Here is a 110695-nt window from a genome sequence, read left to right on the forward strand (position 1 = left end):
CACGAGGTCTCCGGTATGAAGTTCTGCTTGGTCGCTGAACCACTTACCGGAGACCTCTTCGTCTATCGATCACCGCCACGCCGCAACCTCAGCCAGCGCCCGACATTACGAAACGCGACCTAGGACCTCTTCATGGGTACGTGGGGGATGCCGTCCTCCAGATATTCGGGTCCGGTCGCCACGAAGCCGAAACGGCTGTAGAAGCCGGTGAGGTACGCCTGCGCCTCCAGCGTGCTCGGCCGGTTGCCGATCACCTCGAGCGCGTGGGCCATCAGCCTGCTCGCGTAGCCGCCCTTGCGCGCGTTCGGGGCGGTGACCACGCGGCCGATCCGCTCGGCGCCGCCGTCGTCGAGGATCCGCAGGTAGGCCAGGATCTCGTCGCCCCGGGCCAGCCACACGTGGCGGGTGCCGGGCTCGTCGTCGCGCCCGTCCAGCTCCGGGTACGGGCATTTCTGCTCCACGACGAACACGTCGACACGCAGCTTCAGGATCGCGTACAGGGTGGTGGCGTCGAGGTCGCGGAACGACGCCACCCGGATCTCGTCTCGGGGCTCCGGATGCATGAGTCGGATTTTAGGCGTCACCGAAACGCACCCTCGCCCGTTGGTGCAGGAGGAGCCGCGCACTCTGGAGGCGAGAATGATCAAGCGAAGCAAGCTCTTCGGCGACAAGACCCGGGTGACGTTCTGCCTGCCCAAGGATGCCCCGGCCGGGCCGGTGAGCGTGGTCGGCACGTTCAACGACTGGGAACCGGGCCTGCACGAGCTCAAGGACCGGCGGGACGGCACCCGGACGGTCACCGTGCGGCTGGAGCCGGGTCACTACCGCTTCCGGTATCTCGCCAGCGACGGCGTGTGGCTGGACGACGAGCACGCCGACGCGGTCGGGCCGCACGGCAGCGAACTCGTGCTCTGACGTTTCGTTGCCCGGCACTCGGGCAAGTCCTTCCAGATAGTTGACGCTACAAGCAACTACGGAAGGGGCCCCAGTGGCTAACGTGAAGCTCGCAGTCGTGTACTACTCCTCGACCGGCACGATCCACGCCATGGCGGAGCGGATCGCCCAGGCGGGGGAGAAGGCGGGCGCCGAGGTGCGCCTGCGTCAGGTGGCGGAGCTCGCGCCGCAGGAGGCCATCGCCTCGAACGCGGCGTGGAGCCAGCACTTCGACCGCACCAAGGATGAGCCCAAGGCATCCGCCGACGACATCGTGTGGGCGGACGCCGTGCTCTTCGGCACCCCCACCCGCTACGGCAACGTGGCCAGCCAGCTGAAGCAGTTCCTCGACACGCTCGGCCCGCAGTGGCAGCAGGGCCAGCTCGCCGACAAGGCGTACGCCGGCTTCACCGCCTCGATGACCGCGCACGGCGGCCAGGAGTCGACGCTGCTGGCGCTGTACAACACGATTCACCACTTCGGCGGCATCGTGGTGGCCCCGGGTTACACCGACCCGCTGAAGTTCGCCGACGGCAACCCGTACGGCGTCTCGCACGTCACCGGGGGCAACAACGACAACCCACTGGGTGACCCGGAGAACGCCGCGCTCGACCACCTGACGCAGCGCATCGTCAAGATCGCCGGCAAGCTCAAGGACTGACGCCACCCGTACCGGTTACAGCCCTTACGTCCGCGGCCGTGACTTGGCACACTGTGCGGCGTGAAAAAGTTCGAGGCTGATCTGACCAACGCCGTATGGCGCCGCAGCGGCGGTACCGCGCAGCCGGGTGCCGCCGCCGTCGAGGTCGCCCTGCTGGACGGTGGTGTCGCCGTCCGTGACTCCCGTAAGCCCGACGGCGACGTGCTCTTCTTCACGCCGGACGAATGGGACGCTTTCGTCGGCGGCGCCAAGGACGGCGAGTTCGACTTGTAGCGTTGGTAGCGTGGCCTGGTCGGACATACCTCGGTATCCGGATTTTTACCTGAAAAAGGTTCATTTCTAGGTAACCTCCCGGTATGACCATTCACGAGAGTTCTGACCTGCTCAAAAAGGTGGAGCGGTACGAGGCCGCCGTGCATGAGCTCGAGGCAGCCCACGAGGACGTCAAGGACGTGCTCATGGAGTCCATCCTGTTCGCCCGCTGGCAGCAGCTCGGCACTCAGCTCGGTTTCTCCGCGGTCGACCCGGCCAAGCAGCGCGAGGAGCCGAACCGTGACCTCCAGCAGCTCAACCAGCAGATCTCCGCGATGAGTGATTCCTGGGCTCACTAGTGCCGCGCATGTGACCTCCGCCGCCCGGGTCCCTCTCGGCTCCGGGGCGGCGGAGGCGCTAGCGTGGCGCCATGGTCGACACCCAGTACGAAGAGCTGCTGCGCCGGGTCCTCGAGACCGGCATCCCGAAGGCGGACCGCACCGGCACCGGCACGGTCAGCCTCTTCGGTGAGCGACTGCGCTACGACCTGTCCCAGGGCTTCCCGCTGATCACCACCAAGCGGGTGCACTTCAAGTCGGTCGCGGTCGAGCTGCTCTGGTTCCTGCGCGGCGACAGCAACACCCGGTGGCTGCGCGAGCGCGGCGTGACCATCTGGGACGAGTGGGCCGACGAGAACGGCGAGCTGGGCCCCGTCTACGGCAAGCAGTGGCGGTCCTGGCCCACCCCGGACGGCGGCCACGTCGACCAGATCAGCGAGCTGCTGGCCACGCTGCGCCGCGACCCCGACTCGCGCCGCATGATCGTCTCGGCCTGGAACGTCTCCGAGCTGCCCGAGATGGCCCTCGCGCCGTGCCACGCGCTGTTCCAGTTCTACGTGGCCGACGGCCGGCTCTCCTGTCAGCTCTACCAGCGCAGCGCCGACATGTTCCTGGGTGTGCCGTTCAACATCGCCAGCTACGCGCTGCTGACGCAGATGATCGCGGCGCAGACCGGGCTGATCCCCGGCGACTTCATCTGGGTGGGCGGCGACTGCCACATCTACGCCAACCACGTCGAGCAGGTGCGCGAGCAGCTCAGCCGGCCCGCGTACCCGTTCCCGAAGCTGGAGATCGCGCCGGCGGAGTCCCTCTTCGACTACGACTACGAGCACTTCTCGCTCGTCGACTACCAGCACCACCCGGCCCTGCGGGCGCCGGTCGCGGTATGACGATCCACATGATCTGGGCCGAGGCGCGCGGTGGCGTCATCGGGGCCAAGGGGGCGATTCCCTGGCACGTGCCCGGCGAGCAGAAGATCTTCCGGGAGCGCACGATGGGTGCCACCGTGGTGATGGGCCGGACGACCTGGGATTCGCTGCCGGAGCGCTTCCGGCCGCTGCCCGGCCGGCGCAACGTGGTGCTGACCCGGCAACCGGGCTGGGCCGCCGCGGGGGCCGAGACCTTCGGCTCGGTCGGCGAGCTGCTGCGGGTCCACGACGACTTCTGGGTGATGGGCGGGGCGGCGGTCTACACCGCGCTGCTGCCGTACGCCGGGCACATCGTGCGGACCCGCATCGACCTCGCCGTCGAGGGGGACACCTTCGCCCCCCGGCTCGGGCCGGAATGGCAGCTCACCGCCGGTGCCGACACCAGGACGTCGGACACCGGCGTGCGTTACACCGTGGAGGAGCTGAGTTCACCCGCGGCGGAAAACCCAGGCAACTTCACATAGGCTTCGGGTCGAGCTTGATCGACAGGCTGTTCACGCAGTGCCGCGTGTTCTTGGCCGTCATCATCTCGCCGCGGAAGACGTGGCCCAGGTGGCTGCCGCAGCGGGCGCACTGGATCTCGGTGCGGACCATGCCGAGGCTGCGGTCCTCGATCTCCTTGATCGCGCCCGGGATGGCGTCGTCGAACGACGGCCAGCCGCAGTGCGAGTCGAACTTGGTGTCACTCGGGTAGAGCGCGGCGCCGCAGGCCCGGCACTCGTAGGTGCCCTCGGTCTTGGTGTCGACGTACTCGCCGCGCCAGGCCGGCTCGGTGGCGCCCTGGCGCAGCACCCGGAACTCGTCGGGGCTCAGGCGGACCCGCCACTCTTCTTCGGTGGTGGGCAGGGTGGTCTTGTCAGTTGCCATGCTCCAAAGGTACGTCGGTACGGCAGCGGCGCACCGCCAGTGCGCCGACGGGCCGGGCCGCAGCCGTTGAACGGTCATGGATGCGACGCGTTTCAGCCCCACCTGGCAGCAGGCCCTCGCCCGTGGCATGTACCTCGGCGTGCTGGGCGCGGTGGTGGGAATGTCGGCCGGTCTGCTCGCCACGATGGTGGCCCTCGCCTGGACGGCGGCCTCCGCGCCACCGGCCTGGGTGTGGGCGGTGCTCGCGTTCGGTCCGCCGCTGGCCGGTGCGCTGGCCGGAGTGCTGTTGCGGCCACGGCTGGGCACCGAGATCGACGCCGGTGGCATCCGGACCGTGACCCCGTTCGGGGCCGGGGTGCAGCCGTGGAGCCGGGTCGTGGACCTGCGGGCCGAGCGCCGCGGGGCCCGTACGGTCGTCTCCGTCTACCTGGAGTCCGGCGCCAGCGTGCAGTTGCAGGCGCCGTACAGCGGTGAGCTGTTCGCCGCCGATCCGCAGTTCGAGCTGAAGGTCTTCGCGCTGTCCCACCTGTGGCGCAGTCACCGCTTCGGTGGCCTGCCGAGCTGAGCTCGTTCACCTTTTCGATGGGGACTCGCCGGAGGGGCAATGCCACCAAATCCGGCATTAGCCGCTAAGCTCCCACCGGACCAAGACGGACTTACCGCAACAGAACGGATTCCCTTCATGAGTTTGACGCGCCGGTTGGCCGCTGGACTGCCCGCGGCCGGCGTCACCGTCCTCGCCGCTCTGGCCCTCACCGGGGCCCCGGCCGCCGCGACGGGCGACGAGTCCGCCGCTCGCGCCAAGCAGCCCGCCGTGATGACCACGCCGTGTTCCGAGGTGCAGCGGGGCGACAAGTGCGACTACGGCTACACCGACGACACCAAGCCGGGCGACACCAAGCCGGGCGACACCAAGCCGGGTGACACCGGTGCGACGCCGGACGACAACGGCACCGGGCCCACCCGCGGCAACGGTGGCTACGGCGGCGAGAGCCCGACCCCGTCGCCGAGCCCGTCGACGCCGACCGCCAGCGTCGACACCGTCCCGCCGGGCGGCGAGAGCCCGGCGACCTCGCCGGCGCCCAGCCAGAGCACCCCGGGCGGCGGCGTCAGCGCGGGCGGCACGCTCCCGCTGACCGGCGCGCCGATGGGTCTCACCATCGCGCTCGGCGGCCTGATGGTCGCGGGCGGCGCGGCCGCCGTGTACTACAGCCGGCGTCGTCGCAGCGCCTGAGCAGCGGCAACTGCCTCGTAAGGCCGTCCCCGGGAACATCCGGGGGCGGCCTTCGCCGTCGCGGGCTTAAGGTCTTGGCATGGCATCGTCGAAGTCACCCGCCGTCGAGGTCGAGGTCGCCGGCCGGCCGGTCCGGCTGAGCAGCCCCGACAAGGTCGTCTTCCCGCAGCGGGGCTACACCAAGCGGGACGTCTTCGAGTACTACCTGGCGGTCGGCGACGGCATCATGCGCGCGCTCGACCACCGCCCGACGACGCTGCAGCGCTTCCCCGACGGCATCGAGGGGGAGATGTTCTTCCAGAAGCGGATCTCCACCCGGGGCGTGCCGGCCTGGGTCGAGAGCGCCACGATCACGTTCCCGAGCGGGCGTACCGCCGATGAGCTCTGCCCGGCCGACCTCGCGCACGTCGCGTGGGCCGCGCAGATGGGCACCATCGTCTTCCACCCCTGGCCGGTGCGGGCCGCGTCCCCGGACCAGCCGGACGAGCTGCGCATCGACCTCGACCCGCAGCCGGGCACCGGCTTCGGCGACGTGATCACCACCGCCGGGGTGGTCCACGAGGTCCTGGACGAGCTGGGCTGGACCGGCTATCCGAAGACCTCCGGTGGCCGCGGCGTCCACGTGTACGTGCGGATCGCCCCCACCCACTCCTTCGTGGAGGTGCGCCGGGCGGCGATCGCGCTGGCCCGCGAGGTGGAACGCCGCAGCCCGGACCGGATCACCACGGCGTGGTGGAAGGAGGAGCGCGGCGAGCGGGTCTTCCTGGACTACAACCAGACGGCCCGGGACAGGACGATCGCCTGTGCGTACTCGCTGCGCGCCAACGCGCGGGCCACGGTTTCCACGCCGGTGACCTGGGCCGAGCTGCCCGACGTGGAGCCGGACGACTTCGACCTGCGGACGGTGCCCGAGCGGTTCGCCAAGATCGGTGACCCGCACGCCGGGATCGACGACGTGGCCCACGACATCGCGCCGCTGCTGGAGTGGTCGGCCCGGGACGAACAGAACGGGCTCGGCGACCTGCCGTACCCGCCGGACCATCCCAAGATGCCCGGAGAGCCGCCGCGGGTGCAGCCCAGCCGCAAGAACGAGGCGAACTGGTGACCGGCTACAGCGCGATCTTGAAGCCCTCGTGCGAGGCCTGGAAGCCCAGCGAGGCGTAGAAGCGGTGGGCGTCCGTGCGGCGCTTGTCGGTGGTGAGCTGGGCCAGGCTGCAGCCGCGTTCCCGGGCCCGCTCCAGCGACCAGGCCATCAGCGCCCGGCCGATGCCGCGTCCGCGCAGGTCACCGCGCACCCGGACCGCCTCGATGGTCATCCGCTCGGCGCCGCGCCGGCTCAGCGACGGGGTGAAGGTGAGCTGGCAGGTGCCGACCACCGTGCCGTCCTCGTCCGCCACGATCAGCTCGTTGCGGGGGTCGGCGTCGATCGCCTCGAAGGCCGCCCAGCAGGCCGCGTCCACCGCCTCGGGAGTGAGGCCACCGGTGGCCTCGGCGCCGGCCCCGCCGGCCGGCGGCGGCGCGGCGGCGGCATCGCGGGACCGGGCGATCTCGTCGTCGGTGAGGAGCTCGAGGATCGCCGGGACATCGGCTCGGGTCGCGCTGCGGAAGATCACGTGGGCCACGCGGCCATCCTGACACGCCCGACGGGCTGAGCCGCCGACTGGCCACGGCCGGGCACGATGACCGCATGCGACTGCTGTTGGTCCCGGTGCGGGGGATCTATCGCGGGCTGGTCTGGCTCGCCAACTCGCCGCCCACGTTGATCCTGTCCTATTCGCTGCTCATCGCGATGTGCAGCGTGATCTACCACTTCGTCGAGAAAGTCCCCTACGGCGACGCCCTGTGGTGGGCCGTGGTCACCGCCTCGACGGTGGGCTACGGCGACATCTCGCCCAAGACGGGCGTCGGCCGCGTGATGGCCGGCCTGCTCATCTCGCTCATGGTGCTGATCGTGGTCCCGCTGATCACGGCCCAGTTCGCCAGCAAGCTGATCGTCGATCACGACGCGTTCCAGCACGACGAGCAGGAGGAGCTGAAGAACAACCTCCGGGAGGTGCGTCACCTGCTGTCGGAGCTGGCCGCCCGCGAGGGGATCATCGCGGAGGGCAGCGCAGCCCCTCCTTCGGCACCTGCAGATCGATGAGGTAGCCGTCGACCGCGTCGACGATGCACTTGGTGCTGGGATACGCCGTGTGTCCCTCGCCCTCCCAGGTGAGGACCTGCCCGGTGCCGAGCATCTTGGCCAGCTCGGCGGTGTTCTCGTACGGGGTCGCGGGGTCACCGGTGGTGCCGACGACCACGATCGGCGGCGCGCCGGTGGCCGCACCGGCCGGGTACGGGTCCCGGGTGCCCGGCCAGAAGGTGCACGGCAGCATGCCCACGGCCAGCGAGGCGCCGAACAGCGGGTACTTCTTGCGCCACTCGCCCTGCAGCTGGCGGATCTTCTCCACTGTGGGGGCGCCGGCGGTGTCCGCGCAGTTCACCGTGAGGTTGGCGTCGAACAGGTTGGAGTAGCTGCCGTCCGGCTTGCGGTCGGCGTACTGGTCGGCGAGGTCGAAGATGTCGCTCGCGTCGCCGGTCTGCAGGCCGTCGACCGCCTTGGCGAGCTGCTGCCAGCCGGACTCGGTGTAGAGCGACGAGATCACCGCCACGAAGATCCAGCCGGGGGTGGCCTCGCGGCCGTCGGGGCCCTCGACCGGGGACACCTTGGCCTTGGCCAGGGCGTCGGTGACCGCGCCGCGGGCGTCCGGCGCGATCGGGCACTTGGCCGCGTTGGCCTTGCACCAGGTGGTGAAGTTGGTGAACGCCCGCTCGAAGCCCTTGGCCTGCGCCTCGGAGCCGGCGATGAAGTCCTGCTTGGGGTTGATCGCGCCGTCGAGCACCAGCGCCCGGATCTTGTCCGGGAAGAGCTGGGCGTACGTGGCGCCGAGCAGGGTGCCGTAGGAGAGGCCCAGGTAGGTCGTCTTCTGGTCGCCGACGGCCGCGCGGATCGCGTCCATGTCGCGGGCGGCCTGCTCGGTGGAGAAGAGCGGGAGCTGGGCGCCGTACTTCTGGCCGCAGCCCTCGGCCACCCGCTTGTTGAGCGCGACGAGCTCCTGGAACTCGGCGTCGGTGGCCGGGTCCGGCGGCGCCGAGAAGGTGGCGTCCTGATCCTTGCTGCTGATGCACTTGATCGGGTCGGAGCGCCCGACGCCGCGCGGGTCGAAGCCGATGATGTCGAACCGGTCGGTCACTTCGGTGGGCAGCCCGCCCAGCGCCTGCCCGAACGAGACGTAGACCGAGTAGTCGATGCCCGAGCCGCCGGGGCCACCGGGGTTGACCAGCAACGAGCCGATCCGGTCGTGCTGGGTGGCCGAGCGGATCCGGATCATCGCGACGTCGTAGGTCTCGCCGGACTGCGGGGCCGCCCAGTTGCGCGGTACGGCCACCGACGCGCAGTCGTAGGTCATGCCGGACGCGGCCCGGCCGACCAGCTTCTCCGGCACGTCCGGGCAGGCCGTCCACTGCGCCTGGGTACCGGGCACCGCGGGCGGCGCCTTGCTGCCGGTGGTGACCGGAGCGGCACCGTCGGAGTCGTCGGGGGCGAACACCGGCAGCGTGCAACCGGCGGTCACGATGACCGCGGCGACCAGTGCGGCCAGGACCAGGCGGGGGGTACGCGGCACAGTGCGCGGCCTTTCTCGATCGGCTCTTGCTCGCACGAGGCTAGCCGAGAAGTCTGACAACCTGGCTCAGCGGCTCGTCAGCACGTCGGCGAGCTGGAACCGCACCGGCCGCTCCAGCTGCTCGTAGGTGCACGTGCGCGGCTCGCGGTCCGGGCGCCAGCGTTCGAACTGGGCGGTGTGCCGGAAGCGCAGGCCCTCCATGTAGTCGTAGCGGACCTCGACCACGCGTTCGGGTCGCAGCGGCACGAAGGACAGGTCCTTGCCGTTGTTCCAGCGGCTGACCTCGTTCTTGCGCGGGGTGCGCTCGCCCTGCTCGTGGGCGGCCCAGTTCCACGGGTGCCCCTCGAAGGTGGTGACCAGGTGCTGCATCTCGGTGAAGAGCTCCTCGCGGACGGCCATCGGGAACGAGCCGATGACCCCGACCGAGACCAGCACGTCGCGCTCGTCGTAGAGGCCGAGCAGCAGCGAGCCGATCCGGTTCTCGCCGGACTTGTGCACGCGGTAACCGGCCACGACGCAGTCCGCCGTACGCTTGTGCTTGATCTTGGTCATGACCCGTTTGTCCGGCTCGTAGCCCAGGTCCTTGCCCTTGGCGATCAGCCCGTCGAGCCCGGCGCCCTCGAACTCGCCGAACCACCGCCGCGCGGTCTCCAGGTCGTCGGTCGCCGGCGTCACGTACACCGGGGGTTTCGCCTCGGCCAGGCACTGCTCCAGCCGGGCCCGGCGCTCGGCGAAGGGCCGCGTGGTCAGATCCTCGTCCCCCAGCGCCAGCAGGTCGAAGGCCACGAAGCCGGCCGGGGTCTGCTCGGAGAGCAGCTTGACCCGGCTCGCCGCCGGGTGGATGCGCTGCTGAAGGGCCTCGAAGTCGAGGGTGTTGCGCTCGGTGTCGGCCACGATGATCTCGCCGTCGATCACCGCCCGGGCCGGGAAGTTGGCCAGCACCGCCTCGACCACCTCGGGGAAGTAGCGGGTCATCGGCTTCTCGTTGCGGCTGCCGATCTCCACCTCGTCGCCGTCGCGGAAGATGATCGACCGGAAGCCGTCCCACTTGGGCTCGTAGAGCTGCCCGGCGGGGATGTCCGCGACGGGCTTGGCCAGCATCGGCTTCACGGGCGGGTTGATCGGCAGGTCCATCGGCCCAGTCTCCCCGTTCGCGCCCGGAAAGGAAGCCCGGACGCACCGGTCCGTCAAGTTCGCCGGGCCGATAGCCGGGTAGGGGTAGGCGATGAGCTCACGTGTGGTGGTACTGACCGGTGCGTCCAGCGGGATCGGCCGGGCCGCCGCGCTCGCCTTCGCCGCGCGAGGGGATCGGCTGGTGCTGGCCGCCCGGGGCCTGGCCGATCTGGAGAAGGTGGCCGCGAGCTGCGGCGGGAGCCCGCTGGTGGTGCCGACCGACATCAGCGTACGGGCGCAGGTGGAGGAGCTCGCGGACGCCGCCGTCGAGCGGTTCGGCCGGATCGACGTCTGGTCCGACAGTGCGGCGGTGATGGCGTACGGCAAGTTCGAGGATGTGCCCCCGGACGTCTTCGACCACGTGGTCACGACGGATCTGCTCGGTTCGGCGAACGTCGCCCGCGCGGCGCTGAGGGTGTTCCGGAGCCAGGGCCACGGGACGCTGATCCTGTGCGGCTCGCTGCTCGGGCACATCACCGCGCCGTACATGTCGGCCTACGTGACCTCGAAGTGGGGCCTGCGCGGCCTGGCCCGGACCTTGCGGCAGGAGACCCGCGACGCTCCCGGCATCAACGTCTGCCAGCTCGTGCCGGGCAGCGTGGACACGCCGATCTACACGAGCGCGGCCAACTACGCCGGTTTCGTGGGCCGCCCGCCGCCGCCGGTCGACTCCGCCGAGCGGATGGGCGCGGGTATCGTGCGGCTCGCCGACCGCCCCCGCCGGGAGCTGTCGGTCGGAGCGGCCAACAGGTTCACCGAGCTGGGTTTCAAGGCCATGCCGCCGGTCTACGACGCGCTGGTCGGGCCGATGATGGACCGGCTGGGCCTGAGCCGGCGCCGGGCCACGCCGGACGCCGGCAACGTCTTCCGGCCCGCCGGCCGGGTCGAGGGTGGACCGGCGCGCTGGGGCCGGCTGCCGGTCGCGGCGCTCGCCGCCACCGCGACAGTGCTGGCCTCGACCACGGTGGCGGTCGGCGTGCGCCGTCTGAGCCGCGGGTCTTGAGTCGTCCCCAGGGGCAGGGTGCAGACTCGTCGGCATGACCGTGCGGGATCAGCGGGGGCTGACGATCGGCGAGTTCGGCCGCCGGTCCGGCCTGTCGGTCAAGGCGTTGCGCCTCTACGACCTGTCCGGCCTGCTGCCCCCGGCCGAGGTGGACCCGGTCAACGGCTACCGCCGGTACGCGGTCAGCCAGCTCGACCGGGCCCGCCGGATCAGTCTGCTGCGCCGCCTCGACATGCCGCTCGCCGTCGTCGCCGAGGTGCTGGCCGGCACCGACGAGGAGGCGGTGGTGCGCCTCGACCGCTGGTGGGCGGCCCAGGAGCAGGCCACGGCGGCCAAGCGGGGCAGCATCGGCTGGCTACGCGTCCAGCTCGCCGCGGCCACCCAGCCCGCCACGACGTACGAGGTGCACCGGCGGGCGGTGCCGGCCACCAAGGTCGCGGCCATCCGCCGGGCCACCGACCAGCAGGGACTGGCCGGCACGATCCACGAGCTCCAGTGGCAGGTACGCGACCAGCTGGCCGGGGCGACCACCACCGCCGAGCACTGGGTGATCTACCACGGTTTCGTCACCCCGGACAGCGAGGCCACGGTCGAGGTCTGCGTGCCGTTCACCGGGGCGGCCGAGCCGGCGGGCACGATGGTGATCCGGCTGGAGCCCGCGCACACCGAGCTCCGCACCACGGTCGCCCGCGACGACTGCTTCTATCCGCGGATCATGCAGGCCTACGACACCCTGGCCCGGCACGTCGACGCCGAGGGCCTGGTCCGGACCGCGCCCGTACGCGAGATCTACCTGGCCGACTGGCACACGATCGCCGGCACCGACCCGTTCGTGCACGTCGCCCAGCCCGTGGGTCCTTGACCGGGACGCCCTACCGGACGAGGAGCTCGACCAGCCGGTCCAGCTCCGCCGACGGGTCCGCGGCCAGGCCCATGTGCACCGGACCGGCCTGCAGGATCGTGCTGCGCGGAGCGACCAGCCAGCGGAAGCGCTCGCCCTGCTTCATCTCACGGGCCGCGCCGCCGTCCGCGCCCCCGGCACAGGTGATCTCCCAGGACTGCAGCGACGCGCGGATGCCGTCCAGGTCGGCGTGGGGATCGAGGGCGAGCAGCCGCGGCTCGTGCAGGTGGGTGCGGGCGGCCAGGAAGTCGAGGCGCTGGCAGTAGAGGACCACGCCGACGTTGATGAACTCGCCGCGCTCGACCCGGGGGACCGCGCGGACGATCGCGTACTCGTAGGGCACCCTCATGCCGGGACCCCCGGCAGCCAGGCGGCGGGCTCGGCGGCCCGGGCCACGAGGTGGTCGAGGTAGGCGCGGCGGGCGTCGCCGGCCGACGCGAAGTCGAACTCAGCCAGCCACTCGTCCGGGACGAGGTCGATGACCTCGGCCAGGAGAGCGGGCGTGAGCTGCGCGGCCAGCTCCGGGCCGGCGGTCGCCAAAGCGGTCGCGTACGGCTTCAGCACATGGTCGTCCCACTTGTACGCCCGGTGCACCACGTTCGCCGCGCGCGGCCAGTTGTGGTGGAAGTAGAGCGTGGCGCCGTGGTCGATGAGCCAGAGCCCGCCGTGCCAGATCAGCAGGTTGGGGTTGCGCCAACTGCGGTCCACGTTCTCCACGAACGCGTCGAAGGCCAGCGTGCGCGAGCCAGCTCGGCGTCGACCGGGTGGGCCACCGGGTCGTAGCCCAGCGCGCCCGGCAGGTAGTCCATCCCCAGGTTGGCGCCGGCGCTGGCCTTGATCAGCTCCTGCACCTCCTCGTCGGGCTCGGCCCGCGCGACGACCGGATCGAGCTGGGTGACGACGAGCTCCGGCACGGGCAGGCCGAGCCGGCGGGCCAGCTCACCGGAGATGACCTCGGCCACCAGCGCCTTGGGGCCCTGGCCGGCGCCGCGGAACTTGACCACGTACGTGCCGAGGTTGTCGGCCTCGACGATGCCGGGCAGCGAGCCGCCCTCCCTCAGCGGAGTGACGTAACGGGTGGCGATGACCTCGGACAGCACGCCGCTCACCCTAGTGCGTGCAGGTGGCGGGCCATCCAGTCGCGGTACCAGCGCGGCGGGCGGTTGCGGTCGTGGACGATGAGGCCGTACTGCAGGGGCGACTGGAGCACGTAGAGCGAGTCGCGGAGGTCCTCGACGTCGTCCCGGCCGAGCCGGTCGGCCATGGTCGCGGCCAGCAGCGCGGCGCCGGCGAGCCGCTGCTGGTCCAGCTCCCGCAGGAGGGCCGCGATCTCCGGATCGCTGTCGGCGGCGCCGTGCACGACCGCATAGATGGGGTACGCCCGCTCGGAGACCTCGGCGAACGCGTCGGCCATCCGCTCGACCACCTCGGCGAAGGTGCCGGCCTCGTGGATGCGCCGCAGGACCGGCCGGTCCCGCAGCGGGCGGTCGTCGGTGTCTCCCGCGATGGCGGTGTCGACGGCCTCCTTGAGCAGGTTGACCTTCGACCGGAAGCCGGCGAAGACAGTCGGCGCGGAGACGCCCGCCTCCTGGGCGATCCGGGCGACGGAGGTGCCGGCGTACCCGTGCTCGACGAACAGCCGGCGGGCCACCGATCACCGGGGACGGCCCGGCCGTGCTGCTCATCCACGGCGGCGGCGAGGACGCGGCCCTGCTGGACGCCCAGGCCGAGGCGATCGCGGTGCGCGGCTTCCGGGTCGTCTGGTACGACCGACGCGGCACCGGGGGCAGCACCCGCGACTGCTGGCCCGGCGGTGGGGCCGATCAGCACGCCGATGACGCGGCGCGGCTGCTGGGCGAGGGTGAGCGCGGCCGGTGCCACGGTGCTCGGCTTCAGCTCGGGTGGCACGGTCGCGCTGGCCCTGGCCGCCCGGCATCCCGGGACGGTGGGTGAGGTGATCGCCTGGGAGCCGGCCGCGCTCGGTGTGCTGCCGGACGGGCCGCAGCTGCAGGCGGCGATCAACGCGCCCGGGGAGGCGTACCTGACCGAGCATCCCGGCGACTGGGTGGGCGCGTTCCACGTGGTGCTGGACGTGCTGTCGGAGGGCCGCGCCGATCATTCGGCCCCGCAGGTCGTGGCGATGGCGGCCAACGCCGAGGCGATGCTGCGCGACGACGCGCACTTCATCGTCGGCCGGGGGTTCGGGCCCGGCGAACTGCCCGCCGAGCTGGTCACCGTCGCGGTCGGCGAGAAGCCGGATCCGCTGCACGGCGCGATCGCCGCCGCCGTCGCCGGGCTCGTCGGCCAGGAGCCCGTGGTGGTCAAGGGCGCGGGCGACCATGAGGTCTACCTCGCCCAGCCCGGGATCCTGGCCGACTGGCTGGCCCTCCGGCGGCGGGCCTAGGCGGCGTCCGGGCCGCGGCGGCGCAGGTCCTCGACCTTGGTCATGGCGTCGCGCAGCTCGGTGAGCCACTCCTCGGTGTGCTCGCCGACCAGCTTGACGCACCAGGCCAGCGCCTCGGAGCGGCTGCGGGCCACGCCGGCGTCGACCAGGGTGTCCAGCACCTGCCGCTCGGGCTGGCGCAACCGGGTCATCACCGGGGCGGAGAGGTGGGTGAACAGCTCCTCGGTGTCGCCGCAGCGCACACCCCAGCTGACCTTGCGCTGGTAGCGGTGCTCGACCTGGAGGGCGACCTTGATCCGGCCGTCGCGGGTGTCCTCGCGGAACTGGTGGATCCGCCCGGACTGCGCGGCGGAACGGTCGGCGTCGGTGGCGTCGGCGCCCAGGTCGGGCGTGGGCACCCGGCCCCAGATGATGATCTCGTCACGGTCGACGACGACCTGGGGTGGCTCGGTGAACCAGCCGTCGGGCGTTGCCCCGGTGATCCAGGCGGCAGCGTCATCGGCGGCTGGTGGCTCGGTGCGGGCCCCGGAGGGTGGACGGAAACGCATGGGAACCTCCAAGCGAAGCGATGATTACATGCTTACACCGTTGCTTCCCTTGCGCCAGGAAACGCGTTCAGCTCTCAGAGGACAAAGGCATCGGTCCACAGCTGGCGCGAGCGCCCGGACAGCGCGTCCATCAGCGCGACGGCCTGGCTGTCGGTCAGGGCCGCCACGAAGTCGACCACCGCGCGGCCGCGGGCCCGGTAGATCCGGTCCGGGGTCCCCTCCGGCAGCTCCGCCTCAGCCAGCTCCACCAGGTCCCGGATCCGCCGGGGGAGGCGCTCGGTCTCGTCCGGGTCGGCCAGCCAGGCCAGCAGGGCCTCGACCAGCGAGCCCAGCAGCCGGGCCTGGCCCCGCTGGTGCAGCGCCAGGTCCGGGCGGGCCAGCACGAACCTGTTCTGCACGAACTTGAGCACCTGGACCTCGTGCCACTGGGCCGGGGCCAGCAGGACGTGCCCCGACCGCACGGCCGGCGTGTCGGACACCTCGATCGACTCGACCAGGCGCCGGGTCCAGTTCGCCGAGAAGGCGGCGACCTGCGCCTCCGCGTCCAGCGAGCCGTCGAACGCCTCGGCCAGCAGGCCGTCCACCAGCTCGGCGCGGACATGCTCCACCGCCGCGGCGAACGCCTCGTCGTCGCTGATCCAGCTGTCCTTGCGGTGCAGCTGGCGGCGCAGCGCCTCGATCGAGCTGCCCGGGCGGCGCTGGGCGTCGGTCAGGTCCTCGTCCGGGGCCTCCCGGAACGACGAGCGCTGCCACGCCATCAGCTCGGCCGCCACCGAGCCCTGCTGGAGCACTCCGACCCGGTGCACGTCCTCGAGGTCGTGGATCGCGTACGCGATGTCGTCGGCCGTGTCCATCACCGAGGCCTCGGCGGTCTGCTGCCAGTCGGCGACCCGCCCGGCGAACGGCAGCCGGGCCTGCACCATGTCCTCGACCTCGGTGGAGTACGCGCCGAACTTCAGCGAGCCGCCGTCCGGGTCGTCCGGTGGCGCCGCCGCACCGCGCGGCGGCGGATCCATGAACCGGGGATGCGGCACCGGGTGGGTCCGGCGGGTCCACGGGTACTTGAGGATCGCCGCGCGGGTGGCGGCCGTGAGGTTGAGCCCGATGGTGGCCTGGCCGCGGATCTCGGTGCTGGTGACGATCCGGTACGACTGGGCGTTGCCCTCGAAGCCGTCGCGCAGTCCCAGCCGCTGCCGGGCGAGCTGGTCCAGCACCCGCTCGCCGAGGTGGCCGAACGGCGGGTGCCCCAGGTCGTGCGCGAGCGCCGCGGCCTCGACCACGTCGGGATCGCAGCCGCCGAGCTTGTCCAGCACGTCGGCGTAGCGGGGGTCCGCGGCCAGGCGTTCCGCGATCGCCCGGCCCACCTGGGCCACCTTCAGGCTGTGCGTGAGCCGGTTGTGCACCAGCAGGCCGGCGCCGCCGGGGCTGATCACCTGGGTCACGCCGCCGAGGCGGGCGAAGAACGGCGAGCTGACGATCCGGTCCCGGTCGACGCGAAAGGGGCTGGTGGCGAGGTCGCCGGGGGCGACGAGGCTGTCGCCGAAGAGGCGCCGGGCGCGTGGATCGTCCATGCGCCCGACGCTAACGCACCGGATTACCGGGACTGGAGCGCATCCAGGGCGACGGACATCGCGGCGACCAGCCGGCGGTCCAGCTGCGGGTCGTGGATCGTGACGACATACTTGTCGCGCAGGCCCCATTTCTTGAGCACAGAGAACGCCGGGCGGTCGTTCAGCAGGAACTCGAAGTGGTACGGCAGCCAGGACAGCGAGTCGACGAAGCGGCGCAGGATCGCGACGGTCAGGTTCGTCTCCCGGCCGATCATCTCGCCGTAGCCGGGCTGCTCCAGGTGCCACGTCGAGCGCAGCAGGGATTCCTTGAAGTTCTTCCGGAACAGGCCGATAGGACTACCGGAGGCGTCCGTGATGTCGTAGGTGGCGCCGAGGTCGAGGACCTGACGGGCCTTGAAACCGAGGACGGGAGTGGTCTTGGTGTCGTCGGTGTAGAGAGTCACCTGCTCCTTGAACGCCATCCGCTTCTGCTGGGCGAACGCGAGGATGCCGGCCTCCGACCCGTCGGGGGCGACGGCGTGGACCTCGTACTGGTTGACCATCAAGCGGACGCGCTGACGCACGATGAGCTGCTGCTGGGTCTGAAGGGTGTCGACAGTCACGGCGGCAGTGTGACATATCAGCGCTTTGCTGAGGAGATCCACAGCACGACGGTGGCGCCGGGTGCCCGTGGGCGGTCAGACTTGCAGCCGGACAGAACTGACACGGAGGATCTCGTATGGCGAAACAGGCAGACGGCCGTCGGGGGCGCACCGGGGCATTGGTGGCCCTGGCACTGGGGGCCGCTGCGGCCTGGGCCGCTCGTGACATCCCCGCGCAGATCGGCGGCCGCAAGATCGGGGCCCGGGCCGACGGCGAGCGCGGCGAGCGGTACTCCCGTTCCCCGCAGTTCTCCGACGGCAAGTTCCGCAACACGGTGCCGGCGACCATGGTGACCGCGGGCTCGATGCCCCGGATCCTGGCCGCGACGCTGACCGACCGCGACCGCCGGCACCCGAGCCGGCCGATCCCGGTGCTGCGCCCCGAGTTCGGCGGCGACCCGGGCGGGCTGCACGTCACCTGGTTCGGCCACTCGTCGGCGCTGATCGAGATCGAGGGCCGCCGGGTCCTGCTCGACCCGGTGTGGAGCGAGCGCTGCTCCCCGTCCCGGCTGACCGGCCCGAAACGGCTGCACGAGCCCCCGCTGGCGCTGCGCGAGCTGCCGCCGATCGACGCGGTGCTGATCTCCCACGACCACTACGACCACCTCGACATGGACTCCATCCGCAACCTGGTGGACCTGCAGGCGGCGCCGTTCCTGGTGCCGCTGGGCGTCGGTGCGCACCTGGAGCGCTGGGGCGTGCCGGCCACCCGGATCATCGAGCTGGACTGGGACGAGCGGGCGACCGTAGCCGGCATCGAGTTCATCGCGACCGCCGCGCGGCACTTCTCCGGCCGCGGCTTCAGCCGCGACGAGACCCTGTGGTCGTCCTGGGTGATCGCCGGCCCCACCCGCAAGGCGTTCTACTCCGGCGACACCGGCTACTTCCCGGGCTTCGCGCGGATCGGCGAGGAGCACGGCCCGTTCGACGTGACGCTGGTGCAGATCGGCGCCTACGGTGATGCCTGGCCGGACATCCACATGGTGCCCGAGGACGGCGTCGCCACCCACGTGGACGTGCGGGGCGGTCTCATGATCCCGGTGCACTGGGGCACGTTCAACCTGGCGCTGCACGACTGGCCGGAGCCGGCCGACCGCACCTGGCGCGAGGCCAAGGCGCGCGACGTGCGGCTGGCGGTCCCGCGCCCGGGCGAGCGGGTGGACGTCGACAACCCGCCGGCCGTCGACGGCTGGTGGCAAGCTCTTTAAAGGCAGAAATTCCATGTCGTAGGTCCGTGCGTGGTGCTGACCGTCGCTCCCGCCGATTGCCGGCTGATTGCATGGTGAGAACCCGCCGCCCGCCCGGGCGGCGGGTTCTTTTTGCGCCTTGGCCTTAGGTAATAGGTATTAGCGTCTTGACCGGCGGGCGCGGAGCGACTGACGATGTCACTCAACCGCAACTAATGCGTATTACCTTCGTCACCGAGGGGAACAGATCGTGACTGTGACGCGGAGGCGCGTGACGCAGCAGGACATCGCCAGGATGACCGGGGTCAGCCAGGCCACCGTCTCACTGGTGCTCAACGGACGGGACGACGCCGACGTCCGGATCGCCCCCGAGACCCGGGAACGGGTGCTGCAGGCCATTCGCAGCACCGGCTATGTCGCCGACCCGATCGCCCGCCGCCTCGCCGCCCGGCACAACCGGATCCTCGGCGTCTTCACCTACGAGTCGGTCTTCCCGGCCGGGCTCGGCGACTTCTACCACCCGTTCCTGGCCGGGATCGAGGAGTGCGCGGAGCGGGTCGGCTGCGATCTGCTGCTGCTCACCAGCGCGCCGGTGATCGACGGCCGGCGCCGGATCTTCCACCAGGACAACCGGCTGCGGCTCGCCGACGGGTGCGTGCTGCTGGGCCGCTCGCTGGACCCGGCCGAACTGGCCCGGCTGCTCGCCGAGGGCCAGCCCTTCGTCAGCGTCGGGCGCCGCGACGACGCCGGTGGTCCGGTGCCGTACGTGGGAGCCGACTACCCGGGCGCCACGGCGGCCCAGGTGCGCGCCGCTGTCGCGCTCGGGCACCGGCGGCTCGCCTACGTGGGTGAGGGCGCCGGTCCGGAATCGCACGCCGACCGGCTGCGCGGCTTCAACGCCGCGGTGACCGAGACCGGGGTCAACGGCCGTCACCTGGCCATCGCCGGTTCCTCGCCCGCGGTCGCTCAGACCGATGTGGACGGCCGGCGCCAGGCCGTCGCTGGGGTCTCGGCGGGGGCGGTGCTGGACGCGATCCTCGCCGACGGGCGTACCTGTGTGTTCGTCGAGGAGTTCGCCGACGGGGTGGTGCTCGCCCAGCTCGCCGCCGAGCGCGGTCTGCGCGTACCCGGGGACCTGTCCTTCGTGGCCCTGGGCGACCCGACCCGGCCGGCGGCGACCGACATCGACTTCACCGGCTACCGGATACCGCGCCGGGAGATGGGCTGGCAGGCGGTGGAGGTGCTGGCTGCCATGCTGGAGGGGACCACCGCGGTGACCCAGCGGATCCTGCCCTGCGAGCCGGTGGCCGGCGCGACCCTGGCGGCGGTGGCCCATGCGTGAACTGCGCGCCGACGTCGTCGTCATCGGCGGCGGGCTCGGCGGGGTCGCGGCCGCGCTCGGCGCCCTGCGGGCCGGGCGGTCGGTGCTGCTGACCGAGGAGTACGAGTGGCTCGGCGGTCAGCTGACCAGCCAGGCTGTGCCGCCCGACGAGCACAGCTGGGTCGAGCAGTTCGGCGTGACGGCGAGCTACCGGGCGCTGCGGGACGGCATCCGGGAGTACTACCGGCGGCACTACCCGCTGACCGAGCGGGCGCGGCGTACCCCGGATCTCAATCCCGGCGCCGGGCACGTGAGCCGGCTGTGCCACGAGCCGCGGGTCGCCGTCGCGGTCATCGAGGCGATGCTGGCGCCGTACCGTGGGTCGGGTCTGCTCCAGGTCCTGATGGGTTTTGTGCCCGTCGCGGCGGAGACCGACGCTGACCGGGTCACCGCGGTCACGGTCCGCGGGCCGGGCGAGGAGCTGGTGCTCAGCGGTCCGTACATTCTGGACGCGACCGAGACCGGCGAGCTGCTGCCGCTCACCGGCACCGAGTACGTCACCGGCTTCGAGTCGCAGGCCGAGACCGGGGAACCGAACGCGCCCGATATCGCCGACCCGGGCAACATGCAGGCGTTCTCGGTCTGCTTCGCGATCGACCACGTGGACGGCGACCACACCATCGACCGGCCCGCGGCGTACGACTTCTGGCGCGACTACCAGCCGGCGTTCTGGGGCGCGAAGATGCTCTCCTGGCAGACGCCGAACCCGCGCACGCTGGCCACCTCCACCCGGTCGTTCACCCCGAACCCGGACGACGACCCGTGGCTGGTCCAGGCCGACCAGCGGGTCAACCCCGGCGACGGCAACCTGTGGACGTTCCGGCGCATCGCCGCCCGGCGCACCTTCACCGACGGTTCCTACCCCAGCGACATCTGTCTGGTGAACTGGCCGATGATCGACTACTTCGAGGCGCCGATCATCGACGTGCCGGACGCCGCCCACCACGTGCAGCGGGCGCGGGAGCTGTCCTCCAGCGTCCTCTACTGGCTGCAGACCGAGGCGCCGCGCCCGGACGGCGGCACCGGCTGGCCCGGGCTGCGGCTGCGCGGCGACGTCACCGGCAGCGCCGACGGGCTGGCCCAGGCGCCGTACATCCGCGAGTCCCGGCGTATCCGGGCCGAGTACACGATCGTCGAGCAGGACCTGTCGCTGGCCGTACGCGGCGACAAGGGCGCGGTCCCGCACGCGGATTCGATCGGCGTCGGCATGTACCGCATCGACCTGCACCCGTCCACCGGCGGCGACACCTACATCGATGTGGGCTCGTGCCCGTTCGAGATCCCGCTCGGCGCGCTCATCCCGCGGCGCGTGGAGAACCTGCTGCCCGCCGGCAAGAACATCGGCACCACCCACATCACCAACGGATCCCACCGCCTGCACCCCGTCGAGTGGAACGTCGGCGAGGTCGCCGGCATCCTCGCCGACTTCTGCCTGGCCCGCGCGGTCACCCCGCGCGCGGTCCGCAACACCCCGGCCCTGCTGGCCGACTTTCGCCAACGCCTGACCGCCGACGGCGTCGAGCTGCGCTGGCCCGACATCAGCGGTTACTGAGGAAGGACCCCGACCGATGAAAGCAAGGGCACTCATAGCGGCAACGGTTCTGCTCGGCGGACTCGCGGCGTGTGGCAGCGACTCCACCTCGGACGGTCCGCTCACCCTCCGGATGACCACCTGGTCCGCCAACGAGGCACACGTCAAGCTCTTCACCGAGATCGCCGCCGACTACAAGACCACCCATCCCGACGTCACCGTGCAGTTCGACGCGCTGCCGTTCGAGAACTACACGACCACGCTGACCACCCAGATCGCCGGTGGCAACGCCCCCGACCTGGCCTGGATCCTGGAGGGGTCGGCGCCCGACTTCGTCTCGTCGGGGGCCCTCGCGCCGCTGGACGGAAAGGTCGAGAAGGAGTCTGATCTGGCTCCGGCGGCCACCGCGCTGTGGCAGGCGGACGGCAAGCTTGTCGCGTACCCGTTCTCGACCTCGCCGTTCGGGGTCTTCGTCAACACCGACCTGGTCAAGGACCTGCCGGCCGGGGACAAATGGACGTGGGAGAACGCGATGGCGGCCGCCGCCGGCGCGGCGAAGGCCAGCGGCAAGCAGGGGCTCGTCGTGCGGGACTTCGACTACAAGGCGTGGGACAACCTGGCCAGCATCTTCCACGGCTGGGGCGCCGAGGCGTGGAGCGCCGACGGCAGGACGTGCGGTTTCAACCAGCAGCCGATGGTCGACGCGATGACCTTCATCCACAAGGCGATCTTCACCGACCAGGCGATGCCCGGCCCCGGCGTCGCCGCCGACTTCTTCGCCGGTGAGTCGGCGATGACGATCACCCAGATCTCCCGGGCCTCCCTGCTCAAGGAGGCGAGGTTCAAGTGGACCCTGGTGCCGCTGCCGGCCGGCCCCAAGGGCGGGTACGCGGTCATCGGCCAGGGCGGGCTCGGGGTGCTGAAGAAGGGAAAGAACGCCGAAGCGGCCGCCGACTTCCTGGCGTTCTTCACCAACGAGGCCAACTCGGCCAAGCTGGCCCAGTTCTTCCCGCCGCCGCGCCGCTCGCAGCTCACCGCAGCCACCCTGGCCAAGTCCAACCCGCTGCTCAAGCCCGAACAGCTCCAGGAGGTCGTCATCGACGGCATCTCCACCGGCGTGGTCAAGCCCAGCCACCGCGACAGCGCCGAGATCGGCCAGGCGGTCCGCTCCGCGCTGGACCCGCTGTGGAAGGCCGACGCCCAGGTCAAGCCGGTGCTGGACGGGGTCTGCGCGGCGATCCAGCCCCTCCTGGCGAAATGAGCACTCTCACGGCGGTGCGGTCCTCGGCCGAGGAGACCCGGCCGAGGCCCGCGTACTGGACGACCCGGCGGCGGGACCGGCTCACCGGTTACCTGTTCATCGCGCCGCAGCTGCTCGGCACGGTCGTCTTCGTGCTCGTCCCGCTGGCGCTGGTCGGGTGGTACAGCCTGCACGAGTGGAACGTGCTGGCCGACACCTTCGACTTCGTCGGCGCGGACAACTACCAGCGGCTGCTCGACGATCCGAAGCTGCCGTCGGTGCTGCGGGCCACACTGCTCTTCTCGGCCGGCCTGGTGCTGCTCAATCTCGCGCTGGCGTTGCTGCTCGCCGTGCTGCTGAACCAGAAACTGCGCGGCACCACCGTCTTCCGGGTGCTGTTCTTCTCCCCGGTGGTGGTGTCGCTGGTCGCCTGGACCATCGTGTGGCACTTCATGCTGCAGTCCAACGGCGGCATCAACGGGCTGCTCGACACCATCGGTGTCCAGGGGCCGAACTGGCTGCGTTCCGGCGGCACGGCCATGGCGGCGGTGGTCGTGGTGCAGGTCTTCAAGAACGTCGGCCTGAACATGGTGCTGTTCCTGGCCGCGCTGCAGGGGGTGCCGCAGGACCTCTACGAGGCTGCCCGGGTCGACGGGGCCGGCCGGTGGACGGCGTTCCGGCGGATCACCCTGCCGCTGATCAGCCCGACGATCCTGCTCACCTCGATCATCACGGTGGTCGGCTCGTTGCAGGTCTTCGCCCAGATCGCTGTGCTCACCCAGGGCGGGCCGGGCACGTCCACCACGGTGCTCGTCTACTACCTGTACCAGCAGGCGTTCCAGTTCCACACCTTCGGCTACGGCGCGACGCTGTCGGTGCTGCTCTTCCTCATCGTCCTGCTGCTCACCGTCGTGCAGTGGCACCTGCGCAAGAGGTGGGTCTTCCATGAGCAATAGGGCCAAGGTCGCGCTGTACGCCGTCCTGCTGGTGCTCTGTGTCCCGTTCGTCTTCCCGACCTGGTGGATGGTGACGTCGTCGCTGAAGCCGAACGCGGAGATCTTCGCCTTCCCGCCGCGGCTGTGGCCCGGTGACCCGTCGCTCGAGGCGTGGGGCGACGTGTTCACCCTGCAGCCGTTCGCCCAGCAGTACTGGAACAGCGCGTACATCGCGGTGGTGGTCACGGTGGGCACGCTGGTGGTGGCGTCGATGGCCGGTTACGCGTTCGCCCGGATCCGTTTCCCCGGCCAGAACGCCTTGTTCCTGGTGGTGCTGACCGGGCTGCTCATCCCCGGCGAGGTGACGATCGTCCCGCTGTTCCGGATGTTCAACGGTCTCGGGATGATCGACACCCACTGGCCGCTGATCCTCGTACCGATCTTCGGTGCGCCGTGCGTGCTGGCGACCTTCATCATGCGGCAGTTCTTCATCACGCTGCCGGCCGAGCTGGAGGAAGCGGCCCGGATGGACGGCCTGGGCCGCCCGGCGATCTTCCGCCGCATCGCGCTGCCCCTGGCCAAGCCGGCCCTGGGGGCGGTCGCCATCTTCACCTTCCTGCACAGCTGGAACCTCTACCTGGAACCGATCGTGTACCTCTCCAGCAAGCAGAAGTTCACCCTGCCGCAGGCGCTGACCCAGTTCACCGACGTCTACCAGGGACCACTGTGGAACGTGCAGCTGTCCGCGGCCTCGATGACGGCGATCCCGGTGCTGATCGTCTTCGTGATCGCCCAGCGCCAGTTCATCGAGGGACTCGCCCACACGGGCCTCAAGGGCTGAGCCTCAGTCGTCGTACCAGGAACCGGCGGCGGCCCGGACCGTCCAGTCGCCGCCGGGCAGAGGGATGGTCAGGGTCACGTCGTCGGCGGTGACGTCCAGGACCGGCCGGCCGGTGAGAGTCAGGCCGTCCGGGGTGATGCTCAGCGGGGTGCAGTCCAGCGGCTCGCTGAGCACGATCACCAGGATGGTGTCCCGGTCGCCGCGCCGGGCGTCGAGGTGGATCACGGTCTCGCCGGACCCGGCCGTGACATCCACGAACCGCAGCCGGCCGCCGGTGAAGTCCAGCCCGGCCGGCAACCGCCCGGCGGTGCCGACCGTGATCCTGCTTGGAGCTGCTGGTACGGCGGCGCCGGGCAGCTCGGGCACGTCGAGCGGCAGATGCCGGCCGACGATCCGCAGCAAGGCTCGGGCCTGGTTGTCCTCGGTCTCCAGCATCATGCGGACCTGCCGCGCCGCCCAGCGGGCCCGCAGCGCCGTCGGGGTCACGCGGAAGAGCTGAGCGTTGAGCCCGCCGCAGAGTGTGCCCGCCGCTCCCAGCTCCCAGCGCCGGAGCAGACCGGCGTAGCGCATACGGCGCAACTGCCCCATGATCGAGAGCTGCAGGATGCCCAGCACGTCGGCACCGCGGGCGGCGAGCTCGGGCAGTTCGGGCGCGTTCTCGCGGACGCCTTCCATCGAGGCTCGAGCTGCCGCCGGCTCGGACCGGTGCGGGTCGGCGGGACACCAGCGGAAATCCCGGCCCGCGAAGCGCAGCGCCGTGCCGGACGCCGGAACGTCGAGGCTGACCTCTTCCGACGTGGTCACGACGGTTGGCTGTCCCCCCAGCCGCACCGGACCGTGCGGGATCACCGCGGACGTCAGCTCACCGACGTGGAAGTGCAGAGCCGGCGAGACCGGACTGTCCGCAGGCAACGTGGGCGCGACCGGGCCGTCCGCGGGATATCGCCGGCTGCCCGCGGCGAGCTCGAACGCCCCGCTGATCCGCTGCAGATCCCGGCCGCGCACGTCGATCCGGGCGCCGGCGAGAGTGCCGCCGTTCAGGTCGTAGTCCGCGCGAATCACTTCGGCGGCCTCGGCGGTCAACGGCTGCGACACCGGGGTGAGCCTGCCCTCCTGGCTCGGCGACGGCCGGTGGTCGCGCTCCGGACCGAGCAGGACGACCGGATCGTGTCCGAGACCGTCGAGATGATCGGCCATCCACCGCCGATGCTCGTCCCCGGCCGCGAACCCGAGCCGCCGCCACACGGCCCGCGCCGCGGAACGGCGGGTCCACGGGGGAGCAGTCCCCGCGGCCACGGCGGGCAGCAGATGGTTGTCCCACAGGTCGAACTGACCGATGAGGAACTCCCGGTCGAGCGACCGGGGACGCTCGGCCGCCGCGGCCACGTCGGCGTACGTGCGATCCAGCAGCAAGCCGAGAGCGGCGGCCTCGTCAGCCCGCCCGGTCCACATCATGGAGGCACTCTGCCAGGTCCGGCAGCACCGGGCCAGAGATCGGCATACCCGACATGCCCGGGTTTTCCCCACGCACGGACCTGGCAGGGTGAGGGTGGCCGTTCATGAGCCGCCAGGCGATTGGCCGCCCTCGCCCGGTCTCGGCGGGAGCGACGGTCAGCACCAGGCAACCAGGCACGACATCGCCTTGATCTTTGCTCTGGTTCGGCTCTGGGCCGACTTCGCCCGGGCGGTGTCAATGGCCGGCGTCGTAGGCTGCGGCCGCGAAGGTCAGGATCAGGAAGAGTGCACCGAGGACCAGCGGCCTGGTGTGTCCCCAGGCGATCTTGCGTTTGGCCGGCAGGTCGCGCTTGACCGAGCGGACGTCGCGCCAGGCGGCGTGGGCCCGGCCGATGCGGTAGCCGATGACGATGACGGTGGCGGCGGTCATGATCGTTGCGACGCTCACTGCGGAACTCTGGTGGTAAGGCATTGCCGACCCCCTGGAGATGCGTAGCGGTGCCCGACGCCACCCAGTGTGGGGTCGCGGCACCGCCACGGACCAGCGGATTAATCGGCCTTAAGAGCGATGAAGCAGATTTAACGGTACGGAGGGCGACATACGTTTTCTGTCGCTTATCCGATCCGCTCTTCCGGGACACAGACCTTGACGGCGGCCGGGGCGACCTCCACGCGGATCTTCTTGACCGCTTCCCGGGCCCCACCGTCCAGCTCGTACATCAGCGGACTCTTCAGCTTGACGTCGATGCGCCGGGCCCGGGTCATGTGCACGAACGGCGAGTCCTCGGAGCGGCCCACGGCCATCCGGCCCATCGTGCGCGCCCACTGCGTCGCGCCGCGGGCCGTCGCGACGCCGACGTCCAGCCAGCCGTCGTCCGGCTTCGCGTCGTCGAAGGCCTTGATCCCGCCGGTCACTGTGCTGACGTTGCCGACCAGGACGCAGCTGGCGTCGTCCGCGAACCACGGGGTGCCGTCCACCTTGATCGTCGCCTTGGGGGCCTCGCTGTTGAGGTGGCGCAGGCCGGTGTAGACGTACGAGAGCTTGCCGAGCCGGTCCTTCAGCTTGCCGTCCGCGTCCTGGATCATGGCGCCGTCGAAGCCGATGCCGGCCATCACCGCGAAGTGCTCGCCGTTGAGCACCCCCAGGTCCAGCTGGTGCCGCCGGCCGTGGAAGGCGATCCGGACCGCCTCGGCCAGGTCGTGCGGCACGCCGAGGTTGGTGGCCAGCAGGTTCGCCGTGCCGGCCGGGATGATGCCGACCGGGACCTTGGCGCCGCCCTTGGTGCGGGCGACGGTGTCCAGGCTGCGCTGCACCATGCCGTCCCCGCCCCACACCAGCAGCAGATCCGGCTTCTTGGCGAGGGCCTGCCGGACCTGCTTGGGCGCCTTGCGGCTCTTGGGCACCTCGTGCCAGTCGAGCTCGTCGACACCCTCGTCGGTGATGAGCCGGCGCAGCTCGTCGAGCCCGCCGCCGAGAGTTTTGCGCCGGTGGGCGACCACGGCGACTTTCCGGGGAGTCCGCATGGCACCGGCGTTTACCCGATGCCATGCATTCCTACGCCCCTGCCGGTGGGCCCGGCTCCGGACGGGCCCTCAGCTCCCGCGGATCATCTGGATCACGTGGTGGACGATGGCCACCACTGAGGCCAGGACCGATCCGACGGCGGGGAGCAGACGAAGAACGGACCCGGGCCGGGTCCGCTTCGTCGCGATCATTGTGCGGGTGACGCCTCGGCGATGGGGCGTCAGGCGTTGCGCCTCGCGGCGCGCGAGCCGGTGCTCGACGCTGCGGGGCCGGGGTCGATTCCGACGTGCCATCGGGCCGCTCCCTCCCGAACGAGCGGCACGACGATGCCCCTTTTGGCTGCGTCTGGCCGCTATATCACCAGCATGAGGCATGGCGGACCGCAGCACAAGACATATGGATGATAGCTAATTCGCAACCTGCTACCTGGCACCTCAAGAGGGAGGGGCGGCCGCAGTGGCCGCCCCTGCTCCCGCACTCCGGGTCCTCAGTGCACGCTCTCGCGCATGCGCTGCTCGGCGGCCGCGCTGCGAATGACCATCAGCCGCAGCTCCAGCTCGTCCGACACCATCGACGCCAGGTGCTCCAGGGCGGTCAGCTGCCGCTGCGTCACCTCGCGGGGACGGTTGTCGATCACGTTGACGGTGCCCAGCCGGTAGCCGTCGTGGGTGCGGATCGGGGCCGCGGCGTAGAAGCGCAGGCCCAGCTCACCGCGCACCAGCGGGTGCTCCAGCGTGCGCGGGTCGACCGCGGCATTGTTGATCACGTAGACGTCGTCCTGGGCGATGACCGAGGCGCACAGCCCCGGCTCCTTGCCGACCTCGCGGACGCCGGTCAGGCCCTGGCACGCGGCCAGCCAGACCCGGTCCTGCTCCACCAGGGACACCGTCGCGATGGGAGCGTCGAAGATAGCGCCGGCCACGAAGGCGATCCGGTCGTACGCGTCCTCGACCGGCTGGTCCACCAGCCGGTAGCGGCGCACGGCCTCCAGCCGGCGCTGCTCCTCGGAATCGACGCTGTCAAGATATTCATAGGCGTTGCCCGATACCGGGCTGCTGTTCGTCATGGGGACCCACCTCACGCAATGATCGCTCGCGGTCACTGAGAGCCTAGTGAAACCACGCAGGTCATTCGCAATGGGCGCACCCGCCAAAATGGCCACGATGATCGCGGCGAGCGCGAATGTCGCACAAATTGTCAGGCGCGGTCAGTCCTCGTCGTCCTCCTCGGTCCGCGGCAGCGCGCGCAGCCGGACCCGGGTGATCGCCCGGCCGGTCACCTCGACCACCTCGGCGGTGAACTGCGGCAGGGTCACCACCTCACCCGGCTCGGTCGGGATGTGCCCGAGCACCGCCAGCACCATGCCGGCGACGGTCGTGTAGTCGCCCTCGTCGCCCGCGTTGTCGAAGCCGATGTCGGGCAGGTCGTGGATCGGGAACGACCCCGGCATCAGCAGCGCGCCGTCCGCCTCCTTGACCACCGACTGCACGTCCCGGTCGGTCTCGTCGTAGATCTCCCCGACGATCTCCTCGACCAGGTCCTCCATGGTGATGATGCCGTCGATGGCGCCCCGCTCGTCGACCACGAGGGCGATCTGCTGACGCTCCGAACGCATCTGGCGCAGCGCGTCGGAGACCCGCAGCGTCTCCGGCAGGAACAACCCCGGCCGGGCCACCGCGTCGACCGGCCCCTGCGCGCCCACCAGGTCCCGCAGGTGCACGACGCCGAAGACGTCGTCCAGCCCGGCCGGCCCGACCACCGGCGCGCGGGAGTGCCCGCCGGCGATGAGCTGGCTCAACGCCTCGGGGGCGGCCAGCCCGGTCGCGAGGGTCAGCACGTCGCGGCGGGGCACCAGGATCTCCCGCAGGATCCGGTCGGCGATCTCGAACGCGCCGCTGATGATGGTCCGCTGCTCGATCGAGAAGTCCTGCTGCGCCGCGACCATGTCGCGGATCTCCTCGGTGCTGACCTCCTCGCGCTGCGCCGACGGGTCACCGCCGGCCAGCCGGACCAGCAGGTTGGTCGCGACGCTGAGCAGCCAGACCGCGGGCCGGGAGATCGTCGACAGGATGTCCAGCGGGCGCGCCACCAGCAGCGCCCAGCCCTCGGTGCGCTGCATGGCGATCCGCTTCGGCGCCAGCTCACCGATCACCAGCGTGACGAAGGTCAGCACGATGGTGACGATCACGATGGCGGCCGGCTCGGCGGCCGAACCGAGGAAGCCCAGCGGCTCGACGAGCGGCCGGGACAACGAGACCGCGGCGGCCGCCGACGCCAGGAAGCCGGCCAGCGTGATGCCGATCTGAATGGTGGCCAGGAACCTGTTCGGATCCCGGGTCAGCCGGCCCAGCACCCGGCCGCGCCGCGAGGCCCGTTCCAGCTTGTGCACCTGGCTGTCACGCAACGACACCAGAGCCATCTCGCTACCGGAGAAGGCCGCGTTGACCAGCACCAGCACCAGCACGAGCAAGACCTGCCCGCCTATGCCATCCACGACAGTTTCAGCCCCTCAGGCGTACGGATCACGAGCCCCACAGGCTATAGACACTCGGTTACCGCCGCGCGGCGGCAGGCAGGAAAAACAGTTCAAACCCGCTTTTCCAGGTACGTGACCCCGACCGGCGCTGCCCCCGGCCCCCAGCCGGACTCGACGTACCCGAGGCCGCGGTACAGCCGCAGGTTGGCCTCGCTGGTGGCGCCGGTGAACAGCTCGAAGCGGTCGACCCGGCCGGCCAGCGCCTCCTCGACGGCAGTCGTCAGGCGCCGCCCGAGCCCGTGCCCTTGCAGGTCGGGAGCCACCGCGAGGCGGCCGATGTGCCCGGTGCGGCCGGCCACGCGGGCGCGTACCGACCCGACCAGCCGGTGCCCCAGCCGGGCCACGAGCACCACCGTGTCCGGATCGGCGAGCACGGCCCGCACCTCGTCCAGGGTCTCGGTCAGCGGCGGCAGCGTGAAGGAGTTGTTCAGCGCGCCCTCGGCCAGGAAAGCGGCCCGCTGCACGGTGAGCACCTCACCGGCGTCCGCCGGGCCGGCTGCCGCGATGGTGACCTCCATCAGCTGACCTCGTCGGCCCAGACGCGCCAGTCGTCCAGCACGCCGAACAACTCGGGCGTCAACCAGCCCGGCGCGGACCGCTGGAAGACACCGGGCTCCATCCCCCCGGCGCCGTCCGGCAACGCGCCGACCAGGTGCGGAACCAGCTCGGTCAGGTTGGCCCAGTGCACCAGCTCCGGCTCCGCGGGCCACGCACCCAGCACCACCTTGGCCGGCACCCCCCGGCGATCCAGCGCCTCCAGCGTCAGAGCGGTGTGGTTGAGCGTGCCCAGACCGGCCCGGGACACCACGATCGTCCGGCCACCGAGCGTCGTGGCGAGATCGGCGACCGTCCAGGCCTCACCCGAAGGACGGACTCCCATCGGCACCAGCAGACCGCCGGCCCCCTCGACGAGCACCAGGTCGTGCTTGTCCGCCTCGGCCCGGACCGCGTCCACCACCTCGTAGAGCTCCAGGGGCTCCATCCCGGCGACCTTCGCGGCGGCGAGCGGGGCCAGCGGCTCGGGATAGGACGCCAAGGTGCGTGCGGTGTGCGGATGGGCGAGCCGGGTGATCAGGTCGATGTCGGTGGGCCCGCCGCCGGCGGTGCCGGTCTGGCCCGGCTTGACCACGGCCACCCGCAGGCCGGCGGCCTGGGCGGCGGCCGCGATGGCCGAGGTGACGATGGTCTTGCCGACGTCGGTGTCCGTGCCGGTGACCAGGACGATGCCGCGCCACTCGCCGGCCTCGGCCGGGCGGGCGGCGGAGCGGGTGGCCGGCTCGGGCTCGGCCATGACGGTGGCCTGGATCGTCTCGGGGGAGAGATCGGCGTCGTCGGGAGAGGCGGGGCCTACGCCGGGCGAGACGGGCACCGGCATGGCCGGCTCGTCCGGGCCGTCCGGCTGGTGGCCTGGCCGTGGGGCCCCCGGGATCGCCGGGGAGATCGGCGCAGGCACTGCGGGGGAGACCGGGCGGGGGTCTTCCTCCGGGGAACGGGTCGGGGCGGTCTGGTCCCACGTCACGGCGCGCACTCCACGATCACGTCCAGGGCTCGGGCGAAGTCCTCCGCCGGGACACCGGCGTTCAGGGTCAGGCGCAGCCGGGACGAGCCGTCCGGCGTCGACGGCGGCCGGAAGCAGCCCACCGCGATGCCCCGGTCGGCGCAGTCCGCTGCCCAGGTCACCGCCGCCTCCGGCCCCGGCGCGGGCACCGACAGCACCCCCGCCGCCGGGCGCGACACCTCGAACCCGGCCGCGCCGAGCCGCCGCATGGTCAGCTCACCCCGCGCGGCGAGCACGGCCCGGCGGTCGTCCGCGGCCCGGGCCACTCGCAGCGCGGCGTGCACACCGGCCACGACGGCGGGCGGCGGGGCGGTGTCGTAGATGAAAGTGCGGCCCGTGTCGATCAGGTGCCGGATCAGCGCGGCCGGACCGGCGACCACGCCACCCGCGCCGCCCAGGGACTTCGACAGGGTCGCCGTCACGACGACGTCCGGCCGGCCCGCCAGGCCCGCTGCCGCGACGCCGCCCGCGCCCTCGGCGCCCAGCACACCCACCGCGTGGGCGTCGTCGACCAGCAGCAGCGTGTCGCGGGCGGAGGTCACCGCGTGCAGCTCGGCCAGCGGCGCCAGGTCGCCGTCCACGGAGAAGACCGACTCGGTGACGAACACGGCCGGCCGGCCGTGGTGGGCGTCGAGGATCGCCGCGAGGGCGGCCGGGTCGGCGTGCGGGGCCACGACCACCTCGGCCCCCGAGCTCTTGCAGCCGTCGATCAGCGACGCGTGGTTGTAGCGGTCCGAGACGAGCAGGGTCTCCGGGCCGGCCAGCGCGCGGACCGCCCCCAGATTGGCCAGATAGCCCGAGGAGTAGACCAGCGCCTGCTCCGCGCCGAGCCAGCCGGCCAGGTCGGTCTCCAGGGCGGCGTGGGCCCGGGTCGAGCCGCGGACGAGACGCGAACCGGTGGCGCCCAGGCCGTACTCCTGCAGAGCCCGGACCGACGCCGCGATCACCTCGGGGTGCACGGCCAGGCCGAGGTAGTCGTTGCCGGCCAGGTCGACCACCCGGTCGTCGGCCGGGCGCGGCCGCATGGTCCTGGTCAGCCCGGCCTTGGCCCGCGTGCGGGCCTGGCGCTCGAGCGCCTCCTGCCAGCCCGCCAAAGCACCCTCGCCCTCATCGCCGGACCCCGTACGCCGGGCAAACTATCACCAGGCTCCGACATCCCGGGCGGGCGGAACGCCTTGTAGGGTACGGGCATGCCAGAGATCCTCGACCGGGCCCGGGCCCAAGTTCTTGCCGATGGTGCCGGGCTCGACGAGGCGGGGATCCTCGAAGTGCTGCGGCTGCCCGACGAGGATCTGCCGGAGCTGCTCCAGGTGGCGCACGACGTCCGGATGAAGTGGTGCGGCCCGGAGGTCGAGGTCGAGGGCATCGTGTCGCTCAAGACCGGCGGCTGCCCCGAGGACTGCCACTTCTGCTCGCAGTCCGGCCTGTTCACCTCACCGGTGCGCGCGGTCTGGCTCGACATCCCCTCGCTGGTCGAGGCGGCCAAGCAGACCGCGGCGACCGGGGCGACGGAGTTCTGCATCGTGGCCGCCGTGCGCGGGCCCGACCAGCGGCTCATGGCGCAGATGCGCGAGGGCGTCAAGGCGATCAAGGAGGCCGTCGACATCCAGGTCGCGGCCAGCTTGGGCATGCTCACCCAGGAGCAGGTCGACGAGCTCGTCGAGATGGGCGTGCACCGCTACAACCACAATCTCGAGACCTGCCGGTCCTACTTCTCCAACGTGGTGACCACGCACTCGTGGGAGGAGCGCTGGGGCACGCTCAAGATGGTGCGCGACTCCGGCATGGAGGTCTGCTGCGGCGGCATCCTGGGGCTGGGAGAGTCCGTCGAGCAGCGGGCCGAGTTCGCCGCGCAGCTCGCCGAGCTGGATCCGCACGAGGTCCCGCTGAATTTCCTCAACCCGCGCCCGGGCACCCCGCTGGGTGACCGCCCGGTGGTGGAGGGCAAGGACGCGCTGCGCGCGATCGCCGCCTTCCGGCTGGCGATGCCCCGGACGATTCTGCGGTACGCGGGCGGCCGCGAGATCACCCTGGGCGACCTGGGCACCCGCGACGGCCTGCTCGGCGGCATCAACGCGGTGATCGTCGGCAACTATCTGACGACGCTGGGCCGGCCCGCCACCAGCGACCTGGAGCTGCTGCAGGAGCTGAAGATGCCGGTCAAGGCGCTCTCGGCGACGCTGTGACGGTCCTGGTGTATTGCGACCGGTGCGGTCAGGCGGCCGCGGAGGGCGACCACTCGGCGTGCGCGGCGGCCCGTGAGCTGGAGCCGCCCCGGTTCTGCCCGGACTGCCGGCGCCGGATGAAGGTGCAGGTCGTGCCGACCGGCTGGACGGCGACCTGCGTCGAGCACGGGGTGCGCCGCTCCTAGGGAGACCCATCGGCGACGGCGGACCTCGCCGGAGGCCCGCCGTCGCCGCTCTCACCCGTCACCCGGAGGTGGCAGGAGTCTCGTCGCTCGCCGACCGGTGACCCGCCACCGGCAGGGTCAGGGTCAGCAGAGCCCCGTCGCGGTCGCCGCCGTCCGCCACGCCGAAGCGGCGCAGCGTGCGGAGCATCGCGACGTTGTCGGCGCCGGTGTGTGCCACCAGGGCCGCGAAGTCCAGCCGGGCCGCCCAGGCGGTCAGCCGGCGCAGCAGCACCGTGCCGATGCCCCGGCGCTGCCAGGCGTCCTGCACCAGCAGGGCCACCTCGCCGAGGTCGCCCTCGGTGAGCAGGTTGGCCATCGCGACGACCCGTTCCTCGCCACTGGCCGGGTCGACGTGCAGGGCGAGCAGCGTCAGACCGTTCGCCGGCTCGAGCATCCGGCGCACGCGAGCCTCCGAAGGCATCTGCCCGCCACCGAGATAGCGGCGCCGGCGCGACAGCATGGAGCTGTGGGCGTGCATGCGGCGTACGCCCTCGACGTCATCGGCGGTCGCGGCGCGGATCAGCAGCTCGGCGCCGTCCGGCAGCAGCAGCGTGGTCTGGTCGGTAGTGCGGCGCACCAGGGCGCCGCTGACCTCGACCAGCGCCTGGGCCCGGGCGTACTCGGCCGGGGTGAAGGCCGGCGCGGGCCGCAGCACCTCGTAGCTGCCGCCGGCCGGGTCGATGAGCGTCATCCGCTCCTCGTCGAAGCCGTGCAGCACCACCGTGCCCTCGGGCCGCCAGCGCACCTCGGCCGCGTCGAGCAGGGTGACCAGGGCCTCGCCGAGGGAGTCCGGGTCGTGCACCAGCCGGCCGGCCAGCGCGAGCGCCCTGGTCGGCTGGTCGGCCAGGCCCTGGGCCTCGGCGCGCGTGACGAAGGCGTCGCGGCCCCGGCCGCGGGCGATCGCGGCCTGCAGCTCCTGCTCCGACATGGTGTCGGGTGCGTCGACCAGGAAGTCGTCGACCGCGCCGCCCTCGGTGGTGTGCACCTGGACGGCGAGAATGTTGACCGACCGCAGCGCTAGGCTCGCGGTCAGCACGGAGAGGTAGCCCGGCTTGTCCTCGACGGTTGCCCTGATGCGCCACAGCGCCATGCTCGGCACTCCCTCTCCCGGATCGACTCCCTGACTAAGCGTGCCTCGCCGGTGTTACCTGCGCATTGCTTCAGCCGGAACTGCTATGAGGGGTCGATCACAGCCGTGGCGACCGACGGCACACCGGCCCGGTCGAGGCGGTCACCGAGGATCACGGCGGCCGCGCGGACCAGCTGGGCGATGCGGTCCACCTCGGTGATGTGGAAGGCGGCGGCGGGCAGATCGGCGTCGTCGGTCCGGGCGATCACCAGCACCAGACCGGCGCGGCCGAACGGGGCCACCGCGTACCGGGTGCCGTCGGATGCGGTCATCGGACGGGCGCGCAGCGGGGTCACCTCGGGCAGGATCAGCGGGGACGGGGCGCGCCAGCTCGCGTACGTCACCGTGGGCTCGCTGCCGGTCGGCAGGCGCAGGGACGGCTCGTCGGCCGGGATCGGCCGGGGTGCGGCGGTGCGCGCGGCCCAGTCGGCCGGCACGATCGCGGCGGCGGCCCAGTCGGCGGCCAGCAGCCCGGGTACGGCGTCGACCAGCGTGGCCAGCCCGTCCACCGGATTGGCGGCGACCTGGGCCAGCAGCTCGGCGTCGTGACCGCCGGAGACCGGTGCGCCGATCGCCCGCCAGACGCCGTCGACCTGCACCCCGGGGATGGCGGCGAGGCCGGCCAGGAGTCGTTCGACGCGGGAGGCACCCGGCCAGACGACGGTGAAGTCGTCCACGGCCCTTCCGCCGAGCCGCTCCAGCACGACGACCTGGACGATGTCGGCCCCGGCGACGCCGAGCGTGCGCGCGACCTGACCGAGGGCTCCAGGGCGGTCCGGCAGAGTGACCCGTACCCGCAGCAACATGCAACTCCTCCCGTCCGGAGAACGGCACGGCAGTGCCGTCCCATGCGCCCAGATTGCCCAAGCGGCGTTTCACACCGGTTGCGGCGCCGTGTCCCGGCCGTCAAGGGACACAGATATGCCCGGAATCACACTTCAGGGTAGGACGGGTCAGGCGGAGGCGCGACGGACCAGATGGGTGTCGAGCAGAACGTGGGAAATCTCGACCGGCTCGCGGCGGATCCGGCACACCAGCAGCTCGGCCATGCGCCGGCCCATCTCCTCGACGGGCTGGTGGACCGTGGTCAGCGGGGGCTCGCACTGGCGGGCCACCGGTGCGTCCTCGAAGCCGATGACCGCCACGTCCTGCGGCACGCGCAGGCCCGCGTCACGCAGGGCGCGCAACGCTCCGCTGGCCATCAGGTCGGAGGCGACGAAGACGGCGTCGAGGTCGGGCTCGCGGTCGAGCAGGGCACGCATCGCCTTGGCCCCGCCGGCCTCGCTGAAGTCGCCGTACGCCACCAGCTCCGGCCCGCTGACCGCCGCGCGGTAGCCGGCCAGCCGGGCCCGGCCGACCTCCATGTCCTGCGGCCCGGCGATCGTGGCGACCCGCCGGGCGCCGTTGCCGATCAGGTATTCGACCGCCTTGCGGGCGCCCGCGGAATTGTCGACGTCGACCAGGAAGTCACTCTCGGCGGCGCGCGCGGACCGGCCGCCGAACACGAACGGCATGCCGCGCTCGCGCAGCACGGCCGGCAGCGGGTCGTCGTCGTGCAGGGAGAGCAGCAGGACGCCGTCGACGTGCTGGCCGGTCAGGTGGTGCTCGACCCGCTCGCGCTGCTCGGGGGAGGCGGCCATCGCCAGCCACAGCTGCAGCGGCGTCTCGAGCAGCGCAGCATTGATGCCGCGCAGCACGCCGGCGAAGAACGGCTCGCCGAAGACACGCTCCTGCGACTCGGAGACGACCAGGGCCACCGAGTCGGTCCGCTGGGTCACCAGGGAGCGCGCCGCCCGGTTGGGGACATAGCCCAGCTCCTGGATGGCGGCCTCGACGGCGGCCTTGGCCTGCGCGCTGACCTGCGACGACCCGTTCAGGACGCGCGATGCGGTGCCGCGGCCGACGCCGGCGCGCGCCGCGACGGCGTCGAGCGTCGGTCGCCCCGGTGCACGGACGGGTTGCCTGGTCATCCGGGCATTATCGCCCTCAGGACCGCCGATGTCTCGCCCGTACGCTGTCAGATTTGACCTTGCCGGGTTTCCGGGCTGCCCGCGCGACGCCGCGCGCCTAGGGTTCAGGGATGATCTGTCACGCTTGCCGCGAGCGCCGTCACGAGGACTGCCGGGGCGGGTCGTGGTGCGACTGCCAGCACCGTCCCGTCGAGCCGACCCCGCCGGTCACGGGCCCGGCTGCACCGTGATCGACGTCCACGACGCCGACCTGGTCGCCTGCTATCCGCGTCGTCCCGAGCCCACCCTGCGGGTGAATTTCGTCGCCAGCATCGACGGTGCCGTGACGGTCAACGGCAAGTCCGCCGGCCTCGGTGGCCCGGGCGACAAAATGATCTTCGACACACTGCGGATGCTCTGCGACGCGCTGGTGGTCGCGGCGGGCTCGGTCCGCACCGAGAACTACGACGCGTTACGGCTGACCGAGCCGGCACGGGAGTGGCGCCGGGCCCACGGCCTCAGCGAGTTCCCGCTCATGGTGGTCGTCTCCGGCTCCCTCGACCTGGACCCGGAGCAGCTCGTTTTCTCGGACGCGCCGATTCGCCCGCTGATCGTCACCCATGCCGGAGCACCCGCCGATCGCCGGACGGCCCTGGCTCAGGTGGCCGACATCATCACTGTGGGTGAGGGATCGGTCGACCTCGCCGCGGCGGTCCGCGAGCTGCACGCGCGCGGTGCCACCCAGCTGCTCTGCGAGGGCGGCCCGCACCTGTTCGGGGCGATGATCGCCGCGGATCTGGTCGACGAGCTGTGCCTGACGATCTCGCCCCGGCTGGTCGCCGGGGGTGCCGGCCGGATCGCGGCCGGGCCCGACGGCCCGCCGCGGGAGATGTCGGTGGCCGGCATCCTGGCTGACCGGGACATGCTTTTTCTCCGGTACGCCCGCAGCCGCTAGAAGTTGTGGACAACCCTGTGGACGACCCCTAGAACTTGTGGACAACGCGTGCCAACCGACGTGCCGTCCGTCGTTTGTCATACGCCTGGTGCAACATGATCGGCGTGTCTGACGAAGTGGTCGAAGTAAGCGAACCGGTCGGGCGTGTCCTCGGCACCGCCGACGCCACCCCGTTGCAGTTCTGGACGGCGGTCACGCCGGGCAGCTACCTGCAGCTCGACGACGTCGTGGTGACCAAGCGCGAGCTGCCCGGCCGCGAGCCGGTGACCATCGCCGGCGTGGTGACCCAGGTCCGCGCCCGGCACGAGGGCGCGCAGTTCGACTCCGACGTCTTCGCCATCGCCGAGGGCACCCTGCCCGCCCTGGTGCAGGAGGCGGCCGAGATCACGACCACCCGGGTCGACCCGGAGCTCTACGTGCCGCCCGCGCCCGGCGCCGTCGTGCACCGGGCCTCCGGCGCCGCGCGCGATGCGGCCCTGCACTTCGACCGGATGGAGCGGCGGGTCCCGATGGGCACCGGCCGCGACGGCGTGCCGGTCTTCCTCAACGCCGACTTCCTCGACGGCACCCGCGGCGCCCACGTGTCCATCTCCGGCATCTCGGGCGTGGCCACCAAGACCAGCTTCGCCACGTTCCTGCTCTATTCGGTGTTCCGGTCCGGGCAGCTCGGTGGCGACGCGGTCAACGCCCGCGCCCTGATCTTCAACGTCAAGGGCGAGGACCTGCTCTTCCTCGACCACCCCAACACCAAGCTCGACGAGGCCACCGAGGCGGCGTACGCGCGACTCGGCCTGCCCGCGACCCCGTTCCCCGACGTGCGGGTCTACGCGCCGCCGCGGGCCGGTGACTCCTCCGGGGCGCCCGACGTGCAGAGCCGGCTCACCGGGGTCGACAGCTTCTACTGGACGCTCGAGGAGTTCTGCGAGAAGCGGCTGCTCCCGTACGTCTTCGCCGACGCCGACGACGAACGCCAGCAGTACACGATGGTCGTCCACTCGGTGACCGCGCACCTGGCCCGGCACGCGGTGCCCGCCGAGGGCGGCATCAGCATCGACGGGCGGCGGCTGTCGTCGTACGGCGACCTCGTGGACCACGTCGTCGACCAGCTCACCGACGACGAGACCCGTTCCACCTGGGCCGGCAGCGCGGTCAACATGGGCACGGTCAACGCGTTCGCCCGCCGGCTGATCGGCAGCAAGCGCGACCTGGCCCGGCTCATCCGCGGCGACCTGGCCGCCCGCCACCCGCACCAGATCAAGACCGCCGAGAGCGCCCAGGTCACCGTCGTCGACCTGCACAATCTGCCGGACCGCGCGCAGCGCTTCGTGGTGGGCGTGACCCTCAAGACGGAGTTCGACGACAAGGAGAAGTCGGGCACCGGCCGCCCGCTGCTGTTCGTCGTGCTCGACGAGCTCAACAAATACGCACCCCGCGAGGGCTCGTCCCCGATCAAGGAGGTGCTGCTCGACATCGCCGAGCGCGGCCGTTCGCTGGGCGTGATCCTGATCGGCGCGCAGCAGACCGCCAGCGAGGTGGAGCGGCGGATCGTCACCAACTCGGCGATCCGGGTGGTCGGCCGCCTCGACCCGGCCGAGGCGTCCCGCCCGGAATACGGCTTCCTGCCCCCGGCCATGCGCCAGCGGGCCCTGCTGGCCCGGCCCGGCACGATGTTCGTCAACCAGCCGGACATCCCCGTCCCCCTGTGTGTCGAGTTCCCGTTCCCGGCCTGGGCCACCCGCAAATCCGAGTCGGGACCGCCCCCGGCAGCCACGATGCGCTCGATCGTGCAGGGGGTCGACCCGTTCGCGGTGGTCGGCGGCCGCGGCGGTTCGTCCGACGACGACATCCCGTTCTAGCCTTCCAGGGCGCCTCCGGCGTACGTCACCACCAAACGGCGAAAGATAGAGCGATGCGCATCCTGCACACGTCCGACTGGCACGTCGGGAAGGTTCTGAAGGGCCGGACCCGGCACGAGGAACACATCAAGGTGCTCGGCCAGGTCGTGGAGATCGCCCGGGCCGAGCAGCCCGACCTCGTGATCATCGCCGGTGACCTCTACGACACCGCCGCGCCGTCGCCGGACGCCGTCCGCGTGGTGACCCGGGCGCTGTCCGCCCTGCGGCAGACCGGTGCCACGGTGATCGCGATCGGCGGCAACCACGACAACGGCCAGGCGCTGGACGCGCTGCGCCCGTGGGCCGAGGCGGCCGGCATCACGCTGCGCGGTTCCGTGCGCGACAAGCCCGACGACCTGATCCTGACCGGGACGACCGCCGGCGGTGAGCGCTGGCGGCTGGCCGCTCTGCCCTTCCTCTCCCAGCGCTATGCGATCCGCGCCGTGGAGATGTACGAGCTGACCGCGGCCGAGGCCAGCCAGACGTACGCCGACCACATCGCGCGGCTGATCGCCCGGCTGGCGGAGGACTTCGGCGAGCCCGGCGTGGTCAACCTGCTCACCGCCCACCTGACCGTGGTCGGTGCCAGCGCCGGTGGCGGCGAGCGGGAGGCCCACACCGTGATGGGGTATGCGGTCCCGGCCACCGTCTTCCCGCCCGGCACGCACTACGTCGCCCTGGGTCACCTGCACCGTTCCCAGGCGGTCATCGGCCCCTGCCCGGTGCGTTACAGCGGCAGCCCGCTCGCCGTCGACTTCGGCGAGGAGGAGAACATCAGCTCTGTCGCGATCGTGGACGTCTCGGCCGAGAAGGCGGCGAAGGTCCGCGATGTGCCCGTGACCTCGGCCCGGACGCTGCGCACCGTACGCGGCTCGCTCGACCAGCTCGCCACGGTGAACCTTCCGGAGGCCTGGCTGCGTGTATTCGTCCGTGAGACGCCACGGGTCGGGCTGCGCGAGGACGTCCAGGAGCTCCTGCCCAACGCCCTGGAGGTGCGCATCGATCCGGACATGGTGCCCGACCGGGCCGGGGAGCGGATGGCCCAGCGCGCCGGGCGCAGCCCCCGCCAGCTCTTCGGCGACTATCTGGACAGTCGCGGCAACGCCGAGGAGGGCGTCCGTGAACTCTTCGACGAGCTCTACGACGAGGTGAGCACCCACTCATGAGGCCGCTACGGCTCGACATGGCCGGCTTCACGGTCTTCCGGGAGGAGACCACGGTCGATTTCACCGACGCGGACTATTTCGCGCTGGTGGGCCCGACGGGCTCCGGGAAGTCGACGGTGCTCGACGGCATCTGCTTCGCCCTCTACGGCAGCGTGCCCCGCTGGGGCGGCAGCCGCGGCATCGGCAACGCGCTGGCGCCCTCGGCCACCGAGGCCCGGGTGCGGCTCGTCTTCGAGTCCGCCGGCTCGCGCTATGTGGCGACCCGGGTGGTGCGCCGCGACGGCCGGGGCAACGTCAAGACGGCCGGCGCGGGCCTGCAGCTCATGCCGCCGGGCTTCGACGTGACCCGGCTCGACACCGGGATGAGCCTGGAGGACCTCGGTGACGTGCTCGCCGGGACCCCGGCCGAGATGGACGCCGCGATCGTCGAGGCGGTCGGGCTGCCGTACGAGCAGTTCACCAGCTGCGTGATCCTGCCGCAGGGCCAGTTCGCCGACTTCCTGCACGCCAAGCCGGCCACCCGCCAGCAGATCCTGGTCAACCTGCTCGGCCTGCACGTCTACGAGGAGGTCCAGGCCAAGGCCTCGACCCGCGCGACGAAGGCGGAGGCCCAGCTGGCCACCCTCGACCAGCTGCTGGCCGGGCTGACCGACGCCGACGACGAGGCGGTCGACGCCGCCGAGACGCGCCTGACCGCGATGCGCGAGCTGACCCGGGCCGTCGAGCAGGCGGTGCCGCAGCTCAGCGTGGTCCGGGCCCGCGAGACCGAGCTGGCCGCGGCCCGCGACGCGATCGCCGGCGAGCTGGCCGTGCTCGCCCGGGTCAGGATGCCGGCCGGCAGCGCCAAGGTCGCCGAGGCCGCGGCCGCCGCCCGGGCCGGCGCCGAGGAGGCGGCGGCGGGCGTGCGCGCGGCCGAGGAGCGCGAAGAAAAGGTACGGGGTGAGCTGGCCGCCGCCGGTGACGCGGGTTCGCTCGGCCTGCTGCTGGACCGCCACCTCGAACTGGACCGGCTGACCGGCCAGGCGGAGTGGTTCGCGGGCGAGGTCTCCGTGGCCGAGGTGGAATACCAGGACGCCGTGGCGGCCGCCGACTTGGCCCGGGCCGCGCACACGGGCGCCGAGCAGCTGCTGGAGCAGGCCCGCCTGGAATACGCCGAGGCCCAGACCCTGGATCGCGCGGCCGCGCTGCGGGCGCACCTGACGGTCGGTCATGACTGCCCGGTGTGCGCCCAGCCGGTGACCGAGGTGCCGCCGATGCCGGAGGGCTCGGCGGTCCAGGCCGCCGAGCGCACGGGCAAGGCGGCCCGGGCCGCGGCGGACGTGGCCTCGACGGCGTTCAAGCAGCGCGACGCCGTGGCGCGGGAGCTCGAGCGCGGCCTCGACCGCAAGCGCGCCCAGCTGGAGCAGCACCGGTCCCGGCTCACCGAGGTGCGCGCCGCGCTGGCCGACTCGCCCGGCGTCGAGGCCCTGCGCCGGCAGCTGGAGGAGCTGACCAAGCTGCAGAAGAAGCTCGACCACGCCGGTGCGGCGGTCCGCGAGGCCCGCGACGCGCAGCGGCGGGCGCACGCGGCGGTCGCGGCGGCCGACGAGCAGCAGCGCGCGGCCTGGCGTTCGTTCGACACGGTCCGCGACGCGGTGGCCCGGTTCTCGCCCCCGCCGGCCGACCGTGACGACCTAGCCGCGGCCTGGTCCACGCTGGTCGAGTGGGCGCGGACGTCCGCCCGGGAGCGGGAGGCAGCCCGCGCCGAGGCCGCCGCGGCGGTCGAGGCCGCGCACGCGGAGACCCAGCAGGCCCGCGCGGCCGTGCTGACCCTGTTCACCGACGCCGGGCTCAACGCACCGTCCGGCGGTGCCGACGCCGACCTCATCCGGGCCGCCGCGGTGGCCGCCGAACGGGCCGAGGCGGCCTGGCAGCGGCTGGTCGACCGCCGCGAGCAGGCCCGGGAGCTGGCCGAGCAGCGCGCCACGCTGCTGCGCGACGGCCGGGTGGCCAAGGCCCTCGCCGGGCACCTGCGGGCCAACAACTTCGAGCGCTGGCTGCTGGAGGAGGCGCTGGATCTGCTCGTCGACGGCGCGTCGCGGATCCTGCGCGAGCTGACCGGAGGACAGTACGACCTGATGCACGACAAGGGTGAGTTCTTCGTCATCGACCACCACGACGCGGGCCTGCGGCGCGGGGTACGCACCCTGTCCGGCGGCGAGACGTTCCAGGCGTCGCTGGCGCTGGCCCTCGCCCTCTCCGAGCAGCTCGCCGGCATGTCGACCACGGCGGCGAGCCTGGAGTCCATCGTGCTCGACGAAGGCTTCGGCACCCTCGACGCGGCGACGCTGGACGTGGTGGCGGCGACCCTGGAAAACCTGGCCGCCCGCGGGGACCGGATGGTCGGGGTGGTCACCCACGTCAACGCGCTGGCGGAACGCGTACCGGTGCGGTTCGAGGTGCACAAGGACGCCCGTACGGCTCATGTGGAAAGGGTTGGTCTGTGACGCGGATGTTCGTCGACGCCTGGGATCCGTCGTACGGGGCGTCGTTCGAGGGCGACTCGTCGGACGGGCCGGCGTCGCCCAGCAGCGCGCAGGTCGACACGGACGTCGAGGTGCCCGCCGACCAGTGGGCCCCGATCGACGTCTCGTCCCGGGTCCGCTGCCCCGACGTGGTGTTCCTCGTCGACGGCGTCCGCCGCAACGACGCCGGCCTGTGGACGGCCGAGGAGGACGGCATGTCGTACGCCGGGCTGGCCGCCTCGTACGCCGCCGGCGTGGTGCGCTGCGACCTGCGCAACGGCGTCGCCGAGCTCGCCGGGGCGCGCGTGGCCCGGGGTCTGTTCACCGCCTCGCCGAGCGCCGAGGACCTCCAAGCCGGCTCGGTCCGCTACGAGGTGCACCGGGTCAGCGGCACCGGCGAGGCGAGCAAGCTGCCGGCCGCGGTCCAGGCGCCCCTGACCGCCCTGGAGATCGACATCTCGGGCGCGGCCCGCGACGGCGGCACGGACGGCGCCGATCTGCTGGTGGTGGACGGGCCGTTGCGTAACCGGCGGCAGCTGCCCCGCACGATCGGCTATGTGAAGACGCAGCAGAAGCAGTATCTGCCGGCGGCTCTGACCGCGGTGGTGACCTCGCTGCGGCCGACCCAGCGCACACCGGTCTTCCAGATGGGCACGGTCTGGGGCGGCTGGTCCTGGTATCTGCGCCTGCCGGGGGCCTCAGGAGCGCCGTGGTCGGGCATCGTCCGGATCGAGTGCTCCCCGGACCTGACCCCGGCCGAGGCGATCGAGCTGGCCGACCTGTCGTCCGCGACGCTGCCGAGGTTCGCCTCATCGTCCTACAAGGACCCCCGCGCACCGCAAAATCTGGTGCCGATCGCGGGTCTGGAGCGGCGCCTGCGCGGCATGCTGGGCGACGCGCGGGTGCTGCACCGAGCCCTGACCCTGGCCACCGCTCGAAGCCGCTGACCTCGCCGCCGCCGTCGGCGTATCTTCTTGCCCGTGGGACTCCGGTTCGAGACGCGCCGGTCGGACTCGCCGTGGGTCGACGCCGTGTGGACCTGCGCGAGTGACCAGGTCACTGCGATGACGTCCGTCGCCGGGGTGCGCTGGGGCCTGGTGTTCTGGGCGCGGGCCGGCCGGGCGTACGCGGGCATCACCGGTCCGGAGACCCGCACCGGCACGGCGCCGGTGCCGGCGGGCGCGACCTTCACGGGCATCGAGTTCGCCGTGGGCACCTCGTTACGGGCCGTGCCCACGCCGGCGCTGGTCGACGGCGGTGTCGAGCTTCCCGACACCACGCGCCGGACGTTCCGGCTGGACGGCGCGCGGTGGGAGACGCCCGGCCCCGACGACGCGGAGGCCCTGGTCACCCGGCTGGTCCGAGCCGGGACCGTGGTCCGGGACCCCCTCGTCGCCGAGCTGCTGCGGGGTCACCGCCCGGCGGTCTCCGGGCGTACGGCCGAACGCCGGTTTCGTGCCGCGACCGGACTGACCCGGGGTGCGGTCCGGCAGATCGAGCGAGCCCGCACAGCGGCGGAGCTGCTGGGGGGCGGCGACCCGGCCGCCGACGTCGTCGCCAAGCTGGACTACTTCGACGAGCCGCACCTGGCCCGGGCACTGCGCAGCTACGTCGGACGCACCGCCGGACAGTTGCGCGACGGAGCCGGCGGCGCGATCGCCCTCGACCTGGATCAGCGCCTGACGTCGTAGACCAGCTTCAGGATCCCGTTCGGGTAGCTCTCCGACTCGCGCAGCGTGAGCATGTGCTTGTCCCGGTCGGCCCGGCCGAACAAACTCTTGCCGGCGCCGAGCAGCACGGGGAAGACGAGCAGGTGGTACCGGTCGATCAGGCCCGCGTCCGACAGCCGCCTGGCCAGTTCCGCGCTCCCGTGGATGAAGATCGCCCCGCCCTCGCCCCGCTTGAGCGCAGCGACATCCTCGGTCGAACGCAGAACCGTCGTCGGACCCCACCCGTCGACCAGGGCGTCGTCGGCCAGCGAGCTCGACACCACATACTTGGGCAGCTCTTTGTAGTCGGCGTGGTCCGCGGAGCCGGGCCAGGTCAGCGCGAACGCCTCGTAGCTGCGCCGGCCGAACATCAGCGCTGTCGTGTCGGCGAGCTCCTCGCCCTTCAGCGACCAGGCTTCCGGGACGAACTCGAGGTCCTTGAACACCCAGCCGCCGCTGCGATGCTCCTCGCCCGGCCCGCCGCCGGGTGAGTCCACGACACCGTCCAGCGACATGAAACCGGTGTAGACCAGGTCACGCATGGTGCTGTCTCCTCGTGCTCGGGGTGAGGTCGGGTTCACGCTAGACCGTGGCTGCGGGCGCCGTCTTGGACGGAAACGACAACCACCCCGAACGGCCGGGGAGCGGTTGAGCCTGGCCGCCCGGTACGGCGGCTTTACCGAACCCGCCGGCCCGGTCGGGCGGGATAGCCGGCGCTGCTCGGTGCTGGCGCCGAGCTCGGGAGGATTGGGGCGGGCTGATGAGGTCCGCGGCACTTCGCTGTCCGGTGCTGGCGGCGGGCCGGTCGGGACTGGGCAGGGCGGGGTGGTGTCGCCCGTGCATTTCGCTGCTCGGCGCTGGCGCCGGGTTCGTGGGAACTGGGCCGGGTGGGATGGCCGTGGCCCTCCGGTGCGGTGCTGGCGGCGGCCCTGTGGGAACTGGGCCAAGCGGGACAGTCGGACCGCTCAGTCCGCTGGAAGGTGGCGGCGGGCCGGTTGGACTGGGCGGGATGGTGATGGCCGTGAACTTCGCTGCCCCGCGATGGCGGCGGGCCGGTTGCGGCTGGGCAGGGTGGGATGGTGGCGGCCGCTTACTTCGCGGCTCGGCGCTGGTGCCGGGCCGGCTGGGACGCGGCCGCGCGGATGGCGAGGGCCGCTTGCACCGCTGCTCGGTGCTGGCGGCGGGCTGGTTGCGGCTGGGCAGGGTGGAATGGTGACGGCCGCTCGCTTCGCTGCCGAGCCTGGTCCCGGGCCGGTTGCAGCGGGGCGGGCGGATGGCGGGGGCTGCGAACTCTGCCGCGGGCCAGGAGCGCGTCGGCGACTGGCGGGCCGCCAGGCGGGCCGGCCGAGGTCTGCAGCCACGCGCGGCCCCAGCCGCGAACAGGCCCACTGGGCGATTCGGAATCTTTGTGAGTTTTCCGGGACGGATGGGCCGCTGACCGTTCGCGTCCCCGCCGTGGCGGACCGGTCGGTTTCCGCTGGCCACGCGGCCCAGCGCCGCCCGCACCAGACTCCACCCCCGCCCACCCTCTTGGCCAAATGCCAACAGTCGGTGAGCGCCACCGCACCCGCCGCGACCAAGACCACCCACCCGCGGGTCGATGGCGCACTCCGCGTCTGTCGTCCTCACCGGCTTGCTGAGTATTATTCGCGTGCCCCCGAGTACATATCGGTGTCTATGCATGAAAGTCGCGCCCCCTCGTGGCTTGGACCCGGAGGAATCTCTTGCAACTGCGCCTCGCTGCCGGCCGGCCCCTCGGGCTTCCGGAAATTTTCCCGTTCGCTTTGATCCCGGCCGGTGTTCCGGGCCGTATGACAGGCGACGGGGAAAGCACCGGCTGGAGGATTCGATGCATGCGTTGGTCATGGAGCGGCTCACGCCGGACAGGGTGTGCGCGATGACGCAGCAGCGGTCCGGTGGTAGGTGGCAGGCTCTCGACGGAGGCCGTGGTGCGGACAATGATGATGCCGTGATTCCACGACAGGCCCGGCACGGGGCTGCGTCGGAGACGGCGAGCCACGAGGACACCCTTGTCCGCATGCTGTACGAGGAGCACGCGGGTCCCCTGCTGATGTTCGTGCTGCGGCTCACCGGCGGCGACCGGCAACGGGCCGAGGACATCGTGCAGGAGACGCTCCTGCGGGCCTGGCGCAACGCGCACCGGCTCGGGGCCCAGGGTCAGCAGTCGTTGCGTCCGTGGCTGGTCACCGTCGCCCGGCGCATCGCCATCGACGACCACCGCAGCGTCAGCGCCCGGCCACCGGAGACGTACGACCGCGAGCTGGAGAGTTTTCCCAGCACCGCCGACGACACCGACCGCGTGTTGCAGCTCATGACCGTGACCGACGCGCTCCGTACGCTCAGCCAGTCGCACCGTGAGATCCTGGTCGAGACGTACTTCCGCGGCAAGACTGTTCCGGAGGCAGCCGAGGTTCTCGGCCTGCCGCTGGGCACTGCCAAGTCTCGTGTGTACTACGCCCTGCGGGCCCTGCGTACGGCCTTGCAGCAGCGGGGGGTGACGGAATGACACAGGAACAACACTTCGACGTCGCGTCGTACGCGCTGGGCGTGCTCGACGAGCGGGACGCCTCCCGCTTCGAGGATCACTTGATCGACTGCCCGGCCTGCGCCATCGAGCTCGAGTCGCTGCTGCCGGTCGTGGACATCCTCTCGGACGTGGACGCGGACGCCCTGGTGGCGACCGAGCAGTCCCGCCGCGACGGCCTGATGCTCAAGACGATGATCGGCGAGGTGAAGCGCGAGCGTCGCCGGGCCAACAGCCGGCGGCTCTACTCGCTGGCCGCGGCGGTCGTGGTCTTCGCGATGCTCTCGATCGGCGCTCTCTTCGCCGGCGGTCAGTGGCTCGGCAACAACGACCCGCAGAACCCGAGCCAGCAGGCCCGGTCGAGCAAGCAGCTCGATCCGCTGCCGGCCGCCGAGGGCGGCACCGGCATCGGCGGGCCGGACCTGGTGGGCGAGCGGCTCGGCGGCACGGATCCGCGCAGCGGTGTCAGCGCCGACGTGGGCCTGGAGGCCAAGGACTGGGGCACCCAGGTGTCGTTCGCGGTCTCCAACATCAAGGGACCGCTGACCTGCCGGCTCGTGGTGGTCCGGCGGGACGGCGCCTCGGAGGTCCTGTCGTCCTGGAAGGTCGGCGACAAGGGCTGGGGCACGGCCGCGCAGCCCGAGCCGCTGCTGCTGCAGGCGGTCACGGCCCTGCCGCGGGCGGACATCGCCTTCCTGCAGATCCAGTCGGTCGACGACAAGGGCGGCACGGAGACCCTCGTCCGCGTTCCCTGACCTGAGACGAACGACGAAGCCCGGCCGCGTCAGCGCGGCCGGGCTTCGCTGTTTCCGGTGCGAAAATGAACGATGCTCGTCGGTCAATTACTGATTGCTAATAGGCTCGGCACGCTGTGCGACAAAGGTGCGGACGGGCCACTCAATCACGTACCGCGGCGGCGTTCGGTTCAATCCAGATTCAGAGAAATTGATTGGCCCGATTCTTCAACCGCCGGCGGCGCCGGCGCGTACTACAGCCCGGACACGGAGATCGACGATCCCAGTTGGAGGGCACCAGTGGTACCGGAGAAGCGGAAGTTGAAGGTCGTCGGCGCCTCTATCGCGGCGGCGTTCGTGCTGACCGGTTGCGCCCCGGCGGGACTGGACAATGCCAGCGACTACGGCGCGGAGCCGGCGGCGAACGCGGTCGACGCGACCGCCACCCCGTCGCCCACCGACGAGCCGGAGGGCGACGCCCCCGAGGGCGACGAGGCTGATGCCCCGGAGCTCAGCGAGGACGAGGTCACCTCCGAGCTGAACGGGGCCGAGGTCAAGCGGATGGGCGAGACGGTCCAGAACCAGGACGGCTTCGTGCTCTACCGCTTCGACGACGACAAGGTGAAGCCGAAGGTCGTCTCCGAGTGCAACGGTGACTGCGCCAAGGTGTGGCCGCCCGCGGTCATCAACAAGGGTGAGAAGCCCAAGCTGAAGGGCGTCGACGCGGACAAGGTCGGCACCGTCACCCGCGAGGACGGCACGCTGCAGCTGACCATCGACAAGTGGCCGGTCTACACCTACATCGGTGACAAGAAGGCCGGTCAGTGGAAGGGCCAGAACGTCGGCAAGAAGTGGTTCGTCATCACTCCCGAAGGCAAGAAGAACCTGACCTGCCTCCCGGCCCCGTCCAAGGCTGTCGCACCGCCCGCGGACGACAAGGAAGAGGGCGGCAGCGACTCGTCCGGTGACGCCGGCGCCGCCGACTCGGGCTCCGACTACAGCTACTGACCGACCTGCACGGGTGGCGGCCGGTCGACGTCCACGGCGTCGGCCGGTTACCACCTTCAAAGACCGGAACCGCTATAAGTCTTCGTTAAATCGGGCCTAAATACATCGCATCGACGGGCCCGTCAGGAAACGCTTCTCGTAGCGTTCGCTCGATCGGCCGACAGGCCACCGGAATTGTTTACCCGAATCTTTGTCGGAGGTGTGAAAGATGATTGCCGCCCGCTCCTCGCGCCGGCTGCACCGCTGGCTGGTGGGCGTCCTGGCAATGGTCCTGACGGTCCTGCTGGCGCCGGCCGGAATGGCTCGCGCCGCCGAACCCGGCCCCGTCCCGGTCCCGCCGAACACCGGTCTGACCGACAAGGGCGCCGGCGCCGTCACTGCCGCCGATCGGGACTTCGTCGTCAAGGTCCGGCTCGCCGGTCTGTGGGAGATCCCGGCCGGCAACATGGCCGTGGAGAAGTCCGAGGACCCCCGCGTCAAGAAGATCGGCGAATCGATCTCGCAGCAGCACGTGGTGCTGGACAAGCTCGACATCGCGGTCGCCAAGAAGCTGGGCATCGCGCTGCCGAACCAGCCGAACAGCGACCAGCAGGGCTGGCTGAACGAGATGAAGAACGCCTCGTCGCCCGCGACCTTCGACCAGATCTACATCGACCGGCTGCGGGCCGCGCACGGCAAGATCTTCCCGGCCATCGCGACGATCCGGGCCAGCACCCGCAACGACTCGGTGCGCAAGCTCGCGCAGCAGGCGAACCAGTTCGTGATGACCCACATGACCCTGCTGGAGAGCAGCGGCATCGTCGACTACGGCTCCCTGCCGACCGCCCCGGCCCCGGCCGCGGCCGGTGGTGGCCCGGTGCCGGTCGACAACCAGATGCTCGCCGCGGCGGGCGCCGGCGGTGTACCGGGCGTCAACACCTCGGTCATCCTCCTCGTTCTCGCCGGTGCCCTCGTGGCCGGTGTGATCACCACCATGCGCATCTTCCGGACGCGATAGCCCGCGGACGGTCCGACCTGGCCAGCCGACCAGGCCGTACGGCATCACCCCCAGGCGGCTGCTCCACCGCCCGCCACGTGTGCGACAGAGAAAGGTGTCACCATGCGAAGGTCGCAGTACCGGCGCGAATCCTCGAAATCAAAGTGGTTCACCGGTCGGCGCCGGATCATCGCCGCGGTAGCCACCCTGGTTGCCTTCGGCGGCATCGTCACCGTCACGCAGGTGTCGGACGCGAGCACCAAGCGTTCCACCCAGCGCGCTCTGGCCGCCTGCAACAACATCCAGGCCCCGAAGTCGTCGAAGTTGTCGACCAAGACCAAGAAGGGCACCTACACCACCAACGGTGGCAAGGTGACCCAGCACGCGGACGACGGTGCGGGCGACGTGCCGACGACCGCGCAGATGCGCGCCCGCTGCCGGCAGTGGGTCATGCAGAACGCCGGCAACAACACCGGTGGCGGTAAGGGCAACAACGGCGGCAACAACAACGGTGGCGCCGCGTCCCCGGCCCCCTCGGCCAGCAACGGCACCAACGCCGGCGAGGGTGGCAACACCGGCGGCGGCAACACCGGCGGGAACAACGGTGGCAACACCGGCGGGAACAACAACGGTGGCAACAACGGCGGCGGCGCCGCGACCCCGCCTCCGGGCGCCGGTCTGGGCATCCTGGCCAACAGCTGCGAGAACAGCCAGCTGACCGCGCACGACGGCTTCCAGAACGGCAACCGTTGCGTCTCCACCGAGTTCGGTGAGGTCGGCGCGCAGGAGAACAACCCCTCGCTGCTGATCACCGAGGCGCCCACCCAGGTGGCCCCGAACACGCCGTTCACCCTCAAGGTGAGCACCCGCAACCTGATCCGCGACCGCTTCCTCGCGGCCGGCCAGGGTGGGTACTACGTGGAGAGCTCGGTTCTGCAGGGCGGGATCGTCCGGGGTCACTTCCACACCGCTTGCCGCATGCTGGCCAGCACCAACGAGGCTCCCGACCCGGCTCCGGTCCCCGCGTTCTTCGTGGCGACCGAGGACAAGCAGGGTGGCCGCGCCCCCGACACCGTGACCATCCAGGTCGCCGGGCTGCCCACCGAGGGCACCGCGCAGTGCGCCTCGTGGGCCGGTGACGGTTCGCACCGCATCCCGATGATGCAGCGGGCCAACCAGACCCCCGCCTTCGACGCGGTTCGCATCGAGGTCGGCGGTGGCGGCAACCAGGACCAGGGTGGCCAGCAGGGCGGTCAGCAGGACCAGGGTGGCCAGCAGGGCGGTCAGCAGGACCAGGGTGGTCAGCAGGGCGGCCGGCAGGGTGGCAACAACAACGACCAGAACCAGAACGACCAGAACCAGAACAACTGAGTACGGAGCCCTGCCGCACCGGGACCGAACCCCGCGGGGCACGCCACCTGAGGTGACGTCGCTCCGCGAGGGACCCCCCGTCGGGACCGGCCGCCGTCCACCCCCCTGAGGACGGCAAGACCTGCGGCAGGCGGTTCGAGTAAGGAATCGGCTGACGAAAGGAGGCGCGGGACCGCTCGAGCCGGGCTACGCAGCTCCGCTACCGGGTGACGCGGACCGACTCGGGTGTCCGCCAACCCGCACCGATGGCCCTGACCAGGAGCGCGGTCAGGGCCATCGGCATGTCCGCACCCCGGGGGACGGTTGGCCGGGCGCCGAGAAGGTGGCACAGTGTCCCGGGTGATGACGACGCGCCGGCTGCAGCTGCCGGACGGCTACCACTTCACCCGTACGGTGCGGTCTCTGCTCGTCGTCCGCTACGACCCCTGCGGCACGTGCGACGACCGCGACTTCTGGCTCGCCGCGCGTACCCCCGAGGGTCCTGGCTCTTTGCACCTCGCCCGCGCCGGCGCGGAGCTCACCGCGACCGGGCACGGGCCCGGCGCGGCCTGGCTGGTCGATCGCGCGGACGCGATCGCCGGCCTGCGCGACGACCTCGGCGACTTCCCGGCCCGGGCGGCCGCGCACCCGCTGGTCGCACGGTTGGCCAGGACCTTCTCCGGGGTACGCTTCCCCGCCACCGGCCAGGTCTTCCACCGGCTGCTCCGGGCGATCCTGGAGCAGAAGGTGACCGGCATCGAGGCGCACCGGGCGTACCGGGCGATCGTCAAGCACTTCGGCGAGCCGGCGCCGGGCCCGGCCGGGCTGGTGCTGCCGCCCGACCCGCAGGCCGTCGCCGCGACGCCGTACTGGGTCTTCCATCCCTTCGGCGTCGAGCAGCGACGCACCCAGGCCCTGCAGCGGGCGGCCGTGGTCGCCGCCCGGCTGGAGCAGTGCGCCGACAGCGCCGAGGCCACCCGCCGGCTCACCGCGATCCCGGGCATCGGCCCGTGGACGGCGGCCGAGGTGGTCCGCACCACGTACGGCGACGCGGACGCGGTGAGCGTCGGCGACTTCCACATCCCCAACACGGTGGCCTGGGCGCTGGCCGGCGAGGCCCGCGGCACCGACGCCCGGATGCTGGAGCTTCTCGAGCCGTACGCCGGGCACCGCGGGCGGGTGTGCGACCTGCTCGCTTCCGGCGGGATCAGCGCGCCCAAGTTCGGCCCCCGGATGCCGATCCGATCGTTCGCGAGGTTCTGACTGTCATCCGCCGGACGCACGTTGCACACTGGGGCGTGGCTTTCACGTTGACGATCGACTGCGGCGGCGGTGGCATCAAGGGGTCGGTGCTCGACGAGGCCGGCACGATGCGCGCCCAGCCGTTGCGTGTCCCGACGCCGTATCCGCTACCCCCCGACCTGTTCGTCAAGACGCTGGTCGAGCTCGGTGAGCGGCTGCCGACCGCGGACCGGGTGACCGTCGGCATGCCGGGCATGCTGCGCCACGGGGTGGTGGTCGCTACGCCGCACTACGTGACCCGCAGCGGCCCCCGGACGAAGGTGGATCCGGAGCTGGTCGACGCCTGGCACGGCTTCGACGCGCGGACCGCGCTGGCCGAGGCGTTCGGGCTGCCCACGCTGGTGCTCAACGACGCCGAGGTGCACGGCGCCGGGGTGGTCGCGGGCACCGGCTGCGAGCTGATCCTGACCCTGGGCACCGGGCTGGGCTGCGCGCTGTTCGACGGCGGACAGCTCGCCCCGCACCTGGAGATGTCGCAGGCGCCGGTGCGGTGGGGCATGAGTTACGACACGTACATCGGCGAGCACGAACGGCGCCGGCTCGGGGACGCGCTCTGGTCGCGGCGGGTCCGCAACGTGGTGGAGGGGCTGCGCCCGGTCTTCCTCTGGGACCGCATCTACCTGGGCGGCGGCAACTCGCGGCTGATCACGCCGGCCCAGCTGGCCCGGATGGGCGACGACGTCGTGGTGGTGCCCAACACCGCCGGCATCGTCGGCGGGGTCCGGGCGTGGACGTTGCGGGCGGACGGCGTCCGATAGGTTCGCCTCGATAGGTTGGGGGCATGCTCAGCGTCCCGGCCGCCCTGCTTCTCGACTTCGGTGGGGTGCTCGCCGACGCCCCGCCGCAGGATCCGGCGCCACCCGAGCTGGTACTGCGGCTCTACAACCTGACCGACGGGGTGCTGACGCCCGGCGAGATCAACCGGTCGCTGACCGCCGGGCACCACGCGTACGCGGCCTGGCGGGACGAGGACCATCCCGATGAGCTGGAGCACGCCGAGGTCTGGCGGCGTTTCGTCACCGCGGAGTGGCCGCGGCGGGCCCAGGACGCCGTACGCCTGCACGCCGCGAAGCTCAGCTACGACTGGGCCTGGCGTTCGACGTGGGCCCTGCGCCCGGGCATCCCGGAGGCGTTGCGGGCCGCCCGCGCCGCGGAGCTGCCGATGGCTGTTGTCAGCAACACGCTCTGCGGGGCCGCGCACCGCGACTTCCTCACCAAGGCCGGCGTCGGCGGTCTCTTCGGCGTGCAGATCTACAGCGACGAGGCCGGCGTCCGCAAGCCGAACCCGGAGATGATCTGGCGCGCCGCCCGCGACCTCGGGGTACGCGCGGAGAAATGCTGGTTCGTCGGGGACAGCCGCCAGCGCGACGTGGTGTGTGCCCGGCGGGCCGACGCCGCGGCGGTCATCCTGATGCGGTCGTCGCGCACCGACCGGGAAGATCCGGCCGCCTTCCCGGAGCCGGACGCCGTGGTGGACGACGGCTTCGGCCTGCGTGACCTGCTGCCGGTGCGCTGACGGTCAGGGCAGGTGGCCGAGGACCACGCGTTCTGAAGTCAACAGATAGTCGCGCAGCATCTCTGCCGCCTCCCGGGCCTGGCCGTCCTCGTAGGTCGTGGCGATCTCGTCGTTCATCGCGACGAACGGGCGGTGCAGCGCCTCGATGTTCGGCGCCGCGGCGAAGGCCAGCCGCAGCTCGGCCGTCAGCTGGCGCATCCAGCTGTCCAGTCGCGGGCTGCCGGCCAGCGCGACGACCTGCTCGTGGAAGTGCATGTTGGCCGTACCGACGGCACGCCAGTCGCCGGCCGCGACGCCGCGCCGGGCCTCGTCGACCGCGGCCCGCATGCCGGCGGCGCGGGGCGGATCGGTCGGGGCCTGCTCCAGCGCCGAGCACTCCAGCAGGACGCGCACCCGGTAGATGTCCGCGATCTGCGCCGAGCTGAGGGTGGCCACGAAGACGCCCCGGTGCGGCCGGCGGACCAGCAGCCCCTCCTCGATCAGCGTCGAGAACGCCTCCCGCAGCGTGTTGCGGGAGACGCCGAGCGGACCGGTCAGCGAGGACTCGGAGAGCCGGGTGCCCGGGGCCAGCTCACCGTTGATCATCGAACTGCGCAGCTGCTCCACCGCCCGGGCCGCGGAGCCGGGCTTCTCCACCGTCGTCACCGGGTCAGTCAACCAGCCGCCGGGGCCGGCCCGTCACGCGGGCGCGACCACGAACCGCAGCCGGGCGCCCGGGCGGGCCTGCGCGGCGCGGTCGGCGGCGGCCGGGGTGAGCACGGCGATCACCGGGTAGCCACCGGTCACCGGATGGTCGGCCTGGAAGACGATCGGATGCCCGTCCGGTGGCACCTGCACCGACCCGCGGACCACGCCTTCGCTGGGCAGCTCCTCGGTGCGGGCGCGGGCCAGCACGGGCCCGTCCAGCCGCAGGCCGACCGAGTCGCTGCTCGGGGAGACGGTGAACTCCGCGCTGAGCAGGGTCTCGATCGCCGCGGCGGTGAACCAGTCGTCCCGCGGCCCGAGATCGACCTCCAGCGGCGCGTCCACATCGGCCGGCCCCGCCGAGCCTTCGACGGACGGCGAGGCGGCGGGTGACGGCGCGGGCGGGTTTGGCGCGGCCGGGGCCGGGCCGATCGGCAGGGTGTCGCCGGCGGCCGGTCGGGCCGGGCCGATCCCGGCGAGCCGGTCGGTCGAGCGCGACCCCAGCACCGGCGGCACCGCGAGACCGCCGCGGACGGCGAGGTAGCTGCGCAGCCCCCGCCGCGGCATGGTCACCGTCACCTCGGCCCCGGCGGGGACGCTGACGACCTCCTCGACTGCGGTCCGCGTACCGTCCACAGTGAGCACCGCGTCCGTACCGGTCAGCGCGACCGTCGCCGGCTCGTCGAAGCGGACCCGCAGGCCGCCGAGGGTGCACTCCAGGGCGGCGGCCCCGCGCGGGTTGCCGACCAGCGCGTTCGCCCGGGCGTACGCGCCGCGGTCCACCGCCCCGGAGGGCGCCACGCCCTGCCCGGCGTGCCCGGGCCGGCCCTCGTCCTTGACCACCGTCAGGGGCCCGGTGCGCAGGATCGTCATGGTCATCGGTCCACCGCCTTGAAGATCACCTCGACGCCGGGGACCAGTAGGGCCGGCTCCGGCCGGTCCAGGTCCCACATGCGTTCCGTGGTGCTGCCGATCAGTTGCCAGCCGCCCGGGCTGTCACGGGGATAGACGCCCGAGAAGCGGCCCGCCAGCCCGACCGAGCCGGCCGGGATCCGGGTGCGCGGCGAGTCGCGCCGGGGCACGTCGAGCCGGGGGTCGCCGCCGGTCAGGTAGCCGAAGCCGGGGACGAAACCCGCGAAGGCCACCGTCCACCGGGAGCCCGTGTGCAGAGCGACCACCTCGTCGGAGCTCAGCCCGGTGCGTTCGGCCACCTCGGCGAGGTCGGGGCCGTCGTAGCGCACCGGGATCTCCACAGTGCCGGTGCCGGCCTCGCGCTGGGCGTCGATGCGCAGGCCGGCCGTGGCCTCCCGGACGGCCGCCGGCGAGGTGACCGCCGGGTCGATCTTGATCAGCACTGTGCGGGCAGCGGGCACCAGGTCGACCACGCCGGGCAGGGCGGCCGCCCGTAGCGCGGCGTAGAGGGCCAGGGCCGCGTCGAGGTCGTCGACCTCGGCCAGTAGCGCCTCGCGGCCGCAGCGGAGAAAACTCGTCATCGCTCATATTCCGTGTCGGGGACGTCGGTCACGAACATGTGGCCGGGCGCGTGGGTGATCGCGTACGGCACCTGGGATGCCATCACGGCCGCCTGCGGGGTCACGCCGCAGGCCCAGAACACCGGGACCTCGCCCGGGTGGATCTCCACCGGATCGCCGAAGTCGGGCCGGTCCAGGTCGGTGATGCCCAGCCCGGCCGGGTCACCGATGTGCACCGGGGCGCCGTGCACGGCCGGGAAGCGCGCGCTGATCGTGACCGCGTCGGCCACCCGCTCCGCGGGGACGGGCCGCATCGAGACGACGAGCTCACCGCGCATGCGCCCGGCCGGGCGGCAGTTCCTCCAGGTACGGAACATCGGCACGTTGCGGCCCGTCGAGATGTGCCGCACGTCGATGCCGGCGGCGGTCAGCGACGCCTCGAAGCTGAAGCTGCAGCCGATCAGGAAGGCCACCAGGTCGTCGCGCCAGGCGGCGGTGGCGTCCGGCACCTCCTCGACGAGCCGGCCGTCCCGCCAGATCCGGTACAGCGGCAGGTCGGTGCGCAGGTCGGCGCCCTCGGCCAGCACGGTGGCCGGTGAGCCCGGGTCGCTGACGTCCAGCACCGGGCAGGGCTTGGGGTTGCGCTGGGCGTACAGCAGCATGTCCCAGGCCCAGTCGCGGGGCACGGCGATCAGGTTGGCCTGGGCCACGCCGGGGGCCAGTCCGGCGGTCGGGCGGACCAGCCCGGCCCGGAACGTCGCCCGCAGGTCGGCGGCCGGCTTCACGAGCCGGTCCCGGCGAACGCGGTGATCGGGACGCCGGCGCCGGAGAGGGCGTCGTGAACGGCCCGGGCCATCGCCACCGCACCCGGCGAGTCGCCGTGCACGCAGATCGAGTCGGCCTCCACCTTGATCACCGAGCCGTCCACCGCGACCAGGGTCCGGTCCGTGACCAGCCGCAGCATCCGCTCGGCGACCTCGGCCGGGTCGTGCAGCAGGGCACCGGGCTCACGCCGCGGGACCAGCGTGCCGTCCGGCTTGTACCCGCGGTCGGCGAAGGCCTCGCGGACGGTGGCCAGCCCGGCCTCCTCGGCCAGGTGCAGGAAGACCGAGCCGGGCAGGCCGAGCACGGGCAGATCCGGGTCGTACCGGCGGACGGCGTCGACCACGGCGGCGGCCTGCTGCTCGTGGTGCACGATCGTGTTGTAGAGGGCGCCGTGCGGCTTGACGTAGAGCACCCGGTCGCCGGCCGCCCGGGCCAGGCCGTCCAGCGCGCCGAGCTGGTAGATCACGTCCGCGGTCAGTTCGGCGCTCTCGTAGTCGATGAAGCGCCGCCCGAAACCGGCGAGATCCCGGTAGCCGACCTGGGCGCCGATCACGACGCCCCGGGAGACGGCCTGTTCGCAGGTGGCCAGCAGGGTCCGCGGGTCGCCGGCGTGGAAGCCGCAGGCGAGGTTGGCGCTGCTGACCACGTCGAGCATGGCGTTGTCGTCGCCGAGCTGCCAGGTGCCGAAGCCCTCGCCGAGGTCGCTGTTGAGATCCATCTTTTCTCCTCCAGGTCAGCCGGCGAGGTAATCGAAGATCGAACGGGCCGAGGTGATGCCCATGTACCAGGTCAGTGCCGCGACCAGCGCACCGAGGACGAGCAGCCACACCGGGTACGCGTACCCCCGCAGCAGTTCGCGCCGGCGCCAGGCGGCGTACAGCAGGATGGTGAACCCGATCGGCAGGATCAGCCCGTTGAAGCCGCCGGCGAAGACCAGCAGGGCCGACGGCGCGGTGCCGAGCAGCAGGAAGATCGTCGTGGTGACGGCGATGAACGCGACCGTCGCCCAGGACCGGGGGCGCGGCTCGCTGAAACGCTTGGAGAAGGCGTCGAAGAACGACACCGAGGTGAACGCCGCGCCGACCACGGAGGTGATGGCCGCCGCCCAGAGGATCACGCCGAACGCCCGCAGCCCGAACTCGCCGGCCGCCGACTCGAAGGCCTGTGCGGTCGCGTTGCCCTTGGTGTTGAGCACGACGCCGCTGCTGACCACGCCGAGGATCGCCAGGAAGAGCAGGAAGCGCATGAGGCCGGTGACGGCGATGCCGGTCAGCGCGCCCCGGGTCACCTCGCGGGCGTGCTCGGGGCCGGTGGTGCCGCTGTCCAGCAGCCGGTGCGCGCCGGAGTAGGTGATGTAGCCGCCGACCGTACCGCCGATGATCGTGGTGATCGCGGCGAAGTCGATCTCCTCGGGCAGGACGGTCTGGCGCAGCGCCTCACCGACCGGTGGGTCCGAGACGATCGCGACGTACACGGTCAGCAGGATCATCAGCAGGCCGAGCCCGATGAGCAGCCGGTCCATCGCCATCCCGGCCCGCTTGACCAGGAAGATGGAGATCGCGATCAGCGCGCTGATCAGGCCGCCGAGCTTCGGGTCCAGGCCCAGGGCCGCGTTCAGGCCGAGTCCGGAGCCGGCCACGTTGCCGATGTTGAAGACCAGGCCACCGAGGATGACCAGCGCCGCGAGCAGGTGGCCGGCGCCCGGCACGACGGCGTTGGCGAGCTCGTGCGCCCGCTTGCCGCTGACCGAGATGATCCGCCAGATGTTCATCTGGACGACGAAGTCCACCACGATCGACATCAGGATGCCGAACGCGAACGCGGCGCCCAGGGCCGCCGTGAAAGTGGTGGTCTGGGTGATGAATCCGGGCCCGATGGCGCTGGTCGCCATCAGGAAGATGGCACCGATCAGGGCGGTACGGCGGGTACGGGCCGGGGTGGGCGTCTGCGTGGTCATGGGCACTCCTCGGATCGGGGTAGTTCGATGGAGGCACCCCTGACGGTAGGGATTGTTCAACGATCCCACAAGAGTTGTTGAACAATCCGCGATTACCGGCTCGTGAAATCCACCTGCCACACGCTCGTCCGCCGTACCGGCACCGACTCCAGCGCCTCCAGCACCGGCACCTCGTACGTCGCCCGCCGGATCATCCCGTCGACCGGCAGGTACGCCCGCCCCGGATCCCCGACCAGCACCAACGCGCCGCGTCCGGCCGCGCGCCGCAGGAACGGCAGCACCCGTCCGGCCATCTCCCGGCTGTAGAACACGTCCCCGGCCAGGATCACGTCGGCGTCCGGGTACCCGCCGGCGAGCAGATCACCCTCCACCAGCCGGATCGGCACACCGTTGGCCTCGGCGTTGGCCTCGGCGGCGGCCAGGGAGAGCGGATCGATGTCGTTGGCCGTCACCGTGCGGGCCCCGGCCCGGGCCGCCGCCACCGCGACCAGGCCCGAGCCGGTCGCCAGGTCCAGCACCGCCCGCCCGCTGACCAGGCCGGGATCGTCGAGCACGTGCCGGGCCAGGGCCTGGCCGCCGGCCCAGGCGAACGCCCAGAACGGCGGCGGCTGCTCGGCGCCGGCCGCCTCGGTGCGTTCCCAGAGCTCGATCGGCTCCTCGGCCTGGTGAAGCACCAGTTCGGGGAGGAAGGGCACGGGCGCGAGCCGTGTGTTGGCGCGGACGAAGTCGGTGGACACGTACCGATTCTGCTCAGTTGCTCCGGTGCGGGACCGATCAGGGCAGCGTCCGGCTTTCAGCCCGCGGAGAGGAGCAGCATGCCGACCAGAGTGACGGCTGTCCTCTTCGCCGGCTGGATGGTGCTGCTCGGGGCCGTCTTCGCGGTGGAGCCGGCCTGGCAGATGCCCGTACACCTGGTCGCCGGGGTCTCCGCCGTGCTGGCCGTGGTCGCCGGCCTGCGCCGGCACGACCCGGCCCGGCGCGGGCCGTGGCACCTGCTGTCCTTCTCCGTCGTGCTCTCGGTCCTCGGCACGGCTGCCTACAGCGCCGGGCCCGAGGCCCTGCCGGTCGTCGCCGGGCTGCATTCGATCGGTACGGGCATGCTGCTCGCCGCCTACCCGGCGCTGGCCCTGGTGCTCTACTGGTTCGTCCGGCTCCGCACGGGTGGCCGCCGCGACCGGGGCGGACTGCTCGACGCCCTCACCCTGACCTCCGGCGTGGCCCTGCTGGCCTGGACCTTCGTGATCGGCCCGCACCTGCGCGACACCGAGCTGTCGTCGGTCGGGCAGTGGATCGCGGTCGCGTTCCCGGTCGGCGACCTGCTCTGCCTGGCCCTGCTGACCCGGCTGCTGACCGCCTCCGGCCGGCGGCTGCCGGCCGGCAGCTGGCTCGCCGCCGGTGTCCTGGCCCTGCTGCTCGCCGACGTCGGCGGCAATCTCGTCACTCTGCGCGACGACATCGCGTTCCTGGCCGCCTTCGGCCGGGTCCCGCTGTACGCCGCCGTCGGCCTGGCCGCGCTGAGCCCCTCGATGGCCGCGCTGACCCGGCCGGTCGCCACCCCGCTGGCCGAGCTCGGCCGGGTCCGGCTCGCCCTGCTCGCCCTCGCCTCGCTGGTCGCCCCGGCCGTGCTGATCCTCCAGATGGGTGTCGACGGCGAGGTGCCCGACCTGGACGTGGTCGCCGTCCTCAGCGCCTGCACGTTCCTGCTGGTCCTGGCCCGGATGGCGGGCATCATGGCGAGCCACCGGCTGGCCCTGGCCCGCGAGCGGGGGCTCCGCGAGGCCTCGGCGGCGCTGGTCTCCGCGGCCGACGCCGACGAGGTCGGCGACGCTGTCCGGACGGCCGTGGCCCAGTTGCTGCCGGCCGACGTGCCGCACCGGGTGGTGCTCGCCATGGCCATCACCGAGCCGGAGGAGCCCGTCTCGGCCGAGGCCGCGGCCCAGTCCGACCACGACCGCGGCACCGGTACGGCCGCCCGCCTGGTCGCCACCCGCGACGTCGACTGGGCGGTGGCGGTCCGGCTGACCCAGTTCAACATGGTGCTGCGCTGCCCGCTGGTGCTGCAGGACCGCCCGACCGGCGATCCGCTCGTCGGGGTGCTGCACGTGGGCGGCCCCACCTGGGCTCTGCTCGGCCTGCAGCGGGCCCTGGAGGTGCTGGCCACCCAGGTCGCGCTGGCGCTGGAGCGGATCGCGCTGAGCCACGAGGTGACCCGGCGCAACAGCGAGGCCTACTTCCGCACGCTGGTGCAGAACACCTCCGACGTCATCCTGATCATCGACGAGGAGGACCGGGTCCGGTACGCGAGCCCGTCCGCGGGACATGTGCTGGGCGCCGACCCGGTGGGCGTGTCCCTGCCCGACCTGATCCACCCCGGTGACCGGCTACGGCTGGCCGGCGTGCTCGCCGCCGTCCGTGGTGGCGAGGGGACGCAGGAGGGGCTGGACTTCCGGGCTGTCGGGCGGCGCCGTACCGAGGTGATGCTCGAGATGCACTGCCGGGACCTGCGCGCGGACCAGACCGTCGCCGGCCTGGTCGTCACCCTGCGCGATGTCACCGAGCGCCGCCAGCTCGAACGCGAGCTCACCCACCAGGCGTTCCACGACTCGCTGACCGGGCTGGCCAACCGGGTGCTCTTCGCCGACCGGCTGCAGCACGCGCTGGCCCGCGGCGCCCGGGACGGCTCGGTGGTCGGCGTGCTCTTCATCGACCTGGACGATTTCAAGGTCGTCAACGACACCCTGGGCCACGCGACCGGCGACCAGCTGCTGATCGCGGTGGCCGGCCGGATCGCCGGCGCGCTGCGGGCCGACGACACGGCCGCCCGGCTCGGCGGCGACGAGTTCGCCGCGCTGGTGGAGAACGTGCAGGACCCGGGGGCGGTCGAGGAGACGGCCACCCGGATCCTGGCCGCGCTGTCCGAGCCGATCATCGTCGACGGCGGGCCGCTGCAGGCCGTGGCCAGCATCGGCATCACCACCACGCCGGAAGCGGACACCGCCGACGCGCTGCTGCGCCAGGCCGACCTGGCCCTGTACGTGGCCAAGGGCGCCGGCAAGAACCAGTGGCGGCGCTACCAGTCGCACCTGCACAGCGCGATGGTGGAGCGGCTGGAGCTGCGCTCGGCACTGGACCACGCGGTCAACGAGGGGCACTTCCTGCTGCAGTTCCAGCCCATCGTCGATCTGGCCACGGACGAGGCGGTCGGCTTCGAGGCGCTGGTGCGCTGGCACCATCCGCAGCGCGGGGTCATCGCGCCGGACGAGTTCATCGAGGTGGCCGAGGAGAGCGGGCTGATCGTCCCGATGGGCCGCTGGGTCCTCGACCAGGCGCTGCACACGGTCGCGCAGTGGCGGCGCATCCTGCCGCGCGCCCGTCAGCCGTACGTCTCGGTCAACGTCTCGGTTCGCCAGTTCCGTCAGTCCGGCTTCGTCGAGCAGGTCAAGGCGTCGCTGGAGTACGCCGGGGTGCCGGCCCGGGCGCTGATGCTGGAGATCACCGAGACCCTGCTGATGGGCGACGACGAGCAGATCTGGGCTGACCTGGCCGTGTTGCAGGAGCTGGGCGTGCGGATCGCGATCGACGACTTCGGCACCGGCTACTCGTCGCTGGGTTACCTACGGCAGCGCCCGATCGACGTACTGAAGATCGACAAGACCTTCATCGACGACATGGTCGGCAGTGAGCAGCAGCTGGCGCTGGTGGCGGGCATCGTGAGCCTGGCCCGCACGCTCAACCTGACGGTGGTCGCCGAGGGCATCGAGGACGCCACCCACCGGCTCATCCTGGCCCAGCTGGGTTGTCCGCTGGGGCAGGGCTACTACTACTCGGCACCGCTGGACGCGACCGAGGCGCTGGCCTGGCTGCGGAACCCGCTGCCGCTGGCAGTGGCCTGACTTTTCCACTGCATTTTATTTTTATACGGAAGCGCCCTCGGCCCCAGGAACAACGCGAAAGACTTTCGGGTGTCCACCGACCAACCCTGAAAGGACACATCATGCGACGTCCGGGCCTGCTCCTCGCCGGCGTGCTGCTGGCGACCGGCTCCAGTCTCGCTATCGCGGCCCCCGCCTCCGCCACCGGCTCCGCGCCTGACCACCGGCGCCACTGCTGGTATCAATCGAACGGCCATTGGTTCCCCTGGCACCACAACTGGTACGACGACTGGGACGACGACTGGGACGGTGGCGGCCACTGGAGCGCTACCGCGCCGAGCCGCGACGATTACCGCCGGCACTGCTACCGCTACCGCGGAGGCGGCGGCGGTGCTGTGGTCATCATCGGCGCCGGGAGTGGCCGGCGCTGACCCGACACACGGTGTTCCAGCAGGCCCGGATGCCTCGGCGGCCGGGCCTGCCGCTGTAGGTCAGTACGGGTTGCCCGAGCCGGGCAGCCGGCCGCGCAGCACCCCGCGCAGGCGACCCGGCAGCGCGGGATCACCGGACAACGGCGGGCTGTCCGTGTGGGCCCGGTCGGCCAGGCCGGCCACCAGCTCCTTGAGGGTGTGCACCGCGTCCACCAGAGGCCGCCAGCCCAGCTCCGCCTTGATCCGGTCGCACGACATCAGCGGCGCCTTGAGCCCCAGCCGGACCCAGCCCACGTCGACCGGCTGCAACCGCAACCGCCAGCTCAGGTCGGCCGCGCCACGCAGGACGAAACCCGGCACCGGCACCTCCCGGCCCTGGAACGCGGCCGCGGCGACCGAGGGATCCAGCACGGGACCCGCGGCCACGTTGAAGGCGCCGCGCACATCGGCCAGCAGAGCCCGGGCGTACGCGTCAGCCACATCGTCCGCGTGCACCGCCTGCACCCGCAGCCCCGGATGCGAGGGGATCACCGGGATCCGCCCGAACTTCAACAGCCGCGCGGGCAGCAGCGGCCCGGCGAAGTACCGGCCGATCTCCGTACCGATGTCCCGCTGGAAGATCAGCCCCGGCCGCAGCCGGACGATCCGCAGCGTCGGGTGATCCGACTCGACCCGGTCCAGCAGGCCCTCGACCAGCGCCTTGTGCCGGCTGTAGGAGGAACCGAGCACACCCGTGCGGGGCCACGCCTCGGTGACGAACGCGTGCTTGGGGCCGGGCGCGTAGGCCCCGACCGAGGAGGCGTACGCCAGCGTCGGCACCCCGGCGCGCAGCACGGCCTCCACCACTGTCCGGCTGCCCAGCACATTGGTGCGGAACAGCAGCCGCTGGTCGTGGCTGGGCTGGATCTGCCAGGCCAGGTGCACGACCGCGTCGGCGCCCCGGAAGATCTCGGTCAGCTGCTGCGCGGCGCCCGGGGCCCCGATGTCGCAGGAGTGCCACTCCACCGCGTCGTACGGCTCGACCCTGGGCGGCAGCCGGCGGACCACCCCGGCGAGGTCGACGCCCGGCTCGTTCCGCAGCCTGCGCAGCAGGGCCGTGCCTGAGTTCCCGGTCGCTCCGACGATCACCACTCGCATCGTGTGCTGGTACCCGGCGGGCCGCGGTTGAACCACCGGGGCCCGGGTAGGAGCCCGTCCATGGATCTCGTCGTGAACGGCGTCGAGCACACGCTCGACCTCGACCCGCGCACCACCCTGCTGGACGCTCTGCGCGAGCACCTCCAGCTCACCGGGGCCAAGAAGGGCTGTGACCACGGTCAGTGCGGCGCCTGCACCGTTCTGCTCGACGGCCGCCGGGTGAACAGCTGCCTGATCCTGGCGATCAGTCAGCAGGACGCCCGGATCACCACCGTGGAAGGCCTCGGCACCGAGGAGGAGCCGCATCCGGTGCAGCAGGGCTTCCTCGACCACGACGGCTTCCAGTGCGGCTACTGCACGCCCGGGCAGGTCTGTTCCGCGGTGGGCATGCTCGACGAGGTCGCCCGCGGCTGGCCCAGCGCGGTCACCCGCGGCGACGACGTACGCCTCGAGGACGCCGAGATCCGCGAGCGGATGAGCGGCAACCTGTGCCGTTGCGGGGCGTACGCCAACATCGTCCCGGCCATCGCGCAGGCGTCCGGCCGATGAGGACATTCGAGTACGCACCCGCCGACGACGTCGCCTCGGCCGTCGCCCTGCTGGCCGGCGCGCCCAGCGGCACCTTCCTGGCCGGGGGCACCAACCTCGTCGACCTGATGAAGCTCGGGGTCGCCACCCCGGACGTGCTGGTCGACATCAACCGCCTGCCGCTGCACGAGGTGACCACGCTGCCCGACGGCGGCCTGCGGATCGGCGCCGGCGTCCGCAACAGTGACCTGGCCGCGCACCCGGAGGTCCGCCGGTCGTACCCGGTGCTGAGCCAGGCGCTGCTGGCCGGCGCCTCCGGGCAGTTGCGCAACATGGCCACCACGGGCGGCAACCTGTTGCAGCGCACCCGCTGCCGATACTTCATGGACGCCACCAAGCCGTGCAACAAGCACGCGCCCGGCACCGGCTGCCCGGCCCGCGACGGCGACCACCGCAACCTGGCGATCATCGGCGCCTCCGAGCACTGCGTCGCCACCCATCCGTCCGACATGGCCGTCGCGCTGGCCGCCCTGGACGCGACCGTGCGGGTGACCGGGCCGGACGGTGAGCGCGGTATCCCGATCAACGAACTGCACCGGCTGCCCGGCGACACCCCGCACGTCGACACCGTGCTGCGGCACGGGGAGCTGATCACGGCGGTCGACCTGCCCGTGCTGGAGGCGGCCCGGGTGTCCGCGTACCGCAAGGCAAGGGACCGGGCCTCCTACGCCTTCGCCGTGGGATCGGTGGCCGCGGCGGTGCACGCCGAGGACGGCGTGGTGCATGACGTACGGCTGGCCTTCGGCGCTGTGGCCCACAAACCGTGGCGGGCGTACGCGGCGGAGCAGGCCCTGCTCGGCCGCCCCGCCACCCGCGAGTCCTTCCTGGCCGCGGCGGACGCCGAGCTGGCCGCCGCCGAACCGCTGCGTGACAACGCCTTCAAGGTCACGCTGATCCGTAATCTGGTCGCGGCGACGCTGACCGGCCTGACGGGAGCCGCCCGATGACCGCCACCACCGCATCCGCCGTCGGCACGCCGCTCGGCCGGATCGAGGGCCCGGCCAAGGTCACCGGCGCGGCCCGGTACGCCGCCGAGTATCCGGTGGAGAACGTCGCCCACGCCTGGGTGGTCCAGTCGCCGGTGGCCCGCGGCACCCTCGACGCCGTCATCGTCGATCCGACCACCGAGGACGACGACGTGCTGGCCGTCCTCTGGCACGGCAACGCGCCGCGGCTGGAGCAGCCCGACGATCCGGAGCTGGCCGTCCTGCAGTCCGAGCGGATCAGCTACCGCGGTCAGGCGGTCGCGCTGGTCGTCGCCCGCACGCTGGAAGCCGCCCGGCGGGCCGCGCAGGTCATCGGGCTGGAGATCACCGAGGAGCCGCACGACACGCTGCTGACCGCCGACCACCCGGAGATCTACACCCCGGAGAAGGTCAACCCGGCGTTCCCGGCCGACACCCGCTCCGGCGACGTGGAGCAGGCCTTCGCCGCCGCGCCGGTCAAGGTGGACGTGACCTACCGGACCCCGGCGCTGCACAACAACCCGATGGAACCGCACGCCACCATCGCGGTGTGGCAGGGCGACGACCTGGTCCTGTACGACTCGAACCAGCACCCGCCGGGAGTGGCCGGCGCGGTCGGTGCCCTCTTCGGCCTGCCCGCCGAGCGGGTCCACGTGATCACCGAGCATGTCGGCGGCGGCTTCGGCTCGAAGGGCTCGGCCCGCCCCAACGCCGTGCTGGCCGCACTGGCCGCCCGGGTGGTGGGCCGGCCGGTCAAGCTGGCCCTGCCCCGCCAGGCCCTCTTCAGCATGGTCGGCCACCGCACGCCGACCATCCAGCGGATCCGGCTGGCCGCCGAGCGCGACGGCACGCTGACCGCCATCGACCACGAGGCCGTCGAGCACACCTCCCGGCTGTTCGAGTTCGCCGAGCAGACCACGGTCGCGACCCGGCACATGTACGCCGCCGCGAACCGGCACACCGGCCACCGCCTGGTCCGCCTCGACATGCCGACCCCGCGCTGGATGCGGGCCCCGGGCGAGGCGCCCGGCATGGTGGGCCTCGAGTGCGCGATGGACGAACTGGCCGAGGAGCTGGGCCTGGACCCGATCGAGCTGCGCGTGCGCAACGAGCCGCGGGTCGAGCCCGAGTCCGGCGTCCCGTTCAGCAGCCGGCAATACGTCCAGTGCCTGCGCGAGGGAGCCGAGCGGTTCGGCTGGGCCGACCGCGATCCCCGGCCGCGCAGCCGCCGGGAGGGCAACTGGTGGGTCGGCCTGGGCGTGGCCGGCGCGACCTATCCGACGATGGCCCAGCCTTCGACAGCCCGGGTCCGCGCGCTGCCCGACGGCCGGTACGACGTGGCGGTGGCCGCCACCGACATCGGCACCGGCGCCCGGACCATCCTCACCCAGATCGCGGCGGACGAGCTCGGCGTGCCGGTCGACCGGGTCCACGTCCGGATCGGCGACAGCACGCTGCCCATGGCGTCGGTGGCGGGCGGATCGTCCGGCAGCGCCTCGTGGGGCTGGGCGGTCACCGGGGCCTGCCGCGAGCTGCGCCGCTCCGGCAGCGACGAGGCGGTCTACGACAGCACCGAGGAGGTGCAGCGGCAGGAGAAGGACGGCAAGCACGCGTACGGCGCGCACTTCGCGGAGGTGCGGGTGGACGCGGACACCGGCGAGGTCCGGGTGTCGCGCCTGTTCGGCATGTACGCGGTCGGCCGGGTCCTGAACCCGCGTACCGCCCGCAGCCAGCTCATCGGGGGCATGACCATGGGCATGGGCATGGCCCTGCACGAGGAGGGCGTGCTGGACCCGGCGATGGGCGACTGGGTCAACCACGACCTGGCCGAGTACCACGTGCCGGTGCACGCCGACGTCGAGTCGATCGAGGCGGCCTGGCTGTCCGAGGACGACCGGGCGGTCAACCCGATGGGCAGCAAGGGCATCGGCGAGATCGGCATCGTGGGTTCACCGGCGGCCATCGTGAACGCGGTGCGGCACGCGACCGGCATCCGGGTGCGGGACCTGCCGGTGCGGCTGGACAAGCTGTTGCCGCACCTGGGCTGAGAACGCCTTAACCATCCTTAAGCAGAAATCGGCGCCGCCCACCGGGCGGCGCCGATTCTCTGGTGCGCGGGCTATCGCTTGCTGTGGTACGCCTCGACGATCGAACTCGGGATGCGGCCGCGCTCGGAGACCTCGTAGCCGTTCTTACCGGCCCACTCGCGAATGGCCTGATTCTGGTCGCGGCTGGCCCGGCCGGTGCTCGCCGGGGCGGCGCCGCGGCGGGCGGAACGCGACTCGACACCGGACCGGCCGACCCGCGTCGCCACCGCGAGGTAGGGGTCCAACGCCTTACGCAGCTTGCCGGCGTTCTTCTCCGACAGGTCGATCGTGTAGTTCACACCGTCGAGTCCGAACTCGACGGTGCGGTCGGCCTCGCCGCCGTCGAGGTCATCGGTCAGAAGGGTAATTACCTGCTTGGCCATGATGTGGTTGCTCCCGGGACGGTGCCATTGTCTATGAGAATTCCTGCGTATTCATTCTGTCGGGCCGTGCCGACGTGTGCAAATTGTCCGCCCTGCATGTCGCGCAGATCATCCGTCCCATTCTCCCGGTCCGGTGCCCTCTGCCGCCGGCGAATGGCCCGGCGCACCGGGGCTGGGCAGGGCACCGGGGCGGAGAACTTTACGAAACTTCTCCGCAACACTTCTCACGCCTGTCAATGTGTTGTACGTTGCGTGGGAGCGCTCCCACGCCGCCCTTCCCCGGGGCACCCCCACCACCAGGAGCAGTCATGAGACGTGTCATCCGGGCCGTCACGGCCGCCGCTCTGCTCGCCGCGGGCGCGATCACGACATTCGTGGTCGCCGATCCCGCCAGTGCCGACACGCAGATCTGCGAGCAGTACGGCTCCACCACCATCGGCGGCCGCTACGTCGTGATGAACAACCGCTGGGGCACCTCCGCCCAGCAGTGCATCAACGTCACCAGCACCGGCTTCGCCATCACCAGTCAGCAGGGCGTCGGCAGCACCAGCGGGGCCCCGGTGTCCTACCCGGCCATCTTCGTCGGCTGCCATTACACGAACTGCTCGCCCGGCACCAACCTGCCGATGCAGGTCAGCTCGATCAGCAGCGCGACCAGCAGCATCAGCTACAACTACGTCTCCGGCGCCACCTACGACGCGGCGTACGACATCTGGCTCGACCCGACGCCCAAGCGCGACGGCGTCAACGCCATGGAGATCATGATCTGGTTCAACCGCCAGGGCTCGATCCAGCCGATCGGCTCGGTCGTCGGCACCACCACCATCGGCGGCCGCACCTGGCAGGTCTGGCAGGGCAGCAACGGCTCCAACAACGTCATCTCGTACGTGGCCCCGTCGGCGATCTCCAGCTGGAACTTCAGCGTCCTGGACTTCATCAACGACGTGAAGAACCGCGGCGCGATCACCAGCTCGTGGTACCTGACCAGCATCCAGGCCGGCTTCGAGCCGTGGATCGGCGGCACCGGCCTGGCCGTGACGAACTTCTCGGCCGCGATCAACGGCGGCGGCAGCAACCCCGGCAACCCGACCACGCCGCCGCCGGCCACCACCACCCCGCCGCCGTCCGGCACCGCCGGCTGCCGGGTCACCTACTCGGCCGACTCGTGGGGCAGCGGCTTCGTGGCCAACGTGACCGTGGCCAACACCGGCAGCAGCGCGCTCAACGGCTGGACGCTCGGCTTCACCCTCCCGGGTGGCCAGACGGTGACCAACTCGTGGAACGCCACGCTGTCGGGCACCAGCGGCGCGCTGACCGCCCGCAACGCCAGCCACAACGGCAGCATCCCGGCCGGCGGCAGCACCTCGTTCGGCTTCCAGGGCACCTACAGCGGCACCTTCACCAGCCCGTCCGCGTTCACCCTCAACGGGTCGGCCTGCACCCGGGCCTGATCCCCACCAGCATCACAGCAGCCCCGCCCCGTCGCCGATCAACCCGGCGGCGGGGCGGCCGGCGTTATCCGTAGGGCCGCGGGGGCGTGAGCCGGGACCGTGGGAGAACGAGGGGCCACCGGCTCGACGCGTTCGTAAGGTGCGCCGAGCGCGGGCCGCGGATCTGCCTCACCCTTGTTGGGCCACAGCGACAGGGCCCGCTCGGCCAGCGCGGTGATGGTCAGCGACGGGTTCACCCCGAGGTTGGCCGGGATCACCGAACCGTCCACCACGTGCAGGCCGGGGTAGCCGTACACCCGCTGGTAGGGGTCGACCACGCCGGTCGCGGGGGAGTCGCCGATGGTGACGCCGCCGAGGATGTGCGCGGTCATCGGGATGTCGAAGACGTCACCCACCGAGCCGCCGGGATGACCACCGATCTTGGCGGCCATCCGGCGTACCGCCTCGTGACCGACCGGGATCCACGTCGGGTTGACCGGGCCGTGGCCGGGCCCGGTGGTGAGCCGGCCGCGCTTGGTGCGCCGTACCGTCAAAGAGTTGTCCACGGTCTGCATGACCAGCGCGATGATGGTCCGGTCGCTCCAGCGCCGCTTCGACAGCGACCGCAGCAGCGTGCGCGGGTGCCGCAGCGCCTGGCCGAGGAAGCGGACCGGCCGCGGCACGCGGCCGCCGCCGTCCACCAGCAGGGTGGTGAGCAGGCCCATCGCGTTGCTGCCGGGCCCGTAGCGGACCGGCTCGATGTGGGTCTCGGCATCCGGGTGGAAGCTCGAGGTGATCGCCACCCCGCGGGAGAACGGCTTCTCCGGTACGGACACAGACTGCGCGCCGAGCAGCGCCTCGGAGTTGGTGCGGGTCAGCGCACCGAGCCGGGCGGAGAGCGCGGGCAGCACCCCGGTGTCCCGCATGGCGTGCAGCAGCCGCTGCGTGCCGAGCGCCCCGGCCGACAGCACCACCTCCCGCGCGGTGAACGTCCCCTGCGAGGTGGTGAGCTCCCAGCCGTCGCCGACGGGCCGCAGCGCCGAGACGGTGGTGTCCGGGTGCACGACCGCACCGGCCCGTTCGGCGAGGTAGAGGTAGTTGAGGTCGAGCCGGTTCTTGGCCCCGAGGCGGCACCCGATCATGCAGTCACCGCACTCGATGCACCCGGTCCGGGCCGGGCCGGCCCCGCCGAAGTAGGGATCCGGCACGGTCTTGCCGGGCTCACCGAAGAAAACCCCGACCGGGGTACGCCGGAACGTGCCGCCGACTCCCATGTCCTGGGCGACGGCCTGGATGACCTCGTCGGAGGGCGTCATCGACGGCTGCACGGTGACGCCCAGCATCCGGGAGGCTTGGGCGTAGTGCTGCTCCAGCTCGCGGGCCCAGTCGGTGATGCCGGCCCAGCGCGGGTCGGCGAAGAACGCGGCCGGCGGCTGGTAGAGCGTGTTCGCGTAGACCAGCGAACCGCCGCCGACACCGGCCGCGGAGAGCACGACGATGTCCTTGAGCAGGGTGATCCGCTGGATGCCGCGCAGGCCCAGCGCGGGCGCCCAGAGGAAGGCCCGCAGATCCCAGGACGTCCTGGGCAGCGTCTCGGGGGTGAAGCGCCGGCCGGCCTCGAGCACGCCGACCCGGTAACCCTTCTCGGTCAGCCGCAACGCGGTGACACTCCCGCCGAACCCACTGCCCACGACGACGATGTCGTAGTCCGTCATGCCGCTCAGCTCATCACGTCGACGCCGATCGAACCAGACTTGACGAGCACCTTGATGTGCTCCCCGCTCTCGGCATCGGCGAAGGCCGCCGCGGCCTGACTCAACGGCCGGACCGCCGTCACGAAATCGGCCGCCGTCACCACGCCGTCGCGCAGCAGCACCATCGCGTCCGCGTAGTCCTCCGGCAGGTACGTCGCACTGCCCTGGATCCGCAACTGGCTGTCCTGCAGCAACGCGAGCGGAATCAGCACCTCGCCGGCCGGCACCCCGACCACCACGACAGTGCCACCCTTGTCGGCGATGGCCAGCGACTGCGTCATCGTCGACTGCTCGGCGACGCAGTCGAACACCACGTCGGCGCTCTCGCCGAGCGCTGCCCGTACCTGATCAGCCGCGTCCTCGGCCGTCGCGTCCACGGCGGCGTCCGCACCGAAAGCCAGCGCCCGCGTGCGGCTGGCCGCCGAGCGGGCCGTCACGACGATCCGCCGGGCGCCCTGCGCCCGCGCGACCTTCAGCGTCAGCAGGCCGATGGTCCCCACCCCGAGAATCGCCACCGCCCGGTCGCGGACCCCGCCGGCCAGCCGGATCGCGTGCACGGGAGTCGAGAGCGGCTCGATCAGGGCCGCGGTCGCATCGTCGAAGTCGTCGGGCACGACATGCAGGCGCCGCGCGTCGATGGTGAAGACGTCGGCCATCCCGCCCTGCACGGACCCGCAGCCGAAGAACCCGAGCCGCTCGCACAGGTTCTGCCGCCCGGCCCGGCACTGCTTGCACTCCCAGCAGGGCAGATCCGGCTCGACGGTGGCCCGCTGCCCGACCCGGACCGAGGTCACACCGGCCGCCACCGCGATGACCACCCCGACCACCTCATGCCCGGGCGCGTACGGCGGATGAACGTTGGGATGCCGGCCATGCAGGGCGTGCGTGTCGGAGCCGCAGACCCCGGCCACCACCATCCGCAGCTGTGCCTCACCCGGTCCCGGCTCCGGGACGGCCGCCTCGACGACCTGGACCCCGTCCGGCAGCACCACGACACGCATCATGGCTGGAGCATAGGACCTGGGTTTACGCTAAGCCGTGCGTGCAGCGACGATGGCCGACATCGCCCGGCGTGCCGGCGTGTCCCGGATCGCCGTCTCGTACGCGCTGAACGGCCGTCCCGGCGTCTCCGCGGACCTGCGCGAGCGCATCCTGGGCATCGCCCGCGAGCTCGGCTACCGCGCGAACGGCCCGGCGCTGGCGCTGCACGGGGCGGCGGCCAACGCGATCGGACTGGTGCTGCTGCGCTCGTCGGCGGCGCTGACCGTGGAGGTCTTCCGCCGCCAGCTGATCGCCGGCATCCAGAAGGAGCTGGCCGTCCGCGGCTTCGGCCTGGCGCTGCAACTGGTGGCGGACCTGCAGGAGGAGGCCCAGGTCCACCGCCGGTGGAGCGCCGAACGCCGGGTCGACGGCGTGCTGATCTGCGATCCCCGGGTGGACGATCCGCGCTTGGCGGCGGTTCGCCGGCTGGGCCTGCCGGCAGCTCTCATCGCGAGCACGCCGGACGACGGCATGCCCGGCGCGTGGAGCGACGACCGGGGATGGACGCTGGAGCTGGTGCAGCACCTGGCTGAACTGGGCCACGTCCGGGTGGCCCGGGTGAGCGGCCCGGCGGGAATGGTGCACACGGCGATCCGGGACGAGACGATGGCCCGGGCGTGCGCGGAGCGGGGGATGACGCTCACGATCGTGCGGGCTGACTACACGGGCCGGGCGGGGGCGGAACGGACCCGGGAGCTATTGGCCGGGCCGCAGCGGCCGACGGCGATCGTGTACGACAACGACGTGATGGCGGTGGCTGGGCTGGGGGTCGCGGGGGAGCGGGGGGTCGCGGTGCCGGGGGATCTGTCGGTGGTGGCTTGTGAGGATTCGCCGCTCTGTCAGGTGGTGGGGCCGCCGTTGACGGTTGTGCGGCGGGATATCGCGGCTTATGGGGGGTTGGCTGTGGCTCAGCTTTTCGCGGCGCTGGACGGGGATGTGCGGGCGCCGGTGCAGGCCGAGGGTGGGCGCCTTGAGGTGCGGGGGAGTACTGGGCCTGCCTGACGGGGCGTTTGTTTAGCGTCTTGCGCCTTCGCGCTGCCTTGCGCGATTTGTGCCGCGCGATCCGTGCTGCGCGTCCCTCCCGCGTTCAGCCTCCACTTCCGGCATCCCGTGTTCAGCCAGCGCCTGCCGCTCGCCGGACTCAGCCAGTGGTGGCCGTACTCCTCTGCCCTTGGTCTTACGTGGCCGCGGGCGGCGGCGGGGCCGTGCTCGCCCGGGCGACCAGGTGGGCGGGCTCGTCGAGCCGGCTGGCGACCTCGTCGCCCGCGATGACCGCCAGCAGCAGCCGGGCCGCGTTCTCGCCGTAGGCGACGATGTCGCGGGTGAGCGCGGTCAGCGGCGGATGCACGAGCCCACAGACCGGCGAATCGTCCCAGGCGACGATGGACAGCTCGGCCGGCACGGCGAACCCCAGTGCCTGCGCTGTCGCCAGCCCCGCGATCGCCATGATGTCGTTGTCGTACACGATTGCGGTCGGCCGCGGCCGGGTGTGCAGCAGGTCGCGGGTGGCCTGGGCGCCGGCCTCCCCGGTGTAGTCGGTCCAGACCGGGGGCGCTTCGCTGATCCCCAGCCGTTCGCAATTCTCGGCGAAGGCGCGGCTGCGGGCGCCGGTGTGCGCCAGCTCGGGGATTCCGGCGACCCGGGCGATCCGGCGGTGACCGAGCCCGGCCAGGTGCTCGACCGCCTCGGTCACGGAGACCGCGTCGTCGGACCAGAGACTCGGCAGCAGCTCACCCTCGGTGGGCGGCCCCACGACGACGGCGGGCAGCCCGATCTCCGCCACGGCCGGCACCCGGGGATCGTCCGCGCGGACGTCACAGAGCAGCACCCCGTCGACCCGGCCCTCGATCCACCACTGTCGGTAGACCTCGATCTCGGCCGCCGGGTCATCGTCGGGGACCATCTGCAGCAGCAACGCGTACGAGCGGGTGGACAGCTCGGCCTCGAGCCCGCTGACCAGCTCCATGAAGAACGGCTCGACCCCCAACGTGCTGGCCGGCCGGCGCAGCGCGAGCCCGACGACCTTGGCCGGTGCCCCGGCGAGCGCCCGGGCGGCAGCGCTGGCCCGGAAACCCATCCGGTCCGCGATGGCGAGGATGCGCGCGCGGGTGTCCTCGGAGACGCCGGGCCGGTCGTTCAGCGCGTAGGAGACGGCGCCCTTGGAGACCCCGGCCTCGCGGGCGATATCGGCGATCGTCGGTCTCTTCACCCTCCTGACCCTAGGCGTCCCCGACCAGTCCCGTTGCCGCCATGGCTGTCCGGTTGCCGCCGGTCAAGGCAGGAAGCCGAGCCGCCGGGCCGTCACGACTGTCTCCATCCGGCCGTGCGTGCCCAGCTTGCGCATCGCGTTGCGCAGATAGCTCTTGACCGTCTCCGGCAGGAGCCCCAGCCGCCGGGCAGCCTCCGCGTTCCCGCAGCCGACCGCGACCATTGCCAGCACGTCGAGCTCCCGCGGCGACAACGGATTGGGCGACCGCGCCGAGCCGCCGGACTGGGCGAGCAGCGCGCACACCTCCTGCAGCCGGGACCGCAGCGCAGGGTCGTCGACCTCCTGGGCGATCGTGCGGAGGTCGGCGTGCGCCTGCCGGACGTCCTCCCATTCCGGGGCCGTCGGCGCCGCCCGGGTCAGGGCCGCGGTCGTCTCCAGCTCGGCGATCCGGCGCTGCACTTCCCGGCGTACGGTCACCTCGGTGCCGACACGCACCGCCACCTGACTCATCGCGTCGAGCGCGCGGGTCCCCACCGACAGCGGCTCCCGCGTGCCGGCGTACAGCACCGCCAGGACGGAACCGCCCATCATGACCGGCACCGCGGCGATCGCGCGCAACCCTTCGGCAGTGACCGGTTTGTCGTACTCGTGGCTGATCCGCGGGTCGGTGGCGTAGTCCTCCACCCGGCTGGGCCTTGCCGTGCTGACCACCCGCCCGCCGAGACCATTTCCGGCGGTGACCACCAGGCCGTGCAGCGCGCCGGTCACCGTGCCCGCGAAGTCGGTCAGCCGCATGGCCCGGCCGTCAGCGGTCACCGCCCCGCCGAACGCGACCGGCAGCCCGGTCACCCGCCGGACCCGGCCCAGCGCGGCGGAGAGATCGGCTGTTTCGAGCACGTCATCAGCATGTCGCGGACCGGCTTCGCGGTCCACCCCTGAACGGGGGTGGCGCCGCCTCGCGGACCGGCTCATGCTGCAGAAATGCTCTCCTATGCTTCCGGGACCTCCGATGTGCCGCTGCTCGGCGAGACGATCGGCGCGAACCTCGAACGCACGGTCGCGGCCCACGGCGACCGCGAGGCGCTGGTGGACGTGGCAGCCGGTCGCCGCTGGACGTACGCCGAGTTCGACGCCGCGGTGAACGAGGTCGCCCGCGGGCTGCTGGCCCGCGACATCAACAAGGGCGACCGGGTGGGGATCTGGGCGCCGAACTGCGCGGAATGGGTCATCACGCAGTACGCGACCGCGAAGATCGGCGCGATTCTGGTGAACATCAACCCGGCGTACCGCACCCATGAACTGGCCTATGTGATCCGGCAGGCAGGCGTGCGCCTGCTGGTCAGCGTGGTCGCGTTCAAGACGAGCGACTACCGCGGCATGATCGCCGAGGTCGGCTTCACCGAGACGATCTTCATCGGCACCCCGGAGTGGGACGACCTGATCGTCGCCGGCCAGGGCCGTTCGCTGGAGGAACGCGCCGCGTCGCTGGCCTTCGACGACCCGATCAACATCCAGTACACGTCCGGCACGACGGGTTTCCCGAAGGGCGCGACGCTGTCGCACCACAACATCCTCAACAACGGCTTCTTCGTCGGCGAGCTGGTCGGCTACACCGAGCATGACCGGATCTGCATCCCGGTGCCGCTCTACCACTGCTTCGGGATGGTGATGGGCAACCTGGCGGCGACCTCGCACGGTGCGTGCATGGTGCTGCCGGCTCAGGGCTTCGACCCCGCGGCCTCTCTGCGAGCGGTCACCCAGGAGAAATGCACCTCCCTGTACGGCGTCCCGACCATGTTCATCGCTGAACTGGGTCTGCCCGACTTCGCCGAGTACGACCTGTCGTCGCTGCGTACCGGAATCATGGCGGGCTCGCCGTGCCCGGTGGAGGTGATGAAGCGGGTGGTGGCCGAGATGCACATGACCGAGGTGGCGATCTGTTACGGCATGACGGAAACCTCCCCGGTCTCGACGATGACCCGCCGCGACGACGGCCTGGACCGCCGAACCGAAACGGTGGGCCGCGTGATGCCGCACCTGGAGTCGAAGGTGGTCGACCCGGCGACGGGCCTGCCGACGCCACGCGGCGAGGCGGGGGAGCTGTGCACTCGCGGCTACTCGGTGATGCTCGGTTACTGGGATCAGGCCGAGGCCACCGCGGAAGCGATCGACGAGGCCCGCTGGATGCACACGGGCGACCTGGCCACGATGGACGAGCGCGGCTACGTGAACATCGTCGGCCGGATCAAGGACCTGGTGATCCGGGGCGGCGAGAACGTGTACCCGAGGGAGGTGGAGGAGTTCCTCTACTCCCACCCGGACGTGTCGGACGTCCAGGTGATCGGTGTCCCGGACCAGAGGTACGGCGAGGAACTGATGGCCTGGGTGGTGATGCGCCCGGGAGCGACGCCGCTGACCACCGAAGCGGTCCGCGACTTCTGTCAGGGAAAGCTCGCGCATTACAAAGTTCCGCGGTATGTGCATGTGGTGGACGGCTTTCCGATGACAGTGACCGGGAAGGTGCGAAAGGTGGAGATGCGAGAGCAGGCAGTGGAAATCCTGAACCTCCATGACGCCGCCGGCATCCGCAACGCCTGACTCCATTCGCGATTCCTTCCGGGTGCCGTCGTCCCCCGCATTTCGTCCGTGGCCACAGAGTCAGCCGCGGTCCAGGTATTCGCCGTCGGGCGTTGCGTCGGCGGACTGATGCTTGGTGCGTTCCGCCTCGCGGAGTTGGACCCGCCGGATCTTGCCGGAGATCGTCTTCGGCAACTCGGCGAACTCCATCCGTCGCACCCGCTGGTAGGGCGAGAGGTGCGCACGGCAATGCGCGAAAATTGCCTGGGCGGTCTCGTCGTTGGCCGGCCACCCCTCGGCCAGGACCACGTAGGCCTTTGGCACGTTGAGCCGCAGTGCGTCCGGTGACGGCACGATGGCAGCCTCCACGACTGCCTCGTGCTCGATCAGCACGCTCTCCAGCTCGAACGGCGAGATGCGGTAGTCAGACGCTTTGAACACGTCATCGGTGCGGCCGACGTAGGTGATGTAGCCCTCCGCATCCCGGGAGCCGATGTCGCCCGTGTGGTAGTAGCCGTTCGCCATGGCCTGGGCCGTCAGTTCGGCGTCGCCGTGATAGCCGACCATGAGCCCCAGTGGGCGAGGATCGAGCTGCAGGCAGATCTCGCCTTCGTCCGCGTGCTCACCCGTCAGCGGGTCGATCAGCGCCACCTGATAGCCGGGGACAGGGCGGCCCATCGAGCCCGGCCGTACCTTCTGACCAGGGGTGTTCGCGATCTGGACCGTGGTCTCGGTCTGGCCGAAGCCGTCGCGGATCGTGACGCCCCAGGCCTTCTGGACCTGCTCGATGACCTCGGGGTTGAGCGGCTCACCGGCACCGACCACCAGCCGCGGCGGTTTCTTCAGGGCGGTGAGGTCGGACTGGATCAGCATCCGCCACACGGTCGGGGGAGCGCAGAAGCTCGTGACCCCACAGCGCTGCATCTCGCGCAGCAGTCGCGGCGCGTCGAACCGCGTGTAGTTGTGGATGAACACGCACGCCTGCGCGTTCCACGGGGCGAACACGTTGCTCCACGCGTGTTTCGCCCAGCCCGGCGACGAGATGTTGAGGTGGACATCGCCGGGCTGCAGTCCGATCCAGTACATCGTGGACAGATGACCCGCCGGGTACGACGCATGCGTGTGCTCGACCAGCTTGGGACGCGCAGTCGTACCGGAGGTGAAGTAGAGCAGCAGGGTGTCGCTGGCCTGCGTGACGCCGTCCGGCGTGAACCCGGTGGAGCCGGCGTATGCGTCGGAGAAGGCATGCCAGCCGTCGGTGGGCGGGCCGACGGCGATGCGTGTGACCTCCGCACCGACGTCGGTGAACCGTTCGGCCGCCGAGGCGAGGGCAATGACGTGCTGCGCGCCGCCGCGGGTCACCCTGTCCCGGGCGTCGGCCGCGCCGAGCAGCGGCGTCGCGGGGATGATGACGGCGCCTAGCTTCATGACGGCGAGGATGGTGTCCCAGAGTTCCACCTGGTTGCCGAGCATCATTACGATCCGGTCGCCGCGGCCGACGCCACGCTCCCGCAGCCAGTTGGCGACCTGGTTGGAGCGGCCGGCCATCTCGGCGAAGGAGTAGCGCTGCTCCGAGCCGTCCTCTTCGACGATCCACAGGGCGGGGCTGTCGTTGCCCTCGGCGATGACGTCGAACCAGTCGAGCGCCCAGTTGAACGCGCCGAGCTGCGGCCAGCCGAACTGCGCGTACGCCTCGGCGTAGTCCTCGCGATGCTCCAGCAGGAAGTCCCGGGCCTCGCGGAACGCCGCCGTACCGTCAGTCGCCGCCATTTCTCCTCCTCAGGCTGATCTGGGTCAGACTGCCCCGCTGCCGGGGAGCTCGCCACCCCCGCGCGGGGGTGGCGGACGTGGTCACTCGGAACAGGTCGTGTCGCCGGCAGGCAGGCGACCGCTGCCCAGATACGCGTCGACTGCCTCGTCAACGCAGCTCGCGCCCCGGAACAGATAGACGCCGTGGGTACGCGCCCCGGACAACACGATCATTCGCGAGCCGGTCAGCGCCCGGTGCAACGCCCGTGCGCCGGGAAGCTGGGAGTTGACGTCCTTCTCGGCCTGGACGATCAGCGCAGGCGTGCCGTTGTGCACGTCGATCGGTCGCTCCGCCGGCGCGTACGGCCAGAAGGAACAGGGCGTGATCGTGCGAGCTAGCGGCTCGAAGAGCGGTGAAGAGGCCCGGTGCCGTTGAATGTCACGCCAGTAGACCCCTGGGTCCCGCGCGACGGCGGCGTCACCGCAGAGGATCGCGGTCTGAGCGGTGTGCGTCGCCGAACCCGCGCCGTCGACAAGGCTCGCGAGCGTTTCGGTCATGCCCTCGGTGGGCTCGGCCGGCAGTCCGTCGGCTGCCCGCGCGAGGATCCGCACCACGGTGGCCAACTCGCCGTTCTCGGTGTCGTCGGTGAGCGGCGTGACGATCACCGCAGGCAACAGAGTGTCGTCCACCTGGTACGCACCAACGGTCAGCGGACGCCTGGCCGAGGCCGCGTAAACCCGTCGCACGGTGCCGAGGACAGCGTCGGCTGTCTTGCCCAGGTGATAGTCGGCATCGCGTGCCGCCGCCCATGCAGCCCACCCCCGCAGCCCGGCCTCGCGTCCGTCAGCGGCATCCCGCAACACGCGCGTTCCGGACAACGCCGGATCGACAGCGCTGTCCAGGACCATCCGATCGGCTCGACGGGGAAACAGCTGGGTGTAGACCGCGCCGAGATAGGACCCCTGCGAGTAGCCCAGGTAGGAGAGCTTCGGCGCGCCGAGCGCGGCCCGGATCCGGTCCATGTCACGGGCCATGGTGGCGGTGGACGCGTGCCGGAGCAGCTTCCGCTCCGCGCTGCCGCAGCGCCCGGCAAGGTCGCGGTTGAGGGCGACCATCGCGTCGAATCCCGCTCGGTCGGCGCCGGCCGAGCGTGGCAGCCAATAGGCGGGCCATGTGCAGTCGACAGGAGTGCTGCGCCCGGCGAAGCGCGGGTCCATGCCGATCAGGTCGAAGCGTTCGCCCGTCGCGCCCATCGCAGCCCGGGCGAGCGGAACGCTGTCCACCACGGGCGACGCGGGGCCACCCAGATTGATGATCATGGGACCGATGTGGTGCGCGGTGTCGCTGCCCCGGCTGCGGGCGATCGCCACGGTGATGGAGCGGCCGCGCGGCTCGGCGTAGTCCAGCGGCACAGTCACGTCGCCGCACTCGACGCCGGCCTTGTCCAGGGACTGGCCCTCAGCGTCGTCCGGTCCGACAGCACAGGGATGCCAGGAAAGTCCTGGACTATGGCCTGCGTTGATCCGGGGCTCGGTGGGGAGTGCGGTCCCGGAGAGGCCGGCGGTCAGGGACAGCGCGGTGATGATGGTGGCGACGGTCAGCATGTGTGGACTCCTGGCGTGAGCAGGTGGTGGGGTGAGAGATCAGGCATCGCTGCGTCGGAGGCGCCAGGCCGCCATTGCCAGCAGACCGGCCGTGTAGAGCACGAAGACGGCGAACCCGGCCCAGGGGGACGACAGCGTGGAGTCGGGGCGCGTCGTGGTGATCGCCAGGCCGGCCGGGGACGGCAGCCAGCGGTAGACGGCGTCGGCCAGCTCCGACGGTAGGAAGCCGGCCAGCATCTGCGGTCCGAACAGAATCCCGATGACCGCCGCGACACCGCCGGCTGTACGACGCAGGATCGCGCCGAGACCCAGCCCGATCACCGCGACCCCCGTCAGATAGAGCGCCGCCCCGACGACCGCTCGTGCCACCCCGGGCGCACCGAGTGAGATGTCGAGGTGCTCGGCTGACAGCACCGACTGGCCGGTCAGGAAAGCACCGAACACGGCCGGCAGACACAACGCGAAGATTGCGATCGACAGCACTGCGGCCTTGCCCCAGAGCACCCGGCTCCGCCTGGGGACGGCCGCGAAGGTGGTGCGGATCAGGCCGCTCGCGTACTCGTTCGTGATCACCAGGACCCCGAGGACTCCCACGGCGAGCTGGGCCACTTGGATGCCGGAGAGGCTCACGCTCACCGCGTCGAAGCTGGTGGGATCAGCGGGCGGGCGGGTGACGCGGACCATCGCGTACAGGATGCCGAAGCCGATGATCAGGGCGAGGGCGCTGAGCAGGGACCAGGCGGTGGAGGGGACCGAACGGAATTTGGTCAGCTCGGCGCGCATGACGCTCATCGGTGGTCTCCGTTCCGGGTCGGGGAGGTGAACTCGACGGCCGAGCTCGTGAGGTCGACGAACGCGTCCTCGAGCGAGCTGTGACCCGAATCGGCCACGAGGCCCGCCAGGCTCGTGTCGGCAACCAGGCGGCCCTTGCCGATCACCACCACGTGGTCAGCGGTCAGCGCCATCTCGGTCATGAGGTGGGAGGAGACGAACACCGTGCGGCCCCGCCCGGCAAGATCGCGCAGCAGGCCGCGGACCCAGCGGATGCCCTCGGTGTCCAGGCCGTTCAGCGGCTCGTCGAGGATGAGCGTGTGCGGGTCGCCGAGGAGCGCGGTGGCAATGCCCAGCCGCTGCTCCATGCCGAGGGAGAACCGGCCGGCGCGGCGCTTGGCGATGTCGGCCAGGCCGACCTCGTCGATCACGTCCAGCACCCGCGCCCGCGGCAGGCCGTTGGACTGCGCCAGAGCGAGCAGGTGGTGGTACGGGCTGCGCGCCGGATGCACAGCTCGCGCGTCCAGCAGCGCCCCGACCTCCCGCAGCGGCGTGCGATGGGCCGCGTACGGCTTGCCGTTGACCGTCACCGAGCCGCGGGTCGGCCGGTCCAGCCCCAGCATCATGCGCATCGTCGTGGACTTGCCGGCGCCGTTGGGTCCCAGGAAGCCGGTGACGACCCCCGGCCTGACCGTGAAGGTCAGGTCCTCCACCGCGCACTTGCCGCCGTACCGCTTGGTCAGGCCCTTTGCCTCGATCATGATGGCTCCTTCCGTGGTCGCCTCCCAGGTTTCCGGCCCGACGGTTTCGCGTCAGTGGGGTGTGCGCGCTGCCGAGGGTGGGGTTTTCCTCACCCCACGCCCGGGGTTTTCCGGATGGTCAGGCCGGTCCCCGATCCCTACCGTCGACGGCGTGGACATCCGCTTCTTCCCGACGGACCGCGTGACGACCGGGCGATCGATCTGCCATCTCCTGGCCGGCGCCGTGCTGTCGATGCTGGCCGCCGGGCTGTTCGGGTTGCTGGTGACCCTGTGGGGTGCCGCGCTGCTCAGCCTCGTCACCGGCCCGGACGGCGGCGTGGTGCTCGTCGTCCTCTACGTCGTCGCCGTGCTGGCTCTGCCTCTGGTCTTCGCCTGGTTCGTGCACGAGGTCGCCGTGCTGCACCGGTTGCGGTTCCGTCGGCTGGTGGAGATCACCATCCCCGAGCCGGCCTGGACGCTGCGCAGCACGGGACGGCAGCTGATGTATCACGCCTGGGCGTTGCTGATCGCCGTCCCGGCAACCGTGCTGATCGTCGCTCCGCCGGCGGCCCGGCGCTTCGTGCGCCACGATCGGCAGACCGCCGATCGTCTGCTCGGGCCCACCAACGTCGAGATCCTCAAGCAGCGGGTCGACTGGCTGCGCAGCAGCCGGGCGGCGATCGTCCTCGCCACCGATGAGGAACGCCGGCGCATCGAACGCGATCTTCACGACGGCGCCCAGCAGCGGTTGCTGTCCCTGGCGTTGAATCTGGGCATGGCCCGGGAGGCGATCACGGCGCCCTCACCCGAGGCCGATGCGATCGTGGCAGCGCATGACGAGGCGCTCACGGCGCTCAGCGAGTTACGGCAGTTCGTGCGGGGCCTGCACCCGGCTGTGCTCAACGACCGCGGGCTGGACGCCGCCATCTCCGGACTGGCCGCCCGGGCCAAGATCCCGATCCACGTCTCGGTGCAGGTGCAGCCGCGTTGCCCGGCGTCGATCGAAGCGGTCGCCTACTTCGTCGTCTCGGAGGCCCTGACGAACGTGGCCAAGCACTCCTCAGCACTGATCGCCTCCGTGACATTGACTCGCCGAGGGAGCGAATTGCATATCGAGGTCGCTGACGAGGGCCGCGGTGGTGCCACCGCGAAGCCCGGTGGTGGGATAGCCGGACTCATCCAACGAACCGCGTCCGTCGACGGGCAGCTCTCCTTGAGCAGTCCGGTCGGTGGGCCGACTGTCATCAAGGTGGTTCTGCCGTGCGGCTGATCCTCGCGGAGGATTCGGTGCTGCTGCGCGCCGGCCTGACGAAATTGCTCAGCGACGGTGGCTTCGAGGTGCTGGCCGCCGTGGGCGACGGCGAGGAGCTGCTGCGTGCGGTGGCGGAGCACGAGCCGGAGGTGGTGGTTGTCGACGTGCGGATGCCGCCGACCCATACCGATGAGGGCATCCGCGCAGCTCTGACGATCCGTCACCGATATCCGAAGATCGCCATCCTGGTGCTGTCGCAGTACGTCGAGGAGCGGTACGCCAACGATCTGTTGTCGGCGGCCACGAGTTCGGTCGGTTACCTGCTCAAGGACAGGGTGGCCCGGGTCCGTGACTTCCTCGACGCGCTGCGCCGGATCGCCGAGGGCGGCACTGCCCTGGACCCTGAAGTGGTCGCCCAGCTCATGGTGCGCCGACGGCCGGACTTCCGGGAGCGGCTCACGCCACGCGAGCTGGAGGTGCTGCGGTTGATGGCCGAGGGGCGTTCCAACAACGGCATCGTTGACACGCTGGGTGTCAGTCACAGCGCGGTCGAGAAATACGTCAGCAACATCTTCGCGAAGCTCGACCTGCCGCCGACCGACACCGACCATCGCCGGGTTCTGGCAGTGCTCAAATATCTCGGCGATGGCTAGGATCCGCCGATGATCACACTCATCGCCCGTGCCGCCACCGACGACTGGGAGGCGCTGGACGAGCTGGAGCAGATCGCCAGGGCCGATCCGGCGGTTCTGCGTCCGCACCTACGAGAGCTGCTGGACCGAGGGCTGCTGTGGCCACCGGTTCTGTTCGCGGCGGCGGACGAAGGCGCGGTGCAAGAGATCATCACCCGGATCGACGGCGGTGACGAGCGGCTGGGCCACCTGCTGCTGATCCTGGCCGAGGTCCGCAGCGCGTCCGCCGCGACGGCGTTCCGGCGCTGGCAGGACAGCCCGCCGTCTGGCATGGACCGGCTGCACATCGACGCCTTGGCGTACGCGCGCCAGGGCGGCTGGGACCTGCGTCCGGACGGTACGAACCACGAGCTCTGCGGCCCCGTCGCCTACGAGCTGCTCATGGTGGACACCGAGGAAGCTGAGGCGGACGGCGACAATGTCTGCCCGTGGTGCGCGTCGCCGATCTGGACAGTCCTCGATTTTGATACGGCGGATCCGGACGTCGCCCGAGCACTGGCGCACACCGGCTGGTCAGGCCGGCTGCGCATCACCACCTGCTTCCTCTGCACGAATTACACGACGTTGTTCACCGACGTCACCCCGGAAGGCGGTGCGGTCTGGTCCGCGTGCAACGAGCGCCCCGACTATCTCCGTACCTCGACGGAGGAGCCGCCTCCGATGCTCCCCGAGCTGGGCCCGATGCGGGCGAGTCCGCGGCTGGCCAGCGCCGGTGACGAGGGCGGCTCTACGCTCGGTGGAGTCCCGGACTGGATCCAGGACGCGGAATACCCGCAGTGCCCGAGCTGCGGCATGACCATGGACTACATCGGCCTGGTGGGCGGCGCCGACATGGGCTGGGGGGAGGGGGCGGACTACATCTTCCTGCACGCCGGCTGCCGCATCGCAGCCGTCACCTACCAACAGAGCTGACCAGCCCGGCGATCAAGAACCGAAACGATGCGGTGCCTGCCGCGACGGCGCTGCGGTGCTTGGCGCTACGGCGCTACGGCGCTACGGCGCTACGGCGCTACGGCGCTACGGCGCCGCGGCGCGGCGACGTCTACCGCGACGACGTTGTCTCGCTGAGCTCCAGTTCCTCGTCCCGGCTTTCCGGCCGAATCGGCGGCTGCCGGCGCAGCTTCGCCGTCGCCTCTGCCTTGGCCAACGCCACCGGGAAGCTTCGGGTAGCCCTCCAAAGCTTCACGATCAACAGCAACTCGAAGCCCACCAGCAGAGTCCCGGCCACCACCGACGTGGCGATGACCTGACCGGTCAGCGGGCCGATGATGAACACGGTCATCTCGAACTCGATGCCGCTGAACAGGTGAGTCCGGATCCGGCGCTGCAGCAGAGCCTCCCGGAAGCGCGCCCGCGGCCCCTGCGGCGGCATCGGCTTGGCCGTGTTCGGCTCCTGCGGCGCCGGGCCGCGGGCCTCCTCCAGCATGTCCCGCATGCTCTGCCGGGTCTTCGCCATCTGCTGCGAGTTCAGGTAGCGGAACAGGTCCAGGAACGTCACTACGACCAGCGTCCACAGGAACGCCACGTGGCCGGTTCGTGCGTACTGGCCGCCGAACAGGGCCGCTGCGCACATGAAGACCCGGAGGCGGTCGAACATGAAGTCGAACCAGGCTCCGAACAGGGATCCTGTTCCGTTGAGCCGGGCCACCTTCCCGTCCATGCAGTCGACCACGAAGCTCAGGTGGAACAGCACGGCACCGGCGATCAGCCACCAGCGGTCCTGGGCCAGGAAACAGGCCGCCGAACCCACCCCCAGCAGCATCGCCACCATGGTCAGCAGGTTCGGGGTGATCCACCGGTAGGGCGCGACCAGGCGGACCAGCCTGGCTGCGAGCGGATCGACGAGCAGGACGGTCCACCACGCGTCACGAACCTTGTAGGTCTGTTCGCGGATGTCCTGCAGTGAAGAGCGACGCACCATAACCGGTATCAACGGTCCGGACCCGGAGCGGAAACTACTTTTGCCCGATTTGTGACGAGACGGTGTCCTAGGTTATCCACAGTCGCGTTATTGGCAGGTTACAAGCCGCACGGTGCATAGTACGGTCCGTTCATGGTCGACCGTCGATATCGGACCGGCCGGACGGCAGCCGATGAGGGCCCCGACGGTCCGCCTTCCGCGGTGGCTGAGCACCGGCCTCCGGACAGCCCGCTCGCCGATCCCGCGGCCGTCCACTTCGACGACGAGGAGCGTCCCGCCCGGGCCTTGACCGGCTCCGTCGGCATGGCCGTCGCGGTTGTCGCCTTCGCCGCCGCGCTGCTCGTGCTCTGGCAGGTGTTCCGGCCCCTCGCCCAGGGCAGCCAGTTCTATCTGATCATCTTCCTCGCCGGCACCCTGCCCCTCGTCTTCCTCGTCTACCGATCCGGCTTCCCACCGAGAAAAACAAACCAGCCCGACGGCATTGCAGCCGGGCCCGACCGGGAGTCGGTCCAGCTCGACGGCGATGCAGCCCGCCGTGACTGGGAGTCGGTCCAGTCCGACGGCGATGCAGCCCGCCCCGACCGGGAGCCGGCTCAGCTCGACGGCATGACAGCCCGCCCCGACCGGAAGCCGGCCCAGCCCAACGGCATGACAGCCCGCCGCGACCTCCCATCGCCTCTCGACTGGGCGCTGGCCGTCCTGACCCTCCTCGTCTGCCTGTACCCGGTGAACCCCTTCAACGGCGGCTACAACGAGTTCCTCAACCGCCAAGGCCTGCTCGAAACCCCCGACGTCATCGCCGGCGCCGTCATGCTCGTTCTAGTCGTCGAGGCCTGCCGCCGTACCACCGGGCTTGCCCTGCCGATTGTCTGCCTGGCCTTCCTCGCCTACGGCTACTACGGCGGCCTGCTCCCGCAGAACTGGTCCATCGCCCACTCCGGGCTGGACTTCGCGCAGATCGTCGACGCGCTCTGCAACTCCGGTAGCGGCTTCTACGGCACTCCGCTCGACGTCGCCGCCACCTACATCGTGCTGTTCACCATCTACGGTGCCGTGCTTGATCTGTCCGGGGCGAGCCGCTTCTTCGTCGACCTGTCCGTCGCGGCGTTCCGTAAGTCGCGCAGCGCCGCCGGGCGTACCGCTGTTGCCGCCGGCTTTCTGCTCGGCACCGTTTCCGGGTCCGGCACCGCGACCGCCGTCAGTGTCGGCGCCGTCACCTGGCCGATGTTGCGCCGGGCCGGCTATCCGGCCGAGCAGGCCGGCGGCATGCTGGCCGCCGCCGGTGTCGGGGCGATCCTCTCCCCGCCGACCCTGGGCGCCGCCGCGTTCATCGTGGCCGAATACCTCGACGTCTCCTACCTGACCGTGCTCGGCTGGGCGATGATCCCGACCGTCCTCTACTACCTGGGCATTCTGCTCGCGGTCGAGATCGACGTGCGGCGCTTCCAGGTACGGCCGATCGACCCCCCGGCGACCAGCGCGTGGCGGCTGCTGGGCCGCTTCGGCTACCACTTCTCGTCGCTCGTGCTCATCGTGCTCCTGCTCGCCGTCGGGCAGAGCGCCACTCGGGCGGTGGTCTATGCGACGTTGCTGGCCGCGGTGCTCTCCTTTCTGGACCGGCGGGCCTGGCTCACCCCGCGACGGCTCTTCGCCGCGCTGTCGGCCGGTGTCCGCGGTGTGCTGCCGGTCGTCGCGGTCTGCGCCGCGGCCGGCATCATCACGGCGACCACCACCAAGACCGGTCTCGGGGCCCAGCTCGCGTCTCTGCTGATCGACGGCGCCCGGGCAGTCAGCGACAACCAGACCGTGGTGCTCGCGCTGACGGTCGTGCTGGCAGCGGTCGCGCTGGCGGTCCTCGGGCTGGCCGTGCCGGTCACGGCCAGCTTCATCATCGGCTGGGTGATCATCGGGCCGGCCCTGCTCGCCCTCGGCGTCTCGGCGCCCGCCGCCGCGATGTTCGTCTTCTACTACTCCGTGCTCTCCGAGGTCACCCCGCCGACGGCCCTCGCGGCGGTCGGGGCCAGCGCGATCACCGGCGGCCGCACCGTGCCCACGATGTGGCAGACGCTGAAGTACGCGTTGCCCGCCTTCCTGGCGCCGATCGCCTTCGTGCTCACCGATCCCGGTGAATACCTGCTGGCCCGCGGGCCCGTCACCGGCATCGTCTGGGCCACGGGCGTCGCGGCCCTCGCGGTCCTGGGCCTGGCTGTCGCCACGGGCGGCTGGGTGCCCGGCATCGGTGCGGCCGGGCCGGCCAGCCGCGTCCTCGGCGGAGTCGCCGGCCTGCTCCTGCTCTACCTGGCGCCGTTGACCATCGCGGCCGGCGCTGTCGCGCTCGCACTGGCGGCGGGGATCGCCATCATCGATCGAACGGGGAGGATCACCTCATGAGGAAGGCATTCGCACTGGCCGCGGCCGGCACGCTCACCGCGGCCGCGCTGACCGGCTGCGGCGGCAAGCAGGACGCGGCCACGGTCGACGCCGGCGGCGACGTGACCTGCAATGTCACCAAGGACACCCGGATCGGCATCGCGACCGGCAACGCGACCGGCGTCTACTTCGCTCTCGGCAACGCCTACGCCGAGCAGATCGCCGCGACGGGCGGCAAGGTCAAGGCCACGGCGGCGGAGACCGGCGCCTCGGTGCAGAACATCCAGCAGCTCGTCGCCGGTAAGTTCGACGTCGCGTTCTCGCTGGCCGACAGCGCCGCCGACGCCGTCAACGGCACCAGCAGTTTCACCGCGAAGCAGCCGATCCAGGCGCTCGCCCGGATCCACACCAATTACACGCAGGTCATCGTGCGCAAGGCCGCGGGCATCAAGGACGTGGCGGGCATGAAGGGCAAGCGGGTCTCGACCGGCTCGCCCAAGTCGGGCACGGAGGTCATCGCCAAGCGGGTGCTGACCGCGGCGGGCCTCAACCCGGACAAGGACGTCCAGGCGCAGCGGCTGGACCTGGTCAAGACGGTCGACGGCATGAAGGACGGCTCGATCGACGCGCTGTTCTGGTCCGGCGGCCTGCCCACCCCGGGCATCACCGACCTGCTGACCACCTCGGCGGCCCAGGTCGAGTTCCTGGACATCACCGGAATGCTGCCGGAGCTGAAGAAGATCAACCCGGTCTACGAGACGGGAACGATCCCGGCGGCCACCTACAAGACCGCGGCGGACGTGCCGGCCATCGTCGTGCCGAATCTTCTGCTGGTCCGGGAGAATCTCGACGCTGACGTGGCCTGCGTGCTGACCAAGACGCTCTTCGACCGCAAACCGCAGCTGGAGCAGGCGAACGCGGCGGCCAAGCAGATCACCCTGGACCAGGCCCGCAAGACCGACCCGGTGGTCCTGCACCGCGGCGCGGTCGCGGCCCTGGACGCCCTCAACGCGCCGAAGTAGGAACCTCGAACCGAGGATCAGGAGCGGGATGTCGTGCGTGGGTGCATGGTGCTGACCGTCGCTCCCGCCGAGACCGGGCCCGGGTGCCCACTCGCCTGGCGGCTCGTGACCGGGCACCCGGACCCTGCCAGCTGCGTGCTCCCCAAAGCCCGGATTAATGCGTTGAGGGCTTCCCCGGTGATCCCTACTGTGGGAATCACACCGCACGAAGTGACCGGCCGAAGGGGGTCCGATGATGGTCCGCGCCATGAACGGTCGGATGAAGCGCCCCGGACCGGGCCGGCGACGCGGCTGACGCTGCGTTCAGCGTGCCGCCCGTCCCGGTTCGGGAGGGCGGTTTTTTCATGTCTTCAGCAGATACCAGTGCCGCTAGCTCAACAGGTAGAGCATCCGTCTCTTAAACGGAGGGTTCGGGGTTCGATTCCCCGGCGGCGCACGCGCAGGGTGGAGCAGCTCGGAGTGCTCGCAGGTTTCATAGGCCTGAGGTCGTGGGTTCGAATCCCACCCCTGCAACCGCAGGCGGAGCGTTGGCTGCTCATCCGCCCCTCATAAGGGCGGCCGGCCCGGTTCGACACCGGGGCCTGCGACCACGGTCAGGCTTTGCGGCCCACCGCGCCGTAGCCCATCCGGGCCAGGTCCGGGTCCATCTCCGGCGACGGCTGCTCGTACGGCCACACGTTGACCAGGCCCGGCGGTTCCAGCTCGAAGTCGCCGAAGAACGCCTCGATCTCCGCCCTCGGCCGGGGCGTGAACGGTGCGTTGGCGCCCTTGTAGATGGCGCTGATCCGGGCCATGTAGTCCGGCCGGGCGTCGTTGGCCGCGTGCGAGATCGCCAGGAAGCTGCCCGGCGCCAGCGCTTGCCGGTACGCCGCCACCACGTCCTGCGGCTTGTCCTCGTCCGGCATCAGGTGCAGCAGGAACATCATCAGCACCGCCACCGGCTGGTCCAGGTCGAGCAGGCCGCGCAGCTCCGGATCCTCGAGGATCGTCTTCGGCTCGCGGATGTCGCGGCGCAGGATGATCGCGCGTTCGGGGTCGCACAGCAGAGCCTGGCCGTGGATGCAGACGACGTCGTCGTAGTCGACGTAGACCACGCGTACCGACGGGTCGATCTCGCGGGCGATCTCGTGCACGTTCTCGGCCGCCGGCAGGCCGGAGCCCAGGTCCAGGATCTGCCGGATGCCGCGGTCGCGGACCAGGTGCTCGACCACCCGCTTGATCAGCGCCCGGCCCGAGCGGGCGGCCTCGCGCATCTCCGGCGCCACGGCCAGCACCGCCTCGGCGGCGGCCCGGTCGGCGGCGTAGTTGTCCTTGCCGCCCAGCCAGTAGTCGTACATGCGGGCGGCGTTCGGGACGCTGGCGTCGATTCCGGCGGGAACGGTCACCATCGTCACTATAGGGCCAGTTGCTACGTCGTCGTGCGTAACCAGCCGCCGTCGATGTAGTACGTCGAGCCGACCGCGTAGCTCGCTCGCGGGGAGCACAGGAAGACGAACAGGTCGGCGATCTCGGCCGGGTCCGCGAACCGGCCGATCGGGGCGTTGTCGGTCGCGATCTGCTGCAGGTGCTCCTGCCAGGAGCGGTCCGTGCCGGCGGTCAGCGCCTTCGCGGTCTTCTCCCAGTCCGGCGTCATGACCAGCCCCGGGTTGACCGCGTTGACCCGGATGTTGTCGCCGATCAGCTCGTTGGCCAGGCACTTGGAGAACATCACCAGCGCCGCCTTGGTGACGTTGTAGATCGGTTCGTAGCCCAGCGGCTGGGTCGCGCAGATCGACGCGTTGTGCAGGATCACCCCGCCACCGCGGGCCTTCATCAGCGGCGCGAAGAGGCGGGCCAGCCGGACGGCGGCCATCACGTGCAGTTCCCAGTACGCCTGCCAGCGCTCGTCACCGGCCTCGAGGATGGTTTCCTCGCTGCCGGTGCCGGCGTTGTTGATCAGAATGTCGGCCCCGCCGAACTCGTCGGCGACCGCGCGCTCCAGCCGGGCCGGGCCGTCGAGTCCTCCGACGTCGGCGGCCACCCCGATGACGCGTACCTTGAATTCTTCTCGGAGCTGCTCCACGACGGCCCGCAGCCGCTGCTCGTCGCGGGCGCAGAGGGCCAGGTGAGCGCCCTCGGCCGCGAGGCCGCGGGCGATCGCCAGGCCGATGCCGACCGTGCCGCCGGTGATGACCGCGACCTTGCCGGTGAGCTGTAGGTCCATGCCCCCCACGCTCTCACAGAGCGGGAGTTGTTACCCGGCCCTGGCCTCGCGCAGCGGGGCGCCGACCTCGTGCAGGTGCCGCAGCGCCTGCCGGTACGAGTTGACCAGGCTGGTCGACTCGTAGGGCACGCCGATCTCGGCGCAGTACGCCTCGACGATCGGCTGCACCTTGCGCAGGTTCGGCGTCGGCATGGCCGGGAAGAGGTGGTGCTCGATCTGGTAGTTCAGGCCGCCCATGGCCGCGTCGGTCAGCCAGCCACCGGTCACGTTGCGGGAGGTCAGCACCTGCTTGCGCAGGTAGTCCTCGGTGCCGTCCGGGTGCGGCATGCCCTTGTGGTTCGGGGCGAACGTCATGCCCAGGTAGACACCGAACAGCGCCTGGTGCACCAGGAGGAAGGCGACCGCCTGGAGCGGCGAGAGGATCACGAACAGCGCGGTGAGGTAGCAGACCGCGTGGATGATCAGCAGGCCGGCCTCGAGGTTGCGGCGCTTCATGTCACCGCGGATCAGCGCCTTGACACTGGAGATCTTCAGGTCGATGCCGAGCAGCGTGAGCAGCGGGAAGAACAGGCCCGCCTGGTGCCGGGTCACGAAACCCTTCAGCCCGCGGCGGCCCCAGGCCGACTTGGTTGCCCAGATGAGCACCTCGGGGGCGACGTCGGGATCGAGGTCGTCGTGGTTGGGGTTGTTGTGGTGGCGGGTGTGCTTGTCCATCCACCAGCCGTAGCTCATGCCCACGCCGAGGTTGCCGGCGATCCGGCCGGTGATCTCACCGGGGCGCTTGGTGCGGAAGACCTGCCGGTGGGCGAGGTCGTGCGCCACCAGCGCCACCTGGGTGAAGGCCACCGCGAGGAACACGGCCGTGGCCAGGTTCCACCACGAGGCGCCGATCAGGAAGAACGCGGTCCAGCCGCCGATGAGCATCAGGGAGACCGCGGTCAGCCTGACGGCGTAGTACGCCGGTTTGCGCTCGAGCAGGCCCGCGCGAGTGACCCGGCGGTTCAACTCGGCGAAGTCACTACCGGCCGTGGAACGCGGCCGCTCCGTCGTTGTCGTCATGTTCTCAGCATTCCCGCAAGGGGCCGAACGGTCAGGAGTGCCAGATCCCCGGCAATAGTGGTGCTAGCACCCCGGCATCTCCTGGGGGATTGTGCACATGGTGGTGCTCTGACACCGGCTGTGCCGGGACCACCGAGCAGAATGAGGCCTATGGAGACGCGATCGTGGATGCGCGACGGCTTGCGGGCCATCGCGGGTGGCGTCTTCGCGGTGGGCCTCGCGGTCACCAACCTGCCGCTGCTGGCGATGTCGCTGGTCGCGCTCGCCCTCACCCCGGTGCCATTCCTCGGCCTGGCTCTGCTGCCCTGGGCCACCAACCTGGTCCGGATGCGGGCCAACCTGGAACGCCGGCTGGCCGCGCGGGCCGGCATCGCGATCGCCCGCCCGTACGAGCCGCCGCCGGCGCGGGCGCTGCCCGGCGGCTGGAAACGCTTCCGGTGGATCGCCACCGACCCGGCGACCTGGCGTGACCTGGCCTGGCTGCTCCCCGGCGCGATCGTCGCCTTCGTGCTCGGCCTGCTCGCGGTGGTCATCCCGCTCTACGGTCTGGAAGGCATCTCACTGCTGCCGCTCTGGCTCTACCTGAGCATCGACTGGTACGGCTACGGCGTCTTCTGGCCGATCGCGAACTTCAGCGAGGCCATCCTCTCGATGCCGCAGGGCGTGTTGTTCCTGGCCCTCGGCCTGGGCGCAGCACCCTGGCTGCTGGAGGTCAACGCCCAGTTCGCCAAGCTGTTCCTGGCCCCGACCAAGGCCGCCGGTCTGCGGCTGCGGGTCACCCAGCTGACCGTCACCCGGGCCGACACCGTCGACGCGCAGGCCGCCGAGCTCCGCCGGATCGAGCGCGACCTGCACGACGGGGCGCAGGCCCGGCTGGTCTCGCTGGGCATGACCATCGGCCTGGCCGAGGAGATGATCGAGCGGGATCCGGCCGCGGCCCGCAAGCTGCTCACTGAGGCTCGCGAGGCCAGCGGTACGGCGCTGCTCGAACTGCGCAACCTGGTGCGTGGCATCCACCCGCCGGTGCTGGCCGAGCGTGGCCTCGACGGCGCGGTACGGGCCCTGGCGATGAGCCTGCCGTTGCGGGTGACCGTCGAGATGGACCTGCCCGGCCGGCCGCAGACCCCGGTGGAGTCCGCCGCCTACTTCGCCACGGCCGAGGCGCTGGCCAACGTGGTGCGGCACAGCCGGGCCCGGACCGTGCAGATCTACGTTCAGCACGTCGACGACCTGCTGTTGCTGACGGTGAGCGACGACGGCGTGGGCGGCGCCGATCCGGCCCACGGCACCGGACTGCGTGGCATCGCCCGCCGCCTGGCCGCATTCGATGGCACCATGTCGGTGTCCTCCCCGCCGGGTGGACCGACGGTCGTATCGATGGAGTTGCCGTGCGCGTTGTCCTCGCTGAAGACCTCGCCCTCCTCCGCGACGGGCTGACCCGCCTGCTGGAGGCGTTCGAGTTCGAGGTGGTCGAGGCCGTGGACAACGGCCCGGCGCTGCTGCCCGCGCTGATCAAGCACCGGCCGGACGTGGCCGTGGTCGACGTGCGGCTGCCACCCACCTTCACCGACGAGGGCCTGCAGGCGGCCATCGCGGCCCGCGCCGAGATCCCGGGCCTGCCGGTGCTGGTGCTCTCCCAGCACGTCGAGCCGCTGTACGCCCGCGAGTTGCTGAGCGACCGCAAGGGCGGCGTCGGCTATCTGCTCAAGGACCGCATCTCGAACGTGGCGCAGTTCGTCGACGCGGTGCGCCGGGTCGCCGACGGCGGCACGGCGATGGACCCGGAGGTGGTCTCGCAGCTGCTCGCCCGCCGCGAGCCGCTGGCTGTGCTGACCGCGCGCGAGCGTGAGGTGCTGGGGGAGATGGCCGAGGGCCGGTCCAACGCGGCGATCGCGGCCAAGCTGTTCGTCACCGAGAAGGCGGTCAGCAAGCACATCAACAACATCTTCACCAAGCTGGGCATGCCACCGTCGGACGACGACAACCGCCGGGTGCTAGCCGTGCTCACCTACCTCAACGGCTAGCCCGAGCAGCCGCACCACCTGGATCGCTCTCCGGACGGTCTCCTCCAGGTCGTGCGGGCGCAGCGGCGCGTCCAGCGGCACGAAGGCGAACAGCTCGTCATCGGTGACCGTCCAGGGTGGAATGTCACCGCGCACGTGGGCGGCGCGCAGCAGCGGATCGCCGAGCCGCTCGGTGTCCGTGCCGACCGGCTGGAAGCGGTGCAGGAACTCGTCCTCGCCGTCGCGCAGCCGGCCCGGGATGCGGTGCACGCGCACGCCCATCGACGCGATCGGCCGGGGCAGGGCGACGATCGCGAAGGCGGCCCGCCCGGCCCGCCGGTCGACCGTCGTGCCCAGGCCGTTGTCGTCGAACTCCAGCAGCCCGGTGCGCACCGGAAAACCATCAACCCGCTTCGCGTACGCCCGCAGCACAGTGACCGTGTCCGGCCAGCGCACGAGCGACTGCCACGGCCAGCGCCAGACCGCGGGCTCCCAGCCGGCTGTGCGTTCCCAGTGCTGTAGCTCGTCAGCCGCCCGCTGCTTGCGGCGGCCCCGCAGATACGCGCGGCCGAAGACGGCGACGCTGATGGCCCCGATCATCACCAGGAAGCCGATGCCGCCGAACACCCCGCTCAGGGCGAACAAGGCGACCCGCAACAGGACGAAGGTGAGCAGCAACCCGAAGACCAGGCCGCCGACGAACAGCGCGTCGATCAGGGGAGTGGCTCGGCGGTGCGAGCGGACAGGTCCGGGCATCGGCGCCCACTGTATCGAGCGCAGTCGAACCCCCGAGGTCAGCGGCGCCAGGTCAGCCTCGCGACCCGGCCCTGCTCGCCGGAGGCCCAGCAGGCGCCGGACACGCACAGCACCGCGTCGAAGCTGCCCGCGTCGAACTCGGTCCACGTCCGGCCGCCGTCGCGGCTGATGTCGCTGCCGGTCGGCCCGACCGCGAGCGCCGTGCTGCGGCCCAGCCAGGTCGCGCCCGACCGGTATTCGCCCGGCTCGGCCCGCGCGGTCTGCCAGGTGCGGCCGCCGTCCCGGGTCGTCGCCGCGGCGTCCGGAGCGGTCTCCGGCACGGCGTAGTCGCCGCCGACCGCGATGCCGTGCCACGGGTCGCGGAAGGCCAGGCTGTAGACGCCGGCGCTGGGACCGCTCGGGATCGTGCTGTCCGTGACCCGCCAGGACCGGCCCCCGTTCACGGTCGTGAAGACCCGGGCGCGCTCGCCGCCGCCGGTGGCGAACCAGGCCCTGCCGCCGCCGAGGCGATCGGCCGAGACCAGGCACGTGCCGCTCGCCGCGAAGGCGAACTCGCCGGCCAGCGCGGCGGGCATGCCGGCCGTGGGCTGCACCCGCCACGAACGGCCACCGTCGGCGGTGGCCAGGATGCGGAACTTGCCGTCCACCGGGTCGGAGAGCGCGAGGCCGTGCCGGCGGTCCAGGAAGGTCACGCAGTCGTAGAACGCCGCCGGATCGTCGTTGCGGAACGTCTCGATCCAGGTGCGACCACCGTCGGCCGTCCGGTACAGCCGGGACTGGTCGCCCTCCCCGATGGTCAGCGCCACGGCGTGGTCGGCGTCGAACGCCTCGATGTCGCGGAACTGCAGCTCGGCTGTGCCCGGCGGATCGACCCGCTGCCAGCTGCGCGCGCCGTCGACCGTCCGCAGGATCGTGCCCGCCGAACCGGCCACCCAGGCCACTTTGTCACTGACCGGGGCCAGGCCCCGGAACCGGGCGGTGACCCCGGTGCCGGACAGCCGCCAGGACGGCGTGGGGTGCCCGGAGGTGAAGCCCGCGGTGGCGGTCAGCGTGACGAGGGCGAGAGCAGCCATCGAGATCCTTCGCAGCGTCATGGTCCGGGAACTTACCCCGGCCCACCGACATCGGCAGGCGGTAGATTCCGGCGATGGGGAATCCGACGATCACTGCCTGGCGTACGGCGGGCGAGAACGGCGATGCGACGGCGGCTGCGGCCTGTCTCGCCGCCGAGGTCGAAATGATCTCACCGCTGACCGCCCAGTTCCGCTTCCACGGCCCGGCCCAGGTGACCGACGTGCTGACGAGCGCCTTCGAGGTCATTCACGACATCCGCTATCACACCGAGGTCGGCGCGGACGACACCTGGGCGCTCTTCTACCACGGCATGGCCCGGCGGGAGCCGGTCGAGGAGGCGCAGTTGCTGCGGCTGAACGGGGAGGGCCTGATCCGGGAGATCACCTTCTTCGGACGCCCGCTGCCGGCGCTCACCGAGGTGATGGCCGGTATCGGACCGCGCCTGCTGCGCCGTCAGCGCCGGCCGGGCCTGGCGCGGCTGGTCGGCCTGGCGACAGCGCCGCTCAACGCGATGACCAGGTTCGGTGAACGGACGATCCTGCCGCGCGCGGACCCGGCCCGCCGGCGGTGACCTGTGCTGACGGTCACGAGGTGCGCGGCTTTGATCACAGTCCCGGAGAGCCGTTCGCCGCCCGCTCGTGACCCCGGGCATGAATCATCGAGGGTATGGAAACCGCGACGCCGCAGCTCGCCGTCACCGTGGCGATCACCCGCCGGGCCGACCCGTCCCGCAACGCGGAGATGCTGGCCTGGGTCAGGGCCGGCGCCACCCTGGCCGAGGACTTCCCCGGCTTCCTCGGGGTGGGCTGGATGCGGCCGGTGCTGGGCTCGACGGAGTGGCACATGCTGTACCGCTTCGCCGACGCCGCCGCCCTGCACGCGTGGGAGGAGTCCCCGCAGCGGCAGTGGTGGCTGTCGTCGGCGCAGGGCATGGTCGAGCACACCCGGGTGGAGCGGCGCACCGGCATCGAGGGCTGGTTCGACCCGCCGCAGGAGCACGAGGTCGACGACCTGACCGCGCCGCCGCCGGGCCCGCCGCCGCGCTGGAAGCAGGCGGTGATCATCTGGCTGGGCTTCTTCCCGGTCAGCCTGCTGGCGGCGGTGACGCTGGGGCAGCTGCTGGCCGGGCAGCACGTGCTGGTGCGCACGCTGGTGACCACGTTGTGCCTGACGCCGCTGATGACGTACCTGGTGCTGCCGCAGGTCACCAAGGCGCTGCAATGGTGGCTGCACGGCCAGCCGCCGCCGTGGCGCCGCTGACGATTTGACCCTCGACCAACTCGAGGCACCAGGCTCTCACCCGTGCGGAGATACGGGATCTGGCTGGCGGCCGCGACGGTGTCACTGCTCGGCACGCAGGTGCTGGGCTTCGCGATGGCCTGGGTGGCGGCCGGGCGCGGCGGGGCGTTCGCCGGCCTGGTGCTGACGGCGATCAACCTGCCGCGGGTGCTGTTGCTGCTGGTTGGCGGCGCGGTGGCCGACCGGGTCGGCGCCTGGCGCGTGATGATCGTGGCCGACGTCGTGATGACGGCTGTGATGCTGGCGGTCGCGGCGGCGGGGGCGGTGTGGGGTGAGCAGCCGTGGTTGCTGGTGGGCGCGGCGCTGGCCGTCGGGCTGGTGGACGCGTTCTATCTGCCCAGCTCGGGGTCGCTGCCGCGGCTGCTGGTGAGCGGTCCGGGCCTGGCCCGGGCGTTGTCGGCCCGGCACCTCGCCGGGCAGCTCGTTGCTGCTGCCGGGCCGCCGCTGGGCGCGGTGGTGGTGGCTGCCGCGGGGATCGTCGCTGCGGCTCTGGGCAACGCGGCGACGTTCGCCCTGATGGCATTGGTGCTGCTGGGCTTGCGGCGAAGCTTGCCCGACCTGGGTCGTCCGGCGAGCGTGGCGCCGCCGCGGGCCGGTGGTTTCTGGCGGCAGGCGGTTGACGGCCTGCGTACGGCTGGGCGGGACAGGGTGCTGCGACCGGCGCTGGTGCTGACCGCGGCTGCTGCAGCGTCTCTATTGCCGGTTTCGGGTTTGCTGGTGCCGTTGCTGGCTCGGCAGCGGCATTGGCCGGCTGCCGCGGGTGGGGCGCTTGTGGGTGCCATGGCCCTCGGGACTGCGGTTGTGGCGAGCATCGTGCTGGCGCGGGGTGCGGCACGGCGGCCTGGTGCGGTGGCGATCACCGGGCTGTTGATCGCGGCGGGGGCGGTGGCGGCGCTGGCGGTGGCGCCCGGCGTGGCGGCGGCGATCGGTGCCGGGCTGGTGGTGGGGATGGGTGCCGGGCTGTTCAGTGCGCACATCGCGCCGCTGATCCTGGGTGCGGCGCCGGCTACGCACCTGGCTCGGATCCAGGCGGTGCTGGTGCTCGTGCAGAGTGTGCCGCTGCTGGTCACCACCAACGTGCTGGGCGGGCTGGCCGACGCCGGCTCGGCGTCGGTGGTGCTGCTGGTCTGCGCTTCGGCGCTGGGCCTGGCGGCGACCGTGACAGCCGTCCGGAGCGACCTGCCCGCGGCGGGCGCGGGGGACGGGTCAGTTGGGGCGGTGCCTGCGGCGGGCGCGGGGGATGGGCCAAGTGGGGCGGTGCCTGCGGCGGGCGCTCGGGCTGGGTCGGGTGGGGCGGTGCCTGGGGCGGGGACGGGCGACGGGTCAGGTGGAGCGGTGCCAGCGGGCGCCGAGGGCGGCGCCGGTGGGGGCGGCGCCGGGCAGGCTGCCGTAGGAGGTCGCGGCGGCGCGTAGGCCGGCGAGGTGGATGTCGAGGTAGCGGCGGCGCAGGTCCCGGATCTGGTCCGGGGCGCCGAGGCGGATCGCGGCGAGCTGCTCGTAGATCATCGGCAGGTCGGTGCTCTCCAGGTCGGCCCGGACGGCGCCCGTCTGCTGGGCCCGGTGCAGGATGCCGTCGGTGAGCACCCTCGCCTGCGCGGCCAGGTCGCGGTGCTCCGCCGTGGCCGGGAAGCGGCCGGCCAGATACACGGTCAGCGAGTGCACGTCGGCCTCGACGACGCCCCGCAGGAACGTCACGAACGCCTCCCAGGGATCAGCCACCTCACCGGCCGCTGTGGCAACACCGACGAACTGCTGCAGGCCCTCCAGGCAGAGCGTGGCCAGCAACGCCTCCTTGCTCGGGTAACGCCGGTACAACGCGCTGATGCCCACCCCGGCGGCTCGGGCGACCGCGCCGATCGGGGCGGTCGGGTCGGCGACGAAGACGTCCCGGGCCGCGGCGAGGATCGCGCCGTCGTTGCGGACGGCCCGAGCGCGGCGGCCGTTCAGGACCTCGGGCTCCGTCATGGTCGGCCTCGTTCCGGACGGCGGTGGCGGCATCCCGACCAGGCTAACACTTGTGCGGAACAGATCGTTCCGCTACTGTCGAGACAGCGGAACGATACATTCCGTTCCGCGAGACGGCGAGGAGACATCATGAACGCGACGACCACCTGGACCGTCCTCGACCGCGCCCACGCAGCCCTGCGCGACGCGACCACGGCCCTCACCGAAGCCGACCTCGGCCGGCCCACGCCCTGCACGGAGTGGACCGTGGCCCAGGTCCTCCAGCACTCGGCGGGCGACCAGCTCGCCTACGTCGCCGCCATCACCGGGCACGGCGGCCCGGCCGATGACCCGTTCGCTCCGTCCGGCTCGCTGACCGGCAGCCCGGCCGAGCTGGTCGAGCCCACCCTCGCCGCGTCCGCAGCCGCCTTCGCCACCGTCGACCCCTCCGGCACGGCGCCGACCCCGCTGCCGCACGGTGCCCTGCCCGCCGCCACCGCCGTCGGGGCGGCCGCGCTCGACGCGGCCGTTCACGCCTGGGACGTCGCGGTCGCGACCGGCCGGCCCGTGCGGCTCGACGACGACCTCGCCACCCAGCTGCTGCCGGTGGCCCGGGCGATCGTCGAGCCGCTGCGCCAGTACGGCGCCTACGCACCCGCGCTGCGGGCCGGCGAGCAGGACGGCGCCGCCGCGCAGCTGCTGCGTTACCTGGGCCGTGACCCCCAGTGGTCCGCGGTGAGCTGACAGCCGCAACTTCCGGGCGATTTCGTTCAGCTTGCCCGCTCCGCGCCCGATCGTTGGCGGCGAGGAGGCAATCAGATGCGGCTGCGCAACTGGCTCGCTGTGGTCGTCAGCGTTCTGCTGCTGGTGGCCGTCGGCATCGTGGGCGTGATGGTGAACCGGTCGGCGCTGCGTGCCGCCGACACGGTGCACCGTTCCGACTCGCTGGCGCTCGCGGTCAACAACGCGACCCTGGCCGGGCAGATGCAGCAGCTCTCCGCCAAGGAGCTCAAGGCCTTCGCCGACAGCTACCCCTTCCACCTCGGCGCCGGCTCCGTCGGGGACCGCGATGCCCTCGAGGCGTACGTCGCGAAGTCCACCTCCTTCCCGTACGGGGCGGCGATCACCGGGCTCGACGGCACGGTGCTGAACGCGTCCCGGGGGAACCCGCTGCCGCCCGGCTCCGACGCCGGTTACCAGCCGATGCGGACGTTGCTGGCAGCGGGCAAGCTCGGTGTCTCCTCCGTCATGCAGGTCAAGGACGCCGGCGGGAACATGGTCGCGGTCGAGGCTTTCGCTGTGCCGATCAAGGCCGGGGGTGCCACCGCGGCGTTGCTGGTCGGCTATCACAAGTTCGCCGCTACGACTCTGCAGGCGTACACCGCGCGGTTGAAGTCGGCGACCCACCTGACCACGATCGTCGACACCACCGGACAGGTCGGTTTCACGAGCCAGGCCGAGCGGATCGGCACCCGGATGGACCCCGCCGTGGTCACCGCCGCGGCCCGGCTGACCAACGGATCGGTGTTCGTCGAGTACCACGCGGCCGGCACCGGGATGATCTCCATCGTCGTGAAGAACGAGTCGCTGCCGGGCGGCTGGGCGTACGTGCGCACCCAGACGCTGGCCTCCTTCGACGGCGCGGTGCACAGCCGCAGCCAGACCATCAACGTGACGCTGCTGGCGATGCTCCTGATCGGCGCCGTCGGCATCTCCGCCCTCGGCTACCGCACCCAGGTTCAGCGACGCCGCGCCGACGAGCGGTTCCAGGCCCTGTTCCTGCACGCCCCGGACATGGTCGCGGTGCTCGACGCCGAGGGCCGGGTCGCGTACTCCAGCCCCAGCGCCGCGTCGGTGCTGCACTTCCCGGCCGGCTCGTTGCAGGGTTCCAGCGTCTTCGAGCTGGTACACCCGGAGGACCGGCCGCGGATGCGGGAGGCCTTCGCCGCGCTGCTCAGCGGGCGGGACTCGGTGCTGCGGTTGCAGACCCGGATCCTCAACCGGGCCGGCAACGCCACCTGGTTCGAGTTCACCGCCTCCAACCAGATGCAGAACCCGGCCCTGACCGGCATCGTCATCAACGCCCGGGACATCTCCGAGAACCGGGCGTTCCAGGAGCGGCTGCACCACGAAGCCACCCACGACGCGCTCACCGGACTGCCGAACCGCCGGCGGATGCAGGACGCGCTGGGCACGTCGTTGCGCGACGACGCGGTGGCCGTGCTCTTCGTCGACCTCGACGGCTTCAAGCCGGTCAACGACGCCCACGGGCATGAGGCCGGCGACGAGCTGCTGCGCCAGGTCGCCGAGCGGCTCAGCGCCTGCGTCCGCGAGGGTGACGTGCTGGCCCGGGTCGGCGGCGACGAGTTCGTGGTGCTGATGCCGGGGGTCACCGCGCAGTCCGACGCCGACGCGATGAGCCAGCGGGTACGGCTCGCGGTGGAGCGCCCGTTCCCGGTGTCCGGCGCGGACATCACCATCGGGGCCAGCGTCGGCGTGCACCTGGCCACCCCGAGCGACGACCCGGACCAGGCTCTGCGCGCCGCCGACCACGCCATGTACGCGGTCAAGCACCTCGGCGGCGGCCGGCGCGCGAACGGCGTACCGGAGCAACGCGAACCGGCCCGCGTGGGCCGGCACCGGGCCGACTAGGCCGGAACTATCCCCGGTCGAGCAGCTTCTGCAGCTCGACGGCCAGCGCGATGGACGCGTCGATCTCCACCTTGCGGATCGACACGCTCTCCACGTTGAAGCCGAACGGCATCCCCAGCCGGCGGCAGAAGGTGATCAGCTCGCGGGCGTTGCGCACGCACTGGTCGAACGACTCGGCCAACGGATCCGGCGAGTGCCGCAGGGTGTTCTCCAGCCACGGCGGCACGTTCACGCCCAGCCACTTGAGGAAGGCCAGGGTCTTCAGCGACCCGCACACCGACATCGTCAGGATGACCGGGCGCGGAGCGAGGCCGCGGTCGCGGCAGGCGTAGTAGTAGTCCGAGAGCATGCTCTTGGTGGCGTCGACGTCGTAGACCACCTGGGAGATGAAGTACGCGCAGCCACGCTCCTGTTTGGACACCATCCGCAGGTGTTCGTCGCGTCCCCGGATGTACCGCTCGGTGATGGCGACCCCGCCGACCAGCAGGTCCGGGCGTACCTCGCGGCGCAACTCGTGGGCCGTGCGCAGGTCCGTGCGCACTGCCTTGTCGCTCGACGACGGGCCGACGAAGACGGTCATGACCTGGTCGGTGTCCACCGCCTGCAGCCAGGAGGACAGCTCGTCGCGCGGATACTTGCCGACGCACCGGTAGATGACCACCGGCTTGCCGAAACCGCCGAGGTGGCCGGCATGGAAGTCCGCCGGGTCCATCGTCGGCAGGAACGGGAACGGCCGGTCGTCCGGGTTGCGGTCGCTCTCGTCGTCGATGTCGTAGAGGACGAGCCCGTCCAGCCCCACGTCGGCGAGCCGGGCCGTGGTGACGGCGGCGATCTCGTCGGCCCGGGCGGCGGCGCTCTGCCGGGGTGGGGTGACGCTGACGAGCAGCGTCCCGCTGTGGGCCTCTTGCAGTTTCACGCGCAGCGGAGTCGGCATGCCGCTCAGAGTAAGGGGCTCGTGTGGCGGGCCGAGCGGCTAGGTTGGCCCTATGGCCACCAAGTCACCGGCGATCGAGGTCGATGCCGGGGAGCACACCGTCCGCGTCTCGAACCCGGACCGGGTGTACTTCCCGGAGCTCGGCCTGACCAAGCTCGACCTGGTCAACTACTACCTGAGCGTCGGTGACGGCATCGTGCGGGCACTGCGTGAGCGGCCGTGCATGCTGCACCGCTTCCCGGACGGCCTGGCGGGGGAGAAGGTGCACCAGAAGAGGGTGCCGCACGGCGCCCCGCCCTGGCTGCAGACGGTCCGGGTGGAGTTCCCCCGCTACAAGCGGCACGCCGACGAGCTGTGCGTGACGCAGCTCGGCGAGGTCATCTGGGCGGTGCAGATGTCGACGGTCGAGTTCCACCCGTGGAATTCGCGGCGCGCCGACACCGAGAAGCCCGACGAGTGGCGCATCGACCTGGACCCGATGCCCGACTGCGGGTTCGACACCGTACGCCGGGTCGCCCACGTGGCCCACGAGGTCCTCGACGAGCTGGGCATCACCGGCTATCCCAAGACCTCCGGCGGCCGGGGTCTGCACATCTACGTCCGGATCGCGCCCGAGCACGGCTTCTCCGACGTACGGAGGGCGGCGCTGGCCTTCGCCCGGGAGGTCGAGCGGCGCTCGCCCGAGGTGACCACGACGTGGTGGCGCAAGGACCGCGACCCGGAGAAGCTGTTCGTCGACTACAACCAGAACGCCCGTGATCACACCATCGCCAGCGCGTACTCGGTGCGGGGCAACCAGCGCGGGACGGTCTCGACGCCGATCCGCTGGGACGAGGTCGATGCCGTGGAGCCCGATGACTTCACCCTGCAGACCGTGCCGGCCCGCTTCGCCGAGCTGGGTGACCTGCACGCGAGCATCGACGACACCGCCTTCGACCTGCGCCCGCTGCTGGAGTGGGCCGAGCGCGACGAGAAGGCGGGGCTGGCCGGGCCGGCCGACCCCGAGTGAGGGCTGTCCACATCACGCCATGTCCGCTCTGCGGCAGGCGCACGTAACACGACGGTGAATGTCCGGACTCCATGATGCGTGCAGCGAATCACGCTGCGAAGGAGTCCCCATGCTGAGTCGTCTGCTCGTCGGCGTCCTGATCGGAGCCACGGCGATACCCGGCCCCGCGGCGGCCGCCCCGGCCGCACCGGCACCGGCCCGGGCCGAGCCCGGCGCCGTGACCATCACCCTGATCACCGGCGACACGGTCGCACTCACCAAGGCCGGCCGGCGGTACGCGGCCACGGTCCGCCCCGCCCCCGGCCGCGAGGGCATCACGTTCCACACCCTGGAGACCGACGGTGGCCTGCGGGTGCTGCCGGCCGACGCGATCCCGCTGGTCGACGCGGGCCGCCTCGACGCCGAGCTGTTCGACGTCGAGCACCTGGTGGCCCAGGGCTACGGCGACGCGGCCTCGCCGACCCTGCCGCTGATCGTCCAGGGTGGCGGTGCTGCCTTCCGTACCGCCGACGCGCGCGCCCTGACCAGCATCGACGCGACCGCGATCAAGCCGGCCAAGGACAGCCTGGCCGCGTTCTGGAAAGCGCAGAACGCGGCCGTCCGGACCGCGGGGGAGACCCACATCTGGCTGGACGGCAAGGTCAAGCCGGTGCTCGACCGCAGCACCGCGCAGATCGGCGCCCCCACCGCCTGGCAGGCCGGGCTCGACGGTCGCGGCGTCAAGGTCGCCGTGCTCGACACCGGCGTCGACGCCGGCCACCCCGATCTGGCCGGCCGGATCGCCGAGGCGCGCAACTTCAGCGCGAGCGAGGACACCGTCGACCGCTTCGGCCACGGCACCCACGTCGCGGCCACGGTGGCCGGCAGCGGCGCGGCTTCCGGCGGCAGCCGCAAGGGTGTCGCGTACGGCGCCCAGCTGCTGATCGGCAAGGTGCTCGACGACAGCGGCTCCGGCTACGAGTCGGAGATCATCCAGGGCATGCAGTGGGCCGTGGCGCAGGGGGCCAAGGTCGTCAACCTGAGCCTGGGCGGCTCGGCCACCGACGGCACCGACCCGATGAGCGTCGCGGTCGACGAGATCAGCGCGGCCAGCGGGGCCTTGTTCGTCATCGCGGCGGGCAACGAGGGCGCGGACTCCACGGTCGGCACGCCCGGAGCCGCCCCCAGCGCGCTCACGGTCGGCGCGGTCGACCGGGCCGACCAGCTCGCCGACTTCTCCAGCCGCGGCCCACGCCTCGGTGACCTCGGCCTCAAGCCGGAGATCACCGCACCGGGCGTCGCCATCGTGGCGGCCCGCGCGGCCGGCACCACCATGGGCGACCCGGTCGACGCGAGTTACACCGCGGCCTCCGGCACGTCGATGGCGACGCCGCACGTCGCCGGCTCGGCGGCGCTGCTGGCCCAGCAGCACCCGGACTGGACCGGCGCGAGGATCAAGGAAGCGCTGGTCAGCACGGCGAGAACCGCCGCCGGCCAGTCCGTGTACGCCCAGGGCGCCGGCCGCGTCGACCTCACCCGGGCCACCACCCAGCCGGTGACCGGCACCGGCGTCGCCGACTTCGGACTGCACGCGGTCGGCGAGACGCCGAGCATCGCCACCAGGACGGTGACCTACACGAACGTGGGCAGCACGCCGGTGACCCTGGCCCTGGCCGCGCCGGCCGGCTTCACCACGGACAAGCCCAGCGTCACCGTGCCGGCCGCCGGCACCGCGTCCGTCGTGCTCAGCGTCGACTTCGCCCAGCGGGACCAGGGCCAGTTCAGCGGCTGGCTCAAGGCCACCGCTACCGGCACGGTAGTCACCACCGCGATCGGCGCGACCCTGGACGGCCCCCGGCACACCGTCACGGTCAAGGCCGTCGACCGCAGCGGTACGCCCGCAGCAGTGCCCGCCCTGACCATCCACGGCGACGACAGCCGCTTCGACGTGCTCGGCTGGTTCGGCACCGAAGGCCGTACCTGGGAAGTGCAGGAGGGGACGTACCTGCTGGACGCGCTGCTCGAGGACGGTGCGCCGCTCGACGAGCAGGCCACCTACGTGAGCATCCCGGAGCTGCGGGTCGACCGGGACATCGAGGTGCTGATCGACGCCCGCAAGGGCACGCCGATCCGGGTCGAGACGCCCAAGCCGGCCGAGCAGCAGGCGGTGCTCAGCTACTACGTGCACCGGGTCACCGGCACGGGCCGCGGCATCGCCCACGGCGTCATGCACTTCAGCAACGTCGAGCAGGTCAACGTCGTGCCGACGCGGAAGGTGGCCACGGGCAGTTTCGAGTTCTCGTCGCGGTGGCAGCTCGTGGCGCCGATGGTGCAGACCAGGGTGCCCGGCGTCAGCGGTCCGCTCGACCTCAACCTGTTCGGCAACTCACCGGCCTACGCCGGCACCAAGCGGTTCCCGTTGACCACGTGGGGCGCGGGCTCCGTACGCGGAAAAGCAGTGCTGATCCCGGCGACCGACCGGGACGAGCTGGACCAGATCGACGCGGCGGCGCGAGCCGGCGCGGCGGCCGCCCTGCTGGTCCGGCCGGCCGGCCGTTCCGCGTGGACGGTGTTCGCGCCGGACGCCGAACAGCTGCCGGTGACGTCGCTGGCCGTGGCGTACGACGACGGGCAGAAGCTGCTCGCCCGGGCCGCCCGTCCGGGCGCGGCGATCGACCTGACCCTGACCCGGTCGAGTCCGTACCTCTACGACGTCTTCCAGGTGTCCGAGGACCGCATCCCGGAGCGCGTCGTGCACCGGGTGACCGCCGCCAACAGCCGGCGGATCAGCACGACCTACGCCGACAACGGCGGTTTCGACTGGGTGAAGGAGCAGCGGTTCGGATGGCGCCCCTGGCAGACGTATTCGTGGAACGACACCTCCCGCGTGGTGCACACCCCGTCGATCCGGGAGGAGTGGGTGTCGGCCGGCGACTCGGTGTGGCAGCACCGGGTGCACAGCCTCTACCCGTGGAGCAGCTTCGGGCCGTTGCAGGGTGGCTTCACCGAGCTGCCGCGGAGCTACAGCGCGGGCCAGGAGGCGGAGAGCTGGGCCGCCCCGGTGGTACGGCCCGCGGCACCGGCCGGCATCGCGTCGACCCGCGTCGGTGACGTGCTGAAACTGCGCGTCGCGGAGTTCGTGGACAGCGACGGTCACTACGAGGCCGAGGCGCTCGACCCGGTCGCGGCCACCCTGTGGCGCGACGGCAAGCTGCTCGCCGAGCTGCCGAACGCCTGGCAGAACGTGGCCACGACCAAGGGGACGGCGGCGTACAAGCTGCGCCTGACCACGCAACGCGGCGGTGCGGACTGGCTGTACGGCACGCGTACCGAGACCGAGTGAACGTTCCGTTCCGGGGCCGACGGCACCCTGCCCCTGCTGCACGTCGGCTACGACGCGCCGCGGACGACGCGGGCGCACCTGGTGAAGCTGGACTTCTCGGCCAAGGTGACCGGTCTGAAGGTCGAGGTGTCGGCCGACGACGGCGTCACGTTCCAGCGGGCGGTGACCGTCGGCACCACGGCGCTGATCCCGGGCGGGCGTACGCCGGTCTCGTTGCGGGTGACCGCCAAGGACAGGGCCGGCAACACCGTGACGCAGACGGTGGTCCGCGCCTACCCGCGCGGCTGACCGACCGGGTCCGCCGGGGCTGCCAGCCAGCCCCGGCGGGCCGCCTGGAACGCCAGGCCGGTGCGGGTGTCCACCCCGGCCAGCGCCATGAGCCGGTCCAGCCGGCGCTGCACGGTGCGCTTGCTGACCCCGAGATGGGTGGCGATCGACTTGTCCGGCATGCCGGAGACGAACAGCGACAACAGCAGCACCTCGGGTGCCGGCAGGTCCCCGCGCGGGGCGTCGGCGAGCACCGGAGTGGCCCGCTCCCAGTAGCTCTCGAACAGCGCCACCAGCGCGTCGAGCAGCTCACTGGAGCGGATCAGGGCGGCGGTGGGCTCGCCGACCCCGCGCGACTCGTCCGGCACCAGCGGGCAGATGGCCAGGGACCGGTCGGCGATCGCCAGCCGTACGGGCAGAGCGGGCAACGTCCGCGCCTCCTCACCCGCCCTGACCGACTCGACGATGCTGGCCAGCTCGCCGGGCTTCTCCAGCAGCTCCCGCTCGTAGATGGCGCGGTACTTCACGCCGCGGGCCAGCGCCGAGCCCTCCTCCTCGTTCTCGGGTCCCTGCATGGCGATCGGGTTGGCCCGGCAGAACCAGAGGATCTCCTCCCGGGCGGTGTCCTGCATCTCGAACAGCCGCCGCCGCAACGCCTGCGCGCCGACGACGATCTCGACCAGATGCTCCGCGCTGCGCCGCCGGTTGCTGCTGCGGTAGTCCTCACTGAGGGCCGCGACGACCTGCCGCGCCGACTCCAGCGACTGTTGCTGACGCAGCAGCGTGTCACCCAGCGCGACGTCCGGTGGCAGAGCGTGGAAGGTCGGGCCGGGGGTGACGAGTCCCTTGGCGCGCAAAGACTCCAGCACGTCGGCGGCCTGCCGCGCGGACGTGCCGGCGAGCCGCGCCAGCTCGTCCGGGCCGGCGCCGGCCAGCCGCACCAGCAAGCGGTAAGCCTCCTGCTCAGCGGTGGTGAGCAGCTCGGGGTCGGGATGCATGCGGCCACTCTACGAGCGGTCGGCAGCAACAGACGGGCCCGGACCGGTCGGCTCCGGGCCCGTCCCTCGGTGCTCACGCCGCCGGCTGGTAGCCCGCCGGACGGGTCGTGCACGTGCCGCGTCCCCGGGTCCGGCTGCGCAACTGCGTCACGTAGCCGAACAGCTCAGCCAGCGGCACCACGGCGGTCACGGCCGGACCGGTCGAGCCGGTCACCTGGCCACGCCGGGCGGCGAGGTCGCCGAGGACCGCGCCCAGGGTCTCCTCGGGTGCGGAGACCGTGACCTCCGCGACCGGTTCGAGCAGCGTCATCGTCGCCGCCCGCAGCGCCTCCCGCAGACCCAGCCGGCCCGCCGTACGGAAGGCCTGCTCCGAGGAGTCCTTCGGGTGGGTCGCGCCGTCGGTGAGGGTGACCCGTACCCCGACGACGCGGTGCCCGCCCAGCGGACCCGACGCGAGAGCGTCCCGGCAGCCGGCCTCGACCGCCCGCACGTACTCGCGCGGCACCCGCCCGCCGGTGACCGTGGACCGGAACTCGAAGCCGTCGCCGGCCAGCGGCCCGACGTCGAGCACGACGTGGGCGAACTGGCCCGCGCCGCCGTCCTGCTTGACGTGCCGGTAGAGCAGCCCGGACACCCCGCGCAGGACGGTTTCCCGGTAGGCCACCTGCGGCCGTCCCACGCTCACGGCCAGGCCGTTGACCCGCCGCAGCTTCTCCACGGCCACCTCCAGATGCAACTCGCCCAGGCCGGACAGCACGGTCTGCCCGGTCTCGGGATCGGTTCGCAGGGCCAGCGACGGATCCTCCTCGATCAGCGTGGCCAGGGCGACAGCCAGCCGCTGCGTGTCGGCCGACCGTTTCGCCTCGACCGCTACGGACACCACCGGTTCGGCGGTGGCCGGCGCTTCGAGCAGCACCGGAGCGGCCCGGGTGCACAGCGTCGTCCCGGTCCGCGCCGCCTTGACGCCGACCACGGCGACGATGTCACCGGCCACCGCCCGGTCCACCTCGGTGTGCCGGTCGGCCTGGACGCGCAGGATCCGGGCGACCCGTTCGGCCCGGCCCGCCCCCGCGTCCCACACGACGTTCCCCTTGCTCAGCGTGCCCTCGTAGATCCGCAGGTAGGTGAGCCGACCGGTGGCCGCGGTGTGCACCTTGAACACCAGTGCTGCCAGGGAGTCGGCC

General features: G+C 71.6%; 109 protein-coding genes, 2 tRNA genes and 1 pseudogene (1 of these 112 cut by a window edge). 61 read left to right on the top strand and 51 right to left on the bottom strand.

The genetic code is table 11. The features are described 5' to 3' along the window. Window positions 1-119: 119 nt before the first annotated feature. Window positions 120-563 (bottom strand): GNAT family N-acetyltransferase, encoded by a 444-nt coding sequence (locus ACWEOZ_RS24005; protein ID WP_451912916.1) that lies wholly within the window; start codon window positions 561-563, stop codon window positions 120-122. A 76-nt stretch (window positions 564-639) separates the two neighbouring features. On the opposite strand from ACWEOZ_RS24005, the gene ACWEOZ_RS24010 reads away from it, so the two are divergent. From ACWEOZ_RS24010 to ACWEOZ_RS24035, 6 genes are all read left to right on the top strand, one after another. Next, a complete protein-coding gene (locus ACWEOZ_RS24010) occupies window positions 640-915 on the top strand; it encodes an isoamylase early set domain-containing protein (protein WP_360826702.1) in 276 nt (91 codons plus the stop codon). A 73-nt stretch (window positions 916-988) separates the two neighbouring features. Next, window positions 989-1594 (top strand): NAD(P)H:quinone oxidoreductase, encoded by a 606-nt coding sequence (wrbA, locus tag ACWEOZ_RS24015; RefSeq protein ID WP_451912917.1) that lies wholly within the window; start codon window positions 989-991, stop codon window positions 1592-1594. A 60-nt stretch (window positions 1595-1654) separates the two neighbouring features. Beyond that, the gene (locus ACWEOZ_RS24020; RefSeq protein WP_360549554.1) at window positions 1655-1867 is read left to right on the top strand and encodes a DUF397 domain-containing protein; all 213 of its coding nucleotides are present in this window, start codon (window positions 1655-1657) and stop codon (window positions 1865-1867) included. Between the two features lie 83 nt (window positions 1868-1950). After that, window positions 1951-2205: a hypothetical protein gene (locus ACWEOZ_RS24025; protein ID WP_451912918.1), complete on the top strand. Its 255-nt coding sequence runs from the start codon at window positions 1951-1953 to the stop codon at window positions 2203-2205. 71 nt (window positions 2206-2276) lie between these two features. Further along, a complete protein-coding gene (locus tag ACWEOZ_RS24030; protein ID WP_451912919.1) occupies window positions 2277-3074 on the top strand; it encodes a thymidylate synthase in 798 nt (265 codons plus the stop codon). Further along, window positions 3071-3577 carry a dihydrofolate reductase gene (locus tag ACWEOZ_RS24035; protein ID WP_451912920.1) on the top strand — a complete coding sequence of 169 codons (507 nt, stop codon included), beginning with the start codon at window positions 3071-3073 and terminating at the stop codon, window positions 3575-3577. The genes ACWEOZ_RS24030 and ACWEOZ_RS24035 overlap by 4 nt, the downstream gene beginning before the upstream one ends. On the opposite strand, the gene msrB is transcribed toward ACWEOZ_RS24035, so the two are convergent. Next, window positions 3570-3980, bottom strand: a complete 411-nt coding sequence (msrB, locus tag ACWEOZ_RS24040; protein ID WP_212987659.1) for a peptide-methionine (R)-S-oxide reductase MsrB — start codon at window positions 3978-3980, stop codon at window positions 3570-3572. The genes ACWEOZ_RS24035 and msrB overlap by 8 nt on opposite strands. Before the next feature lie 76 nt (window positions 3981-4056). Between msrB and ACWEOZ_RS24045 the strand changes: the two genes are divergently transcribed. From ACWEOZ_RS24045 to ligD (ACWEOZ_RS24055), 3 genes are all read left to right on the top strand, one after another. Then, a complete protein-coding gene (locus ACWEOZ_RS24045) occupies window positions 4057-4545 on the top strand; it encodes a PH domain-containing protein (RefSeq protein WP_451912921.1) in 489 nt (162 codons plus the stop codon). Between the two features lie 117 nt (window positions 4546-4662). Then, window positions 4663-5214, top strand: coding sequence for an LPXTG cell wall anchor domain-containing protein (locus ACWEOZ_RS24050; RefSeq protein WP_451912922.1), 552 nt, complete (start codon window positions 4663-4665; stop codon window positions 5212-5214). A 79-nt stretch (window positions 5215-5293) separates the two neighbouring features. Further along, window positions 5294-6319 (top strand): non-homologous end-joining DNA ligase, encoded by a 1026-nt coding sequence (gene ligD, locus ACWEOZ_RS24055; RefSeq protein WP_451912923.1) that lies wholly within the window; start codon window positions 5294-5296, stop codon window positions 6317-6319. Window positions 6320-6323: 4 nt separating this feature from the next. Here ligD (ACWEOZ_RS24055) and ACWEOZ_RS24060 read toward each other — a convergent pair whose 3' ends face one another. Then, window positions 6324-6836 (bottom strand): N-acetyltransferase family protein, encoded by a 513-nt coding sequence (locus tag ACWEOZ_RS24060; RefSeq protein ID WP_451912924.1) that lies wholly within the window; start codon window positions 6834-6836, stop codon window positions 6324-6326. A gap of 65 nt (window positions 6837-6901) precedes the next feature. Between ACWEOZ_RS24060 and ACWEOZ_RS24065 the strand changes: the two genes are divergently transcribed. Next, entirely contained in the window at window positions 6902-7357 is a 456-nt protein-coding gene (locus tag ACWEOZ_RS24065; RefSeq protein ID WP_451912925.1) for a potassium channel family protein, read from the top strand. Here ACWEOZ_RS24065 and ACWEOZ_RS24070 read toward each other — a convergent pair. Both ACWEOZ_RS24070 and ACWEOZ_RS24075 read right to left on the bottom strand, forming a co-directional pair. Next, window positions 7308-8879, bottom strand: coding sequence for an alpha/beta hydrolase (locus ACWEOZ_RS24070; RefSeq protein ID WP_451912926.1), 1572 nt, complete (start codon window positions 8877-8879; stop codon window positions 7308-7310). The two genes, ACWEOZ_RS24065 and ACWEOZ_RS24070, sit on opposite strands and share 50 nt — an antisense overlap. 66 nt (window positions 8880-8945) lie before the next feature. Beyond that, window positions 8946-10013: an ATP-dependent DNA ligase gene (locus tag ACWEOZ_RS24075; RefSeq protein WP_360549532.1), complete on the bottom strand. Its 1068-nt coding sequence runs from the start codon at window positions 10011-10013 to the stop codon at window positions 8946-8948. 91 nt (window positions 10014-10104) lie between these two features. Here ACWEOZ_RS24075 and ACWEOZ_RS24080 point away from each other — a divergent pair, with 91 nt between their 5' ends. Together ACWEOZ_RS24080 and ACWEOZ_RS24085 are read left to right on the top strand one after the other, a co-directional pair. Continuing rightward, window positions 10105-11055: an SDR family NAD(P)-dependent oxidoreductase gene (locus ACWEOZ_RS24080; protein WP_451912927.1), complete on the top strand. Its 951-nt coding sequence runs from the start codon at window positions 10105-10107 to the stop codon at window positions 11053-11055. Window positions 11056-11089: 34 nt separating this feature from the next. Then, window positions 11090-11917 (top strand): MerR family transcriptional regulator, encoded by an 828-nt coding sequence (locus ACWEOZ_RS24085; protein WP_451912928.1) that lies wholly within the window; start codon window positions 11090-11092, stop codon window positions 11915-11917. A gap of 10 nt (window positions 11918-11927) precedes the next feature. Here ACWEOZ_RS24085 and ACWEOZ_RS24090 read toward each other — a convergent pair whose 3' ends face one another. Genes ACWEOZ_RS24090 through ACWEOZ_RS24105 form a run of 4 tightly spaced genes read right to left on the bottom strand, consistent with a single transcriptional unit; the run spans window position 11928 to window position 13607 of the window. After that, window positions 11928-12305, bottom strand: coding sequence for a DUF3037 domain-containing protein (locus tag ACWEOZ_RS24090; protein WP_360819910.1), 378 nt, complete (start codon window positions 12303-12305; stop codon window positions 11928-11930). Then, window positions 12302-12664 (bottom strand): hypothetical protein, encoded by a 363-nt coding sequence (locus ACWEOZ_RS24095; protein ID WP_451912929.1) that lies wholly within the window; start codon window positions 12662-12664, stop codon window positions 12302-12304. Before ACWEOZ_RS24095 ends, ACWEOZ_RS24090 begins: the two co-directional genes overlap by 4 nt. Beyond that, a complete protein-coding gene (locus tag ACWEOZ_RS24100; protein ID WP_451912930.1) occupies window positions 12631-13056 on the bottom strand; it encodes a HipA family kinase in 426 nt (141 codons plus the stop codon). Before ACWEOZ_RS24100 ends, ACWEOZ_RS24095 begins: the two co-directional genes overlap by 34 nt. Window positions 13057-13061: 5 nt before the next feature. Continuing rightward, window positions 13062-13607 (bottom strand): TetR/AcrR family transcriptional regulator, encoded by a 546-nt coding sequence (locus ACWEOZ_RS24105; RefSeq protein WP_451912931.1) that lies wholly within the window; start codon window positions 13605-13607, stop codon window positions 13062-13064. Window positions 13608-13630: 23 nt separating this feature from the next. Between ACWEOZ_RS24105 and ACWEOZ_RS24110 the strand changes: the two genes are divergently transcribed. After that, window positions 13631-13909, top strand: a complete 279-nt coding sequence (locus tag ACWEOZ_RS24110; RefSeq protein WP_451912932.1) for an alpha/beta fold hydrolase — start codon at window positions 13631-13633, stop codon at window positions 13907-13909. Beyond that, window positions 13818-14360 (top strand): hypothetical protein, encoded by a 543-nt coding sequence (locus ACWEOZ_RS24115; RefSeq protein ID WP_451913055.1) that lies wholly within the window; start codon window positions 13818-13820, stop codon window positions 14358-14360. Before ACWEOZ_RS24110 ends, ACWEOZ_RS24115 begins: the two co-directional genes overlap by 92 nt. Here ACWEOZ_RS24115 and ACWEOZ_RS24120 read toward each other — a convergent pair. The 3 genes from ACWEOZ_RS24120 to ACWEOZ_RS24130 form a co-directional block, all read right to left on the bottom strand. After that, a complete protein-coding gene (locus ACWEOZ_RS24120; RefSeq protein WP_433721303.1) occupies window positions 14357-14908 on the bottom strand; it encodes a hypothetical protein in 552 nt (183 codons plus the stop codon). The two genes, ACWEOZ_RS24115 and ACWEOZ_RS24120, sit on opposite strands and share 4 nt — an antisense overlap. A 74-nt stretch (window positions 14909-14982) precedes the next feature. Further along, a complete protein-coding gene (locus ACWEOZ_RS24125; RefSeq protein WP_451912933.1) occupies window positions 14983-16479 on the bottom strand; it encodes a deoxyguanosinetriphosphate triphosphohydrolase family protein in 1497 nt (498 codons plus the stop codon). Between the two features lie 23 nt (window positions 16480-16502). Then, complete coding sequence (locus ACWEOZ_RS24130; RefSeq protein WP_451912934.1) at window positions 16503-17081, bottom strand: hypothetical protein; 579 nt, start codon at window positions 17079-17081, stop codon at window positions 16503-16505. A 116-nt stretch (window positions 17082-17197) separates the two neighbouring features. On the opposite strand from ACWEOZ_RS24130, the gene ACWEOZ_RS24135 reads away from it, so the two are divergent. The 6 genes from ACWEOZ_RS24135 to ACWEOZ_RS24160 all read left to right on the top strand — a co-directional run bounded on the left by ACWEOZ_RS24135 (window position 17198) and on the right by ACWEOZ_RS24160 (window position 24235). Next, entirely contained in the window at window positions 17198-18328 is a 1131-nt protein-coding gene (locus ACWEOZ_RS24135) for an MBL fold metallo-hydrolase (RefSeq protein WP_451912935.1), read from the top strand. 250 nt (window positions 18329-18578) lie between these two features. Next, window positions 18579-19649 carry a LacI family DNA-binding transcriptional regulator gene (locus tag ACWEOZ_RS24140; protein ID WP_451912936.1) on the top strand — a complete coding sequence of 357 codons (1071 nt, stop codon included), beginning with the start codon at window positions 18579-18581 and terminating at the stop codon, window positions 19647-19649. Further along, window positions 19642-21240: an FAD-dependent oxidoreductase gene (locus ACWEOZ_RS24145; RefSeq protein WP_451912937.1), complete on the top strand. Its 1599-nt coding sequence runs from the start codon at window positions 19642-19644 to the stop codon at window positions 21238-21240. The genes ACWEOZ_RS24140 and ACWEOZ_RS24145 overlap by 8 nt, the downstream gene beginning before the upstream one ends. 112 nt (window positions 21241-21352) lie before the next feature. Next, window positions 21353-22480, top strand: a complete 1128-nt coding sequence (locus ACWEOZ_RS24150) for an ABC transporter substrate-binding protein (protein ID WP_451912938.1) — start codon at window positions 21353-21355, stop codon at window positions 22478-22480. Beyond that, window positions 22477-23415, top strand: coding sequence for a carbohydrate ABC transporter permease (locus ACWEOZ_RS24155; RefSeq protein ID WP_451912939.1), 939 nt, complete (start codon window positions 22477-22479; stop codon window positions 23413-23415). Before ACWEOZ_RS24150 ends, ACWEOZ_RS24155 begins: the two co-directional genes overlap by 4 nt. Further along, window positions 23405-24235, top strand: coding sequence for a carbohydrate ABC transporter permease (locus tag ACWEOZ_RS24160; RefSeq protein ID WP_451912940.1), 831 nt, complete (start codon window positions 23405-23407; stop codon window positions 24233-24235). Before ACWEOZ_RS24155 ends, ACWEOZ_RS24160 begins: the two co-directional genes overlap by 11 nt. Window positions 24236-24238: 3 nt before the next feature. Here the strand turns inward: ACWEOZ_RS24160 and ACWEOZ_RS24165 are convergent, their stop codons facing one another. The 8 genes from ACWEOZ_RS24165 to ACWEOZ_RS24200 form a co-directional block, all read right to left on the bottom strand. Continuing rightward, on the bottom strand, window positions 24239-25690 hold the full coding sequence (locus tag ACWEOZ_RS24165) for a hypothetical protein (protein ID WP_451912941.1): 1452 nt from the start codon (window positions 25688-25690) through the stop codon (window positions 24239-24241). 235 nt (window positions 25691-25925) lie between these two features. Then, window positions 25926-26138 (bottom strand): hypothetical protein, encoded by a 213-nt coding sequence (locus ACWEOZ_RS24170; protein WP_451912942.1) that lies wholly within the window; start codon window positions 26136-26138, stop codon window positions 25926-25928. 167 nt (window positions 26139-26305) lie between these two features. After that, window positions 26306-27214, bottom strand: a complete 909-nt coding sequence (locus tag ACWEOZ_RS24175; protein WP_451912943.1) for a diacylglycerol/lipid kinase family protein — start codon at window positions 27212-27214, stop codon at window positions 26306-26308. 488 nt (window positions 27215-27702) lie between these two features. After that, window positions 27703-28281, bottom strand: a complete 579-nt coding sequence (locus ACWEOZ_RS24180; RefSeq protein WP_451912944.1) for a GAF domain-containing protein — start codon at window positions 28279-28281, stop codon at window positions 27703-27705. A 141-nt stretch (window positions 28282-28422) separates the two neighbouring features. Continuing rightward, complete coding sequence (locus tag ACWEOZ_RS24185; RefSeq protein WP_451912945.1) at window positions 28423-29709, bottom strand: hemolysin family protein; 1287 nt, start codon at window positions 29707-29709, stop codon at window positions 28423-28425. Between the two features lie 92 nt (window positions 29710-29801). Continuing rightward, window positions 29802-30269: a GNAT family N-acetyltransferase gene (locus tag ACWEOZ_RS24190; protein ID WP_451912946.1), complete on the bottom strand. Its 468-nt coding sequence runs from the start codon at window positions 30267-30269 to the stop codon at window positions 29802-29804. Then, entirely contained in the window at window positions 30269-31042 is a 774-nt protein-coding gene (gene bioD, locus ACWEOZ_RS24195) for a dethiobiotin synthase (RefSeq protein ID WP_451913052.1), read from the bottom strand. Before bioD ends, ACWEOZ_RS24190 begins: the two co-directional genes overlap by 1 nt. 224 nt (window positions 31043-31266) lie before the next feature. Beyond that, complete coding sequence (locus ACWEOZ_RS24200; RefSeq protein WP_451912947.1) at window positions 31267-32403, bottom strand: 8-amino-7-oxononanoate synthase; 1137 nt, start codon at window positions 32401-32403, stop codon at window positions 31267-31269. A gap of 96 nt (window positions 32404-32499) precedes the next feature. On the opposite strand from ACWEOZ_RS24200, the gene bioB reads away from it, so the two are divergent. Together bioB and bsaP are read left to right on the top strand one after the other, a co-directional pair. Next, complete coding sequence (gene bioB / locus ACWEOZ_RS24205; protein WP_451912948.1) at window positions 32500-33495, top strand: biotin synthase BioB; 996 nt, start codon at window positions 32500-32502, stop codon at window positions 33493-33495. Continuing rightward, window positions 33408-33680: pseudogene (gene bsaP / locus ACWEOZ_RS24210) on the top strand (biotin synthase auxiliary protein BsaP); the annotation flags it as partial. The gene bioB and the pseudogene bsaP, both read left to right, overlap by 88 nt. Window positions 33681-33738: 58 nt before the next feature. Here the strand turns inward: bsaP and ACWEOZ_RS24215 are convergent. The 3 genes from ACWEOZ_RS24215 to ACWEOZ_RS24225 all read right to left on the bottom strand — a co-directional run bounded on the left by ACWEOZ_RS24215 (window position 33739) and on the right by ACWEOZ_RS24225 (window position 36818). Further along, window positions 33739-34809, bottom strand: coding sequence for a GNAT family N-acetyltransferase (locus ACWEOZ_RS24215; RefSeq protein WP_451912949.1), 1071 nt, complete (start codon window positions 34807-34809; stop codon window positions 33739-33741). 83 nt (window positions 34810-34892) lie between these two features. Continuing rightward, window positions 34893-35654, bottom strand: coding sequence for an amino acid-binding protein (locus ACWEOZ_RS24220; protein ID WP_451912950.1), 762 nt, complete (start codon window positions 35652-35654; stop codon window positions 34893-34895). Window positions 35655-35801: 147 nt separating this feature from the next. After that, window positions 35802-36818 (bottom strand): LacI family DNA-binding transcriptional regulator, encoded by a 1017-nt coding sequence (locus ACWEOZ_RS24225; RefSeq protein WP_451912951.1) that lies wholly within the window; start codon window positions 36816-36818, stop codon window positions 35802-35804. Window positions 36819-37044: 226 nt separating this feature from the next. Here ACWEOZ_RS24225 and ACWEOZ_RS24230 point away from each other — a divergent pair, with 226 nt between their 5' ends. From ACWEOZ_RS24230 to ACWEOZ_RS24255, 6 genes are all read left to right on the top strand, one after another. After that, the gene (locus ACWEOZ_RS24230; protein WP_451912952.1) at window positions 37045-37752 is read left to right on the top strand and encodes a pyrimidine reductase family protein; all 708 of its coding nucleotides are present in this window, start codon (window positions 37045-37047) and stop codon (window positions 37750-37752) included. Between the two features lie 95 nt (window positions 37753-37847). Next, window positions 37848-39608, top strand: a complete 1761-nt coding sequence (locus ACWEOZ_RS24235; protein ID WP_451912953.1) for an ATP-binding protein — start codon at window positions 37848-37850, stop codon at window positions 39606-39608. Between the two features lie 53 nt (window positions 39609-39661). Further along, window positions 39662-40813 (top strand): exonuclease SbcCD subunit D, encoded by a 1152-nt coding sequence (locus ACWEOZ_RS24240; protein WP_451912954.1) that lies wholly within the window; start codon window positions 39662-39664, stop codon window positions 40811-40813. Further along, a complete protein-coding gene (locus ACWEOZ_RS24245; protein ID WP_451912955.1) occupies window positions 40810-43299 on the top strand; it encodes an AAA family ATPase in 2490 nt (829 codons plus the stop codon). Before ACWEOZ_RS24240 ends, ACWEOZ_RS24245 begins: the two co-directional genes overlap by 4 nt. Continuing rightward, window positions 43296-44264 carry a hypothetical protein gene (locus ACWEOZ_RS24250; protein ID WP_451912956.1) on the top strand — a complete coding sequence of 323 codons (969 nt, stop codon included), beginning with the start codon at window positions 43296-43298 and terminating at the stop codon, window positions 44262-44264. The genes ACWEOZ_RS24245 and ACWEOZ_RS24250 overlap by 4 nt, the downstream gene beginning before the upstream one ends. A gap of 33 nt (window positions 44265-44297) precedes the next feature. Beyond that, entirely contained in the window at window positions 44298-45008 is a 711-nt protein-coding gene (locus ACWEOZ_RS24255; protein WP_451912957.1) for a helix-turn-helix domain-containing protein, read from the top strand. Here ACWEOZ_RS24255 and ACWEOZ_RS24260 read toward each other — a convergent pair. Continuing rightward, window positions 44990-45568: a dihydrofolate reductase family protein gene (locus tag ACWEOZ_RS24260; RefSeq protein ID WP_451912958.1), complete on the bottom strand. Its 579-nt coding sequence runs from the start codon at window positions 45566-45568 to the stop codon at window positions 44990-44992. The genes ACWEOZ_RS24255 and ACWEOZ_RS24260 overlap by 19 nt on opposite strands. A 1307-nt stretch (window positions 45569-46875) precedes the next feature. Between ACWEOZ_RS24260 and ACWEOZ_RS24265 the strand changes: the two genes are divergently transcribed. From ACWEOZ_RS24265 to ACWEOZ_RS24300, 8 genes are all read left to right on the top strand, one after another. Then, window positions 46876-47553, top strand: coding sequence for a sigma-70 family RNA polymerase sigma factor (locus ACWEOZ_RS24265; RefSeq protein ID WP_212987627.1), 678 nt, complete (start codon window positions 46876-46878; stop codon window positions 47551-47553). Further along, the gene (locus ACWEOZ_RS24270; protein WP_451912959.1) at window positions 47550-48326 is read left to right on the top strand and encodes an anti-sigma factor family protein; all 777 of its coding nucleotides are present in this window, start codon (window positions 47550-47552) and stop codon (window positions 48324-48326) included. The genes ACWEOZ_RS24265 and ACWEOZ_RS24270 overlap by 4 nt, the downstream gene beginning before the upstream one ends. A 300-nt stretch (window positions 48327-48626) precedes the next feature. After that, window positions 48627-49313 (top strand): COG4315 family predicted lipoprotein, encoded by a 687-nt coding sequence (locus tag ACWEOZ_RS24275; protein WP_451912960.1) that lies wholly within the window; start codon window positions 48627-48629, stop codon window positions 49311-49313. A gap of 208 nt (window positions 49314-49521) precedes the next feature. Continuing rightward, the gene (locus ACWEOZ_RS24280; RefSeq protein ID WP_451912961.1) at window positions 49522-50310 is read left to right on the top strand and encodes a DUF4142 domain-containing protein; all 789 of its coding nucleotides are present in this window, start codon (window positions 49522-49524) and stop codon (window positions 50308-50310) included. A 102-nt stretch (window positions 50311-50412) separates the two neighbouring features. After that, window positions 50413-51660, top strand: coding sequence for a Pecanex-like protein 1 (locus ACWEOZ_RS24285; RefSeq protein ID WP_451912962.1), 1248 nt, complete (start codon window positions 50413-50415; stop codon window positions 51658-51660). A 342-nt stretch (window positions 51661-52002) separates the two neighbouring features. After that, window positions 52003-52902, top strand: a complete 900-nt coding sequence (locus tag ACWEOZ_RS24290; protein ID WP_451913053.1) for a DNA-3-methyladenine glycosylase family protein — start codon at window positions 52003-52005, stop codon at window positions 52900-52902. A 35-nt stretch (window positions 52903-52937) separates the two neighbouring features. Next, on the top strand, window positions 52938-53699 hold the full coding sequence (locus ACWEOZ_RS24295) for an ROK family protein (protein ID WP_451912963.1): 762 nt from the start codon (window positions 52938-52940) through the stop codon (window positions 53697-53699). A 23-nt stretch (window positions 53700-53722) separates the two neighbouring features. Then, window positions 53723-54457 carry an HAD family hydrolase gene (locus ACWEOZ_RS24300; protein ID WP_451912964.1) on the top strand — a complete coding sequence of 245 codons (735 nt, stop codon included), beginning with the start codon at window positions 53723-53725 and terminating at the stop codon, window positions 54455-54457. A 3-nt stretch (window positions 54458-54460) separates the two neighbouring features. Here ACWEOZ_RS24300 and ACWEOZ_RS24305 read toward each other — a convergent pair whose 3' ends face one another. The 7 genes from ACWEOZ_RS24305 to ACWEOZ_RS24335 all read right to left on the bottom strand — a co-directional run bounded on the left by ACWEOZ_RS24305 (window position 54461) and on the right by ACWEOZ_RS24335 (window position 60132). Next, entirely contained in the window at window positions 54461-55102 is a 642-nt protein-coding gene (locus ACWEOZ_RS24305; protein ID WP_451912965.1) for a GntR family transcriptional regulator, read from the bottom strand. Between the two features lie 33 nt (window positions 55103-55135). Next, on the bottom strand, window positions 55136-56020 hold the full coding sequence (locus ACWEOZ_RS24310) for a 5-oxoprolinase subunit C family protein (RefSeq protein ID WP_451912966.1): 885 nt from the start codon (window positions 56018-56020) through the stop codon (window positions 55136-55138). Beyond that, window positions 56017-56634, bottom strand: coding sequence for a 5-oxoprolinase subunit B family protein (locus ACWEOZ_RS24315; RefSeq protein ID WP_451912967.1), 618 nt, complete (start codon window positions 56632-56634; stop codon window positions 56017-56019). Before ACWEOZ_RS24315 ends, ACWEOZ_RS24310 begins: the two co-directional genes overlap by 4 nt. Beyond that, window positions 56631-57398 (bottom strand): putative hydro-lyase, encoded by a 768-nt coding sequence (locus tag ACWEOZ_RS24320; protein WP_451912968.1) that lies wholly within the window; start codon window positions 57396-57398, stop codon window positions 56631-56633. The genes ACWEOZ_RS24315 and ACWEOZ_RS24320 overlap by 4 nt, the downstream gene beginning before the upstream one ends. Then, on the bottom strand, window positions 57395-58156 hold the full coding sequence (locus ACWEOZ_RS24325; protein WP_451912969.1) for a LamB/YcsF family protein: 762 nt from the start codon (window positions 58154-58156) through the stop codon (window positions 57395-57397). The genes ACWEOZ_RS24320 and ACWEOZ_RS24325 overlap by 4 nt, the downstream gene beginning before the upstream one ends. Before the next feature lie 15 nt (window positions 58157-58171). Next, complete coding sequence (locus ACWEOZ_RS24330; RefSeq protein WP_451912970.1) at window positions 58172-59395, bottom strand: NRAMP family divalent metal transporter; 1224 nt, start codon at window positions 59393-59395, stop codon at window positions 58172-58174. 92 nt (window positions 59396-59487) lie between these two features. Then, complete coding sequence (locus tag ACWEOZ_RS24335) at window positions 59488-60132, bottom strand: class I SAM-dependent methyltransferase (RefSeq protein WP_451912971.1); 645 nt, start codon at window positions 60130-60132, stop codon at window positions 59488-59490. 78 nt (window positions 60133-60210) lie between these two features. Here ACWEOZ_RS24335 and ACWEOZ_RS24340 point away from each other — a divergent pair, with 78 nt between their 5' ends. Both ACWEOZ_RS24340 and ACWEOZ_RS24345 read left to right on the top strand, forming a co-directional pair. Continuing rightward, entirely contained in the window at window positions 60211-63288 is a 3078-nt protein-coding gene (locus ACWEOZ_RS24340; RefSeq protein WP_451912972.1) for a putative bifunctional diguanylate cyclase/phosphodiesterase, read from the top strand. Window positions 63289-63389: 101 nt separating this feature from the next. Further along, window positions 63390-63698 carry a hypothetical protein gene (locus tag ACWEOZ_RS24345; protein ID WP_451912973.1) on the top strand — a complete coding sequence of 103 codons (309 nt, stop codon included), beginning with the start codon at window positions 63390-63392 and terminating at the stop codon, window positions 63696-63698. 60 nt (window positions 63699-63758) lie between these two features. Here the strand turns inward: ACWEOZ_RS24345 and ACWEOZ_RS24350 are convergent, their stop codons facing one another. Further along, complete coding sequence (locus ACWEOZ_RS24350; protein WP_451912974.1) at window positions 63759-64835, bottom strand: NAD-dependent epimerase/dehydratase family protein; 1077 nt, start codon at window positions 64833-64835, stop codon at window positions 63759-63761. 60 nt (window positions 64836-64895) lie between these two features. On the opposite strand from ACWEOZ_RS24350, the gene ACWEOZ_RS24355 reads away from it, so the two are divergent. Genes ACWEOZ_RS24355 through ACWEOZ_RS24365 form a run of 3 tightly spaced genes read left to right on the top strand, consistent with a single transcriptional unit; the run spans window position 64896 to window position 68436 of the window. After that, on the top strand, window positions 64896-65384 hold the full coding sequence (locus tag ACWEOZ_RS24355; RefSeq protein ID WP_451912975.1) for a 2Fe-2S iron-sulfur cluster-binding protein: 489 nt from the start codon (window positions 64896-64898) through the stop codon (window positions 65382-65384). Continuing rightward, window positions 65381-66370 (top strand): FAD binding domain-containing protein, encoded by a 990-nt coding sequence (locus ACWEOZ_RS24360; RefSeq protein ID WP_451912976.1) that lies wholly within the window; start codon window positions 65381-65383, stop codon window positions 66368-66370. The genes ACWEOZ_RS24355 and ACWEOZ_RS24360 overlap by 4 nt, the downstream gene beginning before the upstream one ends. Further along, on the top strand, window positions 66367-68436 hold the full coding sequence (locus tag ACWEOZ_RS24365; protein WP_451912977.1) for a molybdopterin cofactor-binding domain-containing protein: 2070 nt from the start codon (window positions 66367-66369) through the stop codon (window positions 68434-68436). The genes ACWEOZ_RS24360 and ACWEOZ_RS24365 overlap by 4 nt, the downstream gene beginning before the upstream one ends. Before the next feature lie 71 nt (window positions 68437-68507). On the opposite strand, the gene ACWEOZ_RS24370 is transcribed toward ACWEOZ_RS24365, so the two are convergent. Continuing rightward, window positions 68508-68858, bottom strand: a complete 351-nt coding sequence (locus ACWEOZ_RS24370; protein ID WP_451912978.1) for a histone-like nucleoid-structuring protein Lsr2 — start codon at window positions 68856-68858, stop codon at window positions 68508-68510. Between the two features lie 308 nt (window positions 68859-69166). Here ACWEOZ_RS24370 and ACWEOZ_RS24375 point away from each other — a divergent pair, with 308 nt between their 5' ends. Next, window positions 69167-70309: a GH12 family glycosyl hydrolase domain-containing protein gene (locus ACWEOZ_RS24375; protein WP_451912979.1), complete on the top strand. Its 1143-nt coding sequence runs from the start codon at window positions 69167-69169 to the stop codon at window positions 70307-70309. A 38-nt stretch (window positions 70310-70347) separates the two neighbouring features. Here ACWEOZ_RS24375 and ACWEOZ_RS24380 read toward each other — a convergent pair whose 3' ends face one another. Both ACWEOZ_RS24380 and ACWEOZ_RS24385 read right to left on the bottom strand, forming a co-directional pair. Then, entirely contained in the window at window positions 70348-72003 is a 1656-nt protein-coding gene (locus tag ACWEOZ_RS24380; protein ID WP_451912980.1) for an FAD-dependent oxidoreductase, read from the bottom strand. 5 nt (window positions 72004-72008) lie between these two features. Continuing rightward, on the bottom strand, window positions 72009-73046 hold the full coding sequence (locus tag ACWEOZ_RS24385; RefSeq protein ID WP_451912981.1) for a zinc-dependent alcohol dehydrogenase: 1038 nt from the start codon (window positions 73044-73046) through the stop codon (window positions 72009-72011). 34 nt (window positions 73047-73080) lie between these two features. On the opposite strand from ACWEOZ_RS24385, the gene ACWEOZ_RS24390 reads away from it, so the two are divergent. Continuing rightward, window positions 73081-74085, top strand: a complete 1005-nt coding sequence (locus tag ACWEOZ_RS24390; protein WP_451912982.1) for a LacI family DNA-binding transcriptional regulator — start codon at window positions 73081-73083, stop codon at window positions 74083-74085. A gap of 175 nt (window positions 74086-74260) precedes the next feature. Here the strand turns inward: ACWEOZ_RS24390 and ACWEOZ_RS24395 are convergent, their stop codons facing one another. Both ACWEOZ_RS24395 and ACWEOZ_RS24400 read right to left on the bottom strand, forming a co-directional pair. After that, window positions 74261-75292, bottom strand: a complete 1032-nt coding sequence (locus tag ACWEOZ_RS24395; protein ID WP_451912983.1) for a LacI family DNA-binding transcriptional regulator — start codon at window positions 75290-75292, stop codon at window positions 74261-74263. Window positions 75293-75355: 63 nt separating this feature from the next. Then, complete coding sequence (locus ACWEOZ_RS24400; protein ID WP_451912984.1) at window positions 75356-76189, bottom strand: LuxR C-terminal-related transcriptional regulator; 834 nt, start codon at window positions 76187-76189, stop codon at window positions 75356-75358. An 84-nt stretch (window positions 76190-76273) separates the two neighbouring features. Here ACWEOZ_RS24400 and ACWEOZ_RS24405 point away from each other — a divergent pair, with 84 nt between their 5' ends. Continuing rightward, window positions 76274-77890: an AMP-binding protein gene (locus tag ACWEOZ_RS24405; protein ID WP_451912985.1), complete on the top strand. Its 1617-nt coding sequence runs from the start codon at window positions 76274-76276 to the stop codon at window positions 77888-77890. Between the two features lie 60 nt (window positions 77891-77950). Here the strand turns inward: ACWEOZ_RS24405 and ACWEOZ_RS24410 are convergent, their stop codons facing one another. From ACWEOZ_RS24410 to ACWEOZ_RS24425, 4 genes are all read right to left on the bottom strand, one after another. Continuing rightward, window positions 77951-79639 carry an AMP-binding protein gene (locus ACWEOZ_RS24410; RefSeq protein ID WP_451912986.1) on the bottom strand — a complete coding sequence of 563 codons (1689 nt, stop codon included), beginning with the start codon at window positions 79637-79639 and terminating at the stop codon, window positions 77951-77953. A gap of 81 nt (window positions 79640-79720) precedes the next feature. Continuing rightward, window positions 79721-81223, bottom strand: coding sequence for an alpha/beta fold hydrolase (locus ACWEOZ_RS24415; RefSeq protein WP_451912987.1), 1503 nt, complete (start codon window positions 81221-81223; stop codon window positions 79721-79723). Between the two features lie 39 nt (window positions 81224-81262). Beyond that, the gene (locus ACWEOZ_RS24420; protein ID WP_451912988.1) at window positions 81263-82015 is read right to left on the bottom strand and encodes an ABC transporter permease; all 753 of its coding nucleotides are present in this window, start codon (window positions 82013-82015) and stop codon (window positions 81263-81265) included. Then, a complete protein-coding gene (locus ACWEOZ_RS24425) occupies window positions 82012-82755 on the bottom strand; it encodes an ABC transporter ATP-binding protein (protein WP_451912989.1) in 744 nt (247 codons plus the stop codon). Before ACWEOZ_RS24425 ends, ACWEOZ_RS24420 begins: the two co-directional genes overlap by 4 nt. A 151-nt stretch (window positions 82756-82906) precedes the next feature. Between ACWEOZ_RS24425 and ACWEOZ_RS24430 the strand changes: the two genes are divergently transcribed. The 3 genes from ACWEOZ_RS24430 to ACWEOZ_RS24440 are packed head-to-tail and all read left to right on the top strand — an operon-like array spanning window position 82907 to window position 85590. Further along, window positions 82907-84004: a sensor histidine kinase gene (locus ACWEOZ_RS24430; RefSeq protein ID WP_451912990.1), complete on the top strand. Its 1098-nt coding sequence runs from the start codon at window positions 82907-82909 to the stop codon at window positions 84002-84004. Continuing rightward, window positions 83995-84639, top strand: a complete 645-nt coding sequence (locus tag ACWEOZ_RS24435; protein ID WP_451912991.1) for a response regulator transcription factor — start codon at window positions 83995-83997, stop codon at window positions 84637-84639. Before ACWEOZ_RS24430 ends, ACWEOZ_RS24435 begins: the two co-directional genes overlap by 10 nt. A 9-nt stretch (window positions 84640-84648) precedes the next feature. Beyond that, window positions 84649-85590, top strand: coding sequence for a hypothetical protein (locus tag ACWEOZ_RS24440; RefSeq protein WP_451912992.1), 942 nt, complete (start codon window positions 84649-84651; stop codon window positions 85588-85590). Window positions 85591-85720: 130 nt separating this feature from the next. Here ACWEOZ_RS24440 and ACWEOZ_RS24445 read toward each other — a convergent pair whose 3' ends face one another. Then, window positions 85721-86599: a CDP-alcohol phosphatidyltransferase family protein gene (locus tag ACWEOZ_RS24445; RefSeq protein ID WP_451912993.1), complete on the bottom strand. Its 879-nt coding sequence runs from the start codon at window positions 86597-86599 to the stop codon at window positions 85721-85723. A gap of 132 nt (window positions 86600-86731) precedes the next feature. Here ACWEOZ_RS24445 and ACWEOZ_RS24450 point away from each other — a divergent pair, with 132 nt between their 5' ends. The 4 genes from ACWEOZ_RS24450 to ACWEOZ_RS24465 all read left to right on the top strand — a co-directional run bounded on the left by ACWEOZ_RS24450 (window position 86732) and on the right by ACWEOZ_RS24465 (window position 90504). Next, window positions 86732-88990, top strand: a complete 2259-nt coding sequence (locus ACWEOZ_RS24450) for a TRAP transporter permease (protein WP_451912994.1) — start codon at window positions 86732-86734, stop codon at window positions 88988-88990. Continuing rightward, window positions 88987-89991 carry a TAXI family TRAP transporter solute-binding subunit gene (locus ACWEOZ_RS24455; protein WP_451912995.1) on the top strand — a complete coding sequence of 335 codons (1005 nt, stop codon included), beginning with the start codon at window positions 88987-88989 and terminating at the stop codon, window positions 89989-89991. The genes ACWEOZ_RS24450 and ACWEOZ_RS24455 overlap by 4 nt, the downstream gene beginning before the upstream one ends. 363 nt (window positions 89992-90354) lie before the next feature. Continuing rightward, a tRNA-Lys gene (locus ACWEOZ_RS24460) sits at window positions 90355-90427 on the top strand. A gap of 2 nt (window positions 90428-90429) precedes the next feature. Next, a tRNA-Met gene (locus tag ACWEOZ_RS24465) sits at window positions 90430-90504 on the top strand. 80 nt (window positions 90505-90584) lie between these two features. Here ACWEOZ_RS24465 and ACWEOZ_RS24470 read toward each other — a convergent pair. Genes ACWEOZ_RS24470 through ACWEOZ_RS24480 form a run of 3 tightly spaced genes read right to left on the bottom strand, consistent with a single transcriptional unit; the run spans window position 90585 to window position 93253 of the window. Continuing rightward, window positions 90585-91376 (bottom strand): SAM-dependent methyltransferase, encoded by a 792-nt coding sequence (locus ACWEOZ_RS24470; protein ID WP_451912996.1) that lies wholly within the window; start codon window positions 91374-91376, stop codon window positions 90585-90587. 23 nt (window positions 91377-91399) lie between these two features. Further along, entirely contained in the window at window positions 91400-92194 is a 795-nt protein-coding gene (locus tag ACWEOZ_RS24475; RefSeq protein ID WP_451912997.1) for an SDR family NAD(P)-dependent oxidoreductase, read from the bottom strand. Window positions 92195-92224: 30 nt separating this feature from the next. Further along, on the bottom strand, window positions 92225-93253 hold the full coding sequence (locus ACWEOZ_RS24480; protein ID WP_451912998.1) for a fatty acid desaturase family protein: 1029 nt from the start codon (window positions 93251-93253) through the stop codon (window positions 92225-92227). 150 nt (window positions 93254-93403) lie between these two features. On the opposite strand from ACWEOZ_RS24480, the gene ACWEOZ_RS24485 reads away from it, so the two are divergent. Both ACWEOZ_RS24485 and ACWEOZ_RS24490 read left to right on the top strand, forming a co-directional pair. Further along, window positions 93404-94690 (top strand): sensor histidine kinase, encoded by a 1287-nt coding sequence (locus tag ACWEOZ_RS24485; protein ID WP_451912999.1) that lies wholly within the window; start codon window positions 93404-93406, stop codon window positions 94688-94690. Then, on the top strand, window positions 94642-95277 hold the full coding sequence (locus tag ACWEOZ_RS24490) for a LuxR C-terminal-related transcriptional regulator (protein WP_451913000.1): 636 nt from the start codon (window positions 94642-94644) through the stop codon (window positions 95275-95277). Before ACWEOZ_RS24485 ends, ACWEOZ_RS24490 begins: the two co-directional genes overlap by 49 nt. Here ACWEOZ_RS24490 and ACWEOZ_RS24495 read toward each other — a convergent pair. Together ACWEOZ_RS24495 and ACWEOZ_RS24500 are read right to left on the bottom strand one after the other, a co-directional pair. Next, window positions 95248-96012, bottom strand: coding sequence for a hypothetical protein (locus ACWEOZ_RS24495; RefSeq protein WP_451913001.1), 765 nt, complete (start codon window positions 96010-96012; stop codon window positions 95248-95250). The two genes, ACWEOZ_RS24490 and ACWEOZ_RS24495, sit on opposite strands and share 30 nt — an antisense overlap. A gap of 38 nt (window positions 96013-96050) precedes the next feature. Next, window positions 96051-97106, bottom strand: a complete 1056-nt coding sequence (locus ACWEOZ_RS24500; protein WP_451913002.1) for a WD40/YVTN/BNR-like repeat-containing protein — start codon at window positions 97104-97106, stop codon at window positions 96051-96053. Window positions 97107-97159: 53 nt separating this feature from the next. On the opposite strand from ACWEOZ_RS24500, the gene ACWEOZ_RS24505 reads away from it, so the two are divergent. From ACWEOZ_RS24505 to ACWEOZ_RS24515, 3 genes are all read left to right on the top strand, one after another. Next, on the top strand, window positions 97160-97657 hold the full coding sequence (locus ACWEOZ_RS24505) for a hypothetical protein (protein ID WP_451913003.1): 498 nt from the start codon (window positions 97160-97162) through the stop codon (window positions 97655-97657). A gap of 95 nt (window positions 97658-97752) precedes the next feature. Then, window positions 97753-98346, top strand: coding sequence for an antibiotic biosynthesis monooxygenase (locus ACWEOZ_RS24510; RefSeq protein ID WP_451913004.1), 594 nt, complete (start codon window positions 97753-97755; stop codon window positions 98344-98346). Between the two features lie 42 nt (window positions 98347-98388). Further along, complete coding sequence (locus tag ACWEOZ_RS24515) at window positions 98389-99798, top strand: MFS transporter (RefSeq protein ID WP_451913005.1); 1410 nt, start codon at window positions 98389-98391, stop codon at window positions 99796-99798. Here ACWEOZ_RS24515 and ACWEOZ_RS24520 read toward each other — a convergent pair. After that, window positions 99709-100350 (bottom strand): TetR/AcrR family transcriptional regulator, encoded by a 642-nt coding sequence (locus tag ACWEOZ_RS24520; RefSeq protein ID WP_451913006.1) that lies wholly within the window; start codon window positions 100348-100350, stop codon window positions 99709-99711. The genes ACWEOZ_RS24515 and ACWEOZ_RS24520 overlap by 90 nt on opposite strands. A gap of 129 nt (window positions 100351-100479) precedes the next feature. On the opposite strand from ACWEOZ_RS24520, the gene ACWEOZ_RS24525 reads away from it, so the two are divergent. Further along, window positions 100480-101073, top strand: a complete 594-nt coding sequence (locus ACWEOZ_RS24525) for a TIGR03086 family metal-binding protein (RefSeq protein ID WP_451913007.1) — start codon at window positions 100480-100482, stop codon at window positions 101071-101073. 75 nt (window positions 101074-101148) lie between these two features. Further along, a complete protein-coding gene (locus tag ACWEOZ_RS24530; protein WP_451913008.1) occupies window positions 101149-102981 on the top strand; it encodes a diguanylate cyclase domain-containing protein in 1833 nt (610 codons plus the stop codon). Window positions 102982-102988: 7 nt separating this feature from the next. Here the strand turns inward: ACWEOZ_RS24530 and ACWEOZ_RS24535 are convergent, their stop codons facing one another. Beyond that, the gene (locus tag ACWEOZ_RS24535) at window positions 102989-103915 is read right to left on the bottom strand and encodes a 5,10-methylenetetrahydrofolate reductase (RefSeq protein ID WP_451913009.1); all 927 of its coding nucleotides are present in this window, start codon (window positions 103913-103915) and stop codon (window positions 102989-102991) included. A 52-nt stretch (window positions 103916-103967) separates the two neighbouring features. On the opposite strand from ACWEOZ_RS24535, the gene ligD (ACWEOZ_RS24540) reads away from it, so the two are divergent. The 3 genes from ligD (ACWEOZ_RS24540) to ACWEOZ_RS24550 all read left to right on the top strand — a co-directional run bounded on the left by ligD (ACWEOZ_RS24540) (window position 103968) and on the right by ACWEOZ_RS24550 (window position 108534). Next, complete coding sequence (ligD, locus tag ACWEOZ_RS24540; RefSeq protein ID WP_451913010.1) at window positions 103968-104924, top strand: non-homologous end-joining DNA ligase; 957 nt, start codon at window positions 103968-103970, stop codon at window positions 104922-104924. 109 nt (window positions 104925-105033) lie between these two features. Further along, window positions 105034-108246 carry a S8 family serine peptidase gene (locus ACWEOZ_RS24545; RefSeq protein ID WP_451913011.1) on the top strand — a complete coding sequence of 1071 codons (3213 nt, stop codon included), beginning with the start codon at window positions 105034-105036 and terminating at the stop codon, window positions 108244-108246. A gap of 81 nt (window positions 108247-108327) precedes the next feature. After that, window positions 108328-108534 (top strand): hypothetical protein, encoded by a 207-nt coding sequence (locus tag ACWEOZ_RS24550; RefSeq protein WP_451913012.1) that lies wholly within the window; start codon window positions 108328-108330, stop codon window positions 108532-108534. Here the strand turns inward: ACWEOZ_RS24550 and ACWEOZ_RS24555 are convergent. Then, window positions 108519-109511: a TrmB family transcriptional regulator gene (locus tag ACWEOZ_RS24555; protein WP_451913013.1), complete on the bottom strand. Its 993-nt coding sequence runs from the start codon at window positions 109509-109511 to the stop codon at window positions 108519-108521. The genes ACWEOZ_RS24550 and ACWEOZ_RS24555 overlap by 16 nt on opposite strands. Window positions 109512-109584: 73 nt before the next feature. Beyond that, a protein-coding gene (gene fusA, locus ACWEOZ_RS24560; RefSeq protein ID WP_451913054.1) for an elongation factor G crosses the window boundary here: on the bottom strand, window positions 109585-110695 show its 3' portion. Its footprint extends 869 nt past the window's final position; 1111 of the gene's 1980 nt are visible here — the last part of the coding sequence; the start codon falls outside the window, past its right edge; its stop codon occupies window positions 109585-109587.

This window comes from Actinoplanes sp. NPDC004185, from assembly GCF_053603475.1.

Excerpts from the sequence above, each read along its gene's own strand:
- msrB (WP_212987659.1), bottom strand. The coding sequence starts at position 3,980 with ATGGCAACTGACAAGACCACCCTGCCCACCACCGAAGAAGAGTGGCGG.
- ACWEOZ_RS24180 (WP_451912944.1), bottom strand. The coding sequence starts at position 28,281 with ATGACGAACAGCAGCCCGGTATCGGGCAACGCCTATGAATATCTTGAC.
- ACWEOZ_RS24285 (WP_451912962.1), top strand. The coding sequence starts at position 50,413 with ATGCGAAGGTCGCAGTACCGGCGCGAATCCTCGAAATCAAAGTGGTTC.
- ACWEOZ_RS24330 (WP_451912970.1), bottom strand. The coding sequence starts at position 59,395 with ATGACCACGCAGACGCCCACCCCGGCCCGTACCCGCCGTACCGCCCTG.
- ACWEOZ_RS24310 (WP_451912966.1), bottom strand. The coding sequence starts at position 56,020 with ATGACCATGACGATCCTGCGCACCGGGCCCCTGACGGTGGTCAAGGAC.
- ACWEOZ_RS24290 (WP_451913053.1), top strand. The coding sequence starts at position 52,003 with ATGACGACGCGCCGGCTGCAGCTGCCGGACGGCTACCACTTCACCCGT.
- ACWEOZ_RS24215 (WP_451912949.1), bottom strand. The coding sequence starts at position 34,809 with ATGGCGCTGTGGCGCATCAGGGCAACCGTCGAGGACAAGCCGGGCTAC.
- ACWEOZ_RS24410 (WP_451912986.1), bottom strand. The coding sequence starts at position 79,639 with ATGGCGGCGACTGACGGTACGGCGGCGTTCCGCGAGGCCCGGGACTTC.
- ACWEOZ_RS24300 (WP_451912964.1), top strand. The coding sequence starts at position 53,723 with ATGCTCAGCGTCCCGGCCGCCCTGCTTCTCGACTTCGGTGGGGTGCTC.
- ligD (WP_451913010.1), top strand. The coding sequence starts at position 103,968 with ATGGCCACCAAGTCACCGGCGATCGAGGTCGATGCCGGGGAGCACACC.
- ACWEOZ_RS24485 (WP_451912999.1), top strand. The coding sequence starts at position 93,404 with ATGGAGACGCGATCGTGGATGCGCGACGGCTTGCGGGCCATCGCGGGT.
- ACWEOZ_RS24085 (WP_451912928.1), top strand. The coding sequence starts at position 11,090 with ATGACCGTGCGGGATCAGCGGGGGCTGACGATCGGCGAGTTCGGCCGC.
- ACWEOZ_RS24545 (WP_451913011.1), top strand. The coding sequence starts at position 105,034 with ATGCTGAGTCGTCTGCTCGTCGGCGTCCTGATCGGAGCCACGGCGATA.
- ACWEOZ_RS24035 (WP_451912920.1), top strand. The coding sequence starts at position 3,071 with ATGACGATCCACATGATCTGGGCCGAGGCGCGCGGTGGCGTCATCGGG.
- bioB (WP_451912948.1), top strand. The coding sequence starts at position 32,500 with ATGCCAGAGATCCTCGACCGGGCCCGGGCCCAAGTTCTTGCCGATGGT.
- ACWEOZ_RS24065 (WP_451912925.1), top strand. The coding sequence starts at position 6,902 with ATGCGACTGCTGTTGGTCCCGGTGCGGGGGATCTATCGCGGGCTGGTC.
- ACWEOZ_RS24240 (WP_451912954.1), top strand. The coding sequence starts at position 39,662 with ATGCGCATCCTGCACACGTCCGACTGGCACGTCGGGAAGGTTCTGAAG.
- ACWEOZ_RS24375 (WP_451912979.1), top strand. The coding sequence starts at position 69,167 with ATGAGACGTGTCATCCGGGCCGTCACGGCCGCCGCTCTGCTCGCCGCG.
- ACWEOZ_RS24345 (WP_451912973.1), top strand. The coding sequence starts at position 63,390 with ATGCGACGTCCGGGCCTGCTCCTCGCCGGCGTGCTGCTGGCGACCGGC.
- ACWEOZ_RS24475 (WP_451912997.1), bottom strand. The coding sequence starts at position 92,194 with ATGGACCTACAGCTCACCGGCAAGGTCGCGGTCATCACCGGCGGCACG.
- ACWEOZ_RS24530 (WP_451913008.1), top strand. The coding sequence starts at position 101,149 with ATGCGGCTGCGCAACTGGCTCGCTGTGGTCGTCAGCGTTCTGCTGCTG.
- ACWEOZ_RS24145 (WP_451912937.1), top strand. The coding sequence starts at position 19,642 with ATGCGTGAACTGCGCGCCGACGTCGTCGTCATCGGCGGCGGGCTCGGC.
- ACWEOZ_RS24235 (WP_451912953.1), top strand. The coding sequence starts at position 37,848 with ATGATCGGCGTGTCTGACGAAGTGGTCGAAGTAAGCGAACCGGTCGGG.
- ACWEOZ_RS24360 (WP_451912976.1), top strand. The coding sequence starts at position 65,381 with ATGAGGACATTCGAGTACGCACCCGCCGACGACGTCGCCTCGGCCGTC.
- ACWEOZ_RS24445 (WP_451912993.1), bottom strand. The coding sequence starts at position 86,599 with ATGGTGCGTCGCTCTTCACTGCAGGACATCCGCGAACAGACCTACAAG.
- ACWEOZ_RS24165 (WP_451912941.1), bottom strand. The coding sequence starts at position 25,690 with ATGATGTGGACCGGGCGGGCTGACGAGGCCGCCGCTCTCGGCTTGCTG.
- ACWEOZ_RS24555 (WP_451913013.1), bottom strand. The coding sequence starts at position 109,511 with ATGCATCCCGACCCCGAGCTGCTCACCACCGCTGAGCAGGAGGCTTAC.
- ACWEOZ_RS24050 (WP_451912922.1), top strand. The coding sequence starts at position 4,663 with ATGAGTTTGACGCGCCGGTTGGCCGCTGGACTGCCCGCGGCCGGCGTC.
- ACWEOZ_RS24010 (WP_360826702.1), top strand. The coding sequence starts at position 640 with ATGATCAAGCGAAGCAAGCTCTTCGGCGACAAGACCCGGGTGACGTTC.
- ACWEOZ_RS24045 (WP_451912921.1), top strand. The coding sequence starts at position 4,057 with ATGGATGCGACGCGTTTCAGCCCCACCTGGCAGCAGGCCCTCGCCCGT.
- ACWEOZ_RS24535 (WP_451913009.1), bottom strand. The coding sequence starts at position 103,915 with ATGCCGACTCCGCTGCGCGTGAAACTGCAAGAGGCCCACAGCGGGACG.
- ACWEOZ_RS24280 (WP_451912961.1), top strand. The coding sequence starts at position 49,522 with ATGATTGCCGCCCGCTCCTCGCGCCGGCTGCACCGCTGGCTGGTGGGC.
- ACWEOZ_RS24415 (WP_451912987.1), bottom strand. The coding sequence starts at position 81,223 with ATGCTGACCGTCGCCACCATCATCACCGCGCTGTCCCTGACCGCCGGC.
- ACWEOZ_RS24315 (WP_451912967.1), bottom strand. The coding sequence starts at position 56,634 with ATGACGAGTTTTCTCCGCTGCGGCCGCGAGGCGCTACTGGCCGAGGTC.
- ACWEOZ_RS24385 (WP_451912981.1), bottom strand. The coding sequence starts at position 73,046 with ATGATGCGTGTCGTGGTGCTGCCGGACGGGGTCCAGGTCGTCGAGGCG.
- ACWEOZ_RS24510 (WP_451913004.1), top strand. The coding sequence starts at position 97,753 with ATGGAAACCGCGACGCCGCAGCTCGCCGTCACCGTGGCGATCACCCGC.
- ACWEOZ_RS24025 (WP_451912918.1), top strand. The coding sequence starts at position 1,951 with ATGACCATTCACGAGAGTTCTGACCTGCTCAAAAAGGTGGAGCGGTAC.
- ACWEOZ_RS24120 (WP_433721303.1), bottom strand. The coding sequence starts at position 14,908 with ATGCGTTTCCGTCCACCCTCCGGGGCCCGCACCGAGCCACCAGCCGCC.
- ACWEOZ_RS24480 (WP_451912998.1), bottom strand. The coding sequence starts at position 93,253 with ATGACGACAACGACGGAGCGGCCGCGTTCCACGGCCGGTAGTGACTTC.
- ACWEOZ_RS24005 (WP_451912916.1), bottom strand. The coding sequence starts at position 563 with ATGCATCCGGAGCCCCGAGACGAGATCCGGGTGGCGTCGTTCCGCGAC.
- ACWEOZ_RS24425 (WP_451912989.1), bottom strand. The coding sequence starts at position 82,755 with ATGATCGAGGCAAAGGGCCTGACCAAGCGGTACGGCGGCAAGTGCGCG.
- ACWEOZ_RS24160 (WP_451912940.1), top strand. The coding sequence starts at position 23,405 with ATGAGCAATAGGGCCAAGGTCGCGCTGTACGCCGTCCTGCTGGTGCTC.
- bioD (WP_451913052.1), bottom strand. The coding sequence starts at position 31,042 with ATGGCCGAGCCCGAGCCGGCCACCCGCTCCGCCGCCCGCCCGGCCGAG.
- ACWEOZ_RS24125 (WP_451912933.1), bottom strand. The coding sequence starts at position 16,479 with ATGGACGATCCACGCGCCCGGCGCCTCTTCGGCGACAGCCTCGTCGCC.
- ACWEOZ_RS24520 (WP_451913006.1), bottom strand. The coding sequence starts at position 100,350 with ATGACGGAGCCCGAGGTCCTGAACGGCCGCCGCGCTCGGGCCGTCCGC.
- ACWEOZ_RS24175 (WP_451912943.1), bottom strand. The coding sequence starts at position 27,214 with ATGCGGACTCCCCGGAAAGTCGCCGTGGTCGCCCACCGGCGCAAAACT.
- ACWEOZ_RS24380 (WP_451912980.1), bottom strand. The coding sequence starts at position 72,003 with ATGACGGACTACGACATCGTCGTCGTGGGCAGTGGGTTCGGCGGGAGT.
- ACWEOZ_RS24440 (WP_451912992.1), top strand. The coding sequence starts at position 84,649 with ATGATCACACTCATCGCCCGTGCCGCCACCGACGACTGGGAGGCGCTG.
- ACWEOZ_RS24455 (WP_451912995.1), top strand. The coding sequence starts at position 88,987 with ATGAGGAAGGCATTCGCACTGGCCGCGGCCGGCACGCTCACCGCGGCC.
- ACWEOZ_RS24405 (WP_451912985.1), top strand. The coding sequence starts at position 76,274 with ATGCTCTCCTATGCTTCCGGGACCTCCGATGTGCCGCTGCTCGGCGAG.
- ACWEOZ_RS24270 (WP_451912959.1), top strand. The coding sequence starts at position 47,550 with ATGACACAGGAACAACACTTCGACGTCGCGTCGTACGCGCTGGGCGTG.
- ACWEOZ_RS24075 (WP_360549532.1), bottom strand. The coding sequence starts at position 10,013 with ATGGACCTGCCGATCAACCCGCCCGTGAAGCCGATGCTGGCCAAGCCC.
- ACWEOZ_RS24495 (WP_451913001.1), bottom strand. The coding sequence starts at position 96,012 with ATGCCCGGACCTGTCCGCTCGCACCGCCGAGCCACTCCCCTGATCGAC.
- ACWEOZ_RS24420 (WP_451912988.1), bottom strand. The coding sequence starts at position 82,015 with ATGAGCGTCATGCGCGCCGAGCTGACCAAATTCCGTTCGGTCCCCTCC.
- ACWEOZ_RS24350 (WP_451912974.1), bottom strand. The coding sequence starts at position 64,835 with ATGCGAGTGGTGATCGTCGGAGCGACCGGGAACTCAGGCACGGCCCTG.
- ACWEOZ_RS24500 (WP_451913002.1), bottom strand. The coding sequence starts at position 97,106 with ATGACGCTGCGAAGGATCTCGATGGCTGCTCTCGCCCTCGTCACGCTG.
- ACWEOZ_RS24355 (WP_451912975.1), top strand. The coding sequence starts at position 64,896 with ATGGATCTCGTCGTGAACGGCGTCGAGCACACGCTCGACCTCGACCCG.
- ACWEOZ_RS24245 (WP_451912955.1), top strand. The coding sequence starts at position 40,810 with ATGAGGCCGCTACGGCTCGACATGGCCGGCTTCACGGTCTTCCGGGAG.
- ACWEOZ_RS24155 (WP_451912939.1), top strand. The coding sequence starts at position 22,477 with ATGAGCACTCTCACGGCGGTGCGGTCCTCGGCCGAGGAGACCCGGCCG.
- ACWEOZ_RS24260 (WP_451912958.1), bottom strand. The coding sequence starts at position 45,568 with ATGCGTGACCTGGTCTACACCGGTTTCATGTCGCTGGACGGTGTCGTG.
- ACWEOZ_RS24225 (WP_451912951.1), bottom strand. The coding sequence starts at position 36,818 with ATGACCAGGCAACCCGTCCGTGCACCGGGGCGACCGACGCTCGACGCC.
- ACWEOZ_RS24340 (WP_451912972.1), top strand. The coding sequence starts at position 60,211 with ATGCCGACCAGAGTGACGGCTGTCCTCTTCGCCGGCTGGATGGTGCTG.
- ACWEOZ_RS24080 (WP_451912927.1), top strand. The coding sequence starts at position 10,105 with ATGAGCTCACGTGTGGTGGTACTGACCGGTGCGTCCAGCGGGATCGGC.
- ACWEOZ_RS24525 (WP_451913007.1), top strand. The coding sequence starts at position 100,480 with ATGAACGCGACGACCACCTGGACCGTCCTCGACCGCGCCCACGCAGCC.
- ACWEOZ_RS24090 (WP_360819910.1), bottom strand. The coding sequence starts at position 12,305 with ATGAGGGTGCCCTACGAGTACGCGATCGTCCGCGCGGTCCCCCGGGTC.
- ACWEOZ_RS24325 (WP_451912969.1), bottom strand. The coding sequence starts at position 58,156 with ATGGATCTCAACAGCGACCTCGGCGAGGGCTTCGGCACCTGGCAGCTC.
- ACWEOZ_RS24370 (WP_451912978.1), bottom strand. The coding sequence starts at position 68,858 with ATGGCCAAGCAGGTAATTACCCTTCTGACCGATGACCTCGACGGCGGC.
- ACWEOZ_RS24135 (WP_451912935.1), top strand. The coding sequence starts at position 17,198 with ATGGCGAAACAGGCAGACGGCCGTCGGGGGCGCACCGGGGCATTGGTG.
- ACWEOZ_RS24505 (WP_451913003.1), top strand. The coding sequence starts at position 97,160 with ATGGGGAATCCGACGATCACTGCCTGGCGTACGGCGGGCGAGAACGGC.
- ACWEOZ_RS24265 (WP_212987627.1), top strand. The coding sequence starts at position 46,876 with ATGCATGCGTTGGTCATGGAGCGGCTCACGCCGGACAGGGTGTGCGCG.
- ligD (WP_451912923.1), top strand. The coding sequence starts at position 5,294 with ATGGCATCGTCGAAGTCACCCGCCGTCGAGGTCGAGGTCGCCGGCCGG.
- ACWEOZ_RS24450 (WP_451912994.1), top strand. The coding sequence starts at position 86,732 with ATGGTCGACCGTCGATATCGGACCGGCCGGACGGCAGCCGATGAGGGC.
- ACWEOZ_RS24190 (WP_451912946.1), bottom strand. The coding sequence starts at position 30,269 with ATGGAGGTCACCATCGCGGCAGCCGGCCCGGCGGACGCCGGTGAGGTG.
- ACWEOZ_RS24150 (WP_451912938.1), top strand. The coding sequence starts at position 21,353 with ATGACCACCTGGTCCGCCAACGAGGCACACGTCAAGCTCTTCACCGAG.
- ACWEOZ_RS24365 (WP_451912977.1), top strand. The coding sequence starts at position 66,367 with ATGACCGCCACCACCGCATCCGCCGTCGGCACGCCGCTCGGCCGGATC.
- ACWEOZ_RS24030 (WP_451912919.1), top strand. The coding sequence starts at position 2,277 with ATGGTCGACACCCAGTACGAAGAGCTGCTGCGCCGGGTCCTCGAGACC.
- ACWEOZ_RS24220 (WP_451912950.1), bottom strand. The coding sequence starts at position 35,654 with ATGTTGCTGCGGGTACGGGTCACTCTGCCGGACCGCCCTGGAGCCCTC.